The 115,343-nt window shown below is 39.1% G+C and carries 102 protein-coding genes, 1 tRNA gene and 12 pseudogenes (1 of these 115 running past the window's edge); 22 read left to right on the top strand and 93 right to left on the bottom strand.

The window, feature by feature from the left end:
* Nucleotides 1-397 precede the first annotated feature (397 nt).
* Nucleotides 398-1,015, top strand: coding sequence for a TVP38/TMEM64 family protein (locus AT689_RS05560; RefSeq protein WP_000076185.1), 618 nt, complete (start codon nucleotides 398-400; stop codon nucleotides 1,013-1,015).
* Nucleotides 1,016-1,334: 319 nt separating this feature from the next.
* Here the strand turns inward: AT689_RS05560 and scrK are convergent, their stop codons facing one another.
* Nucleotides 1,335-2,222, bottom strand: a complete 888-nt coding sequence (scrK, locus tag AT689_RS05555) for a fructokinase ScrK (RefSeq protein ID WP_000164313.1) — start codon at nucleotides 2,220-2,222, stop codon at nucleotides 1,335-1,337.
* Nucleotides 2,223-2,370: 148 nt separating this feature from the next.
* The gene (locus AT689_RS05550) at nucleotides 2,371-4,254 is read right to left on the bottom strand and encodes a sucrose-specific PTS transporter subunit IIBC (RefSeq protein ID WP_001064551.1); all 1,884 of its coding nucleotides are present in this window, start codon (nucleotides 4,252-4,254) and stop codon (nucleotides 2,371-2,373) included.
* Between the two features lie 375 nt (nucleotides 4,255-4,629).
* Between AT689_RS05550 and AT689_RS05540 the strand changes: the two genes are divergently transcribed.
* Nucleotides 4,630-6,084 (top strand): sucrose-6-phosphate hydrolase, encoded by a 1,455-nt coding sequence (locus AT689_RS05540; protein ID WP_000455302.1) that lies wholly within the window; start codon nucleotides 4,630-4,632, stop codon nucleotides 6,082-6,084.
* Nucleotides 6,065-7,030 (top strand): LacI family DNA-binding transcriptional regulator, encoded by a 966-nt coding sequence (locus AT689_RS05535; protein WP_000226016.1) that lies wholly within the window; start codon nucleotides 6,065-6,067, stop codon nucleotides 7,028-7,030. Before AT689_RS05540 ends, AT689_RS05535 begins: the two co-directional genes overlap by 20 nt.
* A 34-nt stretch (nucleotides 7,031-7,064) precedes the next feature.
* Here AT689_RS05535 and AT689_RS05530 read toward each other — a convergent pair whose 3' ends face one another.
* The 25 genes and pseudogenes from AT689_RS05530 to AT689_RS05405 all read right to left on the bottom strand — a co-directional run bounded on the left by AT689_RS05530 (nucleotide 7,065) and on the right by AT689_RS05405 (nucleotide 30,114).
* Nucleotides 7,065-8,339 (bottom strand): hydroxymethylglutaryl-CoA reductase, degradative, encoded by a 1,275-nt coding sequence (locus tag AT689_RS05530; protein WP_000704388.1) that lies wholly within the window; start codon nucleotides 8,337-8,339, stop codon nucleotides 7,065-7,067.
* On the bottom strand, nucleotides 8,339-9,511 hold the full coding sequence (locus AT689_RS05525) for a hydroxymethylglutaryl-CoA synthase (protein ID WP_000151962.1): 1,173 nt from the start codon (nucleotides 9,509-9,511) through the stop codon (nucleotides 8,339-8,341). The genes AT689_RS05530 and AT689_RS05525 overlap by 1 nt, the downstream gene beginning before the upstream one ends.
* Before the next feature lie 130 nt (nucleotides 9,512-9,641).
* Nucleotides 9,642-9,890, bottom strand: coding sequence for a hypothetical protein (locus tag AT689_RS05520; RefSeq protein WP_001818278.1), 249 nt, complete (start codon nucleotides 9,888-9,890; stop codon nucleotides 9,642-9,644).
* 67 nt (nucleotides 9,891-9,957) lie between these two features.
* Nucleotides 9,958-10,584, bottom strand: a pseudogene (locus tag AT689_RS11685) (IS5 family transposase); the annotation flags it as partial.
* A 61-nt stretch (nucleotides 10,585-10,645) separates the two neighbouring features.
* On the bottom strand, nucleotides 10,646-11,095 hold the full coding sequence (locus AT689_RS05505; RefSeq protein WP_000176924.1) for a threonine/serine exporter family protein: 450 nt from the start codon (nucleotides 11,093-11,095) through the stop codon (nucleotides 10,646-10,648).
* Nucleotide 11,096: 1 nt separating this feature from the next.
* Nucleotides 11,097-11,855 (bottom strand): threonine/serine exporter family protein, encoded by a 759-nt coding sequence (locus AT689_RS05500; RefSeq protein WP_000392880.1) that lies wholly within the window; start codon nucleotides 11,853-11,855, stop codon nucleotides 11,097-11,099.
* Nucleotides 11,856-11,969: 114 nt separating this feature from the next.
* Nucleotides 11,970-13,949: a serine/threonine-protein kinase StkP gene (gene stkP / locus AT689_RS05495; RefSeq protein WP_000614538.1), complete on the bottom strand. Its 1,980-nt coding sequence runs from the start codon at nucleotides 13,947-13,949 to the stop codon at nucleotides 11,970-11,972.
* Complete coding sequence (locus AT689_RS05490; protein WP_000406247.1) at nucleotides 13,946-14,686, bottom strand: Stp1/IreP family PP2C-type Ser/Thr phosphatase; 741 nt, start codon at nucleotides 14,684-14,686, stop codon at nucleotides 13,946-13,948. Before AT689_RS05490 ends, stkP begins: the two co-directional genes overlap by 4 nt.
* A 14-nt stretch (nucleotides 14,687-14,700) precedes the next feature.
* Nucleotides 14,701-16,014, bottom strand: a complete 1,314-nt coding sequence (gene rsmB / locus AT689_RS05485) for a 16S rRNA (cytosine(967)-C(5))-methyltransferase RsmB (protein WP_001847892.1) — start codon at nucleotides 16,012-16,014, stop codon at nucleotides 14,701-14,703.
* Nucleotides 16,007-16,942, bottom strand: coding sequence for a methionyl-tRNA formyltransferase (gene fmt, locus AT689_RS05480; protein ID WP_000163684.1), 936 nt, complete (start codon nucleotides 16,940-16,942; stop codon nucleotides 16,007-16,009). The genes rsmB and fmt overlap by 8 nt, the downstream gene beginning before the upstream one ends.
* A 12-nt stretch (nucleotides 16,943-16,954) precedes the next feature.
* Nucleotides 16,955-19,351 (bottom strand): primosomal protein N', encoded by a 2,397-nt coding sequence (locus AT689_RS05475; RefSeq protein ID WP_001152082.1) that lies wholly within the window; start codon nucleotides 19,349-19,351, stop codon nucleotides 16,955-16,957.
* 65 nt (nucleotides 19,352-19,416) lie between these two features.
* Nucleotides 19,417-19,731 (bottom strand): DNA-directed RNA polymerase subunit omega, encoded by a 315-nt coding sequence (gene rpoZ, locus AT689_RS05470; RefSeq protein WP_001844943.1) that lies wholly within the window; start codon nucleotides 19,729-19,731, stop codon nucleotides 19,417-19,419.
* A gap of 24 nt (nucleotides 19,732-19,755) precedes the next feature.
* Nucleotides 19,756-20,382 carry a guanylate kinase gene (gene gmk / locus AT689_RS05465; protein ID WP_000775050.1) on the bottom strand — a complete coding sequence of 209 codons (627 nt, stop codon included), beginning with the start codon at nucleotides 20,380-20,382 and terminating at the stop codon, nucleotides 19,756-19,758.
* A gap of 129 nt (nucleotides 20,383-20,511) precedes the next feature.
* Nucleotides 20,512-22,125, bottom strand: coding sequence for a ribonuclease Y (locus AT689_RS05460; RefSeq protein ID WP_000404940.1), 1,614 nt, complete (start codon nucleotides 22,123-22,125; stop codon nucleotides 20,512-20,514).
* Between the two features lie 190 nt (nucleotides 22,126-22,315).
* Complete coding sequence (locus tag AT689_RS05455; protein WP_000156339.1) at nucleotides 22,316-23,413, bottom strand: nucleotidyltransferase; 1,098 nt, start codon at nucleotides 23,411-23,413, stop codon at nucleotides 22,316-22,318.
* Nucleotides 23,414-23,422: 9 nt separating this feature from the next.
* Nucleotides 23,423-24,163, bottom strand: a complete 741-nt coding sequence (locus AT689_RS05450; RefSeq protein ID WP_001836252.1) for a class I SAM-dependent DNA methyltransferase — start codon at nucleotides 24,161-24,163, stop codon at nucleotides 23,423-23,425.
* A gap of 108 nt (nucleotides 24,164-24,271) precedes the next feature.
* Nucleotides 24,272-24,625, bottom strand: coding sequence for a ribosome silencing factor (gene rsfS, locus AT689_RS05445; RefSeq protein WP_001003001.1), 354 nt, complete (start codon nucleotides 24,623-24,625; stop codon nucleotides 24,272-24,274).
* 12 nt (nucleotides 24,626-24,637) lie between these two features.
* Nucleotides 24,638-25,138, bottom strand: coding sequence for a cysteine hydrolase family protein (locus AT689_RS05440; RefSeq protein ID WP_000844714.1), 501 nt, complete (start codon nucleotides 25,136-25,138; stop codon nucleotides 24,638-24,640).
* Nucleotides 25,139-25,732, bottom strand: coding sequence for a bis(5'-nucleosyl)-tetraphosphatase (symmetrical) YqeK (yqeK, locus tag AT689_RS05435; RefSeq protein ID WP_000121662.1), 594 nt, complete (start codon nucleotides 25,730-25,732; stop codon nucleotides 25,139-25,141).
* Entirely contained in the window at nucleotides 25,732-26,361 is a 630-nt protein-coding gene (locus tag AT689_RS05430; protein ID WP_000151302.1) for a nicotinate-nucleotide adenylyltransferase, read from the bottom strand. Before AT689_RS05430 ends, yqeK begins: the two co-directional genes overlap by 1 nt.
* 51 nt (nucleotides 26,362-26,412) lie before the next feature.
* Complete coding sequence (gene yhbY, locus AT689_RS05425; RefSeq protein ID WP_000060169.1) at nucleotides 26,413-26,724, bottom strand: ribosome assembly RNA-binding protein YhbY; 312 nt, start codon at nucleotides 26,722-26,724, stop codon at nucleotides 26,413-26,415.
* 213 nt (nucleotides 26,725-26,937) lie between these two features.
* Entirely contained in the window at nucleotides 26,938-28,044 is a 1,107-nt protein-coding gene (yqeH, locus tag AT689_RS05420; RefSeq protein ID WP_000391201.1) for a ribosome biogenesis GTPase YqeH, read from the bottom strand.
* Between the two features lie 2 nt (nucleotides 28,045-28,046).
* The gene (locus AT689_RS05415) at nucleotides 28,047-28,574 is read right to left on the bottom strand and encodes a YqeG family HAD IIIA-type phosphatase (RefSeq protein WP_000963728.1); all 528 of its coding nucleotides are present in this window, start codon (nucleotides 28,572-28,574) and stop codon (nucleotides 28,047-28,049) included.
* Nucleotides 28,575-28,588: 14 nt separating this feature from the next.
* Complete coding sequence (locus AT689_RS05410; protein WP_000242252.1) at nucleotides 28,589-29,497, bottom strand: magnesium transporter CorA family protein; 909 nt, start codon at nucleotides 29,495-29,497, stop codon at nucleotides 28,589-28,591.
* Nucleotides 29,498-29,553: 56 nt separating this feature from the next.
* On the bottom strand, nucleotides 29,554-30,114 hold the full coding sequence (locus AT689_RS05405) for a mechanosensitive ion channel family protein (protein ID WP_001168885.1): 561 nt from the start codon (nucleotides 30,112-30,114) through the stop codon (nucleotides 29,554-29,556).
* Nucleotides 30,115-30,252: 138 nt separating this feature from the next.
* On the opposite strand from AT689_RS05405, the pseudogene sstT reads away from it, so the two are divergent.
* A pseudogene (sstT, locus tag AT689_RS05400) lies at nucleotides 30,253-31,462 on the top strand (serine/threonine transporter SstT).
* A 67-nt stretch (nucleotides 31,463-31,529) separates the two neighbouring features.
* A complete protein-coding gene (locus AT689_RS05395) occupies nucleotides 31,530-32,483 on the top strand; it encodes an aromatic acid exporter family protein (protein WP_000028173.1) in 954 nt (317 codons plus the stop codon).
* Between the two features lie 190 nt (nucleotides 32,484-32,673).
* On the opposite strand, the gene asp5 is transcribed toward AT689_RS05395, so the two are convergent.
* From asp5 to AT689_RS13800, 24 genes and pseudogenes are all read right to left on the bottom strand, one after another.
* Nucleotides 32,674-32,898 (bottom strand): accessory Sec system protein Asp5, encoded by a 225-nt coding sequence (gene asp5, locus AT689_RS05390; protein ID WP_000569970.1) that lies wholly within the window; start codon nucleotides 32,896-32,898, stop codon nucleotides 32,674-32,676.
* A gap of 4 nt (nucleotides 32,899-32,902) precedes the next feature.
* Entirely contained in the window at nucleotides 32,903-33,082 is a 180-nt protein-coding gene (asp4, locus tag AT689_RS05385; RefSeq protein ID WP_001287962.1) for an accessory Sec system protein Asp4, read from the bottom strand.
* Nucleotide 33,083: 1 nt separating this feature from the next.
* Nucleotides 33,084-34,421, bottom strand: coding sequence for an accessory Sec system glycosylation chaperone GtfB (gene gtfB / locus AT689_RS05380; protein WP_000571774.1), 1,338 nt, complete (start codon nucleotides 34,419-34,421; stop codon nucleotides 33,084-33,086).
* Nucleotides 34,414-35,925 (bottom strand): accessory Sec system glycosyltransferase GtfA, encoded by a 1,512-nt coding sequence (gene gtfA, locus AT689_RS05375; protein ID WP_000158456.1) that lies wholly within the window; start codon nucleotides 35,923-35,925, stop codon nucleotides 34,414-34,416. The genes gtfB and gtfA overlap by 8 nt, the downstream gene beginning before the upstream one ends.
* Nucleotides 35,926-35,936: 11 nt before the next feature.
* Entirely contained in the window at nucleotides 35,937-38,309 is a 2,373-nt protein-coding gene (gene secA2, locus AT689_RS05370; protein WP_000489792.1) for an accessory Sec system translocase SecA2, read from the bottom strand.
* Complete coding sequence (gene asp3, locus AT689_RS05365; RefSeq protein ID WP_000587539.1) at nucleotides 38,302-38,742, bottom strand: accessory Sec system protein Asp3; 441 nt, start codon at nucleotides 38,740-38,742, stop codon at nucleotides 38,302-38,304. Before asp3 ends, secA2 begins: the two co-directional genes overlap by 8 nt.
* Nucleotides 38,739-40,274: an accessory Sec system protein Asp2 gene (asp2, locus tag AT689_RS05360; RefSeq protein ID WP_000032113.1), complete on the bottom strand. Its 1,536-nt coding sequence runs from the start codon at nucleotides 40,272-40,274 to the stop codon at nucleotides 38,739-38,741. The genes asp3 and asp2 overlap by 4 nt, the downstream gene beginning before the upstream one ends.
* Nucleotides 40,258-41,838, bottom strand: coding sequence for an accessory Sec system protein Asp1 (asp1, locus tag AT689_RS05355; protein WP_000291161.1), 1,581 nt, complete (start codon nucleotides 41,836-41,838; stop codon nucleotides 40,258-40,260). The genes asp2 and asp1 overlap by 17 nt, the downstream gene beginning before the upstream one ends.
* Nucleotides 41,839-41,847: 9 nt before the next feature.
* Entirely contained in the window at nucleotides 41,848-43,065 is a 1,218-nt protein-coding gene (gene secY2 / locus AT689_RS05350; protein ID WP_000161859.1) for an accessory Sec system protein translocase subunit SecY2, read from the bottom strand.
* A 56-nt stretch (nucleotides 43,066-43,121) separates the two neighbouring features.
* Nucleotides 43,122-44,024, bottom strand: a pseudogene (locus AT689_RS05345) (glycosyltransferase family 2 protein).
* On the bottom strand, nucleotides 44,024-45,220 hold the full coding sequence (locus AT689_RS05335) for a glycosyltransferase family 8 protein (RefSeq protein WP_001232149.1): 1,197 nt from the start codon (nucleotides 45,218-45,220) through the stop codon (nucleotides 44,024-44,026). The pseudogene AT689_RS05345 and the gene AT689_RS05335 overlap by 1 nt, the downstream one beginning before the upstream one ends.
* 8 nt (nucleotides 45,221-45,228) lie before the next feature.
* The gene (locus AT689_RS05330) at nucleotides 45,229-46,449 is read right to left on the bottom strand and encodes a glycosyltransferase (RefSeq protein WP_001246433.1); all 1,221 of its coding nucleotides are present in this window, start codon (nucleotides 46,447-46,449) and stop codon (nucleotides 45,229-45,231) included.
* A gap of 30 nt (nucleotides 46,450-46,479) precedes the next feature.
* Nucleotides 46,480-48,921: an SP_1767 family glycosyltransferase gene (locus tag AT689_RS05325; protein ID WP_000598039.1), complete on the bottom strand. Its 2,442-nt coding sequence runs from the start codon at nucleotides 48,919-48,921 to the stop codon at nucleotides 46,480-46,482.
* Between the two features lie 9 nt (nucleotides 48,922-48,930).
* Nucleotides 48,931-49,941: a sugar transferase gene (locus tag AT689_RS05320; RefSeq protein ID WP_000766256.1), complete on the bottom strand. Its 1,011-nt coding sequence runs from the start codon at nucleotides 49,939-49,941 to the stop codon at nucleotides 48,931-48,933.
* 239 nt (nucleotides 49,942-50,180) lie between these two features.
* A complete protein-coding gene (locus AT689_RS05315) occupies nucleotides 50,181-51,392 on the bottom strand; it encodes a glycosyltransferase family 8 protein (RefSeq protein ID WP_000412756.1) in 1,212 nt (403 codons plus the stop codon).
* A gap of 12 nt (nucleotides 51,393-51,404) precedes the next feature.
* The gene (locus AT689_RS05310; RefSeq protein ID WP_000710434.1) at nucleotides 51,405-52,625 is read right to left on the bottom strand and encodes a glycosyltransferase family 8 protein; all 1,221 of its coding nucleotides are present in this window, start codon (nucleotides 52,623-52,625) and stop codon (nucleotides 51,405-51,407) included.
* Between the two features lie 393 nt (nucleotides 52,626-53,018).
* Nucleotides 53,019-53,339: a glycosyltransferase gene (locus AT689_RS13420; RefSeq protein WP_001867569.1), complete on the bottom strand. Its 321-nt coding sequence runs from the start codon at nucleotides 53,337-53,339 to the stop codon at nucleotides 53,019-53,021.
* Nucleotides 53,340-53,502: 163 nt separating this feature from the next.
* Nucleotides 53,503-54,373: pseudogene (locus AT689_RS05300) on the bottom strand (glycosyltransferase family 2 protein).
* 468 nt (nucleotides 54,374-54,841) lie between these two features.
* A pseudogene (locus tag AT689_RS12500) lies at nucleotides 54,842-55,132 on the bottom strand (glycosyltransferase); the annotation flags it as partial.
* A 107-nt stretch (nucleotides 55,133-55,239) separates the two neighbouring features.
* On the bottom strand, nucleotides 55,240-56,115 hold the full coding sequence (locus tag AT689_RS05295; protein WP_000345937.1) for a DapH/DapD/GlmU-related protein: 876 nt from the start codon (nucleotides 56,113-56,115) through the stop codon (nucleotides 55,240-55,242).
* A complete protein-coding gene (locus tag AT689_RS05290) occupies nucleotides 56,105-58,201 on the bottom strand; it encodes a glycosyltransferase (protein WP_000341092.1) in 2,097 nt (698 codons plus the stop codon). The genes AT689_RS05295 and AT689_RS05290 overlap by 11 nt, the downstream gene beginning before the upstream one ends.
* Nucleotides 58,202-58,261: 60 nt before the next feature.
* A complete protein-coding gene (locus tag AT689_RS11650) occupies nucleotides 58,262-63,640 on the bottom strand; it encodes an accessory Sec-dependent serine-rich glycoprotein adhesin (RefSeq protein ID WP_078376735.1) in 5,379 nt (1,792 codons plus the stop codon).
* Between the two features lie 242 nt (nucleotides 63,641-63,882).
* On the bottom strand, nucleotides 63,883-64,344 hold the full coding sequence (locus AT689_RS05280; RefSeq protein WP_025173801.1) for an IS630 transposase-related protein: 462 nt from the start codon (nucleotides 64,342-64,344) through the stop codon (nucleotides 63,883-63,885).
* Nucleotides 64,311-64,454: an IS630 transposase-related protein gene (locus AT689_RS13800; RefSeq protein ID WP_000331854.1), complete on the bottom strand. Its 144-nt coding sequence runs from the start codon at nucleotides 64,452-64,454 to the stop codon at nucleotides 64,311-64,313. The genes AT689_RS05280 and AT689_RS13800 overlap by 34 nt, the downstream gene beginning before the upstream one ends.
* 268 nt (nucleotides 64,455-64,722) lie before the next feature.
* On the opposite strand from AT689_RS13800, the pseudogene AT689_RS05270 reads away from it, so the two are divergent.
* The 5 genes and pseudogenes from AT689_RS05270 to AT689_RS13415 all read left to right on the top strand — a co-directional run bounded on the left by AT689_RS05270 (nucleotide 64,723) and on the right by AT689_RS13415 (nucleotide 67,004).
* Nucleotides 64,723-65,104 (top strand): annotated as a pseudogene (locus AT689_RS05270) (MarR family transcriptional regulator).
* Nucleotides 65,105-65,203: 99 nt separating this feature from the next.
* Nucleotides 65,204-65,425, top strand: coding sequence for a DUF4649 family protein (locus tag AT689_RS05265; protein ID WP_000570244.1), 222 nt, complete (start codon nucleotides 65,204-65,206; stop codon nucleotides 65,423-65,425).
* 16 nt (nucleotides 65,426-65,441) lie between these two features.
* Complete coding sequence (gene trxA / locus AT689_RS05260) at nucleotides 65,442-65,756, top strand: thioredoxin (protein ID WP_001029580.1); 315 nt, start codon at nucleotides 65,442-65,444, stop codon at nucleotides 65,754-65,756.
* A gap of 304 nt (nucleotides 65,757-66,060) precedes the next feature.
* Nucleotides 66,061-66,594: a preQ(1) synthase gene (gene queF, locus AT689_RS05255; RefSeq protein WP_000682679.1), complete on the top strand. Its 534-nt coding sequence runs from the start codon at nucleotides 66,061-66,063 to the stop codon at nucleotides 66,592-66,594.
* An 11-nt stretch (nucleotides 66,595-66,605) separates the two neighbouring features.
* Nucleotides 66,606-67,004 carry a hypothetical protein gene (locus AT689_RS13415; RefSeq protein ID WP_000693295.1) on the top strand — a complete coding sequence of 133 codons (399 nt, stop codon included), beginning with the start codon at nucleotides 66,606-66,608 and terminating at the stop codon, nucleotides 67,002-67,004.
* A 24-nt stretch (nucleotides 67,005-67,028) separates the two neighbouring features.
* Here the strand turns inward: AT689_RS13415 and AT689_RS05245 are convergent, their stop codons facing one another.
* From AT689_RS05245 to AT689_RS05230, 4 genes are all read right to left on the bottom strand, one after another.
* Nucleotides 67,029-67,697, bottom strand: a complete 669-nt coding sequence (locus AT689_RS05245; protein WP_000714849.1) for an MIP/aquaporin family protein — start codon at nucleotides 67,695-67,697, stop codon at nucleotides 67,029-67,031.
* 110 nt (nucleotides 67,698-67,807) lie between these two features.
* Nucleotides 67,808-68,599: a DUF2785 domain-containing protein gene (locus tag AT689_RS05240; protein ID WP_000284091.1), complete on the bottom strand. Its 792-nt coding sequence runs from the start codon at nucleotides 68,597-68,599 to the stop codon at nucleotides 67,808-67,810.
* Between the two features lie 406 nt (nucleotides 68,600-69,005).
* Nucleotides 69,006-69,770, bottom strand: a complete 765-nt coding sequence (locus tag AT689_RS05235; protein WP_000475587.1) for an ABC transporter permease — start codon at nucleotides 69,768-69,770, stop codon at nucleotides 69,006-69,008.
* A complete protein-coding gene (locus tag AT689_RS05230; protein ID WP_000966496.1) occupies nucleotides 69,763-70,533 on the bottom strand; it encodes an ABC transporter ATP-binding protein in 771 nt (256 codons plus the stop codon). The genes AT689_RS05235 and AT689_RS05230 overlap by 8 nt, the downstream gene beginning before the upstream one ends.
* A gap of 246 nt (nucleotides 70,534-70,779) precedes the next feature.
* On the opposite strand from AT689_RS05230, the gene AT689_RS05225 reads away from it, so the two are divergent.
* A complete protein-coding gene (locus tag AT689_RS05225; protein ID WP_000433073.1) occupies nucleotides 70,780-71,457 on the top strand; it encodes an ArsR/SmtB family transcription factor in 678 nt (225 codons plus the stop codon).
* A gap of 60 nt (nucleotides 71,458-71,517) precedes the next feature.
* On the opposite strand, the gene pepF is transcribed toward AT689_RS05225, so the two are convergent.
* The 13 genes and pseudogenes from pepF to AT689_RS05160 all read right to left on the bottom strand — a co-directional run bounded on the left by pepF (nucleotide 71,518) and on the right by AT689_RS05160 (nucleotide 82,781).
* Complete coding sequence (gene pepF / locus AT689_RS05220) at nucleotides 71,518-73,314, bottom strand: oligoendopeptidase F (protein ID WP_000435579.1); 1,797 nt, start codon at nucleotides 73,312-73,314, stop codon at nucleotides 71,518-71,520.
* Nucleotides 73,315-73,324: 10 nt separating this feature from the next.
* Nucleotides 73,325-74,068, bottom strand: coding sequence for a 16S rRNA (uracil(1498)-N(3))-methyltransferase (locus AT689_RS05215; protein WP_001188227.1), 744 nt, complete (start codon nucleotides 74,066-74,068; stop codon nucleotides 73,325-73,327).
* Nucleotide 74,069: 1 nt separating this feature from the next.
* Nucleotides 74,070-75,020 (bottom strand): 50S ribosomal protein L11 methyltransferase, encoded by a 951-nt coding sequence (prmA, locus tag AT689_RS05210; protein WP_000451164.1) that lies wholly within the window; start codon nucleotides 75,018-75,020, stop codon nucleotides 74,070-74,072.
* A gap of 12 nt (nucleotides 75,021-75,032) precedes the next feature.
* Nucleotides 75,033-76,052 (bottom strand): annotated as a pseudogene (locus tag AT689_RS12490) (AbiH family protein).
* 50 nt (nucleotides 76,053-76,102) lie between these two features.
* Complete coding sequence (locus AT689_RS05200; protein ID WP_000529016.1) at nucleotides 76,103-78,286, bottom strand: S8 family peptidase; 2,184 nt, start codon at nucleotides 78,284-78,286, stop codon at nucleotides 76,103-76,105.
* 61 nt (nucleotides 78,287-78,347) lie between these two features.
* Nucleotides 78,348-79,382 (bottom strand): ATP-binding protein, encoded by a 1,035-nt coding sequence (locus AT689_RS05195; RefSeq protein WP_000747916.1) that lies wholly within the window; start codon nucleotides 79,380-79,382, stop codon nucleotides 78,348-78,350.
* Nucleotides 79,383-79,500: 118 nt separating this feature from the next.
* Nucleotides 79,501-79,650, bottom strand: a pseudogene (locus AT689_RS05190) (7,8-dihydro-8-oxoguanine-triphosphatase); the annotation flags it as partial.
* On the bottom strand, nucleotides 79,631-80,719 hold the full coding sequence (locus tag AT689_RS05185; protein ID WP_000719704.1) for a M50 family metallopeptidase: 1,089 nt from the start codon (nucleotides 80,717-80,719) through the stop codon (nucleotides 79,631-79,633). The gene AT689_RS05185 and the pseudogene AT689_RS05190, both read right to left, overlap by 20 nt.
* Nucleotides 80,720-80,737: 18 nt before the next feature.
* On the bottom strand, nucleotides 80,738-81,208 hold the full coding sequence (locus tag AT689_RS05180; RefSeq protein ID WP_000257100.1) for a DUF3013 family protein: 471 nt from the start codon (nucleotides 81,206-81,208) through the stop codon (nucleotides 80,738-80,740).
* Nucleotides 81,209-81,498: 290 nt separating this feature from the next.
* Nucleotides 81,499-81,951 carry a type II toxin-antitoxin system HicB family antitoxin gene (locus AT689_RS05175; protein WP_000961810.1) on the bottom strand — a complete coding sequence of 151 codons (453 nt, stop codon included), beginning with the start codon at nucleotides 81,949-81,951 and terminating at the stop codon, nucleotides 81,499-81,501.
* 36 nt (nucleotides 81,952-81,987) lie between these two features.
* Nucleotides 81,988-82,167: a type II toxin-antitoxin system HicA family toxin gene (locus AT689_RS05170; RefSeq protein ID WP_025169096.1), complete on the bottom strand. Its 180-nt coding sequence runs from the start codon at nucleotides 82,165-82,167 to the stop codon at nucleotides 81,988-81,990.
* A 136-nt stretch (nucleotides 82,168-82,303) separates the two neighbouring features.
* Nucleotides 82,304-82,552: a hypothetical protein gene (locus AT689_RS05165; RefSeq protein ID WP_000797237.1), complete on the bottom strand. Its 249-nt coding sequence runs from the start codon at nucleotides 82,550-82,552 to the stop codon at nucleotides 82,304-82,306.
* The gene (locus tag AT689_RS05160) at nucleotides 82,542-82,781 is read right to left on the bottom strand and encodes a hypothetical protein (RefSeq protein WP_000818079.1); all 240 of its coding nucleotides are present in this window, start codon (nucleotides 82,779-82,781) and stop codon (nucleotides 82,542-82,544) included. The genes AT689_RS05165 and AT689_RS05160 overlap by 11 nt, the downstream gene beginning before the upstream one ends.
* A 269-nt stretch (nucleotides 82,782-83,050) precedes the next feature.
* Here AT689_RS05160 and AT689_RS05155 point away from each other — a divergent pair, with 269 nt between their 5' ends.
* Both AT689_RS05155 and AT689_RS05150 read left to right on the top strand, forming a co-directional pair.
* Entirely contained in the window at nucleotides 83,051-84,322 is a 1,272-nt protein-coding gene (locus tag AT689_RS05155) for a replication-associated recombination protein A (RefSeq protein WP_001113225.1), read from the top strand.
* Nucleotides 84,323-84,586: 264 nt separating this feature from the next.
* Nucleotides 84,587-84,659: transfer RNA gene (locus AT689_RS05150), tRNA-Lys, on the top strand.
* A 207-nt stretch (nucleotides 84,660-84,866) separates the two neighbouring features.
* On the opposite strand, the gene AT689_RS05145 is transcribed toward AT689_RS05150, so the two are convergent.
* The 6 genes from AT689_RS05145 to mgaSpn form a co-directional block, all read right to left on the bottom strand.
* Nucleotides 84,867-86,186: a glycoside hydrolase family 32 protein gene (locus AT689_RS05145; RefSeq protein WP_000502561.1), complete on the bottom strand. Its 1,320-nt coding sequence runs from the start codon at nucleotides 86,184-86,186 to the stop codon at nucleotides 84,867-84,869.
* 9 nt (nucleotides 86,187-86,195) lie between these two features.
* Nucleotides 86,196-87,812, bottom strand: coding sequence for an ABC transporter substrate-binding protein (locus AT689_RS05140; protein WP_000669749.1), 1,617 nt, complete (start codon nucleotides 87,810-87,812; stop codon nucleotides 86,196-86,198).
* 28 nt (nucleotides 87,813-87,840) lie between these two features.
* Nucleotides 87,841-88,731 (bottom strand): carbohydrate ABC transporter permease, encoded by an 891-nt coding sequence (locus AT689_RS05135; protein ID WP_000797961.1) that lies wholly within the window; start codon nucleotides 88,729-88,731, stop codon nucleotides 87,841-87,843.
* A gap of 10 nt (nucleotides 88,732-88,741) precedes the next feature.
* Complete coding sequence (locus tag AT689_RS05130) at nucleotides 88,742-89,659, bottom strand: ABC transporter permease (RefSeq protein WP_025173802.1); 918 nt, start codon at nucleotides 89,657-89,659, stop codon at nucleotides 88,742-88,744.
* Nucleotides 89,660-89,807: 148 nt separating this feature from the next.
* Complete coding sequence (locus AT689_RS05125) at nucleotides 89,808-90,809, bottom strand: LacI family DNA-binding transcriptional regulator (RefSeq protein ID WP_000230201.1); 1,002 nt, start codon at nucleotides 90,807-90,809, stop codon at nucleotides 89,808-89,810.
* Nucleotides 90,810-91,170: 361 nt separating this feature from the next.
* Nucleotides 91,171-92,643: a virulence factor transcriptional regulator MgaSpn gene (gene mgaSpn, locus AT689_RS05120; RefSeq protein ID WP_001205301.1), complete on the bottom strand. Its 1,473-nt coding sequence runs from the start codon at nucleotides 92,641-92,643 to the stop codon at nucleotides 91,171-91,173.
* Nucleotides 92,644-93,085: 442 nt separating this feature from the next.
* On the opposite strand from mgaSpn, the gene AT689_RS05115 reads away from it, so the two are divergent.
* The 5 genes from AT689_RS05115 to AT689_RS05095 all read left to right on the top strand — a co-directional run bounded on the left by AT689_RS05115 (nucleotide 93,086) and on the right by AT689_RS05095 (nucleotide 94,963).
* Complete coding sequence (locus AT689_RS05115) at nucleotides 93,086-93,250, top strand: GlsB/YeaQ/YmgE family stress response membrane protein (RefSeq protein ID WP_001809002.1); 165 nt, start codon at nucleotides 93,086-93,088, stop codon at nucleotides 93,248-93,250.
* A gap of 83 nt (nucleotides 93,251-93,333) precedes the next feature.
* Nucleotides 93,334-93,900: an alkaline shock response membrane anchor protein AmaP gene (gene amaP, locus AT689_RS05110; protein ID WP_000030213.1), complete on the top strand. Its 567-nt coding sequence runs from the start codon at nucleotides 93,334-93,336 to the stop codon at nucleotides 93,898-93,900.
* Between the two features lie 11 nt (nucleotides 93,901-93,911).
* Nucleotides 93,912-94,082: a DUF2273 domain-containing protein gene (locus AT689_RS05105; protein WP_000455066.1), complete on the top strand. Its 171-nt coding sequence runs from the start codon at nucleotides 93,912-93,914 to the stop codon at nucleotides 94,080-94,082.
* Between the two features lie 38 nt (nucleotides 94,083-94,120).
* Nucleotides 94,121-94,729 carry an Asp23/Gls24 family envelope stress response protein gene (locus tag AT689_RS05100; RefSeq protein ID WP_000064115.1) on the top strand — a complete coding sequence of 203 codons (609 nt, stop codon included), beginning with the start codon at nucleotides 94,121-94,123 and terminating at the stop codon, nucleotides 94,727-94,729.
* Nucleotides 94,730-94,759: 30 nt separating this feature from the next.
* On the top strand, nucleotides 94,760-94,963 hold the full coding sequence (locus tag AT689_RS05095; RefSeq protein ID WP_000109957.1) for a CsbD family protein: 204 nt from the start codon (nucleotides 94,760-94,762) through the stop codon (nucleotides 94,961-94,963).
* A 109-nt stretch (nucleotides 94,964-95,072) separates the two neighbouring features.
* Here AT689_RS05095 and AT689_RS05090 read toward each other — a convergent pair.
* Nucleotides 95,073-95,345 (bottom strand): annotated as a pseudogene (locus AT689_RS05090) (transposase); the annotation flags it as partial.
* 191 nt (nucleotides 95,346-95,536) lie between these two features.
* On the opposite strand from AT689_RS05090, the pseudogene AT689_RS11630 reads away from it, so the two are divergent.
* Nucleotides 95,537-95,833 (top strand): annotated as a pseudogene (locus AT689_RS11630) (IS30 family transposase); the annotation flags it as partial.
* Between the two features lie 280 nt (nucleotides 95,834-96,113).
* Here AT689_RS11630 and AT689_RS05080 read toward each other — a convergent pair.
* The 9 genes from AT689_RS05080 to AT689_RS05040 all read right to left on the bottom strand — a co-directional run bounded on the left by AT689_RS05080 (nucleotide 96,114) and on the right by AT689_RS05040 (nucleotide 105,422).
* Complete coding sequence (locus AT689_RS05080; protein WP_000229330.1) at nucleotides 96,114-96,884, bottom strand: sulfite exporter TauE/SafE family protein; 771 nt, start codon at nucleotides 96,882-96,884, stop codon at nucleotides 96,114-96,116.
* Nucleotides 96,885-96,898: 14 nt separating this feature from the next.
* A complete protein-coding gene (locus AT689_RS05075; RefSeq protein ID WP_000782425.1) occupies nucleotides 96,899-97,747 on the bottom strand; it encodes a formylglycine-generating enzyme family protein in 849 nt (282 codons plus the stop codon).
* Complete coding sequence (locus AT689_RS05070; RefSeq protein WP_000250878.1) at nucleotides 97,744-99,219, bottom strand: arylsulfatase; 1,476 nt, start codon at nucleotides 99,217-99,219, stop codon at nucleotides 97,744-97,746. Before AT689_RS05070 ends, AT689_RS05075 begins: the two co-directional genes overlap by 4 nt.
* Nucleotides 99,220-99,541: 322 nt before the next feature.
* Nucleotides 99,542-100,897 carry a PTS sugar transporter subunit IIC gene (locus tag AT689_RS05065; RefSeq protein ID WP_001094994.1) on the bottom strand — a complete coding sequence of 452 codons (1,356 nt, stop codon included), beginning with the start codon at nucleotides 100,895-100,897 and terminating at the stop codon, nucleotides 99,542-99,544.
* Nucleotides 100,898-100,906: 9 nt separating this feature from the next.
* Nucleotides 100,907-101,224, bottom strand: a complete 318-nt coding sequence (locus AT689_RS05060) for a PTS lactose/cellobiose transporter subunit IIA (RefSeq protein WP_000344534.1) — start codon at nucleotides 101,222-101,224, stop codon at nucleotides 100,907-100,909.
* Nucleotides 101,225-101,240: 16 nt separating this feature from the next.
* Nucleotides 101,241-101,558, bottom strand: coding sequence for a PTS sugar transporter subunit IIB (locus AT689_RS05055; RefSeq protein WP_001151646.1), 318 nt, complete (start codon nucleotides 101,556-101,558; stop codon nucleotides 101,241-101,243).
* Nucleotides 101,559-101,570: 12 nt separating this feature from the next.
* Nucleotides 101,571-103,256 (bottom strand): family 16 glycosylhydrolase, encoded by a 1,686-nt coding sequence (locus AT689_RS05050; RefSeq protein WP_000791290.1) that lies wholly within the window; start codon nucleotides 103,254-103,256, stop codon nucleotides 101,571-101,573.
* A gap of 4 nt (nucleotides 103,257-103,260) precedes the next feature.
* Nucleotides 103,261-104,157 (bottom strand): DUF7916 family protein, encoded by an 897-nt coding sequence (locus tag AT689_RS05045; protein ID WP_000825669.1) that lies wholly within the window; start codon nucleotides 104,155-104,157, stop codon nucleotides 103,261-103,263.
* A gap of 2 nt (nucleotides 104,158-104,159) precedes the next feature.
* Nucleotides 104,160-105,422 (bottom strand): PTS sugar transporter subunit IIC, encoded by a 1,263-nt coding sequence (locus tag AT689_RS05040; RefSeq protein ID WP_000413336.1) that lies wholly within the window; start codon nucleotides 105,420-105,422, stop codon nucleotides 104,160-104,162.
* 279 nt (nucleotides 105,423-105,701) lie between these two features.
* Between AT689_RS05040 and AT689_RS05035 the strand changes: the two genes are divergently transcribed.
* A complete protein-coding gene (locus AT689_RS05035) occupies nucleotides 105,702-106,880 on the top strand; it encodes an ROK family transcriptional regulator (RefSeq protein ID WP_000175875.1) in 1,179 nt (392 codons plus the stop codon).
* Nucleotides 106,881-107,107: 227 nt separating this feature from the next.
* On the opposite strand, the gene AT689_RS05030 is transcribed toward AT689_RS05035, so the two are convergent.
* On the bottom strand, nucleotides 107,108-107,554 hold the full coding sequence (locus AT689_RS05030; RefSeq protein WP_000155418.1) for a GNAT family N-acetyltransferase: 447 nt from the start codon (nucleotides 107,552-107,554) through the stop codon (nucleotides 107,108-107,110).
* A 69-nt stretch (nucleotides 107,555-107,623) separates the two neighbouring features.
* On the opposite strand from AT689_RS05030, the gene AT689_RS05025 reads away from it, so the two are divergent.
* Nucleotides 107,624-108,283: a prepilin peptidase gene (locus AT689_RS05025; protein WP_000565020.1), complete on the top strand. Its 660-nt coding sequence runs from the start codon at nucleotides 107,624-107,626 to the stop codon at nucleotides 108,281-108,283.
* Nucleotides 108,284-108,334: 51 nt separating this feature from the next.
* Here the strand turns inward: AT689_RS05025 and AT689_RS05020 are convergent, their stop codons facing one another.
* Both AT689_RS05020 and AT689_RS05015 read right to left on the bottom strand, forming a co-directional pair.
* Nucleotides 108,335-109,486 (bottom strand): spr1629 family repressor/antitoxin, encoded by a 1,152-nt coding sequence (locus AT689_RS05020; RefSeq protein ID WP_000481760.1) that lies wholly within the window; start codon nucleotides 109,484-109,486, stop codon nucleotides 108,335-108,337.
* Nucleotides 109,487-109,500: 14 nt separating this feature from the next.
* Nucleotides 109,501-110,232: pseudogene (locus AT689_RS05015) on the bottom strand (spr1630 family ClpXP-sensitive toxin).
* A gap of 219 nt (nucleotides 110,233-110,451) precedes the next feature.
* Between AT689_RS05015 and AT689_RS11625 the strand changes: the two are divergent.
* Nucleotides 110,452-110,562 (top strand): annotated as a pseudogene (locus AT689_RS11625) (prepilin peptidase); the annotation flags it as partial.
* Here AT689_RS11625 and trpA read toward each other — a convergent pair.
* The 6 genes in view from trpA to AT689_RS04985 are tightly spaced (at most 10 nt apart) and all read right to left on the bottom strand, a layout consistent with a single transcriptional unit that may run on beyond the window.
* Nucleotides 110,534-111,310, bottom strand: a complete 777-nt coding sequence (gene trpA, locus AT689_RS05010; RefSeq protein ID WP_001126994.1) for a tryptophan synthase subunit alpha — start codon at nucleotides 111,308-111,310, stop codon at nucleotides 110,534-110,536. The pseudogene AT689_RS11625 and the gene trpA overlap by 29 nt on opposite strands.
* On the bottom strand, nucleotides 111,303-112,526 hold the full coding sequence (gene trpB, locus AT689_RS05005) for a tryptophan synthase subunit beta (RefSeq protein WP_000331296.1): 1,224 nt from the start codon (nucleotides 112,524-112,526) through the stop codon (nucleotides 111,303-111,305). The genes trpA and trpB overlap by 8 nt, the downstream gene beginning before the upstream one ends.
* On the bottom strand, nucleotides 112,504-113,103 hold the full coding sequence (locus AT689_RS05000) for a phosphoribosylanthranilate isomerase (RefSeq protein WP_000169907.1): 600 nt from the start codon (nucleotides 113,101-113,103) through the stop codon (nucleotides 112,504-112,506). The genes trpB and AT689_RS05000 overlap by 23 nt, the downstream gene beginning before the upstream one ends.
* Entirely contained in the window at nucleotides 113,090-113,857 is a 768-nt protein-coding gene (gene trpC, locus AT689_RS04995) for an indole-3-glycerol phosphate synthase TrpC (protein WP_000076553.1), read from the bottom strand. Before trpC ends, AT689_RS05000 begins: the two co-directional genes overlap by 14 nt.
* Nucleotides 113,854-114,858: an anthranilate phosphoribosyltransferase gene (trpD, locus tag AT689_RS04990; protein ID WP_000658684.1), complete on the bottom strand. Its 1,005-nt coding sequence runs from the start codon at nucleotides 114,856-114,858 to the stop codon at nucleotides 113,854-113,856. The genes trpC and trpD overlap by 4 nt, the downstream gene beginning before the upstream one ends.
* Before the next feature lie 10 nt (nucleotides 114,859-114,868).
* Nucleotides 114,869-115,343, bottom strand: partial view of an aminodeoxychorismate/anthranilate synthase component II gene (locus AT689_RS04985; RefSeq protein WP_000601920.1) — the 3' portion only. The gene runs 92 nt beyond the window's last position; only the last 475 of its 567 coding nucleotides appear in the window; its start codon lies off the right edge, out of view — the gene reads right to left on this strand; its stop codon occupies nucleotides 114,869-114,871.

The raw sequence follows: 115,343 nt of genomic DNA, 5'->3' as shown, positions 1-115,343 counted from the left end.
TTTAGTAATTATTTCAGAACTGATTAATATTAAAATTAACTAACAATTCAAAGGATTCATACTAGCCATAAATTACGTCCATCAGAGAGAGACTCTTACTACTTTTAGATTTTAGTCTTTCTAGCTTCAGAATACATCTAAACTTTAGGGAAAATGACTATTCGAAAGCGCGAATGCCTCAAAATTATCTCAGATAAGCTATTCGAAACTTAGAATGCTTTTAAATTTATGGAATTGCGATTATTCGAAACCTAGAATGCATATAACCTTTAGTTGACAGACCTATTCTAAGTCTCGAAGGGCTATTTACTTTCTATTCCTTATCAAAAAAGACTCATTCCCCCTTTCTCCTCCAAAATATGGTATAGTAGAAATATACTATCTATGAGGAGTTTACATGTCACAGGATAAACAAATGAAAGCTGTTTCTCCCCTTCTGCAGCGAGTTATCAATATCTCATCGATTGTCGGTGGGGTTGGGAGTTTGATTTTCTGTATTTGGGCTTATCAGGCTGGGATTTTACAATCCAAGGAAACCCTCTCTGCCTTTATCCAGCAGGCAGGCATCTGGGGTCCACCTCTCTTTATCTTTTTACAGATTTTACAGACTGTCGTCCCTATCATTCCAGGGGCCTTGACCTCGGTGGCTGGGGTCTTTATCTACGGGCACATCATCGGGACTATCTACAACTATATCGGCATCGTGATTGGCTGTGCCATTATCTTTTATCTAGTGCGCCTATACGGAGCTGCCTTTGTCCAGTCTGTCGTCAGCAAGCGCACCTACGACAAGTACATCGGCTGGCTAGATAAGGGCAATCGTTTTGACCGCTTCTTTATTTTTATGATGATTTGGCCCATTAGCCCAGCTGACTTTCTCTGTATGCTGGCTGCCCTGACCAAGATGAGTTTCAAGCGCTACATGACCATCATCATTCTGACCAAACCCTTTACCCTCGTGGTTTATACCTACGGTCTGACCTATATTATTGACTTTTTCTGGCAAATGCTTTGACACGTAAAAAATCCGTTTGGTTTCCCAAGTGGATTTTTAAAGCGTAGATTAACTATAGCTTGATACTAAATATACTTTGGTATGGAAATCATGCATATTTTTCGATAGTGAGGCGAGGACTTACCTAGCCTTTCCGCCGTGATAGAAACACCTGAAATCTAATGGTTTCAGGTATTCGGAAACTTTGAGACACTAGGCTCAAAGTTTAGGTATGGAATTTCGAAGAAAGTCGCTACCGTCCGTAATCACTTAAGGAAAGGCTCAAAAATATTGTTTTCAACCACAAAATCCGTTTGGTTTCCCAAGCGGATTTTGTGCTTTATTTTGAAACTTCTTTTGCAAGAACAAAGTTCCCAAGTGTGGCAGAACCATTTCCTGCGACTGCTGGCGTCACGATATAGTCACGCACATCTGGTACTGGTAGGTAACCATTAAGAAGAGATGTAAATTTCTCACGGACACGGTCCAGCATATGTTGTTGAGCCATGACCCCTCCACCAAAGACAATCACGTCTGGGCGGAAAGTCACTGTCGCATTAACCGCAGCTTGAGCGATATAGTAGGCTTGAACATCCCAAACAGGGTTGTTGAGTTCAATAGTTTCCCCACGTACACCTGTACGAGCTTCCAAACTTGGACCAGCTGCATAGCCTTCCAGACATCCCTTATGGAAAGGACAAACACCCTTAAACTCTTTTTCAATATCCATTGGGTGTCTAGCAACATAATAATGACCCATTTCAGGGTGACCCACACCACCGATAAACTCACCACGTTGGATGACACCTGCACCGATACCTGTACCGATTGTGTAGTAAACCAAGTTTTCGATACGACCACCAGCATTGTTACGGGCAACCACTTCACCGTAAGCAGAGCTATTTACGTCTGTTGTGAAGTACATTGGCACGTTTAGGGCGCGACGAAGGGCACCAAGCAAGTCCACATTTGCCCAGTTTGGTTTTGGAGTCGTCGTGATAAAGCCATAAGTTTTTGAGTTTTTGTCAATATCAATCGGCCCAAATGAACCAACTGCAAGACCAGCAAGGTTATCGAATTTTGAGAAGAACTCAATGGTTTTATCGATTGTTTCGATTGGAGTTGTTGTTGGAAATTGTGTTTTTTCTACAACGTTAAAGTTTTCATCACCGACAGCACAGACAAACTTTGTACCGCCCGCTTCCAAGCTTCCATATAATTTTGTCATGATAAACCTCTTGTTTTTATTTTCTTTATTATAGCATACTTCGAAAGTCTAAATGTCTCTATTTTTTAGATTTTCCTCTGTAAATCTTACTATCTAATAAAAACGAACAAACATGTCATTTGTTCGTTTTCACATTAGAGAGGATTGATTAGATTTTCACTTCGATCACAGCATCCCCCTTCGCAACTGAACCTGTTGCGACTGGAGCTACTGAAGCGTAGTCACCTGTATTTGTAACGATAACCATTGTTGTATCATCAAGTCCAGCTGCAGCGATTTTGTTTGAGTCAAATGTTCCAAGAACATCGCCAGCTTTCACCTTATCACCTTGAGCAACTTTTGCTTCAAAACCGTCACCGTTCATAGATACAGTGTCAATACCAACGTGAATCAAAACTTCAGCACCATTTCTTGTTTTCAAACCAAAAGCGTGCCCTGTTGGAAAGGCAATTGAAACTTCAGCATCAGCTGGTGCATAGACCACGCCTTGGCTTGGTTTCACAGCGATACCTTGTCCCATAGCTCCACTTGAGAAGACTGGGTCATTGACATCAGCAAGAGCGACAACATCACCGACGATAGGAGTTACAAGTGTTTCATTTTGAAGAGCTGCTGGCGCAACTTCTTCTTTTTCTTCAGCCACTTCAGCTTGTTTTGCAGCTGCAGTTGCGTCTACTTCATCTTCGTAACCAAACATGTAAGTAAGAGCAAAACCAAGGGCAAATGATACAGCTACCATAAGAAGGTATTGTGGAAGTTGTCCGTTACCAACATAAAGCATTGTACCAGGGATGATGGTGATACCATTACCAGTACCAGCAAGTCCAAGGATAGAAGCCAATCCACCACCGATTGCACCAGCAATCAATGAAAGGAAGAATGGTTTACGGAAGCGCAAGTTCACCCCGAAGATAGCAGGCTCTGTAATACCTAGGAAGGCAGAAAGAGCAGCCGGGAAAGCAAGTGTTTTCAGTTTTGGATTTTTTGTTTTAACACCAACCGCAACAGTAGCAGCACCTTGAGCTGTCATAGCAGCTGTGATGATAGCGTTGAATGGGTTAGCATGGTCAGCAGCAAGTAATTGCACTTCAAGCAAGTTGAAGATGTGGTGCACACCTGACACGACGATCAATTGGTGAACCCCACCAATCAAGAAACCACCAAGACCAAATGGCATGCTAAGAATCGCTTTTGTAGCAATAAGGATGTAGTTTTCAACAACGTGGAAAACTGGTCCAATGACAAAGAGTCCAAGGATAGACATGACCAAAAGTGTCACGAATGGTGTTACCAAGAGGTCAATGACATCTGGAACAACCTTGCGGACAGCTTTTTCAAATTTAGCTCCGACAACCCCGATGATGAAGGCTGGAAGAACGGAACCTTGCAAACCAACAACAGGGATGAAACCAAAAAAGTTCATCGCTGTTACTTCACCACCTTGAGCAACTGCCCAAGCGTTTGGAAGTGAGCCAGAGACAAGCATCATACCAAGAACGATACCAACGGCAGGATTTCCACCAAATACACGGAAGGTTGACCACACAACCAAACCTGGCAAGATGATGAAGGCTGTATCTGTCAAGATTTGTGTGTAAGTTGCAAAGTCACCTGGAAGTGGCATTTCAAGAGCGTTGAAAAGACCACGCACACCCATGAAGAGACCTGTCGCTACGATAACTGGGATGATTGGAACGAAAACATCACCAAAAGTACGGATAGCACGTTGGAACCAGTTCCCTTGTTTAGCAACTTCTGCTTTCATGTCATCCTTAGATGATGTTGGTAATCCAAGTACAACAACTTCATCGTACATTTTGTTAACTGTACCTGTACCAAAGATAATTTGGTATTGCCCTGAGTTAAAGAAAGCACCTTGAACTTTTTCCAAGTTCTCAATCACTTCTTTATTGATTTTCTCTTCATCTTTGACCATGACACGTAGACGAGTCGCACAGTGGGCAACACTATTGACATTTTCACGTCCGCCCAAGGCATCGATGACTTTTTTTGCAATTTCCTGATTGTTCATTTGCAAAAATCTCCTTATATAACATTTTGTTCTTGTTTGAAAGCGATTTTATTCGCCCTTACGACTATTATTTTATCATGTTTTAAAAATATGTCAAGCGTTTTGCATAAAAATATTCTATCCACTTAGTGGGCAAGCTTTAGATTGATTGTTTTTGACTGTTTCATCAGGAATTCCTTGAAAAATAAGTTTGAAACCTTGGTTAAAAAGTATTTTATTTCATTATCTTTCACATTTTCGTAAAAATTTGATTGATTTCCTGTATTTATTTTATGATAATCGTTTGACAGTTTTTCCTCTTTTTTAACATAAAAGGCTTGCATTTTTTATCGAAAACAGTTACTATTAAAAGTGATAAGATTTTTGGAGGAATGAATGGAATGGACAACTGAGCGTCGTTACAGACTTTATCAAGATTGGACGCAAGAAGAAATTCAACATATAAAGGAAAATATGGCACAATCTCCATGGCATACTCATTACCATGTTGAGCCAAAAACAGGACTTCTCAACGACCCAAATGGCTTTTCTTACTTTGATGGCAAGTGGATCCTCTTTTACCAGAATTTTCCTTTTGGTGCAGCCCACGGTTTGAAATCTTGGGCACAGCTAGAAAGTGATGATTTGGTTCACTTTAAAGAAACTGGAATCAAAGTTTTACCAGATACTCCATTAGATAGCCACGGTGCCTACTCTGGTTCTGCCATGCAATTTGGCGATAACTTATTCCTATTTTATACAGGAAATGTTCGCGATGAAAACTGGATCCGTCACCCATACCAGATCGGTGCTTTGATGGACAAGGAGGGTAAGATTACAAAGATTGACAAGATCTTGATTGACCAGCCAGCAGACTCTACTGACCACTTCCGCGATCCACAAATTTTTAACTTTAAAGGTCAATACTATGCTGTCGTCGGTGGACAGGACTTGGAGAAAAAAGGCTTCGTCCGTCTCTACAAGGCTGTCAATAACGACTACACAAACTGGCAAGCAGTTGGCGACCTTGACTTTGCTAACGACCGTACTGCCTACATGATGGAATGTCCTAATCTGGTCTTTGTAGAGGAACAGCCTGTCCTTCTCTACTGTCCACAAGGATTGGATAAGAAAGTTCTAGACTACGATAATATCTTTCCAAATATGTATAAGATTGGGGCTTCCTTTGACCCTAAAAATGCCAAAATGGTAGATGTGTCTCAACTTCAAAACATGGATTACGGTTTCGAAGCCTATGCAACTCAAGCCTTCAACGCTCCTGATGGGCGTGCTCTAGCAGTTAGCTGGCTTGGTTTGCCAGATGTTTCTTACCCATCTGACTGTTTTGATCACCAAGGAACCTTCTCTTTGGTCAAGGAACTCACTATCAAAGACGACAAGCTCTACCAGTATCCAGTCGCTGCTATTAAGGACCTTCGTGCTTCTGAAGAAGCCTTCTCAAACCGTTCCCAAACCAAGAACACTTACGAACTTGAACTCAACTTGGAAGCTAATAGCCAGAGCGAGATTGTCTTACTTGCTGATAAAGAAGGTAAGGGACTTTCAATCAACTTTGACCTTGTAAACGGTCAAGTGACAGTGGATCGTAGCCAGGCTGGAGAACAGTATGCCCAAGAATTTGGGACAACTCGTTCTTGCCCTATCGAGAATCAGGCTACTACTGCTACAATCTTCATCGATAACTCTGTCTTTGAAATTTTCATCAATAAAGGAGAAAAAGTATTTTCTGGTCGTGTCTTCCCACATGCGGACCAAAATGGTATCCTGATCAAATCTGGAAACCCAACTGGAACTTACTATGAATTAGATTATGGTCGCAAAACTAACTGATGTCGCCAAACTTGCAGGCGTCAGTCCTACTACCGTTTCTCGGGTTATCAATAAAAAAGGGTATCTATCTGAGAAAACCATCCAAAAAGTCAATGAAGCCATGAGAGAATTAAGCTATAAACCCAACAACCTGGCTCGTAGTCTGCAAGGAAAATCAGCTAAGTTAATCGGCTTGATTTTCCCCAATATTTCCAATGTTTTCTATGCAGAATTGATTGATAAATTGGAACACCAACTCTTCAAAAATGGTTACAAGACCATCATCTGCAACAGTGAACATGATTCTGAGAAGGAACGCGAATACATCGAAATGTTGGAAGCCAATCAGGTAGACGGCATCATTTCTGGTAGTCACAACCTAGGAATCGAAGACTACAATCGTGTGACAGCGCCGATTATTTCCTTTGACCGAAACCTATCGCCAGACATCCCTGTTGTCTCCTCTGACAACTATGCTGGTGGGGTTCTTGCTGCCCAAACCTTGGTCAAGACAGGTGCCCAGTCTATCATCATGATTACAGGGAATGACAATTCCAATTCGCCAACCGGACTGCGCCACGCTGGTTTTGCATCCGTACTCCCAAAAGCTCCTATTATCAATGTTTCCAGTGACTTTTCTCCCGTCAGAAAAGAAATGGAAATCAAGAATATCTTGACCCGGGAAAAACCAGATGCCATTTTTGCTTCGGATGATTTGACAGCTATTCTGATCATTAAAATCGCTCAAGAATTGGGCATTTCTGTCCCAAAAGAGCTCAAGGTTATCGGCTATGATGGGACCTACTTTATCGAAAATTACTACCCTCAATTGGCTACTATCAAGCAACCTTTGGAAGAGATTGCTTGTCTCACTATTGATCTTCTCTTGCAAAAGATTGAAGGCAAGGAAGTCGCCACAACTGGTTACTTCTTACCAGTTACACTATTACCAGGAAAAAGTATTTAAACACAAGAAAACTCAGACCGATTCGTCTGAGTTTTTATGATCTTAAATTTTCGAGATAGCGCTGGGCTGTCTCTAGGTTAAAGGTTTTATCTGAGATGAGGCGCTCTACTAGGGGAGCAACTTCAGATTCACTAGCCCCAGCTAGGAGAGCTAGGGATTTGGCCTGTAGTTTCATGTGGCCTTGCTGGATGCCCGTACTTACCAAGGCTTTGAGGGCTGCAAAATTTTGGGCAAGACCGATGGACACGATAATCTGGGCTAATTCTCTGGCAGAAGGATTTCCTAGTAGATCATGACTGAGAGCTACACGTGGGTTGAGGCCGATAGAGCCACCCTTAGTCGCTACAGGCATGGGCAGGGTCATCTCACCGACCAATTCTTCTCTTTCAAGGTCCAGCGTCCAGCAACTAAGACCTTGATAGCGTCCATCTCGACTGGCAAAGGCATGGGCCCCAGCTTCGATGGCACGCCAGTCATTACCAGTGGCAATCAAAATCGCATCAATACCATTAAAAATTCCTTTATTATGAGTAGCAGCTCGGTAAGGATCAGCCTGCGCAAACTGACTAGCCAACGCAATTTTCTCCGCAATCTCTCGTCCTTGATCCTTTTGGCGGCTCAAGTAGCGAAAGGCGATGCGACAGCTTGCAGTCACCAGAGAATCGGTCGCGTAGTTGGACAGGATTCCCATGAGACTCTGTCCCTGACTGAGTTCTTCTAAGACTGGTTTCAAGGCTTCCAGCATGGTGTTGAGCATATTGGCACCCATGGCTTCCTGGGTATCGACATGAATATAAACAACGAGAAAGTCTGGTTCGCCTTTTATCTGCTCGACATGCAGATCACGCGCCCCACCTCCACGTTTAACGATAGAAGGATAGGCTTGATTGGCAAGCTCCAAGAGCTCCGCTTTCTTGCTGGCAATCTTCTCTTGCGCTAGTTTAGGATTAGCAACTTGATAAAGGGCTACCTGCCCAATCATCTGTCGCTGATGGACTTGTGCAGTAAAACCACCTGCACGCTTGATGATTTTGCTGGCATAGCTGGCCGCCGCAACCACAGAGGGTTCTTCTGTCACATAGGGAACGGTGTATTCCTGACCGTTGACAAGTACCTCCGGAACCAGTGAATAAGGCAGAGAAAAAGTTCCCACTACATTCTCACTCAGCTGGTCTGCCACAGTCACGCTCATCTGTTCATCCTTCTCCAGACTAGCTTGTCTCTCAGGACTAAGGAGCGCCTGAGCTTTTAACAGCTCGAGGCGCTCTTGGTATGATTTTTTAGAAAATCCATTCCAACTTATCTTCATTATTTTTCAACCTTGCTATAACGGCGTTGGTGGTCGAGAATTTCAACCAAGGCAAAATCTTGATTTTCATAGCCAGCAAACTGGGCAGAGTTTGTTTCATCCAAGTTTACTTCCTCAAAAAAGACCTTTTCATAGTCTGCAACGGATAAGACAGTTCGTTGGTTGAGCTTGTTCAAGCGGTCTTTATCCAAATAAGCTTCATATCCTTCAACCAATTCACCACTGAAGAACTCAGCCACAGCTCCACTTCCGTAACTATAAAGGGCGATTTTATCCCCAGCTTTCAAGCTATCTGTATTTTCCAAGAGAGACAAAAGTCCAAGGAAAAGTGAACCTGTGTAGATATTCCCCACCTTTTGACTGTAGAGAATAGACTGGTCAAAATGCTTTTGTAAGAGGTCTTTTTTCTCTTGAGGCAGGCTCTTATCCATGATTTTTTTCAAGCCTTTTAGCGCTAATTTAGGATAAGGCAAGTGGAAACAAACAGCCGCAAAATCATCCAAAGTAAGCTGGTAGCGTTTTTGATATTCAAGCCAAGTCGTTTTCAAACTATCCAAGTATTGTTGGGTAGAATAGACACCATTTACATAAGGAGTTGTCGAGTAATTTGGTCGCCAGAAATCCATGATGTCACGGGTCTGAGCTACATTGTCATTATTAAAGGCCATCATGCGTGGATTTTGTGTAATCAACATAGCCACACTTCCGGCACCCTGAGTGGGTTCTCCCGGAGTTTCAATACCGTATTTGGCAATATCACTTGCAATGACCAAGACCTTGGACTCCGGAGAATTTTCCACATGCAATTTGGCATAATGGAGGGCAGCAGTCGCCCCATAGCAGGCTTCTTTAATCTCGAAACTACGAGCAAAGGGCTGGATGCCCAGCAAGCCATGCACAAAGACGGCCGCAGCCTTACTCTGGTCAATTCCTGACTCGGTCGCCACAATGACCATGTCAACTTCTTGTCTTTCTTGCTCAGTTAAAATAGAGTCACTAGCACTGGCCGCCAAGGTCACGATGTCCTCAGTTAGGGGCGCAATACTCAATTCCTTGAGTAAGAGTCCTTTACTTAATTTTTCAGGGTCAATTCCCCTCGCTTCTGCTAAGTCTTGTAATTTCAAGACATATTGACTGGTCGCAAAACCAATCTTATCAATACCGATTGTCATATTTACCTCTGTTTTATCATTCATGTAAAAAATCGTTCTATACTATTTTATCACAAATGGCAGTAAAAGAGAGAAAAAAGACTTGATTCACCAAATCAAGCCTCTTATTGGTCATCATTTTAAAGAATGATTAGTTGCTAGAGAGTTCACCGATATAAGTAGCTTTATAAGCTCCATTCACAGTTATCAGCTCCTGGAGGATCAAATTTCCTGAGTAAGTCCTTCCCATCTCATCTACAAATTTTTGATAAAACTGACTGGTCGGAATTTCTCTGACATCCTTATCAAATGTCTTATCAAGTGTTTTACTAACCTTCTCAGCAATCAATTGATGCTCTTGCCATCCACTTTGAAACTCTGAGCCCGAACTAGAAACCATGACTGGGATAAACAACAAGGTCAGTAGATTTACAGACAATAAGGAAAGTAGTAGACTTCCTGCAAAACTAGAATCCTAGTTCATGATTGATAATGCCAGCAATCAAATTCATTCGTAATCCGAAGCGTTTACGATGATTTCGATAGGTTGTTGAAAACATTTTAAACGTTTTTACTTTGACAAAGATGTTCTCAACCTTGCTTCTCTCCTTAGATAGCGCATGGTTATAGGCTTTATCTTCAACTGTTAGCGGCTTGAGTTTGCTGGATTTACGTGGAGTTTGTGCTTGAGGATATATCTTCATGAGCCCTTGATAACCACTGTCAGCCAAGATTTTACCAGCTTGTCCGATATTTCTGCGACTCATTTTGAACAACTTCATATCATGACAATAGTTCACAGCGATATCCAAAGAAACAATTCTCCCTTGACTTGTGACAATCGCTTGAGCCTTCATAGCGTGAAATTTCTTTTTACCAGAATCATTCGCTAATTGTTTTTTTTAGGGCGATTGATTTTTACTTCCGTCGCATCAATCATTACCGTGTCTTCAGAACTGAGAGGAGTTCTTGAAATCGTAACACCACCTTTGAACAAGAGTTACTTCAACCCATTGGCTCCGACGGAGTAAGTTGCTTTCGTGGATACCAAAATCAGCCGCAATTTCTTCATAAGTGCGGTATTCTCGCACATATAGAAAGCGTTGTTAATTTATTTATCTCATTTTTCAGAAAATTCTTTTATTTCTGTAAAGTCTACGATACTCGATGTGTTTTTATATAATGATACAGTCTGAGAATCACTGTTCCGCTAGCCATTCCAATAGAGATTACCAAAGCCAACATGACAACTAAGGTCGCACTTGCCAGTGCTTTATTATAGTCCCCTGTCACAAAAAAGGCAGTTGTTCGGTAGGAGAGATAACCTGGAACCAGCGGTGCCAAAATGGCCAAGATAAAGACCACAGCAGGTGTCTTATAAAGAATACTTAAAATCTGGCTGACACAAGAACCAATAATGGCTGCAATGAAGGTAGCTACAATGACATTGGTCGGTTCCTTGAGCAAGAGATAGATTAGCCAGACAGTCATGCCCAAAATCCCTCCAGGTAAGAGCATAGACCGTTGCACATTGAGTACAATTAAAAAAGTGATAATGGCAAGAAAACTTGCTACTGCTTGTAATAAAAAGGTTGTTAGTGTCATATTAGTTCATCAATACCAAGGCGACAGAAGTTCCTGCCCCTAAAGCGAGGGTAATGAGCAGGGATTCAAACATCTTACTCATACCAGAGTTTATGTGGTTGGTCATAATATCACGGACCGCATTGGTCAAGGCAATACCTGGTACAAACGGCATGACCGCACCAGCTATAATCAAATCTGCCGTTGAAGGAAAACCTGTGTAGCGAGCCCAAAACTGGGCAATTATCCCAAAGACAAAGGCTCCAGCAAAGGCTGTCACAAAGGGAATTCGGATAAATTTTTCCACATAGAGGGAAAAGGCAAAACCAAATAAGGTCGCCACTCCTGCCCCAAGTGCGTCGTAGATATTTCCGCTAAACATAACTGAAAAGAAAGGAGCACTAAAGGTCGCAGCCAGAGTTACCTGCAACTTAGTATAGGGAAGGGGTTGAGCTTGCAAGGCCGTCAATTGCTTAAAGGCTGTTTCTAAGTCAATCTGCCCCCCAACTAGCTGACGAGAAATCTGGTTCACATCGCAGACTTTTTCAATGTTATAAGAAGAGGAGGTCACGCGCTTCATGCGCGAAATATTGGTATTTTCAATAGAGAAAAAGATAGCGGCAGGCATGGCAAGGACATTGCAATCCACAATCCCCTGCGAATGCGCGATTCGAATCATGGTATCTTCTACACGATGGATTTCTGAGCCACTTTTAAGGAGAATAGTCCCCGCTAGCATAATCACATCAATGACGGCATTTAATTCTTTTGATTCTTCCATGCTTTCCTCCTTTTATCAACTCCCTCTATTCTATCACAAATCCGGACTCAAAAAAAATCTTTGCCATGAAATCATGACAAAGATTGATTACTCATTTTGATTATCCATCTGCTTTTAAGGAGTAGCTGAAGTTGTTTTAGGTTTGTAGATTGAAATCTTGACTCTAGTCTTATTGAGGTCTACCTTTTCACCTGCTCTAGGACTTTGTTCAACAACCATGCCTTCTGCACTACCTGCAGGCGCTGTCGTCACTTCTACAACTTCTATATTAGCTTCCTTAATCCCAACAATTTGAATCAAATTGTTCTTAGTAAACTCCAAGCTGGAACCAATGTAACTCGGCATGGCAACACTTGTAACTTTTTTAGCTACTGTCAAGACAATTTGAGTAGGTTTACTCACATCATAAGTCGTTCCGGCACCTGGACTTTGTTTCATAATCGTTCCTGGTTCGCTTTCGCTGGACTCTTCTTCCTCTATCTTAATCAAATTCTCAGGAACCTTCTTCTGCTTGAGTTCTGAGATTACTTCTGTAGAGTTCCGTCCAATATAGTTCCCTAATTGAATCGTCGTAGCTTTTTTAGCTACTGTCAAAACAATTTGAGTTGCCTTGCTCAAGTCATAGGTCGTACCTTCTGGTAGACTTTGCTTCAGGACCGTTCCAGCCTCACTCTCATTCGACTCTTCTTCCTCAATTTTAATCAAATTATCCGGAACTTTTTTCTCTTTTAATTCCGCGATAACATCAGAAGATTTCCGGCCGACATAATTACTAATTTGGAAGGATTGTTTGCCTGATGAGACAACCAGATTGATTTTCGTTCCTTCTTTTCGACCAGTTCCAGCGCCAGGATCTGTACGGATAATCCGCCCTTCTTCCACCTTTTCACTAGCCTCTGTCTTCTCCTCACCAATCTCAAAATTGGCTTTTTTGAGCGTTGCCTTGGCCTCTGCAACTGTCTGACCTGCCACATCTGGAATGGCAATGGTTGCAGGAGTTCTGGATAGTATCCAAATAAGAGAAGCTGCCACCAATACAAGGCTGGCCAACAAAATCAGGTAACGCATCTTAAATCTATGTTTTTTCGGTGCTTGTGGTTGGTAAGTTTCCTCTGTCACAGCCTGGCTTGGGTTTTTGATTGATTTGTGTTCTGTCTGCGCTTGAACCTTAGGAATAGATGTCAAGGTACTTTGAGAAACCTTCGGCAAGGTCTTGGTATCTGCCTTGCTCGTTTCATCAAAGATTAACTTACTTTCATTTCTACGATTGTAGGACAAGCTACTAGACAAGTCCACATACATCTCTGAAACCGAGCGGTAGCGATTGGTCAACTTTTTAGCAGTCGCCTTGATAATAACATTTTCTAAAGCCTGAGGTACAGATGGATTTTCTGCAATAACGGACGGCAGGGGTTTCTGGAAATGCTGGAGGGCAATGGTCACCGCGCTATCCCCGTCATAAGGGATATGGCCTGTCAACATCTCATAGAAAATAATCCCCATAGCATAGATATCACTCTGCACAGTCGCCTTCGAACCACGCGCCTGCTCTGGGGACAAGTAATGAACTGAGCCCAACATCGAGTTAGTCTGGGTCAGACTTGTCTCTGCAAAGGCTACAGCAATCCCAAAGTCTGTGACCTTTGCAGTCCCATCTGGTGTCAAAAGGATATTTTGAGGTTTCAAGTCCCTGTGAACAATTCCTCTGGTATGGGCCAAACGCATGGCTAGGAGGATTTGTCCCATGATACGGACTGCTTCTTCATTAGAAAGAGGATAATGTTCCTTGATATAGCGTTTGAGGTCTAGTCCAGCAACATACTCCATTGCAAGATACTGTTGACCGTCTTCCTCACCAATATCTGTTATCCGAACGATATGAGGATGGTCTAGATCTGCCATAGCTCTCGCTTCACGCTGAAAACGAGCTACAGCTATCGGGTCCGTCTGGTAGTTGGTCCTCAGAACCTTCACTGCCACTTCTTCCCCATCTAAGATTAAGTCTTTGGCTAGGTAGACATCCGCCATACCTCCTCGACCAATCTGTTTGACAATCCGATAGCGTCCGGCAAAAATCTTGCCGATTTGGATCATTCTGCATCCTCCTCGTTCATAGAAACAAGGGCAACCGTAATGTTGTCTAAACCTCCTGCATTGTTAGCAAAACGAACAAGTGTCTCCGTTTTATCTGCTAAAGGAATATCACTGGTTACAATATCACGAATCTCACTGCCTGAAATCATGTTGGTCAAGCCGTCACTATTGAGCAAGAGATAGTCACCTGACTCAAGGATAACTGTCCCAAAATCAGGCTGAATTTCATCTTTTTGCCCAATAGACTGGGTGATAATATTTTTTTGCGGATGAGCTTCTGCCTCTTCTGGTGTCAATTGACCAGCCTTGAGCAATTCATTAACCAAAGAATGATCACTCGTCAACTGATGGTATTCTTCTCCACGAATCAAGCCGATACGCGAATCACCAATATGAGCATAGATAGCCTGATTATCAATAATAGCAAGGACTTCCAAAGTAGTTCCCATGCCTCTGTAAGCTTCATCCTGACCAAGCTGGTGAATCTTTTGATTTTCAATTTCTAGGTAATGGGCGAACCATTCACGCACTTCATTGACTGTATCGATCTGAGTATCAACCCAAGCTACACCCAGGTCTGTGACCGCCATTTCACTAGCGATATTCCCTGCGCGATGACCTCCCATCCCATCAGCTAAAATAATCATGGTACGTCCAGCTCTATTGACATAGTGGTTGACATAGTCTTGGTTATTTGTTCGTTTCTGACCAACATCTGTTAATAATGAAATTTCCATGTGTCAGTTCCTTCCTAATCCGATATCTTGCGAAATTGACTGATGAAGAATCCATCACTTCCATACAATTCAGGTGTAATGAGGATACAGCCGTCTTTCATGATATCCTTACATTCATGTTCTAGTTTTACCTGCTCGAACTCGGGATGACTCTCTAAAAAGGCCTTAACGACTTGAAAATTCTCCTCTGAGACGATAGTGCAGGTGCTATAAGTTATTATACCACCTTTGCCTAGTATTTGACAAACACTACCTAATATTTCTAACTGAATTTCCTGCAAGGACGCGAAATCTGCCGTTTCTTTATTGTATTTGATATCTGGTTTTCGGCGCAAAAGACCGATTCCTGAACAAGGAGCATCCACCAAAATCTTATCAAAGGAATCCTGGTCAAAAAACTCATGCACCTTTCTGGCATCCAATTTTTGAGTTTGAACCCGATCTGCAACTCCCAGACGTTGGGCATTTTCTTGAATTAAATCCAACTTGTGGTCGTACAAGTCCAGAGCAGTAACCTGACCTGTCGTAAGATAAGAGGCTATATGGGCTGTTTTCCCACCTGGAGCCGCACAGGCATCAAGCACTCGCTCATCACCTTGTAAATCAAGCGTCGGAGCAACCAGCTGACTGGACTCGTCTTGGATGGTAATGGCTCCATCCGCAAACAAATTATGCCCTGCAAAATGCCCTTGCTCCTTAACCAGACCAGTGGTTGCTAAAAGGGAATTATTCGCCTCCAACAAGGCTTGGATTTCCTCTTTTCGACTTAGGTCTGTTACACGAATACTAGCTTTGTTTCGCACTAACAGGCTTTCAAAGATGGCTTTTGCTCTCTCCTCTCCGTATTCTTCCTTGAGTTTGGCAACTAGCCAAACTGGGAGAGAATAGGCAATGGAGTCACGCTTGTTTTTTCGCTTGATGCTAGCAATATCTGGCCAGCCTTCACGCAAGATACGGCGAAGGACAGCGTTGACCAATTTTTCACTGCCTTTTTTACGGAGTTTAGCCAATTCCACTGCTTCATTGACCACAGCATGATCTGGAATCTTGTCCAAATAGCGGAGTTGGTAGGCACTCATGAGAAGAAGGACATAGAGCCAGCTGTCTAACTGGTCTCTGTCTTCGATAAAGTGGGATAGGTACCATTCCAGAGTCAGTTTACGGGCTACCGTTCCATAGACTAGCTCGGTCACTAAGCCCTTGTCTGCTGCAGAGAGCTGACTCCTCTTGAGGTGTTTATTTAAGGCAATATTTGAATATGCTTGATTCACAAAAACATCCTCTAGCACTGCTAGAGCTAAACTTCTAGCCGTTTCTACTTTAGTCACCAAATCGTTCTCCTACAGTCAATGTACGTCCAACTCCGTTGAGGAAGGAAGCAATGTCCATCTTAGGCTTACCAGCTGGCTGCACTTGTTTGAGGGATAGAGCCCCTTCAGCCGTTGCGACAATCAATTCTTTCTTGCAGATAGAGAGAATCTCACCTGGATTTCCCTGACCTTCTACTGGTAGGGCTTCATAAATCTTAAAGCGGTCGCCCTTAAGGAAAGTATGGGCAACAGGCCAGGGGTTCATTCCACGAATTTGGTTAAAGAGTTGACGATTGGTTTTGTTCCAGTCCAGTTTTTCTTCCTCTGGCTTTATATTTGGAGAGAAGGTAACCTGACTCGTATCCTGCGGTTCAGGTTTGATATCACCAGCAATATAGGCAGGCAGAGTGTCCAAAAGCAAATCACGACCAACTAGCGCCAATTTTTCAAACAAGGCGCCAACATTGTCCTCATCTGTGATCGGAATGCTGCGACGAGAAATCATATCTCCTGCATCCATTTCCTTAACCATTTCCATGATGGTCACACCAGCTTCCTCATCCCCTTGAATCAAGGCATAATGGATAGGCGCACCACCACGGTGTCTAGGAAGGAGGGAGGCATGAACGTTGACAGCAAAGTCCATGCTATCAAGGAGTTTGCTTGGGAGAAACTGCCCAAAAGCAGCAGTCACAATTCCATCTGCTCCTAGCTTCATAAGATCTTCCATCTCTGGACTTCCAGATAATTTTTCAGGTTGGTAGATAGATAGTCCTGCTTCCTTGGCAGCCTGCTTGACTGGGGTTTCTTGGATAACTTTTTTACGACCAACAGCACGGTCTGGCTGGGTCACAACGGCTAGAATTTCGTAACGGTCATCTGTCAAAAGTCCTTTTAAGACTGTTGCTGAAAAGTCGGGGGTCCCCATAAAGATTAGTTTTGTCATATCTTCTCCTTCTTATAAAAATTGCTGCGGCTCATGGTCAATGCTGAGACGGAGCTCACTATTTTCCCGTTCTTGAGTCAAGGCTAAAACCTGGTTGAGGGTCGGCCCCAGCTCATCCTCTAAACGGTATTTAATTAAAATCTGGTAATGATAGAGGTTGTGGGTACGGGCAATCGGTTTTGGCGTTGGCCCCAGAATGGGACTGGTCTCTGACAAGCCTGACCGCAAAATGTTCATGACTTCATAGGCACGTTTGAAAACCTCTTCTTCTTTCTTGTGAGAAAGGGTAATACCAATCGTGAAATAGTAAGGTGGATAGCCGAGTTGTCGTCTGATTCCCATTTCATAGGCATAAAAACCTTCGTAATCTTGATCCTTGGCAAATCGAATAGCATAGTGCTGCGGATTGTAGGACTGTATCAAGACTTGACCTGCTTTTTCAGCCCGACCTGCTCGACCTGCCACCTGAGTCAAGAGCTGGAAGGTTCTCTCAGAAGAACGGAAATCAGGCAGATTCAAGGCCGTATCCGCATTTAGAACTCCGACTAGGGTAACATTGGGAAAATCCAAACCCTTTGCAATCATCTGAGTACCAAGTAAAATATCCGCTTCCCCTCGCCCAAACTGGTCAAGCAAGGCTTGGTGACTGCCTTTCTTTCGAGTCGTATCCACATCCATCCTCAGAATGCGAGCTTGGGGAAAGAGTTCTGCTAGCTCATCATAAGCCTTCTGAGTTCCCGTCCCATAGTAACGAATACTGCGGCTCTTACAGTTAGGACAGACCTGAGGAATATCCTTCGAGAAACCACAATAATGGCAGTTCATAGTCTTGGTATCCATATGCAAGGTCAGAGAAATATCGCAGTTGGGACAAGTATCCACCGTCCCACACTCCCGACACATGACAAAACTAGAATAACCACGGCGATTGAGCATGAGAACCACCTGCTCTTTTTTAACCAGACGGTCTTGGATAGCCTCTAGCAAAGGAGGCGTAAAGTTTGACGTCTCATTTTGTCCGATATAGTCTCGAAAGTCAATCACTTGAACCTCAGGGATTGTAGCCAAAGGATTGGCACGTTGGGTTAGACGTAAGTGTTGATAGACGCCTTTGCCAGCACGCGCCCGGCTCTCTAAGCTCGGCGTTGCAGATCCAAGTACCAGAGTTGCTTGATTATACTGAGCCCGTAAAATAGCTACCTCTCTGGCATGGTAACGGGGATTGCTGTCCTGCTTATAAGCCGCTTCATGCTCTTCATCAATAATCATGACACCCAGATTTTTCAGAGGAGCAAAGATAGCAGATCTGGCACCAACAACAACTTGGGCATCGCCACGCTCCACCTTGCGCCATTCATCATACTTTTCACCATTGGATAATCCTGAGTGAAGAATGGCTACCTTGTCCCCAAAGCGTGCTATAAAACGCTCGGTCATTTGAGGAGTCAAGGAAATCTCAGGTACCAGCAAAATAGCTGTCTTGCCCTTATCCAGGGCACCTTGGATAATCTGCAAGTAAACCTCGGTCTTCCCACTTCCTGTAATCCCTTGAAGTAGAAAGGGAGGTTGAGAACTGCCAATAGAACTCACAACCGCATCATGCGCCTGTCTTTGTTCTGGATTTAACTCCAAAGGTCTACTTGCTTCAATTCCTTCAAAATAAGCAGCCGAGCGTTGAACTTCCTTTTGGACTATGGTAACAGCACCTTGATCCACAAAGAAGTTGACTTGCTCTCGCGAGTAGGACTCTAACAAGCTAGCCAAGGAAGCGCTCTCTGGATGAGACAGCAGATAATCTCTCAGTTCCAACTTTTTCTTGGCACGTGTAGAAATCTCAACACCTTCTAATTGGGCATGGTCAACCTCATACCAAGACTGGGTCTTGACCTTCTTTTGATCGACTGCCTGATATTCCAGACCAAGCAGGCCTTTTCTAGTCAAACGCATCATTTCAGCTTGCTTGGCAAGGTCTAGTGAAGAAAAGGCTAGCGAATCTTCTGAACCAAACAGGCGTACTCGTTCTTCCTGACTCAAGCCTTCCAGAGGATAGAGAATCTTGTCATAGCTAGAATTCAGAAATCCTGGAAGCATGGCCTTGAGGATAGAAATTTTGTAGGAGAAGACAGATTTGCGTAACTCCTCAGCCAGCCAGAGTTGTTCTGGCGTGAGAACAGGAGAAAAATCCAGCACCTCTGCAATATCTTTTAAATCTTGCTCCATCTCTTCTCCATCTGATTGGGACTCCAAACCAAGAACAATCCCTTGAATCAGGCGATTACCCTTACCAAAAGGCACATGAACCCGCATCCCAACTTCCAGCATTCCCTCAAATTCCTCCGGAATCCTGTAACTATAGGGCTGGTCCGTCTGCATCAAGGGCACATCTACGATAATCTTAGCTAGGGCCATCTTCTCACCTCCTCCTTGTCAGTACATTCTTGCAATAGAAAAAATAAGATTGAGTCCCCCCAACCTTAAATTTTTTCACCATCTTCTTTTTCTTTAGCAATTTGCTCTTTGATTTTCTTTTCTTCTTCTTCTTTGCGGCGTTTTTCTTCTTCGATACGGCGACGCACTGCTTCACGTTTTCCTTCTGGATCTTGGTGAATTGTAACGTTTCCTGATTCGATTTCTTCTAAAGCGCGAAGAGTTGATTTTTCAGACTTGAAACCTTGAGTTGCTGGGGCACCTGCTTCCAATTCGTGGGCACGTTTTGCTTCCAAGATTACGAGTGAATATTTTGAAGGAACCTTGTCGAGCAAGGTATCAATAGAGGGTTTTAACATCATTTGCTTGTACCTATTTTCTAAATTTTATCGGGTAGTTGGAGATTTTGGTAACATCTCCTGATAGTGACCAATGACACGATCCACACAGAAGTGTTCTGCTTCAATCACACATTTGACACGTTCAGCAGCTAGGGGTACCTGATCGTTGACAATCGCATAATCATACTCACGCATGAGGGCAATTTCTTCCTTGGCCTTTTCGATTCGTTGGGCAATCACTTCTGCACTATCTGTTCCACGACCTACCAAGCGATCTTGCAATTCATCCAAATCTGGTGGTGTCAGGAAGATAAAGACAGCATCTGGAACCTTTTTCTTGACCTGAAGAGCACCCTGAACTTCAATTTCAAGGAAAACATCGATTCCCTTGTCCAAGGTTTCATTGACATAGGTCAGAGGAGTTCCATAGTAGTTGCCGACATATTCTGCGTATTCCAACATCTGTCCTTGACGAATCAGCTCTTCAAATTCTTCACGAGTACGGAAGAAATAGTCAACACCGTCCACTTCTCCAGAACGTTGTGCGCGTGTCGTCATCGATACAGAATATTGAAATTGGTTTTCAGAACTCTCAAAAATCTCTCTTCTAACCGTTCCTTTTCCAACCCCTGAAGGACCAGAAAAAACGATTAGTAAGCCTCGGTCTGCCATTGTGTCTCCTTTTAGTCAATCTGTGAAATAACATTTCTCTAGAATAATGGCAAAAAGCCAGATTATCCTTTACAGTCTTTCTATCTAGTGTAACAAAAAAGCAGTAATTTTTCAACTGCTCTTTCTTATTTATTTAGCATAATCTACTGCACGAAGCTCGCGAATCACGGTTACCTTGATATTTCCTGGATAATCGAGATTGTTTTCAATTTTCTTACGAACTTTGTGAGCCAAGATTGTGACTTTGTCGTCCTTGATTTTTCCTGGATTGACCATGATACGAATTTCACGTCCTGCTTGAAGGGCAAAGCTAGTTTGCACTCCTTCAAAGCCGTTAGCAATTTCTTCCAAATCATGGAGACGCTTGATGTAGCTTTCAAGAGACTCACTACGAGCACCTGGACGGGCTGCGCTCAAGGCATCTGCTGCAGCGACGATAACTGCTATCACGCTCTCAGCTTCAACATCTCCGTGGTGACTAGCAATCGTATTCACCACAACTGGGGGTTCCTTGTACTTACGGGCCAATTCCATACCGATTTCAACGTGGCTACCTTCAACCTCATGGTCAATGGCTTTCCCGATATCGTGAAGGAATCCAGCACGACGGGCAAGAGCCGCATTTTCACCAAGTTCGCTCGCCATGATACCAGCCAACTTAGCAACCTCAATCGAATGGCGCAAAACATTTTGTCCATATGAAGTACGGAACTGCAAACGTCCCATAATCTTCATCAAGTCTGGATGAAGGTTTGGCGCACCAATTTCATAGGCAGCAGCCTCACCGTATTCACGAATCTTATTGTCAATCTCTTGACGGTTTTTCTCAACCAACTCTTCGATACGAGCTGGATGTATACGACCATCTTTGAGCAACATTTCCATAGTCATACGGGCAATCTCACGACGAATCGGATCAAATCCTGACAAGGTCACCACTTCTGGTGTATCGTCGATAATCACATCGACCCCTGTCAAACTTTCAAAGGTACGAATGTTACGACCTTCACGACCAATAATGCGTCCCTTCATAGTATCGTCTGGCAGATGAACTGTTGAGTTTGTTGACTCCGCTACATATTCACCAGCGATACGTTGCATAGCTTGAACCAAGATGTCCTTGGCCATTTTGTCAGAACGTTCCTTGACCTCTTGCTCAGCTTCGCGAATGCGACTGGCAATCTCCCTGGTCAAGTTTTCCTCTGTCTGAGCCAAGATAATATCTCGTGCTTCTGCCTGAGACAGAGCACCAATACGCTCTAGTTCTGCTTCTTTTTGTCTTTCGACTTCCTCTAATTGCTCTTCACGCGCATCAAGGTTTTTCGCTCTATCAGAAATACTTTGTTCTTTTTGTTCAAGTGTTTGTTCTTTACTCGTCAAATTGTCGTCCTTACGGTCAAGGCTAGTAGCTCTCTCTGTCAAACGACTTTCGATTTGTTTGAGTTCTTGACGTTCTGATTTGAATTCAGCGTCCACTTCTTCACGGTATTTTCTGGCTTCTTCTTTGGCCTCCAATAGTGCTTCTTTTTTAAGAGACTTGCTTTCACGTTTAGCTTCATTAACAAGTAAATCCGCTTCACGCTCAGCTTGTCCACGTAAATTAGTTGCTTCTTGTTCAGCATTTAAAAGCATCAACTCCGCAGCTTCCTGAGATGATTTCATCTTAGCTGAGATGCTGACATATCCAATGACTAAACCAATGATGACGGCAAAAACAGCAATCGCAAGCGACATGATCTCCATGTTTTTACCTCATTTTATTGTTATTCCGAATGACATACATTCTTTTACATTCTACCATAAAAAAGTGATTTTCACAAACCTAAAATAGAATATGTTTTGGGGAATTTGGAACACATTTGCCAAAATAAACTTGTTTTTTAGAAATAGTAGTTTAGTAGAGACTTGAGAAAAAGCCTACCTTTCAGTAGACTTAGTTTGTTTCTATTCTAATCGGCACTCTTCCAAAATTTTGCTCTGCTATACTTGGCTTTCCTAGTTGGTAAATCTGGTCTGCTTTTTGGGTCATAGCATCCCAAGGTTCTTTGCCAATTCGGCTGACTAGATTGACCTGTCCTTTCAGAGACTTGAGATGTTGCCTGCCTTTTTCAGTAAATCCAAGGACATGAATGGCTTCTGGCAAGACATTTTCTCTAGCCTGCACCAAAATATAGGTCAATAGGCGTCTGACACGCGCCTTGGTGTAACGTTTGGTCGCAACCGCCTCGACCAACTCTTCTACAGACTGGGCTGTTTTAATAGCTTCTTTAATGCGCACAGCCATTTCTTGATTGACCTGATAGATGGTGGTTAGGTCGGGATTTGACAAGATTTGATAGCGGAGCAAGGGAAAATAGTCTTCCCAGATCACCTTACTGGCCTGCTCAAATAGGGCAACAGAAGGCATAAAGCGTTCTAAGAAATCTTGGTCCTTCTGATGTTGACGGAGGGCTGTCGCCGAGGCAAAGTCCACATCTTTATTCACAGAATGGTAACCTGCCCCCTGACGCTGAATCGGATGCAGCTTGATATTTCGTCCTGCAACCGCCTTTGCATAGGCCAGAGCAAGAACATGATTGGGGGTATTACCTGAAAAATCAAGACCAGCAAATTCCTTCCACATAGATTGGGTTTTCTGGGGATAGGAAAGGGAATCAGGCAGATTTTCCACAAATTTCTCCATCTCAGCACCTTTCTCTGTGTATAAGTCAGCGATTTTCTGATAATCTCGAACTTCCTCTGTCCCAAAAACTAGACTATCAATGCCCAAGCGATCCAAGATATCCACAGCTCCTTGACCAAAGAAATCAGCTGCCTGAACACTGACTAAAAAGGGCAATTCCACTACCAAGTCTGCGCCATTTTCCAGCGCCATCTGGGCCCTTGTCCACTTATCCACAATAGCAGGCTCTCCACGCTGCATGAAATTCCCTGACATGGCAACAATTTTCAGTCCCTCTGCCTGATCCAGCAGGTATTTATGGCCATTATGAAAAGGATTGAACTCCGCGATAATACCTGTGATGGTCATGCTAATCTCCTACTTCTGCGCCACAAAAAACCAACGGGTGCTAGTTTCTGTTGGTTCCTTATCCTCAAAGTCTGCATAGAGTTTGAAGGACTTGAATCCAGCCTGTTCCAGTAAGATATCATAGGTCAAGATCTCATAGGTCCTCTCCTCATGTACTTCATCGTGGCGACTAAAGGAACCGTCAGCCTCCTTGATAAAGAAAGTCAGCTCATGCACGATGGAGTGAGGAGCTTCGTCCTCATATGTATCCCAAAGCATGGCAAAATCTTCCGCATTTTCATGGTAGGAATAGCCAGGGAATACTTCATCTGTCTGGTAGGTCGAGTGCACGTCAAAGATGAAAACTCCCTCTTCATTCAGCGCATTGTACACGTCCTTAAAGACGTCCCCTACTTCCACCTCATCCTGCATATAGCAGATAGAGTCCGAATAACACGTGACAAAATCGTATTTCCCTGCCTTGGACAAATTCAGCATATTACCTTCTATAAAAGCAATCTTTTGCTTGGCTGAAGTTGCTCTCTTCTCCGCAATCTTCAACATATCCGCACTCAAGTCCAGTCCAGTCACATCAAAACCAGCCTGAGAGAAGCGCACTGATTGAATTCCTGTCCCACAAGCCAGTTCCAAGAGTTTCTTTTTCTCCTTGGTCTTAGGCAAATGACGCAGAGAAAAATTTGTCCATTTGTCGTATAAACTATCGTCCATGACCGCATCATAGACCGCCGCAAAGGTTTCATAAGTCGCCATAATCATGATACTAAGAGCTCCATGGTAAACACCACTAGCCCTTTACCTTTCTATCAATTTTTCTAAAATAAGCAAAGAAACCCAGTTGACTACAACTGAGTTCATCTTCTAAGCAAGAGCTTCTGAAATATCTACTGAATTCGCCTCATGCCATAGCTTCTCTAGATTATAATGGGCACGCATTTCTTCTGAAAAGATATGCACGACAACAGCACCGAGGTCCAGTAAGACCCAGCCTCCAGCTGCATCGCCTTCGACATGGCTACCTTTAAAGCCCGCTTGAGCTACTTTTTCACGGATATTAGCTGCGATAGCGTCCAACTGACGGCTATTCATTGAGCTAGTGATGACAAAGTAGTCCGTCACACTAGTCAAATCTTGTACATCAAGTGCGAGGATATCCTCCGCACGTTTCTCATCAGCCGCTTTCACGACTAGTTCTAGTAATTCTTTTTCGTTCATTTAATCCTCTTTTTAGAAAATATGTTTGTAATCTAGGACATCTGCAAAGCGCTCCTCCCAAATGTCCTCATAAAATTCATTAATCGTTTCTGCTGGAATGTCATCCCCATCAAAGGTTGTGACAGCACCTTCTGGAACAATAAGCTGATAGCCATATTCAAAGGCAACCTTGACAGAGGTATCCACACAATATTCTGTCTGCATACCACATAAAACTAATTTTTCAATCCCCTGCTTATCCAAGTATTCTTTTAAGCCAGTTTCTTTGAAAATACTGTTATACTTCTTCTGAAAGACCTTTTCAGCAGGTTTTCGATTTAAAATCGCAGATAACTGCCAATCTTCTGATGTTTGAGCTTCAGAGTTCTCAATATGTTGAACATAGATAATTTCAATATTCTTGCTTCTAGCCTGGTTTTGTAAATAAGAAATTTTTCCCAATAGACTTTTTGTCTGGAACCCAGTTTCTACTAAAACATTCTGAACATCAATGATTATAAAAGCCGTCTTCATTTAGTTCTCTTTCAAATAGTGCACAAAGGCGTTATAGGTTTCAAGGGTTTGGGGATAGATGGGGAATCCCTGATGAGCTAGATACTCCACGGTACGAGCTGTTTCGTAGGCCACCGCCTTATTGAGCGATAGACTTGCAATCTCACGCGCCACATCTACTCCAGGAAAGGCTCGATTGTGCTCGATATAGTCTGCGACGTAGATGACCTTATCTAGGTCTGTCATTTGACCAGCACCGACTGTATGGACTTCAATGGCTCGCAGGATTTCTGAATCATGCAAATCCAAATCTTCCTGAATTTTGTAAATTCCGACCATACCATGCCAGACATTATTACCCCAGTTTTTGAGGTCAGGGTCTAGCTGGTAACGGTCAATCAAGTCTAGAAATTCCTGATCTGACAACTTTTTAGCATAGTCATGAAGAAGACCTGCTAGACTTGCTTTCTCAACATCTACACCAAAGCGCTGAGCTAACTCCATAGCGGCACGCTCCACACCTAGACAATGGGTTAGACGTTTCTCAGGTAGAAGCTCTGCCATTTTTTCCAACAAGGCCTCACGGGAGCAGTTGATATAGTCTTGATAGGACATCAGTAGAGCCCCTCCTTCTCGATGTAGTCTAGCACTGGCTGAGGTAGGAGAAAGTTGGGTTTCCGACCTTGGGCAATGAAGTCCCGCACCATGCTGGACGAGATATCCATGAGCGGTACGTCCACCCAGATAACTGGATAGGAAGTCCCTGCCTTGTAGCGTGGACGCTGAACCCCCACAAACTGAACCATGTCAACCAGTTCATCAATTCGGTACCACTTAGGCAGATAGTCAACCATGTCGGCACCGATGATAAAGTAATAATCCGTATCTGGATGTTGCTCTGTCAAGATTTTCATGGTGTCGTAGGTGTAGGAAATACCCTTGCGCTCCAACTCAATGGTTTCAATGACTAGGCCGTCAATCCCCTCAATTGCCAACTCAAGCATCTTGAGACGATGGTGTTCAGGGATGGTTTCCTTTTTATCAACGTGAGGAGGTTGGTATTCAGGCATGAGAAGAACTTGAGCCAGTCCCAACTGTTGCCGTACTTGATCCGCAACAATGAGATGGGCATTGTGAACAGGGTTAAAATTCCCCCCTAAAATCCCAACTTGTTTGCGTTTTTTCTCCTTGATTTCTGGCTCCAACTCTACCTTGGTAAAGGGAGTCAATAGTTCGATTGTCATAGGCTAGTCCCCTTTATTTCTCTATAAAAACAGTTATTTGGAGTTTCGGTCTTAGATTTCTTTGACTTTCTTAGAAATCTTGCGATTTTCTTTCTTGCTAGATTGTTTAAACAAAATCAAGATGCGTCCTATTTTTTGGACTGTATCCACACCGATTTCTTCTTCCAAAATTTCAGCTACTTCGTGGATGTTTTCATCTGTGTTTTGTAAGAGAGTAACCTTGATTAATTCACGCGCATCAAGAGCTTGACGGACGCTGGTTTTGATTTGGTCGTTGAGTCCATTTTTCCCGATTTGGATGATAGGTTTGAGGGTGTGTGCCTGGCTGTTGAGGAAGGCACGTTGTTTTGATGTTAATGACATAATTTTCTTCCTTGTTTTTTGATAGTTATTTTAGGTGGTGAGGGACGGTCGGAACTAATTTTCCAAAGATTTCATCTTTGAAAAATGGATTTCCTGACCTCACAATTGAGCCTTGGTCTCAATTGTGCCCCTTGCCAATCTACAGATTGGCAATCACACCACAGCAATAACTATCGCTATATGAGCTCACTTTGTTCGCTCAGCGATTTTGTTTTAAATAATTGCTTTTCGTGTGACGACGGCGACGCCTTCTGGTGCCCAGACGGCGACTTTTGCTGTGCCTGTTACACGAATCCAGCCTAGGCCTGAGATGACTAGGTCTGTCTTATCTTTAATGGTAAAGACATGCTGGACTAGCCTTGGGAAATCTTCTTTTTCCTTGCTATTTGGTGGTGTCAGAAGAGTTCCTAGGTGCTTATCGTAGAAAGCACTAGCTCCTTCAAGCTTGCTACGATGGAGTTTGAGTTCATTATCAAAGAAAGCAGTAAATCCTTGCTTTTCTCCTGCTATAAAGTCAAAGCGTCCCAAACCACCTAAAAATAGGGTTTGCTCAGGATTAAGCTGATAGGTCTTAGGCTTGATTTCCTTTTTAGGACTGACATACTTGAGGTTTTTGGCCGTCAAGTAGTGAGCCATCTGGTGGCGGTGGATAATTCCCGGCGTATCGTAAATATAAGATCCGTCGTCAAGCGGAATCTCTATTTTGTCCAAGGTTGTCCCTGGAAAGCGTGAAGTAGTGATGACATTCTGATCACCCGTGATTTCTTGGATAATAGCATTGATTAGAGTTGATTTTCCAACGTTGGTCACACCGACCACATAGACATCGCGGCCCTTACGGTAGTGTTCAATCTTATCAATGACTTCCTTAATGGCATGTTTATTTTGTGCTGAAGTTAGGACCACATCGACTGGACGAAGACCTTCTTCATGGGCACGTTTCATGAGCCACTGGCTAATCTTACCAGACTTAACTGACTTAGGAAGGATATCTTTTTTATTTCCTACCAAGAGGACATCATTGCCCGAGACGAAACGTGGTAAACCTGGGATGACAGATCCATTAAAATCAAAGATATCAATGACATTGACCACTAAAGCATCACTGTCTCCCACCTCGTGCAAGAGCTTGAGGAAATCATCGTCCGTCAACTGGACATCCGTGATTTCATTGTAGTGGCGGAGACGGAAACAGCGTTGGCAATAGACTTCGCCAGTCTCCAAACCTTTTTCAAGTGCCGACTGGGGGGTAAAACCAAGACCAGCTTTATCTGTCGTCTGAATGGTTGCTCCACAACCAATACAGAGAATTTCTTCCATAGTTAAATTCCTTTTTTATATGTAATCGGTCCGTACTTTTCAGTGATTTTTCTCATAACACGACGCTCACGAGTTCGGTTAATCTGCGTTTTGATTGAGTCATGTTGGACCAAGGGTTTGACTAAAATTGACCGAATCCCTGCACGGTGGGCTGCTCGTATATCTGTCATGAGCTGGTCACCAACCATGACCACTTCCTTTTTGTCATAGTGGAATTCCTTCATAGCACGGTCAATACCAAATGTGAAGGGCTTCAAGGCCCAGTAAACGTAATCAATCCCAAATTTCTCAACTGCTCGTTGAACGCGTTTTTTGGTGTTATTTGACACTACGATAATGCCAATACCCGCGTCCCGAAGGTCATGTAGCCATTGCTTCATCTCTGGCGTTCCATCAGGGTTGTTCCAAGCAATGAGGGTATTATCCAAATCGACCAAAACAGCCTTGATTCCCTGCGCCTGCAGGCTTGGGACTGTCAGATCATAGACTGCTTCCACAGCAAAATCTGGTATATAATTTTCAATCGCCATTCTGGCTCCTTTTCTTAACTTTTTTTCGCAATTTTCCTTAGTAACAAGGATAAAACAATCCACAAACCTGCACTAGCCAAACTGATATAGAGCCAAGCATGGGGCTCATCTGTTAAAGGTAAGGGAACATTCATTCCGAAAAAGCCTGTCACGACTGCCAAAACAGCTAGCAAGACTGAAATGATAGTCAAGGTTGTCAAATTGTCATTCAGATTATTGTTTAGAATATTGTTGTAAGAGGCTGAAAGCTGCTGTAAAATCTGAGAGATTAGGTCTGTCATGGATACCAGCTGATGAGCCTCAATCATGGCATCATCAAACTGTTCTCTCTCAATCTCATCAAAACTACGATACAAGGCATGACCTTGAATATGCTCTAACAAAATCCGATTTTGTTTGGCAGCTGCCGTCAGATAAACCATACCAGTCTCCAAATCAGACAGGGCAAAGAGGTTTTTCTTGGTAGTTCGCTGGCGCAAGAGGTCATTGACCTCATCCCTACTCTTGTCCATCTGCTCAATGACAGGATAGTAGGCATTGCTGATGATTTCCAGACTGGCAAAGAGAAACTTATAAATCGAAAGCGTGTCATGGCTCTCCAGATAACGAGTCATCTGTTCAATGACATAGGCGTTCTTGGTATTACTAATGGTAATCAGGCGACGATGCTCGACAATAAAGGTCATGGGAAAAGTCTCATAGTAGGCCTTGTCCTTTTTTACGTCTAGGACATTATAGATAAAGGTAACCGTCCCACTTTCACGGTGGTAGTCCATGTGGGCGCGCTCGTTTCTATCCAGTGCGTATTCAATGGTTTCCTTGTCCAAACCGTAAATTTCAGAAAGGTCTTCTAGTTTATTCAACTTTCCTAGGTCTAGGTCTATCCAGGTACAACCATTGCCCAACTGCTTTTCTAAAACCATCTTTTCTCCTTATTAAACTCCCTCTATTGTACCACAAATTACTTAAAATAACAGGTCTAGTCTGTACGTGAGAAATTGCTAACAACTGTGATATTTCGGTTAGGGACAAAGTGAAGGGCTTGCTCCTCGCTACGAAGCTGTGTCGTACGAATTCCCACACTGACAACCTTACCCGATACAGTAATCGGTCCATTTGTCAGAACGACCTCATCTCCCACATCCAGTTGACGTTCAAAGAGGATGAAAAAGCCATTGATGACATCAGACAGAAAGCCTTGGGCTCCCATACCAATCGCTACCCCAGCAATACCAGCTCCAGCCAGCAAACTAGAAACTGGCAAACCTAAAATCGACAAAATGCAGTAGAGTAAAAAGAAATATAGCGTATAATTAAACACATTTTCTAGTAAACGTGAGATGGTTTTTTGGCGTCCAACATCATGACGAGACATTTTTAGAGAAGGTTTGACAATTCTCTGCACCATGGTATGAAGCATTTTTTTAGCAATATAAAATACAATCAAAAGCAGTAAAAGAGAAATGACCTTGGTTAGAATATTCTCGATAATGGTTGTCACATCTAGCTTTTCAATATAAGCCTGAATAAATTTTTGCATATAAAACTCCTTTATTTCATTATACCATATTTTCATCAGTCTCATTCTCCATAAATATTCAAAAAATAGACAGAAAATTCTTGATTTTGTCTATCATTTATACTATAATCATAATCACTACACAAAAAGGAGATTATTATGAAAAGAATCATTCATGCTTGGAATAAGGCAAGCCTTGTCAAGCGTATCTTGATTGGTATGCTTTATGGGGAATCCTAGGACTGACCCTTCCTAATCTCTCAGGGATTGGGCTACTCGGGGATTTATTCGTTGGAGGTCTAAAAGCTGTTGCTCCTATCCTAGTCTTTGCCCTCGTTGCCAATGCCCTTTCCCAACATCAAAAGGGACAAGATAGCAATATGAAAACTGTTGTTTTCTTGTATATCCTATGATAGGGACTTTCGCCGCTGCTCTTGTAGCTGTACTAGCAAGTTTCATCGTCCCTATTGAAATTACCCTAAATAGTGCCAATACTGAAATTGCACCACCAGATGGGATTGGGCAGGTCCTCAGCAACCTCTTGCTCAAACTGGTTGACAGCCCAGTCAACGCCCTGCTTACTGCTAACTATATTGGAATCTTATCTTGGGCAGTCATTTTTGGAATCGCTATGAGAGAAGCCAGTAAAAATAGTAAAGAATTGCTAAAAACTATCGCTGACGTGACTTCTAAAATTGTCGAATGGACCATCAATCTGGCTCCATTTGGAATCCTTGGTCTTGTTTTTAAAACCATTTCTGACAAGGGAGTCGGAAGCCTTGCCAACTACGGTATTTTATTGGTTCTATTAGTAACGACTATGCTTTTTGTTGCCCCTGTGGTCAACCCTTTGATTGCCTTCTTCTTTATGAGACGCAATCCTTACCCTCTAGTTTGGAACTGCCTCCGTGTCAGCGGTGTGACAGCCTTTTTCACTCGTAGTTCTGCGACTAACATTCCTGTCAACATGAAACTCTGCCATGACCTTGGACTCAACCCAGATACCTATTCTGTTTCTATCCCACTCGGTTCTACTATCAATATGGCTGGAGTAGCGATTACCATTAACCTTTTGACCCTTGCTGCAGTTAACACTCTTGGAATTCCTGTTGACTTTGCCACAGCCTTTGTCCTCAGTGTGGTAGCAGCTATCTCAGCCTGTGGTGCTTCAGGTATTGCCGGAGGTTCCCTCCTTCTTATCCCAGTTGCTTGTAGCCTTTTCGGTATTTCTAACGATATTGCCATACAAGTTGTTGGGGTTGGTTTTGTGATTGGTGTCATCCAAGACTCATGTGAAACAGCCCTTAACTCTTCTACAGATGTCCTCTTTACCGCCGTTGCCGAATACGCAGCAACCCGTAAAAAATAACTCATCAAGGCAAGCCTGCTCATGTCTTGTCTTTTACGCTTTTATTCTAACTTATTAGGAAATTCTTATGTCTATTAGCCAACGTACGACCAAGCTCATCTTAGCTACCTGTCTTGCCTGCCTGCTTGCTTATTTTCTCAATCTTTCGTCAGCAGTTTCGGCTGGAATTATCGCTCTCTTGAGCCTATCTGATACGCGTAGAAGTACTTTAAAACTGGCTCGCAATCGTCTTTTTTCTATGCTTCTAGCTCTGGCTATCGGTGTTCTAGCTTTTCACTTGAGCGGATTTCATATCTGGAGTCTCGGCCTCTATCTGGCCTTCTACGTTCCTTTAGCCTACAAGATGGGCTGGGAAATTGGCATCACACCAAGCACGGTTTTGGTTAGCCATCTCTTGGTTCAAGAGTCAACCTCTCCAGACCTCCTAGTCAACGAATTCCTTCTCTTTGCTATTGGTACAGGATTTGCCTTGCTTGTTAATCTCTATATGCCTTCACGAGAAGAGGAAATCCAGCACTACCACACGCTGGTGGAAGAAAAGTTAAAAGATATCCTCCAGCGCTTCAAATACTATTTATCCAGAGGAGACGGACGCAACCGAGCACAGCTGGTAGCAGAATTAGACACGCTTTTGAAAGAAGCCCTCAGACTGGTCTATTTGGATCACTCTGACCACCTCTTTCACCAGACCGACTACCATATCCACTACTTTGAGATGAGACAGCGACAAAGTCGTATCCTGAGAAACATGGCCCAACAGATTAACACTTGTCACCTTGCCGCCAGTGAAAGCCTGATCTTAGCGCAACTCTTTTCAAAAATTGCAGGTCAACTGAGCAAGACCAATCCTGCTTCTGATTTGCTAGATGAAATTGAACGTTATCTGGAAGTCTTCCGGAACCGCAGTCTGCCCAAGACAAGAGAAGAATTTGAAACCCGCGCCACCCTTCTTCAACTCCTACGTGAAGCCAAAACCTTCATCCAAGTAAAAGTTGATTTTTACCAAAAATATAGACAGTAATACTCTTCAAACTACGTCAGCTTCACCTTGCTGTATATATGTTACTGACTTCGTCAGTTCTATCCACAACCTCAAAACCGTGTTTTAAGCAGCCTGCGGCTAGCTTCCTAGTTTGCTCTTTGATTTTCATTGAGTATAAAAAAGAAAACTTCAGACCAATCCACAAAAGGTGAATATCTGAAGTTTTCTTTTATTTATAAGTAATCACCATAAAGGTTAATAGTAGAACAAATAAAGCCAAACTCACCAATAAAGTGAGCACCTTGACCAAGGTGTTGCTCTGCCAGTAGCTTGGTTTACCAATATTACTAGTGGCATCCATGGAAAATAGTTGATTTTGACGGGGTTGTATAGTTACCAATACAATCAAAGCAAGAGATAGGATAATAGCTAAAACAATTAGTATTTCAATCATAGATCTACCTCAAAATTCCCAGCAAAGTAAAGAGCAAACCAATCAGAATCATCAAACCCAGTAAAAGTGAAAAAGTCTTACTAATCTTTTCCCCTCGGGTTTCTTTTTCCTTCTTGATGGGTTTTTGTTTCAACTCTTCCATGCGGCCTTCAACGTCTTTGTAAAATAAATCTTCCTCTGACATGTTAGCCTCCTAAAACAGTTTGCATGGTTTCCTGATATCTCACCAAGTCAACATAATTTGCATGTTGGCCTTGTTTGCAAAGTGCCTGACGCATTTGATCAACATCTGAAAGGGCCAATTTAATGGTCTCAACCAAAGCAGCAACTTCACTACTTTCAAATAGATGGTCTGGAGCGATATAAAGTCTATTGTGCACCGTCTGATTAAAGCCAAGAATCAAGAGATTGTGCTCAAAGGCCTGACGCACTGCCTGTAGCAACTCATTACTGTGGTTTATATCCAAGTAAATATCCGACAGTTGATACAGCTCCTGAATCTTCTGTGGACTAGCGTTCTGATAAAGGACCACATTAGGATAACGAAGCATATCTAAGAGCTTAGAAGACATCTCTGTCACCGCTGCAATACGGAAAGTGACATCAGGCAAGGCTCCTGCGATTGCTTCTACTTGCTCAATCTGATCTGAATTGGTCAAGATTAAGGCATCTCGTCTTAGGAAATTATCACGTTTGAACTGGTAATGATAACCCAAGTGCACAAACTGATCATGGTATTTCTCGTCAGTTAACTCTAAAGCGCGCTCATAAGTCGTCTTATTTGGAATGATGATCTTCTTAGTACGCACATTATCACTTTCCAAAATCAACTGCATATTACCTGGAATGGCATCATAGAGAGGTTCCTGCCATACCAAGACATCCGAGCCAGATTTATCTGGATGATGGAAGGAAACCAAGAAAGGAGTCGCTAGAGTATTAAAGATAAGCTGACTGGTATCTATTTCCAAATCTTGCAAAAAGAAGGTGATAAATTCAACTTTATTTGCAAAGTAACGCATGGACTGACCAGGCAAAGTCAATAAGATATCACCCGTCACATGGTTTTCCAGTAAAACTTGTTGGCCATTAACATCTTGGTAAACTGTCATAATCGGCTCGCTATCTGCGCTATAAGTGGTTTTAGCAAAGCAAGCACCAAAGCGATTGTAGTGGTCAACCTGACGTACTCGACCTTCTAGGTCTTTCCAGTCTACCTGTTTAACCAAGCGAGCCTGCATTCCATCAGCATAATGAATGACAGCCCTCTCCTGCGTCACATCTTCAATACAAGCAGACTGATTATCTCCTAAAATTTCCCAAAAATCTGAAACGGGAACTTGGTTAAAATAGAGAGGTTTTCCATCCTCGTAACCTAGATAATAGGTAAAAGGAGAAAGCAGACCATCAGGCAGAAAACCATCTGCATCGATGACCACTCCAAGTTGAGAAAGACCAGTAGCGACTAGACTTTCATGTAAATCTCGACTTTCTTGACTGTAACTATCATAAAGTTCAATCATGGAGCACCTCCTCTACTGTTTTCTTCCACTTTTCTAAAATTTCTTTGGTCAAGAAGCCTTCTGCAATTTGATAAGAATAGGCACGCATAGCTTCCAAACGATTTTCTTGATACAATTGACAAATCTTAGCGGCATAAGCTTGCTTGATTTGGTCTTCTACATGGTCAGATGAACTTGGAATCAAATAACCATTTTGCCCATCCTCTATAAAGGTCTGATTACCATAAGGCACATCAAAACCAATTAGAGGTAGACCTGAACCAATAGCTTCCATCAAGGTCAGACCAAATCCTTCGCTGGTAGAAGCCGTTAAGTAGACCTCATACTGGCTATAAATCTGCGAAAGTTCCGCATGCCCCTTGAGCTGGATATAATTCTCAGCCTGATGATTTGCAATAATGTCTCTAAGCAGAGAATCTTCTCCTCCACTACCATAAATATCAAAGGTTAATTCAGGGATTTCCTTACGAGCCTCAATCACAGCTTTCACAAGCCAATCAATGTGTTTTTCTTTGGCAAGACGTGAAGCCGTAATCAATGAAAATGGTTTGCGCCCTTGACTTGAATCTGTCAAGGAATCAATACTGCCTACAGGAATGGTAACAATCTTTGGTTGATGCTGAGTATATTTGGCAAATTGCTCTTGTAGAACTTCATTTTGTCTATCAGTAGACACGATAAAGAAGTCAACCTTATCTGCATTGGTAAACTGATAGTCATAATAGTTATTCCAAAGGATATAGTCCTCATTTGTAGCATTTTCACTATAATGCTCCGCATGAACAACTACCGCTAGATGTGCTGTCTGTGCTTCCTCAAACACAACCTGTCCAATACCTGTCTCCCTATCCAGAATAACCAAATCAGACTTGTTCAAATTCAAAGATTTCATAAAGGCACGCACAAAAGCTTGCTTTCCATAGAAAATCTTATCCTTGAAATGATAAACTTCTTCCTTCCCTTGATTCATCAAGATATCATAGACTGGAGTCCCGTCTTCATTGTAAAAAGTTCGTTGGTATAAGACTGCAACATTGTCCTTGGGAGCAAAATACTCGCTACAATAACGCGTATAAGAAAAGTAATCCTTCCGAATCAGGTTTCCCTTAAAAACATACTCGGCATGTTGAACCAAGTCCTTGTCCTCATCCACCAAATAACAGGTTACAAACTTATCTTGGTCAAAAAAGAAGACACGTAAAACCTTGCCATTTTTTTCTCTGTGACTTTCTTCACCACCAAAGTAAGCCAAGACATCATCCACTGTCACGCTAGTAGGCGCAATTTTGATGTCTGTGAAATGATTATAAAGCCAGATAACCTGATTATCATCAAAACCAATATTGGCTGTTAAGTGCTGAATATTATCGGCTAAAATCATATCTGTAAAGATAAACTTAGAGGACAGATTTAATTTCCGAAAAACACCAGCACGATAGGCTTGAGCGTATTCAACACCGCTACTAGCCCAACCAATTCCTAAATTTATATTGTAAATTGTCATATTTTCTCCTCTTATGGAAAATGAGTCACGATTTCACCTTTTGGAGTGACCTCAACCAGCCCCATCAGGAGATTACGCACCATATCCGCACGGATTTGTTCTTTCATAGCTTCAAAGCCCGCGTAGGCTTCTTGATAGTACTCTACGATTGGATTTTTCTGACTAGCAGATTGACCACCGATAGCCATGGATAGCTGTTGTAGATAGTCTACCTGCTCTACCCAGTTGTCATCAATGGCTTTAAGCAGTGAAAGTCGTAAAAACTGTTCATATAAGTCATGTTGATTAAGTAATTCTTTCTTTTCAGAAAGTTCTTTATCAATCACCTGCTTCATAAAGCTACGAACTGCAGTTTTGTCAGTTACATCTATATAATCTGGAACCTCTTTAACATGAAAACTAATATTGGTCACAATAAAGTGAAACAGTAATTCACGACTAGCATAGTGATCAGCCGCTACCTCTTCTGTATATCTCTCAATGATATCCACAACAACATCCTCTAAGTCACGAGAACCATCTATTAGACGATTACGCTCCTTGTAAATCATATCCCGTTGAATATTCATGCTTTCAGCATATTCTAGAGTCTGACGACGTGCCGAACGGCCAGCACTATCACTAGCATGTTGAGCCTTTTCGACTAGTTTCCGGTATTTACGACCTTTCAATACTTCCGGTTGAGTCATATCTTGAACCTGATAGTCTTTGTACTTTTTATGCACCCAAGATGGACCAAATTTCTTGATAACATCATCCTCTAAGGATACAAAAAATTTACTCATACCAGGATCTCCCTGACGACCAGAACGGCCACGAATTTGTAGGTCGATCTGCTGACTTTCCATCCGCTCAGTCCCAATAACAATCAAGCCCCCAAGCTCTGCGACTCCTTTACCAAGCTTGATATCCGTACCACGTCCTGCCATAGAGGTAGCCACTGTCACAGCCCCCATCTGACCTGACTCGGAGATAATCTGAGCCTCACGCGCCGCATTATTAGCATTTAGGACATTATGGGCAATCCCTTCACGAAACAAGAGAGACGAATAGAGTTGAGACATTTCAACTGAGCCTACAAAAACGAGTAAAGGATTTCCCTTAGCATGGTATTGCTTGATGTACTCCAAGGATGCATACACTTTTTCAGGTAAAGTGATATATAGATTATCTGGATAGTCAATCCGTTGTCTCGGACGATTGGTTGGAATGCGTACTACAGACATATTGTAAGTTTCAATAAACTCTTTTTCCGCGACCTTACCTGTCCCTGTCATACCAGATATCTTATTAAACATCTTAAAAAGACTCTGATAGGTGATCGAGGCCATAGCCCGCGTCTCAGGAGATAATTTGACATGTTCCTTGGCTTCAATAGCCTGATGGAGACCTCCTTGAAGTTTAGTCATTTCCATTAGACGCCCTGTTCCCTTATCAACCAGTACCATCTCATTTCCACGAATGATATAGTCCTTATCTTTAGTAAAGAGCTTATGAGCTCGAATCGCATAAACCAAATGACGAGCAAAAGACGCATGCTCTTCCTTGTATAAATTATCAATCCCTAGGAAATTCTCAGCAGACTTGGCCCCCTTAGTAGTGAGCCAAACCTCCTCTTTCTCCTCTTTAAAGATATAATCCTCTCCTTCGACCAAGGTTGTTACAAGTGTATCAATGATCGCATAGTAATTAGACTGAACACGAGGAGAACCCGCAATAATCAGAGGAGTTTGTGCACTATCAAGCAAGATATCATCAATTTCATCAATAATCACATAGTTAAACGGTCGTAAAAACTTACCTTCTTCATTCGAGGCTAGGTTATCATTTAGATAATCAAAACCTAAATTACTATTGGTTGTGTAGATGATATCCGAAGCATAGATAAGCTTCTTTTCTTCAGCTTTCATTTCCTTCTTTGGATCTTCCGTAAATGGTACACCAATGGTCAATCCTAGAAAACGATAAACTTGACCCATTTCCTCGACATCACGCTTTGATAAATACTCATTAGGAGTCACAACCATCACTCCTTCTCCTGAAAAAGCGTTCAAATAGACAGGCATGGTAGCTGTCAATGTCTTACCTTCCCCCGTATTCATCTCAGCAACATTTCCATAGTGCATGACAATAGCTCCCATGACTTGAACATCATAGGGGAACATCCCTAAAATCCGCTTATCTGCTTCACGCACCACAGCAAAAGCTTCAACCAAAATATCGTCTAGACTTTCTCCCTCGGAAAGACGCTGACGAAACTCTACTGTTTTAGCTACTAATTCTTGATCCGAAAGAGAGGACATCTTGCCTTTCAGGGCATTAATCTGCTTTAAAATCTTTTTCACTTTCCTAAGCTGGAAATCTTGACCTAAACGTCTAAACACTTCTGATCTCCTTAATAGAAAAATGATAGAAAGTTAAGGACTCAAATCCAGCACTTAAAAGAGAAACTTGATAAGTATAACTATCTTCTGGATAAGTAAATATGAAATCTTTCACTTTTTCTACCTTTTTTTCTAAAATATCACCATAGCGGTCAAAAAAAGTTATCTTGGTATAAACTCCATTTTCAGGCTGACAATCAAAAACCAGTGATAGTTGATACTCCTGCTTTCTTTTTAATAAGGGAAGCTGAGGTTGGGTTCGTGCAGCCTGGTAATTGACACTAGAAAACCAAGTCTTTAGAATCTCACCAGATGGCAATAGAGGATTATACAGACGAACACTTTTGTCAGGGTAATAAGATACAGTTGTTCCATACATATAAGTCCCACCAACTTCTCCCCAATGAATAGACTGTCTCTGTGTAATAATCATCTTTTCTCCCTTCCAAAACCAGTCTCTAAGACCATTCTATAAAAGTGCAAAAACCAAGAAATATTGGTATCTGTATCATCATTGTGTCGTCCAGCAGTTCCTTTAGATAAAATCTTCGCACCTGTATTACACAGATAAGACACTAATTGTTCATAGGCTTGTGGATCCATTTCTTCATCTTTCATATAGGATAAACCAAAGGTTGTCTTTGAAAAATTTGCTTGTTTAAAAATTTTCCAAAAACGCTGATCCAACTCCGTCATATCTTGAGAACTTGTCCCACCTGTATGATGAATTAAACAATCAAAAGCTAAGTTAGAGACACCCGGTGCGTCCAAACGTCCACGACTAGCTATAGTTCCTAAATTAGCCAAGGGCTTACCAACTATGATGGCATGGGGTTCAAAAGAAGCACCATAATAGAGAGCCGGAAACGTTCCCATAGAAAGACCTGATAAAATCAAATCCTTATGATCAAAGCCTAAATAATCAAGATAGTGAGTGATCATATCCTTTACTTTTCCCTCTAGCTCATCCGTTCCGAGATAAAAAGCTCCCCCCTCTAAACGTGGATCAGAAAATAAAATGAAGGGACATCCAAGAGTTTTCATCATAAAGTAACCCTCGAATCCTTCTGCAGGTCGATAACCTGCAAAATAGACAGTCAAAGGCGGTTTAAAATCACCTGGATGGAAGAAATAGTTTATTTCATCACGCTTGGAATCATGTAGGATATTTCCACCAAGTACAAACTTACCAAATTGTTTTCGACTCCATCGTTGGTGAAGATTACCTAGTTTGATAGTTCCACGACCTCTTGCTTCAACAGATATCGAGAGAAAGTAGTCTCCGTCTCGACTATCCATAAAAAGTGCTTGCTCCAAGTCTTTTTCAGATACTATTACTTCTTCAAAGAAATCATCAACAGACCCACTCCACATTTTACGGATGACCAAACGAAAGTCACAATTGCCTTCCTTCTCATATTCAAGCCACAACTCAATAGGGAGTGTTTTTTGCACCATAATATTATAAGCCCAATAGGCAAGCTGGGCAAAATCTTGCCCAAACTCACCTTCCAAACTGACATAATCCAATCCTTGATAAGAAATAGCTCCTGTAAAATTTGGATTGACTTGTATCGTCGGAGGAAAGAGTTTATCACCATACCCACCGCCAAAAAGAGATTTACTTAAATCATTGATTAGTTGTTGGGGACTTAAAAAATCAATTGCTTGTGCACATCGTTTTTTTAGAAAATCCACAACCTCTCTATCATTTATTTGTAGATTCTGGTTATAGAACAAAGTATAAGGTTCAAAATATTTTACATAGGAAAATAAGTCTCTGGAATACTGACCATCTTCTATTAAAACTGCATGAAAACGGCTAATATCCTCTTTTTCGATTATTTCACGAAGAGCTTCTGATGAGTTTGGGTAAAAATGATACCAATTCATATTTTCAGGTATGTCATAGTGATTTTCCCAATTGGCAAGTCCTATCTGTAAAATATTAAGTTCCTTTGACATTTTTAACCTCCTCTATCCATTTCTCTAATTTTCCAAGAAATTGTTGTCCAGTGTGCTCCTTAATCTTATCAATCGAATAAATTAAAGCCTCATTCCACTCTTTCAACCTATCAGTGTAATAATGTGCAGCCTTAGAAAATTCTGCCACATCTGTCAGCAAATAACCATTTTTTAAATGTTCCACATAGACGGTTTCAACTAGGTTGATTTGAGGAATTCCTGCACTAATCCCAGCTATCTGTGTATAGAGATGAGGATGACTATTTAAATCCACAATCAAACGGACAAATTCTAGTGTTTTTATCAAATCTAACTCATCATTCAAGTTGACAAACTGTATACGTAAGTCCTGGTGTTGATTTTCTTCCAGAGGATTTTCTGCATCACCATAATCAATCGCCTTTCCCAAATTTTCGGATTGAATGTTTTCTTGGATGAAAGACTCAACAATCCCTTCAACCACATTCATTTGCTCCTGACTAGCAGCAAAGGCTCCAAAAATCACCTCAGTATCCTTATTTTCAGCGACAAAGGACAAGACTTGAAGCAGAGCTTGATTATCAATCCCCTGCTCAAAATCCAGTTGAAAATAAATGATGGATTCTTTCTTAGTTTGGCTTCGTCCCAATCGTAATCGGGTGTCAAAAGATGATAAATGATAACATTGATGCATTCGTTCAGGATACAACTCCTGCAACAATCGTAAACTATCCTCTCTATCCACCAAAATCAAATCCGATTTTTCAAAAGTTACATCTAAATCCCTAAAGGTATCTTGAGGATTACGTCCAATGAACAGACTCAACAGTTTAGGATTAGTACTAGGTAAACGATCTAGTACCAACTGGTCATGATGAAAATGAGAAGGAAGCATAAAAATATCCTGATCCTTCACATACGTTTGCAGATAATTCTCAAAAAATTCTGCCACCAGATCTCCCATATTTTGATAAGTAAGCATTTTAAAGCGATAACCCAAAATTGGATTGATTTCTACCCGTCCGCCTTCTTTTAAACGCTCTCTAAATTGCCAAACTCCCTTAGGATTCAAATATTCTTGATAGGCTGCTTGCCCATCTTCAAAAAAAATAATACTCGATATAAACCCTCGATCATCCATGATATGGTGCATATGTATTTGACCATTCGGTCCAAAATACTGTATATCACTGATGAAACCTTCAACTCCATGTTCAACCTTAGCAAATTTCTTCCCATTTTTTTGAACGATAATCGTAAAGGGACTATAAATAAATTCACAGTCATCATCCCACTCAATATCTCTAATGCTTAAAACTTGGGTATGGAGATTATGAAAATCTTGCATAACATCAAAAACGGAATAAGTATCCGTTTCTAACACACCATGTCTATATAAAAAATAACGTAGATGAGGCTGGTAAGCTAATACTAATAGACGAGAATCTATATCTTGCTCTTGAAAGAGCCGAATCTGGTGAAAGGTATCATCAAACTCTAGACGAAAATGAGAAAAATACCATGGAGTGATATCTGCATGCCATGTTCTTTCTGACCCATACCAAGCTGGAATAAAATAATACATAAAAGTCTCCTAAATCAAAGGTCTATAGGTCTCATTTAGCCTTAAAGCCTTGACCTCGTCTCTAATCGTAAAAATCATGCCCCCGAACATCATAAATAAGCCTGGAATCATTGCCAATCGTAATAACTTTTCATCAAACAAAACAAAAAGCATGGGACCACCTGCCATAATCACATTAAAGAGACCACCTATGACTGAGAAACGAAGGACCAATCGATTAATAAATCGACTAGTATCCGCACCTGGATAAATACCATAAATGTATTCTCCAGATTTTTTCATACGGTCTGCAATCTCTTCTCCATTCATCGTAACAAAAGCAAAAATGATACTAAATAAAAATAAGACCGAAATATAAACATAGACCCACAAAGGCTTCCCAACCATAAATTCCTTTGATAAAGCCGCTAGCCCTGAATGATTAGGGAAAATAAATCCCAACAAGATGAACAAATAAGCTGGTACACTAAGAAAACTCATCACATACATATAAGGCATCCCACCTGCAGGATTCAACATGATTTCGAGATAAGAATAGCGTTTAAATCGATTGTGTAAGCCAATTTTATTAACAGGAACCAAATAGCGAGCTCGATACATAAGGACAAGCAAGTAAGAAAATATAATGGTCATAAAAACAAGCAAGACAACAATCCCTGTAGGGATATAAACCAGTTTAAAAGTTTCAATAACATCCTGAGGGATATTTAAAACAATGCTGGATAGGAGGATTACAATAGAACCCCCAATTCCCATGCTAGCATTTAAATCTGACAACCAAACAAGAAAAAACGTTCCTGCTATGAGTAACAAGGTATTCATTAGAGCAACCAAAATTACCGAGTAGGAGGATTGTACTGGCAAGCTCAAGCTAACTGCCAAGGATTGAATCACAGCAATTAGCAAGGTCAGATACATTTTTCGACGATCTTGAATTTCAATCGCTGTAGAACTTAGCCCCAATTTTTTAGAATATGAAAACATCTGCCACAAAATCATAGCTGACATCCAAGGGGATAATCCAACAGAAAAAATTGACAAACTTCTTAGATTTCCACCTGTTAGGGCGGCTGAGAAGGCTAGATAGGCTGTTGAACCTCCTAAAAAATCTTTAGTATTTAGGTCAACAAAAGGGAGAATAATACGACTTCCCAATACATAGATAAACAGTAGAAATAAGGTAAATAGTCCTTTTTTTACTGCTATTGACGAATAAATCTTAGTCATAAAACACTCCCCTCACCTTCATTGTTTGTGATATGGTAAATAACAATTCTTTTATTTCAACTTTTACCATTTCTTTGTTCTGCATCAAAAAACAACTTTAATCTGAAACAAATATCTTTATATTCCTCAGTATCTGTTAATTGATGGTATTCTAAAGTTTGCTTATAATCTTTTAAAAGATTGACAAATCGAATACGCAGAACGGAGACATCCAAACCAGCCAAGACACAATCCGATATTTTCTTAGAAAACACTTCAACAATATCTCTTGCCCAGGAAAGATCAAATTCCGTTCTCATGATGCTTCCTGAACGTCTTCTATACAGATAGAGATTATCGTTTATAAAGACAATTTTAGAGGCTAAAAGATAAAAGCGATGCATAGTTGCTTCATCATCAAAGCGGCGACCATTTGAAAAGTGAACTTCATTGAATAATTCTTTTTTAATCAACTTAAATGTCGGCAATATAAAGGCCGAGCTATTGAATTTCCAATCTCCTGCTTGACGGTTCATAATTTCTTGTATAGCTAATTCTTCGACGCAAAAATCTTGCCCTGTTACATAAAAATAAAAATTCCCGTCACTTTCGTCATAATTATAGTAATTCCCTATAACAACATCTGCATCCTTTTCTTGGACTTGCTGATAAAGAGTTTCAATCATATTTTCTTTTACGATATCATCTGAATCAACAATCGTGATGTACTCTCCCTTAGCTACACTAATCCCCATATTTTTAGCTTGTGCTGCCCCCTTATTTTCTTGATGCAATACTCACACACGATTATCTTGCATCATAAAAGCATCACAAATTTCCCCAGAATTATCCGTAGAACCGTCATCAACTAAAATAATTTCTATATTTTGATAGGTTTGCTTCAGAATATGCTCGACACACTCCACTAAATATTTTCCCGTATTGTATATCGGTACCACAACACTAATTAATTCACTCATTACTCTATCTCTATATTCTTCATTCTATCCACTAAATCATCTGGTCTCTCCACAGAAAAAATACCGTCATAGAGTCCATCATCCATACTTTTACGTGTGATATCAAAAGCGAAGATTTTCTTGCCACTTTCTTGTGCCCTTGTAACTACATTAAAAACCTCTCCACCTGTATTAATATCTAAATAAACTATAGAATCGTCTAATAGCCAATCAATTCTACTATGTAATACATTTTGATATACTGTTACATTCGTATACTGTGATAGAGAGGTCAGCTCCTCAGAACAATCACACGGTGCAGCCAAATGAAAATGCCAATCAGGTAACCGTTGTACTAAATACTCTAAATGTTTTATATCTGCACTCCATGTCACAAGCATCACTTGTTTTTTAGACTGATTGCTTCTTTCAAAATAATTTAAATCGGAACGTTGAAAAGCAATCTCTGACCAATCCAAATCTCTATAAACCCACCATAATTCACGTAGTCTAGATATACTATATGTATTCCAAGGTTTATCATGACTAGCATAGTGAACAATTGTAGGTGGATTGTCATCTAGACGTTCACATTCTTGAGCAAGGTGATAAATATCAACACCAACCATATAATTATATGTTTTATCTAACGCTAGCCAATTATCCTCAAAATAAATATTTAAAATACTCTGATCCCCAAGATGAACAACTTGATTCTGCTCGGCCGCTAATTCCAATAAACTATTGACAATAGAATGTTCTTTCCACTTTGCAACATCCATTAATAAAACTCCAGAATTAAATCCAGATTTTCGTCCTTCATAGGCATAGACATCATCAACAGCACCAATTGAATATCCTTTGAGATCTATCTCAAACAAAGTAGCTAGTTCCCCAGTTACAATGATATCGGAATCCAGATACAATACCCTATCAGATTCAACCACTTCTGTCGCAAAAAATCTAAAGTAAGAAGCATAATTTATATGAGGTCCTGTTTTATAGCTTTCAAAAAGTTCTTTATCAATGTGTACACTGCGAATTGTAGAATTCACAACTTCCATTTTTCTCCCCAATAATTTAAACCATTCAGGAGCTATATCACTGTTGAGAATATAAAAATCAACATCTCTATTGTGATACAATACAGACTTTATAGTCGTCTCTAAAGGAATAAGATAGGCATTATCTGCCGCTAATACTATTGATTTTCTCATACTGTTCTCTACCTCATGTAAGATCTGATTGCTGCAACCATTTTTTTCGGAATGGAGCTTGGATAGATACCTTCATATGAAATCTCAGAAAGATTTTCAGAGCAAGTATTGTCGAAAGCTATCATTGGTTTTTTGTACTTAAGCACAAACTCATATGCATCTTCTAATTTTCGATCATGATTCAAATCCAAATACAAATCTGAAGCTATTACTATTTGTTCCAATAACATTGGTAAGGAATTTGGATATACGGTAACATTAGGAAAACGCGTTAAAGCTAGTAGTTCATTTGCCATATTTGTATAAGCAACAATATGAAAATGAACTTCTGGCAATTGCTCCGCCAAATAATCGATTTTCTCGACACACCAAGAATTCGTTAAATTAACACATTGCAACTTAAATATTTGTGATTTACTAGGATACTTCACACTCTTTGAAAACCATTCATTTAAAATAACAGACCAATCCATCAAAGAGTATTCCCACCAAACTTCTCTTAGACGTCCAACAGAAAATTGATTCCAAGGCTTATCCTGAGAAATATAGTGTAAAATTAGTGGCAGTGGTTCGAGCGGAATATCAAAAATGAATTGATGTTTAAAGGCTGCCGCCCCATAATCATATCCTATTTGAAAATTATATTGATCTTCAAGGGAACTATATTGATCTTTAAACAACATATTCAAAATTGACTGGTCTCCTTCTTCCACATTCTCATGTTCTTTTTCTGTTAAGTCAATCAATTTTTGTCGAATAGTTTCAGATCCCCATTTTTTGTTGTTAATCAAGAGAACACCAGCATTGAAGCCGACTCCTGCTCCAAAGCAAGAACGAGCTGCTGCCAAATAATTTTCACCTAAGTCTAATTCAAACAAATCGGTCAAATCACCAGTCACAATCAAATCACTATCTAGATAGAGAACTTTATCTTCTGTTACAAAATCTGGAATAAAATAGCGTGCAAATGTCATATGATTGATATGAGGTAATTTATTAGACCAATTCATTTGAAACTGTGAGCCAATTAACTTGCAGTCAATCAAGTCGCCCCCCATCTCTTGTAAATATATTCTTATTTGACTAAACCATTCCTGAGGAATGTCCTGATTTAGCAGATAAATTTTCAAATGACTATTGTGTCTACAGAGTGACTTCATCGCCGTTTCGATTTGTCGAATATAAGCGTAATCACCTGCAAATGCTACAGCGCGTTTGGTATTTCTCATTTTAAATCCTTATCATTTATTTTAAATAGTCTAGTTTAATATTCGTGCAACAATCTGACTGTTATAGGTTTCATCATCAATAAATTCAATATCTTGGTCGAAATTATGTTCTGCAGTATGTTTATGAGAAAATTTAACCTTAGTTTTAGCTCCCATTTTCATCCATTCATACTCTGAGTCAATATGGCCTACATCCAAAACTTGATAGCCCATCTGGCATAGATTATAACTCAGAACTTTTGCTGTAGGACCCAGCATACATAAAATAAGGCGATTTTCAGCATACTGTAATACAGCTTCTTGAATCTCTTCTATACGCGAATAAGCATTATGAGAAGGACAGATGATCCGCTTAATTGAATTTGCTCCATCAAATAAATCATTACCTACACCTGAACGTGAAGTTACTCCTTCTACAATCAGAATATCCTCATTCTTCCAAATTTGTTTTAATTTTTCAAATTGACTAAATGATTGAGATTTATCCACATAATCAATGTATGGTCTAGATACAAATGTAGTCCCATACCAATCTCCTCTAGCTAATTCTAGATAATCTTTTAAATGATGTTCTAAATGTCCCTTCCAGAAGGCTTCCGCTACTGATGTAAAATTGGAACGGTTAGCAAATACATTTGGTAAGCCGATAACTAATTTTTTATCACTTTGAAGAGAAATAATTTCTTTCAACTGACTTGCAAGATTCTCATCATAGACTTGATAAGGAATAGATTTTCCTAACATTAAATCCATCTCTCCATCTCCAAAGCGAATAATAGAAGATTGGTTTTCTATTATATAATCTAGAGTTTGATTGATATCCTTAACAATAATCGCTGGTGTTCTTGCTTTGAATGTTCCAGAAATAAGATTTTTAATATCTTCTACCATACGTTCAGGTGATTTTGAAGAGTATATCAGTTGTCCAAAAGAGTCATGTTGGGTACTCTCAAAAGAGAAAATGATTTTATTCATTTCATAAACTGAATTCACTACATCATGTGTCGAATGACCACAGCTAATATCCAAATACAAACCCATTCTTACTTTTAATTGTTCTAATTTTTCTGACGTTATAGCTGGATATAAACGAATATTTTGATAGTTATTTTGTAGTTCATATAACTTAGGCCCCATATCTGTCCAGGCTGCTACATCAAAGATAACATGTGGAAGATATTGAGCTAAATAATCTAATTGTTCAATGTCCTGTGTATCAGTAAATATTAAGCAATGAAATGTCTCCTGATTATAATCTTTTAAAAATCGAGAATGACTAGCATAGTCTTTGATAGCTTCTATCATTAAATTGATATTTTCTTCATCAAATACTATTTGATCATACATTCCATGCTGTGTATTAGAAAAACTTAAGATAGGAATCCCAAAGTTACGAACATCTCTCAAGATACTTTCAACTTCCGCCCCTTGATGTATATCCAGATAAATATCCACTTTTCTTTTCAGTTTTTCCAATACAGGAGGAACAATCTGTGGATGCAATCTCACATTATCATAGACAGCTAACTTTATCAGCTTATCACCCACATCCGTCCAAGCTGCGATATGAAAGACCACATCTGGTAGAGCCGTAACTAGCTCTTCTATCCCTTCTAAATCTTGGGAATTTGTCAAAGTTAAACAAGAAAATTCCTTATCTAGAGGCGATGTCATTTCAAACTCTCCTATATGGTGTTGTAAAATTTGATTCCACTCCAAAACATGAAATTCCCACCATAAATCACGGTAACGATTGGCTATCAAGGTAGTCCATGGCTTTCTGTAGGTCGTAAAATGAATCACCACTGGTTTATCGTTAAAAGCCAGATGTTCCTGCCAATTATTATACAAAGCAACCACATCATGTCCTACTTGTAAATTATAAGCTCTACCTAGTTCTAACCAATCATCTTGCAAGACTTGATTGAAAATCGTTTGATCACCATTAAAATGCTCAAAGCGACCTTCTTCAACTTCCTTCATTGTAACAATGCTCTGTTCAATTAGTTGTTCTTTTAATTTCTCTTGACGCCATTTTTTATTGTTGATTAATAGAACACCTGTATTAAATGTAATTCCATCTGTATCTTTAACTGCTGCGAGTGATTTTTCTTCTAAACAAATACTAAATAATTTCTCTAAAGAAGTATTTACAATCAAATCACTGTCTAAATATAAAACCTTATCTTCTTGGATATAATCTGCAATAAAATATCTAGCATAGGCAATTGAACTAATGTGAGCCTGTTTTTTCCAATCTTGAAACACAGTTTGTTCAGGTAGTTTAACATCGATAATCTCACTACCTAACATGCGAGCTATTTTTCGTGGTTTACGAAACCAATCTGGCATAATATCCTGATTTAAAATATAAATCTTAACATCTCGATTGTGGTATAAAATAGATTTTATGGTTGTTTCTAACTGCCTGATGTAATTACGATCACCAGCTAATACAATTGTTTTAATCATCTTGTTCTCTTATTCAACTCCCAAATGGTAAATTGCATCTACCAATAATTTTTTAGTAAAATAACCTTCTTTTAGCAAATAACTAAAGGTTTTTATCCGATTCGTCATTTCTTGATATTCTTGTAGATTCATTTTATCAACTATCTCATGAACTTCCTCTAGACTATTCGCCATAAAGCCTAAGCCTTGATCTACTATAAATTCAGCAGTTGACAAGCTACTTGGTACAATGACTGGGATGCCCGCTGTCAGATAGGTACTCACCTTATGAGATATATTTAAGGTATAATATTGGTTGCTTTCTCCATCGTTTTGATAAGTTCCCCAGACAAGCCCAAATCCACCTTTTGATAATTCTAGCAACAGCTCCTCGTCTTTTTTCCACCCCTCAATGCTGAGATTTCTAGCACTAGAACCGGCCTCCCCTTTATTTGAAAATACTCTCAAAGGCGTATCTTGAGACCAATTTTGTAAGTCTGGAAAACGCTCTAAACTTCCAGCAAAAAAAAGTTCTTTTTTAAAAGCAGGGGTGTATAAGGATAAATCATGAGGATGATCCCACATACCTTGAACAAGAATCTTCTTAGTCGTCAATCCTTCTTCCATCAGGCGTGTTTTCATTCTCTCTGACGGCACTATCAAAACATCTGATAGATTATACATGTACATATAGTCTTTCATGAGATAATAGTTACTATCAAACATGAGGGGAACAACATCATGGATAAAGCAAATAATTTTCACCTGCATATCCTTTAGCTTATCAAACAAGAGACGATCAAATTCAAAGCCATTCCAGGTTGGAGACTGAAAGACTAAGATATCACCAATAGAGATACTGGCCATAATACCATCCAGACGCTTATTCATTTCAGAAGGACTATCTGAAGCAATGTTGTAAAAATAAATACCAACCTCTCTAAATCCCAGTTGACTAGCTATCTTTTGAACAGCATTTTGAGCTAAGATAACCGTACTATCACCAGCCATGCCGTATAAATTTGTTAAATGTAATTTCATATTATGCTATCTCATTTTTTATTACTATCTACGGAAGTAAAGACAATTTTTCCATCATTCTTCTATAAATCTCTGTAAGTTGCATATTTTGTTCTTATTCAACACTATCTAATTGATTTCTGTCAATCAAAATATGGTTTATTAAATCATAACCCAAACTAATTAGAATAGACCATCTTTGAAATTCTTAGAAGTATCTTCCAGGTCCAGTAAGTATCAATTCTTTAACTGCCTGTATTTTAGTATCCATCAATATTTAATAATTCTTTAATCGCATCTATCATTTTTTCCGGTCTCTTAGATTCACAGATAAAACTTGCTTTTTCTACATTATGACAGGTATTATCAAATGAAAGAATAGGTTTTCCAATTAGATACACCTCTTCAATAATATTAGAAATTTCATTTTCATGATTAATATCCAAATAGAAATCAATCTTTTCTAAGACCTTTTTGAAATTCATCGGATTAAATGAGGGCAGTATTTGTACATTTAAATATCGTTGTAAATCAACAATTTCAGATGCAAATCCTGTATGAGCTAGAATTGAAAAATGAACCTGCGGTAATTCTCTAATCAAATATTCCAGATGCTCTATGTGACAAGTATTTGTAAAAATAGCTGTATGATAGAGTGGTGCTTCTATGAGTGAGTTTAATCCCTTCTTAAAGTTAGCCTTTCTCATCACAACATCAGACCATTCCAAAGAATAATAGAACCACCAATCTTCTCTAAAGCGATTTACATTCACTTGATACCATGGTTTGTCTCCTGTAAAATGAATAATTTTTGCAGTCTCTTCTAGTTTCAATGAATCGATATACCAATTTTCAATTTGATAATTTCTTGCAACTGTATCCATTCCAACCATAAAATTATAAGAAGAATCTAAAGAATACCAACGATTTTCAAATAATTTATTTAAAATCCCCTGATCTCCGAAAGTACTAGTATGAAATTCGTTTGTCAATTCAAGTAGTCTTTCTGTTGCGTTTTCTTGTCTCCATAAAGCAACATTAATGAGCATGACTCCTGAATTAAAAGTAGATGGAACTAAGGCATCTGCTACAGCCGCCAAAAGGTAATCTGTAATATCCTCTAAAAACAATTCATCTATATTTGTTCTAACTATAATATCTGAATCCAAATACAAGGCCTTATCTTCCTTCACAAATTGAGGAATAAAATAACGAAAAAATGCAGCATAACTCAAATGAGACAATGGAAGATTATAGTCTCGTAGACTATGATTTGTTATTTTTACATTAACAATCTCTGATGATAATAACTCTAGTCTTTTAGACATTAATTGAAACCATTCTGATGAAATATCATCATTAAAAACATAAAATTTCAAGTTACGATTGTGAGCACAAATTGATTTAATTGTAGTCTCTACCTTATCTTGATAGCCATTATCTGCGCCTAAAACAATAACTTTCTTTTCCATTTCTTTCTCCTCTTAATCTATATACTTTCTAATTTCCTGAACCATTTTTTCTGGCTCGGTAGGAGAAAACACTTGAGCTCCCTCGTTGCAATGATTCGTATTTGAAAAAGAAAATACTGGTTTACCCATAATCATTACTACATTTGTAATATCATCAATCTCATCATGATGGTTTATATCTAAATAAAAATCTAATTTATTCATTACTTTATCATAAGAAAAACGATTATACTGTTGATAAACTGTTACATTAGGATATCTCATTAAATCAATAATATTAGATGCAACCAAAGTATGAGCAAATATATAAAAGTGAACATCAGCTAAATTCTCTATCAAGTATTCTACTTGTTCCAATTCACAACTATTGGTAAAAATAGCTGTATAAGCCTTTGGTACAACTGTCAAATCTTGATAGGTCTGAAATACTCTTTCTTTACGTAACAAAATATCAGACCATTCCAATCCTTGATAAAACCACCAAATATCTTTATAACGATTTTGACTTAAAGGTAACCAAGGTTTTTCTCCAGTATAATGAATAATATAAGGTACTACATCTTCAGGAAGGGCTGAATTGTACCAAGATGATAGCGCTTCAGGAGTCGTCTCAACCGCAATATGAATCAAACTATCCAAACCAACCATAAAATTGTATTTTCTATCCAACTTTTTCCAGTTTTCTCCAAATACCATATTGAGAATACCTTGATCCCCAAAAACTTCTTGATGATGTTTATTTGTTAGCTCAATTAGTTTTGCAGAAAGATTTTCTTGTCTCCATTTACTAACGTTAATCAACATCATTCCTGAATTAAAGCGATTTTCATACCCTTTTACAAAATAGTCCCGAACACCAGCAATCCAATAGTCTCCTAATTCTTCCTGAAATAGTTCATCCAACGAATGAGTCACTACTATATCCGAATTAAGATATAAGGCTTCTTCTTCCACTACAAAATCTGCTATAAAATATTTAAAAAATGTAGCGTAGGATAAATAAGCACTTGGAAGATGATAGCCCTTTAATTGATGATTCGAAATCTTGACATTGACAATTTCTGAATCAATTACTTTTAATCGTCTATTCATAACTTGAAACCATTCGCTCGGAAGATTATCATTAAAAATATAAAATTTTAAGTTTCTATTATGCGTACATACCGACTTAATTGTGGTCTCTAGCTTATTTAAATAACCATTATCTGCTCCAAGAACGACTGCTTTTTTCACTTTATTTCTCCTCATAGATTATCCCTGTTAATAAAAAGTCTAACTCCTCTAGCCTCTTAGTTTCAATACTGTTTTCTAGTCCTTTTTCATTTGCAATTCGATGCCAATAGCCTAGATAAAAATGATGTTGTTAAACGTACTGACTTATATCGTAATCTTTTTATGCTACCATCGCAATCCTTTCCAATCTCAAATCATGATTATCTCTAATCATTTTTTTCTGAAAAACCATTATTTGAAATGCTAATCTTTCGAATACGATATATAAGTTATTTTTTACTTGCATAAATAACTCATAATTTGTACCTATATCTTCTTTAATCCTTCCTGCTGGAAATGTTATTTGATCAAATAGTTCACATTTTAATAACATCCTCTATGACGTATTATATGTTAAATCTCCACTTCAAAAATGGGGAACTGTTCAACAACTTCTCTCCCACTATAAACTTTTTCATACTCATCTCCATAAGCATAAAAAAGATAAGTTGCTCTTTCCTTATCATAAGCACCATAACAAGCTATTGAAACATCTGCTTTATGCTTTATTATCAGTTCATATAGAGTTTCTAAGTAAGAAGAATCTATCCAATCATCTGAATCTATAAAAGTAAGATAGGAACCTTTTGATTGCCTTATTCCATAATTACGTGAAGCTGATAGTCCACCATTTTCTTTGACAAAGTATTGAAAGCGAGAATCTTTTTTCAACATATTCCCTACAAATATCTGCTGAATTATCTGGAGAGGCATCATTGATTAATAAATCCTCAAATGTTGATACGTCTGATTCTTAATTCTATCCAATCACATTCGTAAATAATTCTCAACACTGTAGATTGGAACGACAATACTGATTAACTCTTGTTTCATATTATTACCTATTCGAATCCTCTAATAAAAATAAGATTTCATCAATCCATCTTATAGTTTTAGTAGCATCATAAATTGTTTGTTCACTCATTACTTGACGTCTTTCTTTTAAAAACAGTATAAAATGAGATAAATATTTTGTAGTATCTATTTTCCTAGAAACAAGAAATGTAATAAAATTCAATCTTTGTTGAATATCGCTACGAATTTTTTCTAATCCGAAACGCCTATTAACATTATCGATACGATAAATATAGCTATCCCTATTGACATACACAACTCTACTAGAAATAAGATATAATTTTAACCAAAATTCCATATCTTCCCCAAGAGTTGTCATTTCGTTAAAAGCAATCTTATCTGATAGACATTTGCGAACTAATTTGCCACATACAAAACGATATGAGTAGTCAAAAGTGTCTAAATCTATAAATTCATCAATTAATTCTTGATTTGTAAATACTCTTTTTCATAACCCCTCTGAAAGGAATGAAAATACCAACAATTATTCCCCATGTGAAACTTTTTATAAGTAGATACTGATATATCAGCTTTCTCATCTATAAGCGCATTGTAAAGAACTTCCAAATAATCAGAATCCACCCAATCGTCTGAATCAATAAAAGTAATATACCCCCCTTCGAACATTCAATACCTAAATTTCTAGCCGAAGATACTCCCCCATTTTCCTTTTCAAAATATTTGAAACGAGAATCCTTCTCAACATATTCTCTACAGATTTCTGCTGAATTATCTGTAGAACCATCATTTATCAACAAACATTCAAAATTCTGATAAGTTTGATTCAGAATGCTATCCAAACACTGTATCAAATAATTTTCTACATTATAGATGGGAACTATAATACTAATCAAAGTTTTACTTTCATAATCTGCTATTTTAGATAATAGTTTTTGTTTTTCTTGTTTGTATAACTGTTTATACTGATTATTCTCTGGTACAAATTCTATGTCATGATAATTCAAATGTAAATATTTTATTTTTTCAACTAATAATTTTGTTACATCACTCTCATCTTTAAAAAACAAGTCATACTTTCCGAATATCTTAAATACATCTAATTTTTCTTCTGAAAACTCTTTAGTAGTAATTGAATTTGGACGAATCCTGTAACCATAGATAACTTTTGGTAATTTAATCCATTTTCCTGAATAACTTACCAACTCAGGAACAACTGCTAAATCTTCAAATATCCATCCCTCTGGAAAAAAATCTTCTGTTAATAAACTTTTTCGAAACAATTTTGGAAAAACGCTAACTCTCAGCTCATTTAATGCAAATTTCCCCAATTTGTCATCCTTGGTCATTAATGTTTGTTTCTCAAAATCATGACAGACTCTATCCACTTTTATTTCATCATGGAAATTTTCAATCATTCCTTCTATAACATCAACATCATCTTCGATGTGTTCTATTAAAGTTTCTAAGAAATCAGGATAAATATAATCATCACTATCTACAAAGGCTACAAAAGTAGACTCTTCTCTAATATGACTAATCCCTGTATTTCCACTTAAACCTTTATTAGATTGATTGATTAGTTTGAAACGACCATCTGTTAGATACACTTCCGCTATTTGTTGTGAGCTATCCGTGGATCCATCATTAACCATAATACATTCAAACTTTTTATAAGTTTGATTCTAAATACTATCCAAACACTGTCGCAAATAATTTTCAACATTATAGATTGGAACTATAATACTGATTAATTCGTTTTTCATACTATAATTATTCGGCTCCTAAAATTTTTTATCTCTGTCACCATCCCATTTGCATCTTCTTGTCTAAAAACTTTACTAAATCCACTTGAATCATGATTAGTATTCTCAAAAGAATAAACAGGCTTATTCTGTTCTATTGCTCTATTGACAATACCATCCACCTCTCCCCAATGGTTTATATCTAAATAAATATCTGATTTCTTCAACAAGTCCTCAATAATATCATCATGATGAACATTTGTGTATATATTTACGTTTTCATAACGATTAAAACTTTCTAGATAATCCGAAATATTTGTTTTAGCTGCTATATGAAAAGCTACCTCTGGCAGATTCTGAACAAGATAGTCTAAATTTTCTAAAGTGTCTGAAGCTGTTAAAGTGAAAACATGAAACTGGTGTTGTCTCCTAGGACTGATTTTCAAATCCTCTTGGGAAGTAACGATAGAATTAGCTGGTATATCTTTATAAATCAGCGTATTTGCTCCAATAATGACATTATCCCCAATCGTCACTCCTTTTAAAATGACGACATTAGTCCCAATCCAACAATTTTTTCCAATAGTTATTTTGTCAGCAGTAAATTTAATTTTTTCGATATGGTAATTTGAATATTTATGGTTATGGTCAAAAATCCTTACTCCATCTCCAAACATAGTATCTTTACCGATTTCAATTTCTTTACCACAACGAATCGTACAATGATCATTAAAGAAAACTCTATTTCCAAGTGTTAATTTAGCATTATCAGATGCTTCCAAACTTATAAATGAACGCAGTGTAACATCCGTTCCTAGTTCAATAGTAGCAGTAGGAGATATCTCTATATGATGAAAATCTCCTAATAACTTTACAGAATCTTTAAAATCCATGTCTATCTTCCACTTCTCTCAATTTTTCAATCATTGCTTGAACTTGGTCAACAGCATATGCCTCCTGACCTACTTCATAGGTTTTAGTATTTTCAAAGGATAAGATAGGCTTGCCAAGATTAGCAAATTGATTGATAATTTCCTCTGTTTTTTCACCATGATTAATATCTAAAAGTACTTGACTGGTTTCTACCAATTCATTATCGACATCTACCAAATAGTGAATTCCGTTAAATATAGTCACGTTTGGATAAATTGTCATCTGAGCCAATCGATCACTAACTATTACTCTAGCTGCTATCTTAAACTGAATATCAGGCAAGGATTGAACCAATGACTCAATTTGTTCAATATGGTCTGAGGCAGTATAGATTAGACAAGTGAAAGGTTCCTTTATTGGATAGATGTGAGATCTTTGTAATGGATGTAAATGATGGTTTTGTCCCAATTCTGTCCATTCAAGCCCATGATAGTACCACCAAACTTCACGATAGGTTTGGGCCGCCAAATCTTTCCACGGTTTCCGATGAGAAAGATAGTGAATAATAGCAGGATAATCCTGACCCTCAGGCAATTGATAATCAGCAAACTGTTTATGAATGACAATATGATTATAATCAAAGTCCAATTCCAACCATTTATGTTCAAAAAGCATATTCAAGATGCTCTGATCTGCCTGATCCACCTTATCATGCCATTCATTGGTTAAATCAATTAATTTTTGGGTCATATTCTCTTTTTTCCAAAAAGCATTGTTTACCAAGAGAACACCGGCATTAAAGATTTCTTGACCAAAATAAGCTCTGCCCCCAAAATCTCTAACAGCAGCCAAAGGATAATCTTGTAAGTCTGTAGCAAACAAGTCATCCAGATTTTTCGTTACAACTAGATCACAGTCCAAGTAGAGGGCCTTGTCTTCTTGCACGAAATCAGCTATGAAATAGCGTAAAAAAACTGTGTAACTAATATCCGATTTATAACATGAAATTTGCTCAGAAGTTACCCGACAATTAATAATTTCTGAATCAAACTTCTCTAATCGCTTATTTAATTGTTTGATCCATTCATTTGGAAAATCGCTATGAATCAGATAAAAACGAAGCGAGCGATTGTGGTAACAGATAGACTTGATTGTCGTTAAAACTTGGTCTACATAGGCATAATTTGCTGCTAGGACAATGGCTTTCTTTTCACTTGATTCTTGTACCGTTAACTGATTTAAAAGTCTTTTTTTCATTTCAAACTCTTTATATATTGCTGTGTCAGATAAACCACTAGCTTGACCGTTGGCGAGACTGACTTCCAACATCTGACGATAAACTGCCAAATGTTTCTCTAGAGGATATCCCATATTAGCTAGTAGCGTAATACGTTCAGACATAGCATCAACTAAGGCGTGCATCCACTTTTCTGTCCAAACTCTTGATAAACTACCTTTTCTAATCCGATAAGCATAAAGACCTTTATTTAAATAAATTACCTTTTCTGATAATAAATATACCTTTTGATTGAGGTAACCATCTTCTCCTAATTTACCCATGTCAAAGCGCAACTGCTCAAACAATCTCGCCTTATAGAGTTTACCCCAAGCAGATATCAAAGCGAAACTCCTCATTTCTTGAGTTTCAGACAAATTCTCAAAGATGGAAACATTGTCATATACCTTCTCATAATAGGAGTCTCCTGATATATGAAAGTAGAGCATTCCTTCACTTTCGTTGAAAGAATAGTAATTCCCAACTGCAATATCAGCTTGATATTCTGTTATTTTTTTATATAGGGTTTCTACATAATCTAACTCAATCCAATCATCTGAATCCACAAAGGTCACATAATTTCCGGACATATTATTCAGACCGGTGTTTCGTGCAGCTGACAGCCCAGCATTTTTTTGTTCTATATAGAGAATTCGGTGAGCCATTTCTGCAAATTCTTTACAAATTTCACCTGAAGCATCCGTAGAACCATCATTAACGACAACAATCTCAATATTTTTATATGTTTGAGAAATAATACTATCTAGACATTTCCTCAGATAGTTTTCTACATTGTATACTGGTACAATGACCGTAATTTTATCATCCACTAGCAATTTTCTCCTTGATTTATGTGCGCGAGTTAGTTTAGCCTAACTTTACAGGTTGTCTTACTCTTCTTCATCACGTTTACGGCGTTTCGCAACCAATCCAATACCTGTAACAGCTGCTAGAACTCCAAGTAACACAGATCCAATTGACGACTCAGTACCTGTATTAGGCAATTCTTTTTGGGATTTACCTGTCGATCCAGAAGTATTTCCAACTTGTGAGTTCGAATGGTTTGCTGAATTTGAAACTGAGGTACTTGCTGAAGCTGACGCACTTGTCGACGCTGAAGCTGAGGCACTGGTTGATGCTGATTCAGACGCTGAGGTACTTGCTGAGGCTGACGCACTGGTCGATGCTGAGGCCGAAGCACTGGTACTTGCTGAGGCTGAGGCGCTGGTTGACGCTGAAGCTGACGCACTGGTACTTGCTGACTCTGATGCACTGGTACTTGCTGAGGCTGAGGCACTTGTGCTTGCTGAAGCGGACGCACTCGTTGATGCGGAAGCTGACGCACTGGTACTTGCTGACTCTGATGCACTGGTACTTGCTGAGGCTGACGCACTTGTGCTTGCTGAAGCGGACGCACTCGTTGATGCGGAAGCTGACGCACTGGTGCTTGCTGAAGCTGATGCACTAGTACTTGCTGAGGCTGACGCACTCGTTGATGCCGATTCAGACGCTGAGATACTTGCTACAGATGACTTGGAAACTTCTGTACCTGTATTTGGCAATTGCTGTCTTGACTTACCTGCTGAAGCCGAAGCACTGGTTGATGCTGAGGTTGACGCACTTGTACTTGCTGAAGCTGAGGCACTTGTGCTTGCTGAGGATGAGGCGCTTGTGCTTGCTGAAGCCGAAGCACTTGTCGAGGCTGAGGCTGAGGCGCTTGTACTTGCTGAAGCTGAGGCACTTGTGCTTGCTGAGGATGAGGCACTGGTACTTGCTGAGGCCGACGCACTTGTTGATGCCGATTCAGACGCTGAGGTGCTTGCTGAGGCTGACGCACTCGTTGACGCTGAAGCTGACGCACTGGTACTTGCTGACTCTGATGCACTGGTACTTGCTGAGGCTGACGCACTGGTTGATGCAGATTCAGAAGCTGATGTGCTTGCTGAGGCTGACGCACTCGTTGATGCTGAAGCCGATGCACTTGTTGATGCTGAAGCTGAGGCGCTTGTTGAGGCTGAAGCTGACGCACTGGTACTTGCTGAAGCTGAGGCACTTGTACTTGCTGAAGCCGAAGCACTCGTTGATGCTGAAGCTGATGCACTAGTACTTGCTGAGGCTGACGCACTGGTACTTGCTGAAGCTGACGCACTGGTACTTGCTGAAGCCGAAGCACTCGTTGACGCTGAGACTGAAGCACTTGTGCTTGCTGAAGCTGACGCACTGGTACTTGCTGAAGCCGAGGCACTCGTTGATGCTGAGACTGACGCACTCGTTGATGCCGATTCAGACGCTGAGATACTTGCTGAGGCTGATGCACTGGTTGATGCTGAGGCTGAGGCGCTAGTACTTGCTGAAGCCGAAGCACTGGTGCTTGCTGAAGCCGAGGCACTGGTTGATGCGGATTCAGAGGCACTGGTTGACGCTGAGACTGAAGCACTCGTTGATGCTGAAGCCGACGCACTGGTACTTGCTGAAGCTGAAGCACTTGTTGATGCTGAAGCTGAAGCACTCGTTGATGCTGAAGCCGAGGCACTTGTTGATGCTGAAGCCGAGGCACTTGTTGATGCTGAAGCTGAAGCGCTTGTCGATGCTGAGGCTGAAGCACTTGTCGACGCTGAAGCTGAAGCGCTTGTCGATGCTGAGGCTGAAGCACTGGTTGATGCGGAAGCCGAAGCACTGGTACTTGCTGAAGCTGAGGCGCTTGTCGATGCTGAGGCTGACGCACTGGTTGATGCAGATTCAGAAGCTGATGTGCTTGCTGAGGCTGACGCACTCGTTGATGCTGACTCAGACGCACTCGTTGACGCTGAAGCCGAGGCACTTGTTGATGCTGAAGCCGATGCACTGGTTGATGCTGAAGCTGAGGCGCTTGTTGATGCTGAAGCTGATGCACTAGTACTTGCTGAGGCTGACGCACTCGTTGATGCCGATTCAGACGCTGAGATACTTGCTGAAGCCGAAGCGCTTGTCGATGCTGAGGCTGAAGCACTGGTTGATGCCGATTCAGAGGCACTTGTACTTGCTGAAGCCGACGCACTCGTTGATGCTGAAGCTGAAGCGCTTGTCGATGCTGACTCAGACGCACTCGTTGACGCTGAAGCTGACGCACTCGTTGATGCTGAAGCTGAGGCACTCGTTGATGCGGAAGCCGAGGCGCTTGTGCTTGCAGAAGCCGACGCACTCGTTGACGCTGAAGCTGACGCACTGGTTGATGCTGAGACTGAAGCACTTGTGCTTGCAGAGGCTGATGCACTGGTACTTGCTGAAGCCGACGCACTCGTTGACGCTGAAGCCGAGGCGCTTGTCGATGCAGATTCAGACGCTGAGGTGCTTGCTGAAGCTGACGCACTCGTTGACGCTGAAGCTGACGCACTGGTTGATGCTGAGACTGAAGCACTTGTGCTTGCAGAGGCTGATGCACTGGTACTTGCTGAAGCCGACGCACTCGTTGACGCTGAAGCCGAGGCGCTTGTCGATGCAGATTCAGACGCTGAGGTGCTTGCTGAAGCTGACGCACTCGTTGATGCTGAGACTGACGCACTTGTGCTTGCTGAAGCCGAGGCGCTTGTTGATGCGGAAGCCGACGCACTGGTTGATGCGGAAGCCGACGCACTCGTTGATGCTGAAGCTGACGCACTGGTACTTGCAGAGGCTGATGCACTGGTTGATGCAGATTCAGAGGCACTCGTTGATGCCGATTCAGAGGCACTCGTTGATGCGGAAGCTGACGCACTTGTTGACGCTGAAGCTGAGGCGCTTGTGCTTGCTGAAGCTGATGCACTTGTGCTTGCTGAAGCTGATGCACTTGTGCTTGCTGAAGCTGAGGCGCTTGTCGATGCTGAGGCTGAGGCACTGGTTGACGCTGAGGCTGAGGCAGACGTTGATGCGGATTCAGACGCACTTGTTGATGCTGACTCAGACGCACTTGTACTTGCTGAAGCCGAAGCGCTTGTCGATGCTGAGGCTGAAGCACTGGTTGATGCCGATTCAGAGGCACTTGTACTTGCTGAAGCCGACGCACTCGTTGATGCTGAAGCTGAAGCGCTTGTCGATGCAGATTCAGACGCTGAGGTGCTTGCTGAAGCTGACGCACTGGTACTTGCTGAAGCCGACGCACTCGTTGACGCTGAAGCCGAGGCGCTTGTCGATGCAGATTCAGACGCTGAGGTGCTTGCTGAAGCTGACGCACTGGTACTTGCTGAAGCCGACGCACTCGTTGACGCTGAAGCCGAGGCGCTTGTCGATGCAGATTCAGACGCTGAGGTGCTTGCTGAAGCTGACGCACTCGTTGATGCTGAGACTGACGCACTTGTGCTTGCTGAAGCCGAGGCGCTTGTTGATGCGGAAGCCGACGCACTGGTTGATGCGGAAGCCGACGCACTCGTTGATGCTGAAGCTGACGCACTGGTACTTGCAGAGGCTGATGCACTGGTTGATGCCGATTCAGAGGCACTCGTTGATGCCGATTCAGACGCTGAGATACTTGCTGAAGCTGAGGCGCTTGTGCTTGCTGAGGCTGAGGCGCTTGTGCTTGCTGAAGCCGATGCACTTGTTGAGGCCGATTCAGACGCTGAGGTACTTGCTGAAGCTGAAGCGCTTGTCGATGCTGAGACTGAAGCACTCGTTGACGCTGATTCAGATGCTGATGTGCTTGATGAAGCCGAGGCGCTGGTACTTGCTGAAGCCGACGCACTTATTGATGCTGAAGCTGAGGCACTCGTTGACGCTGACGTACTTGCGCTGGTTGAGGCTGAAGCCGAAGCACTGGTTGAGGCCGATTCAGACGCACTGGTTGACGCTGAAGCCGAAGCACTCGTTGATGCTGAAGCTGAGGCGCTTGTACTTGCTGAGGCTGATGCACTGGTGCTTGCTGAGGCTGACGCACTGGTACTTGCTGATGCTGAGGCACTCGTTGACGCTGAAGCCGAGGCGCTTTGACTAGCACTTACTGAGAGTGACTTAGACTGTGAAAGTGACTGACTGGTCGTGCTAGATTCAACTACCTTTCCTCCACCATTGAAGTAGTTAATTCCAATTCTATCTGTTCTAGCAGCGTAAGGGGTAAATGTAAAGGATGTATCCGTTCCATTAATTGGTACAGTCCAAGATGATGTTAATCCATATCCTTGCTTAGCAAAGAAACCATTCATTTGGGCACCATTTCCCCAAGTATACCCACTACCATGCGTCGTCATTGTAGATGTATTATAGGATCGAACCTGTCTACCATTTTTGTCAGTAATGTAGTTCTTTACACCTGAAGGTTTACCAAGACCACTGCCAAGGGTTAACATTGTTTGTATTGAAGTACCTGAATTATAGATAGAATATCCATTACTCATCCTTGATATACTACCAAGAGTCTTTGTTGTAGGATTCACATACGTAACCGTATAGGTAAAGGTCAATTTTGAACCATCATTTATCACTGTCAATTGATAGTAAATTGGAACACGATATACCGAATCTACACCTTCACCTGTATAAACTTTTGTCTCACTTTTAGCAATATTTAGACTTGCATTAATTGCAGGGGCGCCATTTACAGTCGTATTGCCAGAAAAAACAGCAGCATTTATAGAAGCCAGCAATTGCTCGATGGAATCCACTGAACGCTTGCGTCGCTTAGCATAAGATTGGAGATTGACATTTGTAACTGATGCTGCATAATCACTAGCTGGTTTCTTACGATCTTCTTCGACCTTCTTAGCAGTTGCTTCTGTAGCGGCAGCTGTTTGTGATCCTACCACAGTAGATGATGCAGAGATACTTGTCGAATCCGATGTACTTGCTGATTCTGATGCACTTGTACTCGCTGAGGTCGAAGCGCTGGTTGAGGCTGACTCAGATGCAGATGTACTTGCCGACTCTGAAGCTGACAAACTAGTTGAACTCGCTGAATTACTTGTAGATATCGTACCTAGAACTACTGTACCATTTGTTGCCAAAGCATCCGTTTTCTCTACAGTTTTTTCAAGTACTGCTGACTCATTTGTAAATACCTTCGTTTGAGTTGCAACGGTTCCACTTATGACAGTTCCCGCAGCAACTATCCCCTTGAGGATATCAAGCCCAGTAATTGAATGACTTACTTTATCTTCTACCGTTTCGGTCACGACCTGAGTAGTATCAACACCACCTCGCAAGACCTTAAACAAGCCAAAAAGAGAAGTCGAGGCCCGTAGCCAATGCTTCCCTGATTTGATTAATTTGAACCGAGTTACTCGGTCTGTTTCTCTATATTCACCCTTCTGACGTCTAAAAAATATTTTGAAATTTCCTTTCGAGTATTATTTTCATGTATGGATATAAATAAATTACCATACTATAATTATAGAATAGGGAACCCAAAATAGCAAGAAACTTGAGGTATTTTTGCTAAAAAAAAAAGCATTTTACTATTTTGTATATATATATATATTATAAGATAAGTTTTTTATAAAGACACGTAACTGAGTATAAATCAGCTAATTTTTGGTTTATATTCCTATTTTTATGCATAATTATTCTTTCATTCTCTAATTTGTGAATCAATATATCTGATTAGAAAACTACCATTGAGTTTTTGCTCCACCTCATTAGTCCGCTCAAAACGCCGTCCGCTAATCTTGTCATAGACTTTCTCCCCTCTAGGAGCCCCTGCATAAGGACGATAGAGGTAGCGGTTGATTCCCGTTTCGTCAATATATAGGACTGGTAAATCTTTTAGGTTATCCAAAATATCAAGAAACTCAGAAACTTTCTCAGGCTTTTGTTCCCTAAAACTGGCCGTCTTTTTTAAAATGACCTTAATCTGCTTTAAAACTGTCCATACGGAGGGCAAAGCACAATCAAAACGGGCCGCAATTTCCCGTAAAAAAGCGTCTGGATGAGCCTCTACAAAGGCTTTCAATTCTTCTAAAGGGATCTTACGCTTTTTGACGACTCGCTTTTTCCGCTCTAAGTTCCTTTGTTCACGTCTTTCTTTTCCCACGTGAAGAGAGTTTTGGCGCCAACATCAAAAACTTTGGCCGCCTCGACATGTCTGTGCCCCTCTTTGATGGAATCTAATGCTCGCTGTTTAAAATCAGTACTATATGCCATAGCTTTATTAGACCATGCTTATTTTAAACTAAGCAACTATAGATAGAGAAATGAAATAAAATCTGAATTCGAATGTGATAAGGAGTTAGAAATTGAAACAATAGGATTTCCCCATTATTCACACAAAAATAAAACCACTAAAAAACAGAGCTTGCCAGTATTCTTGAAAAGTAGTATAATTATTGCATGCGCAATCATCTTGTGACGCAGAGACTGCCCGTTAATGGACTTTCTTCTATATTATGACTCTAAAAAGAAAGGAGACACTATGACCTATTTGGAAAAATGGTTTGACTTCAATCGGCGTCAGAAAGAAATTGAAAGTCTCTTGGAAGAGACCATTGCCCAACAGAGCGAGCAAAGTCTGACCTTGAAAGAGGTTCTACCTGCTCTACTATCTGGACTTGGCTGAAGAAAAATCTCTACGCCAGATTGACCTGCCAGATAAGCTTCATCTGAGCCCGAGCGCAGTTTCTAGGATGGTGGCTCGCTTGGAAGCTAAAAATTGCGGTCTACTCAGTCGCATGTGTTGCCATCAAGATAGACGCTCTAGTTTTATCTGCCTGACAAATGATGGGCAAAAGACACTGGCCTCGCTACAAAAGACTGTCGAAGAAAGCTTAGAAGCAGGTTTGGATTTCTTGATTTAAGATGATTTTAAAAAAAAGTTGCGTGCGCAATCATTTTTCTTGACATTCTCTTTTATAAGGAGTAAAATAAAGTTAGCATTAAACAAAGAAGTTTTAAATATGATTGAAATTACCTATATAGATGCCAGCAAGAACGAAAGAACTGTGACTTTCGAGTCTTATGAAGACTTTGAACGTTCGCAACAAGCTTGCCTTATCGGCGTCGCAGACTACTACCCTGTCCAAAAATTAACTTACAAGGGTCATAATTTGGACTACCATGGGACTTATGGAGATATCTTCTTCTATCTCATGAAACAAGATTTAAGCCAATATAACTAAAAAAAGGAGAAATACAATGGCAAAAGCAATTACAGATGCAACATTCGAACAAGAAACAAAAGACGGTTTGGTCTTAGTAGACTTCTGGGCAACTTGGTGTGGTCCATGTCGTATGCAAGGTCCAATCTTGGACAAATTGTCTGAAGAACTTTCAGAAGATGTCTTGAAAATCGTTAAAATGGACGTTGATGAAAATCCAAACACAGCTCGTGCTTTTGGAATCATGTCTATTCCAACTCTTCTCTTCAAAAAAGACGGCCAAGTTGTCAAACAAGTTGCAGGTGTTCACACAGCAGAACAAATCAAGGCCATCATTGCTGAATTGAGCTAATCAAACGAGAGACCAAGTACTTTCTTTGGTCTCTTTTTTCTTGCCCTTTGCCATTTTTCAAAAAATATGCTAGACTATAGTAGATTGAAACTAGAATAGTACACCTCTACTTCTAAAACATTGTTAGAAATCGATTTAACTGTCCTGATCGATTTGTCCTGTTCTTATTTCATTTTACTATATAAGTAGAATATTACGATGTTTGGGATATGCCATCGCTAAAAAAACTCGATTTGGTATTTTTTAGCTCCCTAATGGGAGCTTTTTGCGTGCTCTGAACATTTCCCATTTTGGAAGGAGTACTATGAAACATCAATCAGCCTTGGTCGTCTTTAGTGGTGGTCAAGATTCAACAACCTGCCTTTTCTGGGTCATGCAACACTATGAAACAGTCGAAGCTGTCACCTTTGCCTACGGCCAACGTCATCACCTCGAAATTCAAATTACTAGAGAAATCGCTAAGGAACAGGGCATTCGTCACCATATCCTCGATATGTCTCTGCTGGGACAAATCACTGCTCAGCCAGACTTTGCGACGATTCATATTTCCTACATTCCTGACAAGCTCTGTGTCGAGTCAAAATCCCTCAAACTATATCTATTTATCTACCGAAACCACGGAGATTTCCACGAAAACTGTATCAACACCATCGGGAAAGACTTGGTCAACTTGCTAGACCCTCGCTATTTAGAAGTCTGGGGAAAATTCACTCCGCGCGGTGGCATTTCAATCGACCCCTACTATAACTACGGTAAGCAAGGAACTAAGTATGAGGGCTTGGCAGAACAACGCCTCTTCCAACACGACCTTTATCCAGAGAAAATTGACAACCGCTAAAGTCATACTCAATGAAAATCAAAGAGCAAACTAGGAAGTTAGCCGCAGGTTGCTCAAAGCAGTGTTTTGAGGTTGTAGATGAAACTGACGAAGTCAGATCAAAACACCGTTTTGAGGTTGCAGATAGAACTGACGAAGTCAGATCAAAACACTGCTTTGAGATTGCAGATAGAACTGACGAAGTCAGATCAAAACACTGTTTTGAGGTTGCAGATAGAACTGACGAAGTCAGCTTAAAACACTGTTTTGAGGTTGCAGATAGAACTGACGAAGTCAGATCAAAACACTGTTTTGAGGTTGTGGATAGAACTGACGAAGTCAGTAACCATACCTACGGCAAGGTGAAGCTGACGTGGTTTGAAGAGATTTTCGAAGAGTATCATACGAAAAAGCCCTGTTCCTCAAGATGAGGAGCAAGGCTTTTTGAGTTTCAATTATTCTTCTGTTCCAAGGAAATTTTTTGCAACAAGGGCTGCAAGAACTCCACCAGCGATTGGTGCAAGGATAAAAATCCAAACTTGTTGAAGGGCTGCGCCGCCTACCAAGACAGCTGGTGCCAAGCTACGAGCTGGGTTTACTGAAAGTCCAGTAATCTTCAATCCGACAAGAATCATCGCCATCAATGACAAACCGATTACCAAACCAGCAATCGCGCCATTGCCCTTACTTTCTGAAGTCACAGTCATGATAACCAAGACAAATAAGAAAGTTGCGATGACTTCAAACAAGAAACCACCAAAGACAGTGACACCGTTTGCCAAGGCATTTTCACCAAGACTAGCAGTTGACATACCTGAATTACCCAAGAGGAAGAAGACTGCGCCAGAAGCGATGAAAGCTCCAACAACCTGACCAAGGATGTAGTTTACAAGTTCTGAAGATGACAAACGTTTGTTTACAAACATAGCAATCGAAACAGCCGGGTTCAAGTGAGCACCTGAAACAGTTCCGATTGAGTAGGCTGCCACCACGATTGCTAAACCAAAAGCAAAGGCGATTCCAAGGTGACCAAGGCCATCAAGACCATTTCCAAAAACAACAGCTCCTGTCCCGACGAATACAAGCATGAACGTACCGATTAACTCAGCAACAAATTTTTTCATTTTCTTTCTCCTTTTTTCAAAAACTAGATACTAGTCTATCAAAAGTAGGAAAGGGTTTCAAGAAAATTGATTGGAAATTTTTTGAAAATCATAGAACTATTAGCTAATCTCTAGTATTGAAAAGACTGGATAGCTTCTTTCAACTCATCTTGTAAACTATTTCTCTGGTCAAGTTGGACATAGACTTCCACCAGACAGGATCTAAAGTTGGAAAATTTGTAAAAATTCTCCCTTTCTTCTATCGGAAAATCAACAGTTTTTATCCAAGAAGCTACTTGTTCTTGCGCTAACTTCCCTTGTAAAATAGGTTCATAGATCACTCTTGCTAAACGCCAATCCTCATCATCTGTAAAGCGAATCGACATTCTTTTAAATAGTTGGCCAAGTATCTTAAATACTTCATGAACTCTGTTTTTAGGAAAGCCCGGATGACAAACCACCTCTGTCAGTAAATCGGCTCCATGTGCAAAAGAATGAACCCAACCATACTGACTTGAGAAACCTGTTGTATCCTTTTCTTTTGAAAGATAGTGCAAGCCTTGATTTAAAAGGACATTACGAATTTCTGATTGTAATCCCTGATAAAAAACCGATTGCTGGTTAGCATCTGCAGACAAGAGATTTGCATAAATAAGTGCCCTAAAAGAACGTTCAAGTGTTGACAAGCCTACCTTATCAATCTCTTTATCTAACCCTCCATCAGCTAAGACCACCTCAGCAATGAAATGAAATTGTTCCTGTGTAAATAGCTCTTCCTGAATCTCCTTAGCAAAGCTTGTAAAAACAAGATCATCACGAATTTCTGGAGAAGGATCTCCCAAATGATCAAGCAACCACTGGATTTCCTCCTGGTTATAATTTGGTTTTTCTTCTGCTATTTTTCTTAGTAAATCTTGATACATGGTCAATACCTCTACATTTCTAGCAACTGTTCAAAAAGGCAGTCTTAAATGACCTTACCAATTTGTAAAATTAAGTTAAAAAGAAAAAGACATTTATATTCAGAGAAACAGCATATTTCTGAAAAGATATATAAATGATTTATTCCATATTACAACAAATAAACTTGTAATGATAGAGCCTTATCACAAAAATCACATTCCTGTCTCAAAAATTGCGAAAAACTAGTTATAATAAAGTGAAATAAAAACTATACAAATTGATTAGGGAATTTAAAACAATTTCTAACAATATTTTAAAAACTGAACCGTACTATTTCAACTTCCATAAATTACAATATTGATAGGCACAGTTCCCATACCTGTCCAAATTCGAATAACGTTTAGTATAAAATCACAAATAATTAGACTATCTATAATATCTACGATGTAACATATACATAGGAAGCACCGTTATCAAGAGCGCCAAGGCTATCAACCAGATAAGATGAAGATACAAACCTGTCACCTCACCTCCCCATATAATACGAATCATGCGGGTAGCGTGATACAAGGGAGAAAACCAAGTCAAATCACCAAGTATTGGGGGCAAGGAAGTAATGGGAAAGAAGGTATCTGAAAACATATAAAGAGGACGGATTGCCAAAACATTGTAGTAATTCAGAAATTCCCTAGACGGCGCCAAGTAGGTAAAGATTAGTCCTAAAACACCAAACAAATAACCCACTATAAATAAAATCAGAGGAATCAATAACATCAAGACATGAAAATGCGCTGTGATAAGTATGGAAATCAGCCAAAAAATCCCACCAAAAATCACTGCACGAATACCTGCCCAGATAGCCTGACCCACCACAATATCATTCGTATTGATTGGCGTCATCAACATAGCATCATAAGTCTTTTCAATCTTATACTGGATAAAGGCATTGACCGTTGTTTCTGCGGTGGCCGCAGACATGGCAGTCGCAGCAATTAAACCTGTAATGACAAAATCACGGTAGAGCATACCGTTAACATGCGTCAAATAAGCACCAACTCCAAATCCCATTGCTAAAAGATAAAAGAGGGGGTCGATAAGGTTGGGGACAATTGAAATTTTAAATAAATTTCTAAAACTCATGTAGTTGCGTACCACAACGTGTCCGATGGAGTGAAATGATAACTTAAACATGCAAGTCCTCCTTCTCTGTCCCAGTCAACCCCCAAAAAAGCGTCTCAAGGTTGTCAGCATCATACTTGATGAGCAAGTCTTCTACAGTTCCTTCTTCTTTGATAGTCCCTTGGTGGAGCATCAACACCCTATCTGTCAAATATTCAATCTCATTCATATAGTGGGAAGTAATAATGATGGAAACACCTAATTCCTTCAACTCCAAAAGTTTATCCCAAATAATATTGCGGGATTGAATGTCTAAACCAACTGTCGGTTCATCTAAAATGATAATATCAGGCCGATTGATGAGAGCTCTTGCCAAGACAAGACGTCGTCGCATCCCACCCGACAGCTGATTCACCATCTTTTGCGCATGTTTGCTCAGTTGAACAAAATCCAAGAGAGAATCGATTCTCTTCCTAAGTTCGACAGATGAGATACCATAGCATAGACCGTGAGCAAAAAGATTATCATAAACATTCAAGGTCATGTCCAGCATATCCTCCTGCCCTACAATACCCAGACAAGATTTACTCTTACGACGATTGGTTTCAATATTTTGCCCCAAGATATCAATCTCTCCTGAGGAAATTGAGGTCAGTGAGTAAATCATCTTTAAAGTGGATGTTTTGCCAGCACCGTTGATTCCCAAGATACCCAAACACTCTCCTTCTCCCAATTCAAAGCTAATTCCCTTGACAGCTTCATAAGAACCATATTGCTTTTTTAGATTTTTAACACTTAACTTCTTCACTCTTTCTTTCCCCCACAAATAGAGCATGTTGGATACTTTGTTAATTCATCTCACTTTTGAAAAAATGTTGAGAATGTAATCTTAAGATTAACGTCCTTCAACTGTGGATACTGCTGCAATTACTTTTGTAATTTTACCTCCATTTAAACTCAGACAATAAAATTTAAAATATTCTCTAGTAAAACATTTTTAAAATCTATTTTTCTTGTGCTTTAATTATAGTATAACAAAAGATAGAAAATCATCGATATATGAAATTTGGAGAAAATTTTTATGGAACCAGATATTTTCATCATCACAAAACTCTTATCAGACCCTTCTCGGATGCACATTTTAGATATTCTAATGGATGGAAAAGCTCACACGGTTAACGAAATTGCCAGCTCTACCAAAATCAAGCAACATACTGTCAGCTATCACCTCAAATTACTTACCGAAGCGCAGGTAACCACTCTACAAACCTATGGACGTTTTCATTATTATTCTTTAAAAAGTGCTGCCATTGCAGAAATGCTGGAATTTCTCAGCTTCTACTCTCCTCAGCGTGATGTCAAAAGTTATAAACAACACATTCACAAAAAGGAATTAAAGGTCGCTCGCACCTGCTATGACCATATTGCTGGTGAGCTTGGCATTTCCATTACCAATTATCTCTTGCAAGAAAATCTCCTCAGCGAATCAGAAAAAGACTTCCAACTCACTGAAGCTGGGAAGTCTTATTTCCAAAGAAAATTACACATTGATACGGATGAATTGAAAAAGAAAAAACGGAAATTTTGCCCTAAATGTTTGGATTGGAGCGAACGTAAAAATCATGTCGGCGGAGCTCTCGGCAATGCTCTTTTAGAATTTTTCAGTGAAAAACAATTGGTCATCCCTGCACAAACGCCACGTTCACTTACCATTACAGAGCAGGGAAAAGAATTCCTCGAAAGGGAATGGGGGATTTAAACATGGATTTTTAAGCAAATAACTGTCCATACCAATTCTATAACAACCTCTCTATTCCCCTTACTCCCCCAACTCAGCACTATAGGAGATAATCTGGTCAACTGTGTCAGACAAGAATTGGATGGTATCACGGAGTGGTTTGTCTGTTGAAATATCAGCACCGATAATCATGGCTGACTCAAGTGGTGTCTTGCTACCACCTGATTTGAGGAGATTGAGCCAGTCTTCAGCTCCAGTTTCTGAGTTTTTAAGATGAAGGTAACCAGCTGTCGAGATGACAAGACCAGCAGAGTAAGTGTAACTATACAAGCCCATATAGTAGTGAGCTTGGCGCATCCAAGTCAAAGCTGCATCGTCGTCGATTTCAATGGCATCGCCCCAAAAATCTGTCAAAACTTCCTTCATAATACTGTTGAGTTTGCTTGCTCCGAAGGTTTCTCCTTCTTCAATCAATGTATACACCTTACGCTGGAAGGCGGCTTCCAAGAGGTGGGTGATAAAGTTATGGAAGTAGGTGTCTGTCAAGCGATGAGCCAGAGCGAAGCGTTTTTGACGTGGGTCATTAGATTGGTTCTCTAAGTAATCACTGAGTAGCAATTCATTGAAGGTTGACGGTGCTTCAACATAGTAGGTCGACATATGGGCATTGAAGTAACTTTGATGATTGTCTGAAAAGATGAATTGACCAGAATGCCCGATTTCATGAATCAAGGTATAGACATCGCTCAAACGGCCTGTCCAGCTCATGAGGACATAAGGGTGTACGCGATATGGGTCCGCCGCATAACCACCGGAATCCTTGCCACTGTTAGCAGCAAAGTCCACCCAGCGCTCTTCTTGGTAACGAGCAACTTCCTGACAATATTCTTGCCCCAAAGGTTCTACCGACTTCATGACCAAATCATAGGCATCGTCAATAGTCACTGCAGGATTGAGGGCGCTGTCCAAGTCCAATTTCCAGTCAGCAAAGGTCATCTTTTCAAGACCATTAACCTTGGCAACATGCTTGAGGTATCTCTGAGCAACTGGCGCAAAGTCCTTCATAATGAGGTCAATCTGACGGTCAAACATGGCACGGTCCACTTCTTGTTCAGCTAGAAGATAGTCAAAGACAGAGTCGTATCCCTTCATATCAGCCAAGAGTTTTTCAGACTTGACCTGAGCCAGATAGGCTGCTGCAGCCGTATTTTGGTGCTTACGAAGTCCCTCTGAGAAGGAACGGAAAGATTTCTCACGAACCTCAGCATCCTCATGGTTTTGGTAGAAATTCTCATAGGTGACAAAGCTGTTTTTGTAAGTCTTGCCATGAGCCTCAAAGTCAGCCATTTCAAAATCTCCAGCACGCATCTTAGTGTAAATATCCTGCGGACTGTAGAAAACTTCACCGAGATTGGTCAAGGCCTTTTCTACATCAGCCCCTAGATAGTGGGCTTTTTTGATTTTGGCCTGACGAATGGCCGCCGTCAAATGAGGTAACTCACCCAAACGATCCAAGACTTCCTCATCAGCTTCCACCAAGGCATCGTCAAAGAAGGTCAAGGCTACACTGGCATCTGTTTCAAATTCCATCCCAGCTTGGGCAATGTTGGCAAATTCTTCATTGCTATAGTCTGTCGTCTGGGGCATAAAACCATAGTTGCCAATATGACTCATCTGAATGTAGATTTGTTCCAATTCCGCAAAGGCCTTCTCAAAATCCTCAAAAGTGTGAAGATTGCCCTTATAGTCACGGCTAAATTGGTTGATGTCTTCGCGAGCTTTCTCGATTGCACGCAAGAAATCCTCACGGTCTTGGTATAGAGCTGTTAAATCCCAAAGTTCCTTCTCTGGAAATTCTGAACGGTGTTTTTGTTCCATTTTCTTCCTCTTATTTCTCTAATTCTAATAAAACACTAAGGGCTGATAAGGCATAAAGCGGTGCTGTTTCTGCTCTTAGAATGCGAGGGCCAAGTCCTGCCAAAACAGCTCCCTTAGCTTCAAAATTTTCAATTTCCGCAGGTGACAGACCACCTTCTGGACCAAAGATAAAGAGCAATTTGGCTCCTTTCTCGAGTCCAGTAACTGCTTTTATAAGAGCAGCGGCTTCTCCTTCTTTGGCCGCCTCTTCATAGGCTACTAAGATGCGGTCAAACTGGTCAAGTTGGGCTAGAAAGTCTGCTTTATTCTCGAAAAGATGGATACTTGGAACAACATTACGCTTACTTTGCTCTGCTGCTCCAAGAGCAATTTTTTCTAGTTTTTCAACCTTTTTACCCAATTTCTTGCCATCCCACTTAGCAACGGACCAATCGGCAGGGAAGGCCCAAATCTGGCTGGCACCTAGTTCCGTCACCTTTTGAGTGATAAACTCCAACTTATCTCCCTTGGGAAAACCAGATGAAATGGTCACTTGAACGGGCAGTTCCACATTGTCATCTAGTTCTTCTACCAATTCAAACTGACGAGCTTCCACATCCAGCACACGCGCCAAGCGCTTAATTCCATCATCAAAGACCAAAGTAACCTCATCATCTTCTTTCAAGCGCATAACCTGAAACATATGCTTGCTGGTTTCCCTGTCCTCGATGGTGACAGGAGAGACTGCACTCCCCTTGACAAAATACTGTTGCATCCTAGCCTCCAATCACACCAGAGATATCCTTGGTTTTCTTAAAGACACAGGTATTCCATTCCCCTTGAACCATGTGAGTTTCGAGGAAAAATCCAGCTGACTCAGCCGACTGGCGCACCATGTCCCACTTGTCCTTGATAATGCCACTCATGATGAGGTAGCCTTCATCCTTGACCAAACGATAGGCATCGTCTATTAGATGAATGAGGATATCCGCCAAGATATTAGCCACAATCACATCTGCCTCAATTTCCACACCCTTAAGCAAATCTCCTGCTGCTACATGGATATTTTCCATACCAGTGTTGAGCTCAATATTTTCCTGAGCGACACGAACCGCCACATCATCCAAGTCATAGGCGAAAATCTCCTTGGCACCTAGGAGTGAGCTTGCAATAGAAAGAACCCCTGAACCAGTCCCTACATCTAGCACTGTTTCGCCACCACGAAGAACCTGTTCCAAGGCAAAGAGGCTCATCTTGGTTGTTGGGTGGGTCCCTGTCCCAAAGGCCATACCAGGATCCAGCTTGATAATCTTTTCTCCTGCTGTTGCCTCATAGTCCGTCCATGACGGTACGATGGTCAGGTCATGGGTGATGCGTGCCGGTTCATAATACTTCTTCCAGTTGTCAGCCCAGTCTTCCTCAGTCAAGGCAGTCGTGCCCATCTTGACTTCTCCTAGGTCCATAAAGTCGGTCAATTCTGCCAGACGAGCCTGCAAATCCGCTTCAACTGCTGCTACATCAACCGTTTCAGGGTAGTAGGCGGTCACTACGATTTCTTCCTGTTGCTCCACCTCTGGGAAAATTTCACCGAATCGGTCCACATTTCCCACATAGTCCATGCTGTCTTCAATTGCTACCCCTTGGGCACCTAACTCAATCAAGAGATTGGAAACCAACTCCTCTCCCTCACGCTTCACTGTAACTTTTAACTCTTGCCATGTTTCCATTATGTATTTTGCTTACCTTTCCATCAGATTAAAAATAGTCTTTCCAATAACAACAATAAGGTTATCTCTTAATTTCTTCTCTAACTCTAAATCAATTCCACTATTTTGTATGAATTTGTCTTCTACATTTCTATATAAGCGTTTTACTCTAGTGGGGTTTCCTGCATCAAAATGAGGTACATAATGGTAAATTATGACAGGAACAGAACTTCTGATTGATTGTTCAGCAATCTGATTCCAGATATACCCATCAGTCTCTCCCAAAGAAACCCCATAAAGAATTATGATGTCAGAATTTTTTATAATATCGCTATTTTTAACATCCATATTTTCTCTATAGTTCTTCAAAACTAAATTTTTTATTAAGGATTCTTTTTGTTCTTCATCAAAACTATTTGAAATCTGTGTCTCGTCACTAACTCCTAAAACTGTGCAAATATCTACCGTTCCATGTGCATGAATTGGAGGCGCAATGTGAAATTTATAATTATTAGTTCGTAATTGATTGCTAAATGATTTTGCTGACTCATTATATAATTTATCGATTACATTTGTGTAATTAAGAGTTAATATATTCACGATATCGTGTTAATATAGATTTTCATTATATTTTTTATCGATAGCAGGTTGATTAATTACAGGGAGAGAGGTCCTCATATTATCTAGAGTGCTTATAAAGTCAATTGCATTACCTTTCTCAAGATTTTTTTCTTGTTGTATGCGTAGATATTCTCTTAAATCATCAACTACTTCACTAAAATCATCTATAAATTTCTCCTTTATTTCTATACTTGAGGAGATGAGGTCGTTATCTTTTGTTAATTTACCAATTGACAATTCAAAATCTGACCAATTTTCATAATCATTTACTTTATCAGAAAATAGAGACTCATAAATGAAATTTGAATATTTTTCCTCGTTCTCTGTCCTACTTATATAAACCTTATTTTGGAATTCGTAGAAATCCCTATATCTTGTTTTCAAACCATATTGCAAATCCAAACCATTTCCAACTATATAAGTAATATTCATATCTTTGCCCTCTTGTGTTCCTAAGATCTAAAATAAGGATAAAATATCCACTATTCAAATTCAATTTCTTCATTTAAACTATTAAAGAGGTCTACTTGAGCTTCTACTTGCAATCTATTAACTAGCCAACCGCGTAATTCAGCTTGCTGAATAAAATCTTCAATACGATTAACCCCATTTAATTCTTTTAATGTAACTACTACACCAAAACGTACTCCTTGTCCATCACCGCTTTTCAAACGTTCGATTGTTTTAATACTCATCCCCCACTGAGGATTAGATGGATTTAAAATTGCTTTAGCTCTCTTTCGAGAAGTAAACGACTCTCCAATATGCTTGACATTATCCCATTTCCTAAATATATTTCTAGCAGCATTTTCTCTCACATATCCTGGGGAATCTTCGGCATGCTGGTTGTCTTTATTTATCGATTTGATACCGTCTGACTTTAACCTACCAAAAGTAAGCTGCATCTCAGTATTTGTATAATCAACCCCTTGTTTTCTTGAGCAGTTAGGGAAATAACACATTGTTGCTTTAGCTACATATGGATAACTCTCACTAGAAATAGGTACTGGAAAATCATAATTATAGGTATCATAAGCCCTAGAGATATCTGACACAATAAATTTAATTTCATCATCAGGTGTAGATAAAATATCATCCATTTTTATTGGAACAATACCATTTCCTATCAAAGATAAATCAGTGAATGTTTTCTTATCATTCCAGGGTATTGCTGCATCAATTAGCAAAGCCTTCGCTTCTTCTCGGCTAAGTCCCATAATATGAATGAGATAGGCCATTTTCCTTGCAATAAAAGGTGCCGCAAAACTTGTTCCAGCTACACGACCTAATCCTAGAGGTTCACAAACATTTATAAAGTCACCATTTCCTCCTCCATAATATGACACATCTGGTTTAACAAAGAATGATAAAACAATACCCTCTCGTGAATATGACACTGATTGATTATTAAAATCAACAGAATTTACTATTATAGAATTAAGTGAATCAGCAGGAGCACCTATTCTTTTGCGTTTCCCATTTATTACTGAAGCATTTGTCCCAGCTATGATAAAAATTACATCATTCTCAAATTGAATTTCGTCTAATAATGCTCCCTCTGCAGAGATAAAATTTTCTCTTATTTCATCATTGGACCCTAAAGAAAGATTCCAAACCTTAATATCAGCATTCTGAGAAACAATCTCTTTTATCTGTTTTATGATTGTAAATGAATTAAATCCACTTTGTAGTGACACACCAAAATGCCTCACTCTAAAATTTCCACAACCATCATCCAGATTAGGGTTCAAATTGGCTCCATCAACGATTAAAGAAGTCACAGCTGTCCCATGCTTGTAATCTTGGCTATCTTTGCTAATATCAGGTGAGACAAAATCATGATATTCTACCCACTCATTAAAGTAAACTCTTTTGTCAAATAAGGTATCAATAACGCCAACAACTGGTTCGTTCATTGGAGATGGAAGATTTATTTTTAAATCATTATTATCTAAAGAAAAATCATCTACAGATAACTTAGAAAAATCTTCCACAATCATGGAGACAAGATAGGGCGCTTTTGATAGTAGTAATTCAATATTTTTTTCATCAAGCAAGACCGTGGTCTGATTCATGATATTAGCTTCTGAAATATCAATATTTAATTTATTCAGTAATCTAAAAATGTCTGTATGGACATCATAAAATGTCACGATAGAATTTTGAATATCAGAAACAGTAGTGTGCTCAACTCCAAAATTCTCAATAAAGCAAGAATCTCTCAAATACTGTTGAAATTTGCTTTTTGAAATACCATACTCCGAAAAATTTATAGAAGCAAACGTTGATGAATCAGAAAACATCTCACATGTTATCGCTCTATCAAAATGTTCCTCAAAAACTTCAATTATCTTACTTAAAACGGTTATTGTTTTATTAAGAGCATCTCTAGAAATATAATGAGTAACAATATGTTTTGTCTTCTCATCATTGAATTTTGCTCCCACAATAGTATCATTAGGGAATGGATTCCCTCCTCCTACATTGAAATAGCCATTAATACGGTTACTTTTGGCAACAATTCGATTATAGTAAATACTGATCAAAATACCATCGATAATGTTATTTTTCTCCCAATATGTTTTCGTCTCTTCTAATGAAAAATGAAGATACTTCAAATGTTCCAATGTAATTATTGTTTTTTTGGGTATAGTTATTGGTCCCATACCATTATTTCTTGATTTTTGTGTAAAGCTTTTACCTCGTAATGTCAATAATGTATTCATTTTAATCCTCGCTTAACTCTCGTGATACACTACTCTTAGAAACACCTGTCAAAATCTCAATTTCTCTAACAGTAAAACCTAGCTTCGATAATTTAGAAATAGATAAATTTCTACCATTATGCAAACTTCTTAGCAGGCGTTTTTGGTAATCATGCGGATCTGATGGATCACTAAATGCCAATGACGTTCTTATTGAGTTTCTCAAATCACCAGGATTCGGTATTACATTGGCACTATTGATAATTTTTTTAAATAATTTTAAATCTCTAGCTACATTCTTAAATTGCTTTAATAACTCATTTAAAATAATAGTAGCTACTTCTACTTTATCTTCATCAGTATAACGGTCAAAGTCAATTATGGCATCGAATCTTCTCGTAACTGCTTTATCAAGATTTTCAAAAAGATTTGTTGTTGCAATTAATACAATTTCTGGTGACAGCCTATCCAACTCCTTTAAAAAGGCAGAAGTCACTCGTCCCATTTCTCTTAAATCATTCTGATTAACCCTATCCAACACTATGGAATCAATTTCATCAAATAGGATGATATAATTTTGCTTGAAAGGAAGATTATTGATTTCATTAAAAAGAGTTGCTAAGTTTTTGACTGTTTGCCCTAGCTTACTATCTACTAAGTGACTGAAATCTACTACAAGTAATTCCTTGCCAATAAGTCTAGCCACCTGCTTTACACTTTCAGTTTTTCCAGTACCTGGAGATCCCACAAATAAAAATTTATTTATTCCAATATGATGATTGACAGCGTTTATTATTCCTTTTAAATCATTCATAATTGAAAGAGGCAATGGGAGAGGACCAATATCTAGTTTAGCAGGAGTCAAATACTCACTAGGATTTTCTATTTGTGGCATGAATCTATCACTTTGAGACATTAACCCCATAATATATTGTGCTATTTGTGTATCACCATGTTTATTGAAGTTCCGAGCAATTGCTATGGATTGATTTCTAAATTCTGTCTCTCTGCCCTCATAATGATACTTTATTAAATCAAGAACATCTGATTTTTTCATGATTCATTCCTCCTTATACAAATAATACTATATTTTCCGGACAAAGTAAATTATTTTGGGACAAAATTAAAAAAGAATAACCTTGAAAGGATATTCTTTTAATGCAAAACTATATCAGATTTTCCCTGACACTCTTTCCCCCACCTGGCAGTTCCCACATATTGGCCCAGGGAATGCTTGCCTTATCATCGCGTAAGATAGTCAAAAGCTTATCCCCACAAAACAAAGCAATCTTACAGCCTGGGAAATCAGAAATTTCTAGTTCCATCTTCAGTTCCTTCTAACATTTCCTTTTCCAGCTCTGCTAACAAGTTTTCATAATAGCGTTTCTCGTCCCTCAACATTCGACTACTATCCATTTTCTGTCTAGCAATCTTGAGAGCCTTACGAGTTCGATCTACATCTTTCTTCACCTTTAATTGATACCAGGCTTGTATCACTTGAAGATTGGACAGTTTGAGAGACAGAAACGATTTGACCTGTCGAATACTAGCATATTGCTCCGCTTGCTCAAAATCTCCTTCCAACAAGGCGATATGAAGTAGGGATAGTTGGGCAACTGTCTGCATCATCGGAGTAGTTGTCCTCTCAAGTAATGCTTGAAACTGCTGTTTAGCTACTTCTTCCTTCCCTTCCAAAATGGAAACTTCACCTTGCATACCTAATACACCATCCGCAAAACTCCCTCGTGCATCCTCAGGAACTGCTTGAACAAAGTCTTTCAAATCATATTCTTGAGGAGCCAGCAAAGTTTGAGCAGAATGTCTCAATACCAGGTAGGCGTATTTGGTATTTTCAGGGTGTTGTAGTAATTCCCAAATTTTTGCTCCATCGGTGATGCCGACTGGTAAAATGTTATTTAGGAAGAAAGATAAATTAAGAAAAATCCAAGTCCCTGCAAAATACCAGCTTCTTGTCAAAAATCCAAACACTATCGCCAATAATATCAAGCCGAGATGAACCATCAAGCCTCCTGAAAGCATCAGGATGATTCTTTGATCGCTTTCATCCTCTTTTAAACCAATGTATTGAGCACCAACATTTTTCAGAATGGCTGTTCTACTAAGATGAAACCTGCCTGACTTTTTTGTCAAAATAAAATGTCCTAATCCAAAAGCCACCAGCTGATAGCCTGTCAAGTAGCCACAAAAAGCATGACCCAGCTCATGAAGAATAAAGATTAAATACATGCTTAGAAGAGCGAAGGCATAACCAAAAGTAAAGGCTAAAACTGCGGAATACCCCAACTCTGCAAATGCGATTGTTCCACAAGCAAAAGCTAGCATAATAAAGACAACAGCTAGCACATAAACCAAATAAGTCCCAATTTTCTTCATAACACCTCCAACCAACTCCTAGTATTTTGGATAAGGGTAAAATTCTCCCTCTTCCAAGCCAACTTTTCCTTCTTCAAAGACTTCTTGATTCCATTCCATAACAAATTCCTCTGCTTCTGGATCTTCCAAAAAGTCCATGAGGGCATCTAGCCCAACCTCAGCAGTATCTTTAAGGAAAAGCGCAAAATAAGCTAAAAATTCACGGGAAAATCCTTTTTTAGGCAGGTAAGGAATAACAGTCAAATAGTCTTCCTCATTGACTGTTGACTTGGCAGGATTGTAGAAAAGGACCGCTTCCTCAAAAAGAATGTCATCTGATGAAACCTCTCCGTCTTCATCCACCATCTCCACACCTGCAGCATTTTGCGCTTCCAATAGAAAACTCACTTCTACCGCATGGTTGCGTTTGTCCCAGCTAATCTCAAAGTCAAAGGGAAAGTTCTTGTCCAACTCTTCCTCTAAAACATCTAAAAATCCGTATGTTGCCATTTTGTCCTCTTTCTATGCGACTCTTTAATCGCCCCGATTGCTCGGAAATATGCTAAAATAGATACTACCATCTTACCACAAAATTATTTTATGTCCTAATTATACCATATTACCTCATTTAAACCCTTGGTATCAGTGATTTTCTTAAAAGTCTGATTTCTTCATTTCTCATAAAAATCAATATAAAAAGCCCTCGAAAGGGCTAATAAATCTATAAAATCAATAGGCGAGTAACTAGCACAAGTGGACGTGCTTTTTTATTGACTATTACCACGATACCACGCTTAATCTTAGGCTTGAACTTTCTTATCTGCAATAGCGTCTGTCAAAGTCTGAGAAAAGTTAAGTCCCATTTCTCGTCCCAACTTATCTGCCCATTTTGGTATAGTCAAAGTCTTTTTAATGGGTTCCTGACTTCCTAGGTATTCTGATACATCAACAGATACCATAGAAATAAAAGATTTATCAAGGTCATAGGTTGACACGAAATCTTCATCATCTTTAAAAGGATCATTATCAATTAAAGACAAGCTATTGATATCTGATGGCTGAGGTAACTCTCCATCACTCTCTATCAAATCTGCAACAGTTATCCCTAGCCACTCCGACCCCATAGCCAAAGCCTCAGAAATCCCCTCTCCTTGTGTAGCTGAGTATTCAAAATCTGGGAAATGGACAAAATAAGTCGCTTCTGTTCCGTCTGTGTCGTCATAATAAAATAAAGCTGGATACGTAACTAACATTTCACTACCTCCATATCAAAAAGCAGGGACTGAATTTTACAACCCAGCTTGCTTTCCTATCCCTCTTTCAGTGTACTTATTCAGCTCACCATGAAGGATTGTGATAGGTCTTTCCCCTTGCTTCTCGATTTTAATATGGGAGCCTTTACCGCCTCTAGTCTTTATCCAACCATGGGCCGTAAGGAGTTTAACCATCTCTTTTTGTGTCATAGGTATAGCGCTTTTACCTCCTGACAACACCATTATAACACGTGTTACACGTATTGTAAAGGAGTGATACTTATTATTCTATTATACATAAAAGCCCCTAGATGTGGTTCTAAGGGAAACCAATTTATTCAGACCTATTTTTCTAATGAGTAGTAAAAACTGCTTCTTTATCGAGCAATTCATCATCTGTATAGTCAATTGTAAAAGTATCTCGATCTAAGACAGATTGAGGCGGAGTTGAATGAATCATAGGACCACTGCGTACTCTATACTTTTTATCTCCAATTTTTACAAACTGATTAACTCTCAAGTCTTCGAAATCAGGATTTTCAACAGTTATTACAAGGATGCGATTTACTACTTCAAAAACATCAATTATTCTATTTTTCATATTTTTTCAACCCATTATTAGAATAAACTTCTTGGTAAGCAAAATCAAGTTTAGATTTAATGTTTTCGTACAAATCTAAAATCTCTTTTGGAGTATCTTCCCGGAAGAAAAGTTTTCTTTTCCCTGAAATAACTTGATCACTAAGAATCCAATGACGAATTTGTTTTGTAAAAATCAAAATTTCCTGACTTGGTCCATCATTTCCATTGCTTATCACCTCTCTTTTCATTATAGTTCATACAATGACATTCAGCAATATTATTTCTCAAGTCAGCACTTCCACTTCTTTAGGCTCAACTATCCTATTTTGAGCTTTAAGGAAAATCAAATCTCTCATGCTGATACCTCTCCTCATTAAATTAAATAGTAAAAAAGATTCTATCTCACTCCCTGATTATTACAAAACCATTGAAATATCACAACTAATAGGCTAGAATGGACATAGTAAGATATAGTAGATGAGTCATTCTACTCAAATCCACGTTAGAAAGGACTGCTATGCCAGACAATCTCGCGCTTCGCATGCGCCCTAAAACCATCGACCAGGTCATCGGTCAGGAGCATCTGGTCGGACCTGGAAAAATCATCCGCCGCATGGTGGAAGCCAACCGCCTGTCCTCCATGATTCTATATGGCCCTCCGGGAATCGGCAAAACCAGTATTGCCTCTGCCATCGCTGGAACGACCAAGTATGCCTTTCGAACTTTCAATGCGACAGTTGATAGTAAAAAGCGACTGCAAGAAATCTCGGAAGAAGCTAAATTTTCTGGTGGTCTCGTCCTATTGCTAGACGAAATTCATCGACTAGATAAGACCAAGCAAGACTTCCTCTTGCCTCTCTTGGAAAGTGGACTGGTCATCATGATTGGAGCAACGACTGAAAATCCTTTCTTCTCTGTCACTCCTGCCATTCGTAGCCGAGTTCAAATTTTCGAGTTGGAACCTCTGTCTAACCAAGACGTCAAAGAGGCCCTGCAGATAACTCTAAGTAACCCTGAACGTGGTTTTGATTTTCCAATAGAACTAGATGAGGATGCGCTGGATTTCATCGCAACCTCTACAAACGGAGACCTTCGCTCTGCCTTTAACTCACTGGACTTGGCTGTTCTCTCTACCCCTGAGAATGACGAGGGCATTCGCCACATCACCTTAGACATCATGGAAAATAGTCTTCAGAGAAGCTACATCACTATGGACAAGGATGGAGACGGTCACTATGATGTTCTATCTGCCCTGCAAAAGTCTATCCGTGGCTCAGATGTGGATGCCAGTCTCCACTATGCTGCCCGCTTGATTGAGGCTGGGGATCTGCCTAGTCTCGCTCGTCGCTTGACTGTTATCGCCTATGAAGATATCGGCTTAGCCAATCCTGAGGCCCAGATTCATACCGTGACTGCTCTGGATGCTGCCCAGAAGATTGGGTTTCCAGAAGCCCGCATTCTCATTGCCAATGTCGTGATTGATTTGGCCCTTTCTCCAAAATCCAACTCAGCCTATGTAGCTATGGATAAGGCACTTGCTGACCTCAAAACATCAGGGCACTTGCCTATTCCGCGACACCTGCGTGATGGGCACTACAGTGGAAGCAAGGAACTGGGGAATGCCCAAGACTATCTCTATCCACACAACTATCCTGGAAATTGGATCAAGCAAGACTATCTGCCAGAAAAAATTCGTAATCATCACTATTTCCAAGCAGAAGATACTGGTAAATATGAACGGGCTTTGGCTCAAAGAAAGGAAGCTATCGATCGTTTGCGAAAAATCTGAAATCCTTTTCAAAAAATTGCACTTTCCTCTTGATTTTTTTTGAAAAAGTGGTATCATATAAGTATAGAAACGCTGTGGTGTACGACTTCACACTTAAGTGTTGACCGACTATTTTTTGTATTATTAGGGAAACAAAAGTCTTCTAACAGCATGTAGGCCGTCTCACACGGAAACAGCTTCAGTTAGAGCGAGTTGCCCACCTGCTTAATTGCGCGGGTTCAATACAAACCGTGAAGTTTCGGCACCAATACAGCTTTTTTCTTTGCCTCCTTAGCTCAGCTGGCAGAGCAGCGGACTCTTAATCCGTGGGTCACAGGTTCGATCCCTGTAGGGGGCATCTAAATACAACAGGAAAAGCCTTGGAACCAAGGTTTTTTTGCTTAAATAAAATTTTTTTCAAATTCTTTAGAAAACTAGCTTAAATCATAATCCAACACCAATTTTACAAATACCATAAACTAAGCTTATATACCCAAAACACAAAAAGTCCTCTTTCCACTATTTTAGAAAGAGAACTTTTTCTTTAGGAGAAATAACTTAATTTTTAATCAATTCGTGATAGCTCAGCTGGCACCGTTAAGTAATAAGTTGCAGTCAAGCTTGCTTCACCTTGATTGACAAAAATCTCGATGGAATTTTTATCTAGAACAACTTCCAATTCTTTAGCTTCAATATCTACATACCGTCGACTAGTGTCCTGTTCTTCTTCACCTAGAATTTTTTGAATAAGATGGCTACGATCAATGTAAACTTGCTGCGCATTACTGTCATAACCAAATTCAAGATAATCTGTATCATTTCCTAAGTGGTAATGACAATCTTTATCTATTTGGATTTGATATTGGCCTTTTTTAACAGGGAATTGTCTTAGTTTGCCATCTTCCAATCTTAGAATTCTAGGTAAAGTCATGGCACATGCCCATTTGTGTTCTTGGTCATGGGTTGGAAGGGTACGCCCCCATGTCTGCATCCAAGCAATCAGGATACGACGATTTTGATCGTCCAACAATGTTTGAGGCGCATAGAAGTCTTGGCCATGATCAATTTCTTGAACTGATTCTGGGATAAAACGTTTTTCTCCCCAATCTACCTTACCCGTGAACAAAAGCGATGAGTTGATGTTATGATATGAGTCTCCCTCACGCTGATAACGCATGGATGACATAATAAGGCAATCTTTCCCATCTAACTCGAAGTAATCTGGGCATTCCCACATAAAGCCTTGGTGTTCTACCCCTTTTAAAAAGATGGATTCGAACTGCCATTCTACTAGGTTATCGGACCCTAGTAGAACGATACAGCCCACATTATCCTTGTGTTTGGCAGCTACTACGGAGTAATAGCGTCCATCTTTTTCAAAGAGTTTTGGATCACGGAAATCAGCAGCAATCAACTCATCTGGCAAGTCTGTTCCAGTTACAACTGGATTTTGGGAAATCTTTTCAAAGTGAATCCCGTCATCTGAAAATGCCATATTTTGCACTTGGCGGACACCGGTTTTTTCTTCGATATGCCCAGTGTACATGAGCCAGAGGCGATCATCCTTGACAATGGCAGAGCCTGAGAAACAACCATTTCGGTCATAATCTTGATCAGGAGCAAGTGCCACTGGCAAGTGCTCCCAAGTCACCAAGTCCTTACTTTTAGCATGTCCCCAGTGCATAGGCCCCCAAACACTATCATATGGATAGAATTGATAAAAGAGATGGTATTCTCCACGAAAATAGACAAATCCATTTGGATCATTGATCCAACCAATCTCAGCTGAAAAATGTTCTTCAGGCTTATATTGAGTATTAACGAGATGTTTATTTTCTGCTATAAAACGATTGGCTTTTTCTACTGTGTATTTCTTATCTCCCATAATCAACCTCTAGTTTTTGTTTGCTTGGTATTGGTCATAGTATTTTTGTTTAATAGCGAGGTAATCAGAAAGTCCGTATTTTTCAAGTTCTTTCTTGTAATCATCCCACTCAGTATCAATATTGCCATTTACAATCCATTCAGCACGTTTACGGTAGATATAGTCATTCATATCTGCTTCGATATGGGCAATTTTGTCCAAATCTTCCTGTGTCATAAAGACTCTTGGATAGTTATTGTCATTGCTCATGTAAGGAACATAATATTCTTTGATAAGATCCAAACGCCATTTGGCATCATCAGGCATGGTTGTTACTTTACCATAGTATGAATCTAGGATAGCTAGTGGTCCTCCTACTTCAGTCTTTTGACGAAGTTCTGCTGGTGCAGTTCCGTTTAGTGGTAAGTGTTTTAGACTATTTGACGCTTGATCCAATTCAAAGATGTTTTGTTGTTTGTCATCTCCGTAAGTTCCCCAGTTATTTTGCACAGATTGGAGTGGAGCGTATTGTGCATCAATCCATTTAGCTGTCAATTCTAGGTTTTTGTTTACACTGGTAATAACCATCTTGTCACGTGCAAATCCCATACCGTTTGTACGAGCTACGTGTTTTTGACCACTTGGTCCAGCAAGTACTGGTAAAACATCATAACTTTCGTTACTTCCAGTAACATTATTCTTATCCCATGTAAAGTAAACACCAAATTTCTGATCATGACCTTTAGCAATGTAACTATTCCAATCATGTTCGAAAGCTTCTTTATCAATCAAGCCTTTTTCTTGCAATTGACGGATAAATTTGACACCTTCTTTATAGTTATCGTTATCTGCTGTGAAGTCAACTTTGCCATCATTTCCTACTACTAAATGATCATCGTTATCCCCTATACCAAATGCAGCAAATAGGAATTTAAAATCTTCGTTTCCGTTACCACTAATAAATGTAAATGGAATTTCATCAGCCTCTCCATTTCCATTTGGATCCCCGTTTTTGAAAGCTTCTAGGACTTTAATCAAATCATCAGTAGTTTTTGGCATTTCAAGACCAAGTTTCTTAAGCCAATCTTTGTTAATCCAAGCCATATCGTTGACGCTGTGAATAGACTCTTTACCATCTCCAAGCTCTTCAATCCATGGGAATGAGTAAATGTGCCCATCAGGTGCTGTCATCAAGGCCTTGTACTCTGGTTTCTCATCCAAAATTTTCTTAAGATTTGGCATGTATTTATCAATCAAATCTTCAACTGGAATAATAACACCTTTTTTAGCCCAGTTCATCAAGTCCACATCTGAAGCTCCGTCGTTGTGGATAGCATCTGGTAAATCACCACTAGAAATATCCAAGTTACGTTTTTCTGCAAAGTCGGATTGGTAGTTGGTCCAGTCAATATGAACGCCAGTTTCCTTCTCCAAACGTTGCAAAATTAACTTTTCATTTGGGTCTTTAGGAGATAACGGTGAACTGGCTGTCATAAACTTCAATGTTTTCTTTTCTTGAAGCGGGAATGTTACACCTTCCAACTTATAATCTGGACTTGAAGCTGTATTTTTTGAGCCACAGGCTGCAAGTACTGCTAAACTAGCTGTCAACAAAACTGCTGATTTTGAGAATGTTTTGAATTTCATGAGAAAACTCCTTTTATTTTTTCTTTTTTTATCCTTTAAGTGAACCAGCCATAATTCCTTTATCAAAGTATTTTTGGAAGAATGGATACATAACAATCAATGGCAAGCTGGAAATGACAATAGTTGCGTATTTAATCAATTCAGCTAAACGTTTCATTTCATTCATAGCCGCTTGTGCTCCAATCATGTCTTGACCTGGTTGGCTCTGAATGAGAATTTTACGAAGTACAAGTTGCAATGGTTCCAAGTTTGGATCCTTGATATAAATCATTGCATCAAAGTATGAGTTCCACTGTCCTACAAAAGCATAAAGGAAGAGAACAAACATAATTGGTTTTGCAAGAGGAAGCATGATTTTGAAGAAAATCTGTAAATCATTTGCACCATCAATGACAGCAGCTTCAACTAATTCTTCAGGCAATCCTTGGAAATAGGCCCTAGCAAGAATAATATTCCAAACGTTGACAGCACCTGGAACAATGATAGCCCATGGAGTATTTAGCATTCCCAATTCTTTTACGAGCAAGTAAGTTGGGACTAAACCACCACCAAAGAACATAGTCACAATCAAGAAGTAGTTAATCCAACGACGTCCAACCAAGTCTTTCTTAGAAAGAGGATAAGCTGTAAACACAGATAGCAATACTGTTAAAGCTGCAAATCCAAAAGAGTATAGTAGAGAATTGATAAAACCTCTTAGAATAGATTGGTCACTGAATACACGCTGGTAACCTTCTACAGTCCAATCGGCTGGATTAAAGCTAATCCCTCTACTAACCAGAACCTTAGGATCCATAAAGGATGCTACGACGATATAAAGTAAAGGAAGCAAAGTCATCAAAACGATAAAGACAATAATGATTTTATTTAAGAGTAAGATACGTCTATCAAATTTTGTATCCATAATCGAATTTTTCATACTTTCCTCCTTAAATTCCTTCACCATTATTCATGCGTTTAACGATTTGGTTAACTGCAACAAGCAATACTACGTTAATCACTGCATTAAACAAACCAACCGCTGTTGAGTAAGAATAGTCTCCTGATACAAGACCAACTTTATAGACATATGTCGAGATAATTTCAGAAGTTGGCAAATTTAACGATGTCTGCATCAAGAATGCTTTTTCATATCCGACATTCATAATTCCACCTGCAGCTAAAACAAATTGGATAACCATAATAGGCTTAAGAGCTGGAATATCAATGTGCCAGATTCGTTGGAAGATATTGGCTCCATCCAGTCGAGCTGCTTCTACTAAGGCTGGATCTACATTTACCAATGTTGCCGTGTAGAGCGTTGAAGCCCAGCCCATTCCTTGCCAGATACCACTAAAGATGTATAAGGGTCTAAAGAAGTCTGGATTTGTCAAGAAGTCAGCCTTCATTCCAAACATAGAAAGAAAATTGTTGATTGGTCCTCCCACTGAAAAGAAGAGGAAAATCATACCGACAATAACAACGACTGAGATAAAGTTTGGTGCGTATAAAATGAGCTGAATTCGTTTTTTGACTTTTTCACTCAAGAGTTGATTGAGCATAATAGCAAGAATGATTGGTGGTAAAAAGCCAAGCAATAAACCATAGATACTTAATTTTAATGTGTTGGCTAACAAGATACCAAAGTTGGGAGAGGATATGAATTTTGTAAACTCAGAAAAACCAATCCAATCACTCCCTAAAATTCCTTTTAAAGGATTGTAATCTTTAAATGCGATTAAAACCCCATACATAGAAATGTATTTAAAGATAAAGGTTAAAACTAAACCGGGGACAGTCATCAATAACAAGAGTTTTTGTTTCTTGATTCTTTCCCAAAGAGAAACTTGCTTCGCTTTGCTATTCATAGCAACCTCCTTTTTGAAACGTTTCATTTTTTCTAGAAAAGATGGCGCTTGGCGCTGTCTCTTTATTTCTTTTTTGAAACGTTTCATTTTTGTTTTAAAAATAAATCTTTTTTATCTGAATTCATTCTATCATTGATAGCGCTTTCTGTCAAGACTTATTTTCATTTTTTGTTGTTTTTCCTTCAACAAATTTTACTGGTAGGATTGTCTGCAAATTAACAGTCTTTCCATCAATTATATCAAACAAAATACGAACCGCTTCTTTTGCCATTTCTTCCAATGGTTGTTCAATAGTTGAAAGTAGATAATCTCTATCTCCAGCCATTTTAATTCCATCGTATCCAATAATTTGGACATCATGAGGAATACGTTTGCCATTTTTTTCTATTATTTCAATCACATCCAAAGCTGTAAAATCGTTGATTGTAAAAATTCCATCTATAGAAGAATTTTCTTCCAAGAAACTCTCTAGCTTTCCATAATAGTCAGTAACTGTCTCATCCAAATCAAAAATACTAAGAGGTATTTTATGCTCTTGGACATACTTTTCAAATGAAATTCTACGACGTTTGGTTTCATTAATGGTTGTATTATGTCCGCCCACAAAGGCTAAATGCTGACATCCTTTACTAATTAATTGTTTAGCTGCTTCTCTTCCACCTGCATCATTATCTGATGAAACACAAGGAATGGCAATATCTGAGTATGTGCGGTCAATACTAACAAAGGGAATTCCTGACGTCAAGTAATGTTCAATTGGACTATAGGTAATGGCAACCACTCCATCAACTTTATTATGACGCAACATCTCCAGATAGTCTTGCTCTCTATTTGTACCATTGATAGAACATAAGAGTAATTTGTTATTTCTCTTATAGACTTCATTTTCCACATGCATAGCAAATTCTGAAAAGAAGGGATGCCAGATACTTGGTACAATGATTGCAATCGTTTCTGTTCGATTTTTTTTCATTCCTCTAGCGTAGTAATCTGGAATGTAATTCAAAGTTTTAATCGCTTGTTCCACTTTTTTCAAAGTTACTTCTTTAATGCCTTTTTCTTTATTAATTACACGTGAAACAGTTCCAACACTAACTCCTGCTTCTAAAGCAACATCTTTCATGGTAATTGATTTTCTTTGTTCTACCATATTATCACCTCCTTTCAATATATAGTATCATGCAAATGCTTTTTAAGCAACTATTTCTCAATCATTTTTGGCCAGATCATTTATCCCATCATGAATAAAATCACTCCAATTAGCTTTTGAAAATACTTCAATTTTCATGTGTAAACATCTACATAAAACAGGAAAAGCCTTGGTTTTATGGCTTTTTTCGTATCTTCTACAAAAAAAGCAAGAGTTTTAGAGGGCTATAAATCTAGATGTACATTTTGCTTAAATGATTGAAGGTCTTTTCTTAACAAAAACACCCAAAAAATTAGATTTTTTCTGTCTAACTTTTGAGGTACAGTTCAAACGCGAAATAGCGTTTTTTTGTTATTTTTGGTTACTCATCTAATCGAATAAACATCATGGCATTTAACAAATATATGAGTGAGACCGTGTTTATATTATTTGAATAGATGAGTCTCTTATTTTCAATAGGAGGAATAATAAAATTAGAAATAATGATATCATAAGATGAATCTTCTAAAGATTCCTTTGATAATTCTAATTCAGTCCAAACTTCCAGTTCAAAATTATTGCTACAGTAATAAGAAAGTGTCTCTGCAACGAATTTTGCATGATACTGATCAAAATTACTCATAACCAAAACCTTTAGTTTAGGCTGATTTTGTAGCAAATTAATTACCAAATGTTTGGTATGAGTGATGAAGGTATAAGATAGATGATTTACCATCATTGAACTAGAACAAACCTCAAGAGTCTCTAAATAGTGAGAAAGCTCTTTTTTTACATCTGAAACAAATTTTGGAAAAATATTTTGAAAGTTCCTGATTGTATTCCCTTTTTGATCAAATAAAATAAACTCAGTAAACAACTCTTGACGATACAGATGTGCGGTATTATGCAGATGCCAAATCAGATTATCCTTATTCTCAATTTCAATCTGATACTTGACTGAAATCTGATCAATAAAATCACTCAATAGATGGTAAGATTTTTCAACATAACTATCCTTTTTTACGCATTTCATAAAGAGACTTTCATCTATGAAAAACATTTTTTGAAAGTAAGACACAAATAATTGGCAAACAACTTCTTCATCTAAAGAGATATTGTATTCTGATTCAAAACTCTGAGCAACACCTTCTATTCCTTCTGCCTGCATTAAAAAATCCAAACTTTGGTCGTTAAAAGAATCTTTATCTACTTCCATAAAATGACCAAACTTTATTCTATATAGGTTCGTAACTAGGAGCAACTTTAGCATTCTATGCGTTGACAAATTCATTGGAAAGCTTGTTTCCTTATAAACCAATTCTAACAATTGAGATAGTGGCTCTGATGAAAAATTTTCAAATGGCCATTCTAGGAAATAATATTTTTCTGAAAAATATTGTGCAAAAAAGTAACGAATGTCTCTCTCATTTCCAATGATTTGAACAGGGGTCAGACTGACTTCAAATTGAAATTGCCTTTTAATCACTTTATTGATTTGGCTAATAATACGATAGAGCGAAGATGAACTGATATAAAATTCTTTACAAATACTCTCAGCTTGACAACCTTCATTAAAGAAGATGAATTCTAAAATCGAAAAATGAGTTGAATGTTTAAAGAAATGATGGTAAACCATTTCAATATCACTATCATCGGTATTAATAATGCGTATACCATTAGTAGAAGAATGAAAAATCAAGTCAGGAAAAGCAGATTTAACATGGGATAGATCATCTTTGACTGCACGTTCTGTACAATTTAATAACTCTGCTAGTTCAGAACGATGAAACCAACGTTTATGTTCAAATAATAATTCTAATTGCCTATGACTTTTTTTAGATAATAAATCTCTCATGAATATCTTTCTCTCTTTATAAATTATCGGATTAAACCTCTTGCAATTATACCACAAAGAATAGGTATAGCATGATATAACGACTTTTCCTAAAATCTTTTATTTCGTATAATAACACTACGGAGACAATATATAAACAATTTTCTTATTTTACCGTCTATTGAGGGCGTGAATACAGAATCAAATTCAAGTCTAAAGATTATATTTTTAATTTTAAAAATTATATAATAGCAACAATTAAAGAATTTGATTTTTTAAAATTATATAATAATAACAATCGAAATAATTGACTTTTCTATATTAAAGTTATATAATAGTAATAATCAAAGAAATTGATTTTTTGATATTAAAATAAAAAAGGAGGGTAGGCAGTGTTGTGATCAATTATTGCTGGAGGTCTTATTGGTCTCTTGGCAGGTAAAATCACTAAAAAAGTAGTTCTATGGGAATCATCGCAAATGTATTCGCTGGTTTAGTCGGGGCATATGCAGGACAATCTCTTTTAGGTAGTTGGGGTCCATCAATCGCTGGAATGGCTTTGCTCCCATCTATTGTAGGTGCAGCGATTGTGATTACTGTAGTGTCATTCTTTACAGGTAGAAAGTAAACTTTTCGCCAGTAAAGTTAGCAAACTATTTTTAAATCAATGACGGGAAAAATAGTTTAAATGTTAAATCGAAAGGATTGTATATGTCAAAAGCAAAGAAAATATGTTTCATTATTTTCTGTATTTTAATCTTGACAATTTTCCTTCCTGTTTTGATAGATTATCATCAAGTTAGTGATCTAGGTATTCATCTACTTAGCTGGAGACAGAACTCCGTAGTTGAATTCTATCTTGCTAGATATGTCTTTTGGGGGACAGTGGTTCTATCAACTTTAGTTTTATTATCCATTTTAGTTGTGATGTTTTATCCTAAACGTTACTTGGAAATCCAACTTGAAACTAAAAACGATACATTAAAATTAAAGAATTCGGCAATCGAAGGTTTTGTTAGAAGTTTGGTGAGTGATCATAGATTGATCAAGAACCCAACTGTTCATGTAAATTTACGAAAAAATAAATGTTTCGTTCATGTAGAAGGTAAAATTCTTCCTTCAGACAACATCGCTGACAGATGCCAAATAATTCAAAATGAAATAACTAATGGATTGAAGCAGTTTTTTGGTATTGAGCGTCAAGTAAAACTTGAAGTTGCAGTAAAAAATTACCAACCAAAACCTCAAAACAAAAAGACTGTTAGTCGTGTGAAGTAAGGAAGTAAAAAATGGAATGGCTTAAACAATATCGATATCCAATTATCGCTGGTCTCATAGGCGTATTTCTGGCTTGTTTGATTGTCTCCTTTGGCTTCTTCAAAACAATATTTGTATTGATTTTAGGAGCACTGGGAGTTGCAGCTGGATTATATATCGAAAAAAACTATATAGATAAATAAAAAAATAAAAATTACTAATTTAATTAAAGGAGTTTCATATGTCAAACGAAAAAAACACAAACACTAACGTAGAAAAGAAAGATGCTACTGTTGTAGCTCACGAAATCAAAGGGGAACTTACTTACGAAGATAAAGTTATCCAAAAAATCATTGGTCTTTCACTAGAAAACGTTTCAGGTCTTTTGGGAATCGATGGTGGTTTCTTCTCAAATCTTAAAGAAAAAATCGTTAACAGCGATGACGTAACAAGTGGTGTTAACGTAGAAGTTGGTAAAACACAAGTTGCAGTTGACTTAAACGTTATTGTTGAGTACCAAAAAAATGTTCCAGCTTTATATTCAGAAATCAGAGAAATCGTATCTTCAGAAGTTGCTAAAATGACTGACTTGGAAATTGTTGAAATCAACGTAAACGTTGTCGACATCAAAACTAAAGAACAGCATGAAGCAGACTCAGTAAGCCTTCAAGATCGCGTATCTGACGTTGCTGAATCAACAGGAGAATTCACTTCAGAACAATTCGAAAAAGCTAAATCTGGTCTTGGATCTGGTTTCTCAACTGTTCAAGAAAAAGTTAGCGAAGGTGTAGAAGCTGTTAAAGGTGCAGCAAATGGTGTAGTATCTCACGAAAACACTCGTGTAAACTAAGATAAAATAAATATAACAGGAGAAATTATCATGTCAGTAGAAGAAAAATTAAATCAAGCTAAAGGTTCTATTAAAGAAGGTGTTGGAAAAGCCATCGGTGATGAAAAAATGGAAAAAGAAGGAGCGGCTGAAAAAGTTGTTTCTAAAGTTAAAGAAGTTGCCGAAGACGCTAAAGACGCTGTAGAAGGTGCTGTAGAAGGTGTTAAAAACATGTTGAGTGGCGACGATAAATAAGGTTAAAAGTTACTTTATCTTTTTGGTAACATTAGTCAAAAGAGTCTGAGTCGAGATGATTCTCAGAAAACAAAAAGCTAGAGATTCCCAATTGCGGAACTCTAGCTTTTTAATTTTGCCTCTTTCTCTTATTATATTTCAGCAGGTTGTTGGCCATGAGTATGAATCCCATGTCAATTCTCACTTGACGCTTACCTCTCAGATGACATCTCTTATAACCCAAACAAACCTTTATCTGTCCAAAGACAGATTTCATATCAATCTTACGTTTAGCGAAAATTTGTCTACCCTTGGAAGATAAAAGTGCCTGATATTCTTTAGTTTTTAAACACTGGTAACGTTCATTCATATACAGTCTCTTTTGAGGGGCTGATTCAGGTTCATAATCGCAGTCAACATTGATTTCAAGGCTGTTTGCTTTCTATCTCCCCTTTTTCATGATATATTTTCGTACAGGTGCTTCAATAGTTTCTATAGTAAAATGAACCAAAAATAGTACACGTTGCGGTATAATGTTCTTATGGCATATTCATTAGATTTTCGTAAAAAGTTCTCTCCTATTTGTGAGCGAACAGGTATAGTCAATTGATTGTCAGTTTGAAGACCAAGAGTCGTAAGGCAAAGGATATGGCAGAATCCATCCAAGGGTGGCTGGCACAATTTCTAGTGAACCTCTTTAAATCTATTACGTTTGACTGTGGAAAAGAGTTTTCAAAATGGAAAGATATTTCCAATCATCACGATAGTGAGAGCTTTTTTGCGAATCTAGGATGTCCAAGACAGCGGCGTCTCAACGAACATTCAAATAGACTTTTAAGGTGTCATGACTTGCCAAAGCAGACAGATTTCAACGAAGTCAGTCAAGAATTTTAGGCTGGACAAAAACTCAATTTCAGGAGAAAATGAAATAAATATTCCCACAATAAAACGCATAGTATCAAAGTTTTTCCAACACCTGATATTATGCATTTTTTAATTTTAAAAACTTTTTCCCAGCCTCAAGAAATCACATCCCACCTAAATCCTTTGGATACCAAATACCTCATCAGGTATTTTCTGAGTTGGTAAGACTGTCTAGCTTAATTTGACAAATAGAGGGCGTTAAATCCAGTTTTTACAGGAAGTCTATTTAAATATTTTCACACTGACCTTACAAAATATGAAATAAATTATATAAAGTCATTCCCATGACACAGAATAACATCCCTTTAAAACAGTATCTTACCCAATTTTCAGGTAAGACTTTTGATACAACCGTCCCCAATACCCCTCCGCATATAGAAGCAAGAAAAATAACTGGAACAGGTGCTAAATGATACTGATTTAAACCTGTAACCACAACAATTGTAGCCAAATGAGACAGCTGGGAAAAGAAAATAATTGCAAGAGAATACATCGTTGCTTCTTTTATCGAAATAGAAAAAAACACCATCAATAAAGATACATTGAGCGGACCACCACCAATCCCTAAAAAACTAGAAATCAAGCCCAATAGAAGACCACAAATCATATAGAATCCTATCTTATCAAATTGATAAGTTTTTTTAAAATCTGTTAAAACAAATGATACAAGTAGCATCACAAATAGTAAAATCATTTGAACAATGGATACTAGCCGTACTGATAATTGAGATAACAAAACTTGAAAAATAAGATGACCTAGAAATCCTCCTAAAACAGAAGAAAAGGATACCGTAAAAATCAATCTCCATTTTATCTCTTTACTTTGTGAAAATCTTTTGATTGTTGAAATAATCGCCATTATAAAAACAGAGAAACTAGAATAAAAAGCAATATCACTGACCGAATGGTATCCAAAACTATCCATAAGTGGCTTAATTATAATTCCACCACCCATGCCTGATATAGAACCCAATCCACTAGCTATTATAATGATTAGAAAATAAATAATCTCAACCACTTTTTAAGTCCATCCTATTCTTTCAAACATCTAAAACCTAGATGGCTACTAGTGGAAGTAGAAATACATCCATTTCTAGCAGCTACTCGGTATCGATTACAATAAGAACAATGACATAAAAAGGAACCTCCTCTGATAGCATACTCCTCATCTTGTATCCCATATTTTGGCAACTCATAGTCATCTTCATTAAAACTAGCTAATAAGGTATATCTCGGATTGCGACACCATTCCCAAACATTCCCAATCATTTGATATAGACCAAAATCATTAGGTAAAAATTCATAGACAGGAGCCGTTCCTATAAATCCATCTAAGGCAGTATTTTCATAAGGAAATCTTCCTTGCCAAGTATTGGCATGATAATATCCACCTTCTAAAAGAGTATCTCCCCAAGGATATTCAGATTGTCTTCCTCCTCTAGCAGCATATTCCCACTGTGCTTCAGTAGGTAAAGACATTCCGCTCCAATTACAGAAAGCCAATGCATCTTCTAAAGCAACATGAACTACTGGATGGTCTTCTAAACCCACTAGATTACTGTTCTCACCGTAGGGATGTTTCCAGCAAGCGTTCGGAACTTGTAACCACCACGGAGCCCCAGCAGGATGAGGATATCCCTCCCTTTCTGCCTCTGGAACGAACAATATAAAAACAAAAGACCACTCTTGTCGCTCAGCTAGTGTTTTATAGCCTGTTTCTTTCACAAATTGAGCAAATTCTTGATTCGTAACTGGAGTATCCGCAATGGAAAAATCCTTTACACTAACAGCGACTTGAGGACCTTCAAAATCATCTAAAAAGCCCTCTTCAGAATTTGTTCCCATCATAAATGTCCCACCCTTGATTTTTTTCATTTTCATGATTGACTATCCCCCGTTTTCGTTAGAGTTGGCGTTATTTTAGAAAGTTCAACAGGAACTAACTCTTCATCCACAACAAAACCTTCTTCTCTATATCTAAGAAAGTCTACTAATTTTTTCTTCATCTGACGAACAATAGGTTGGTATTTTTCGCTTGGATACAAATCATTCATTTCATGCGGATCTTTTTTCATATCAAATAACTGATAATGATTTAAAACAGGAAACCAGATAAATTTCCACTGGTCTGTCAAGATATATTGACTAGAATCTTTTCCTAAAGCATGTTCACCATGAAATTCTGTTCGCCACCCCTCGTACTGTCCAAATAATAAATTCTTAACACTCCGTCCATCTAGTTCATCTGTAGTAGTTCCTCCTGCCAAATCCACGAGTGAAGGAAAAATATCTTGAATTTTCACTAATTGCTTGATTGTTCCCCTATTACCAGCTATCAATCCAGCCGGATCGTAAATAAACGAAGGAATGTGGATACTTCCCTGATAAGGATATCCCTTTCTAAACAGATAATGTTCACCAAGCTGATCTCCATGATCCGAAACAAACCAGATAATCGTATCTTTATCATGACGAAATTCTTTTAGGGAAGTCAAAAAGCGACTAATTTGATGGTCTATATGAGTAATCAATCCAAAATAAGCAGCAACCATTCTTCTTTGATCATCTTCCTTTAATTTCCCTCTTAAAGCATAAATAGACGGAATTTGCTTTTCTAATACTTCCCAATTCCCGATATGCAAATCGAGAAATTGAGGCAAGCGTTCCATATACATATCAAAATAGTATTTTGGGGGATTTAATGGAGCATGTGGTTTTTCAAAAGACATTTTGAGAAAAAAAGGAACCGTTGGATCTCTTCTTTGTAAAAATGAAATGGACTCACTCACAACCCAGTTTGTTGGATGTAACTTCTCATCTTTATCCCAAGGTCTAGCTTCCCAAGAATTACAATCCATTCCGTCATCAATCAAATCAACATCATAACCAACTTTACCCTTTAAAAAGGCTAGATAGTCACTAACATAATCAAATTGACTTCCATAAGCCTTATCATACTTTCTATCAACATGTAGATACCCATCGTGAAGTAAGACATGATCAAACCCAAGTCTCTGTCTGGAAGGAAAAACATGCATCTTACCAATACACTCTGTTTGATAACCCATATCTTTAAAGACTTTTGGAAGAGTATTAGTAAAATTCCAAGGCACCTCATCTTGATAACCAACACGTCCACTTTTATCTTGGTCTAAGCCAGTCAATAAAGCTGCCCTAGCAGGAACGCAAGAAGGAACTGGAGAATAGGCATTTTCAAAATTATAACCTACACTAGCCATCATATCTAATGTTGGAGTGCTAACTAGCTTATCCTTACTATTCAAGGATAAGGCGTCTGCTCTCATTTGATCTACAACAATCAAAATAATATTTGGCTGTTTTGTCTGAACCATAAAATCTCCTTTCTAATATGGCAAAAGAGGCACAAGAAGATATCTACCTTTACTGCACCCCTTTCTATATCAATCTCTCTATATAAAGCAATAACATTCTTGTTATGTTTTATAGAACAATGAACTAAAATATGACTAAATCGATTAGGAAATTCAAATCATTTTCTAGTACTGTTTTAGAAGTTACAGTGTACTATTCCAACTTCAACAAACTATAAACCTTGGTCTAATAACAATTTTAGTGGAGATAAGAAATCCTACACCTAACTCATCTTACACGTAATCTATTTCTATTTTATCACAAAAAACGCAAGTAAGACCATTAACTCAATTCAGTTTTATCTGCCATTTTCACAAATGGGAAATAAGTCAAGACACTAATAATCAAACAAACAACTGATAAGATGATGGCACGCCAATCAAATGCTGTAGAGAAGAAACCATATAAAATTGGAGGCATTACCCAAGTAACATTTTGTGTAACAGGTGAAACAAGACCCCAGCTTGTTGCCCAGTAAGCTACCGTTGCCATGAAAACCGGGCTAAGTACAAATGGTATAAATAGCAAAGGATTCAAGACAACTGGTAAACCATAATTGACCGGCTCACCAATATTAAACAGAACTGGTGCTAGACCAAGTTTAGCAACTTTTCGATAATGACTGTTTCTTGAAAAAATTAAAATAGCAAGTACCAATCCTAATCCTCCAAACCAGACAAACGCCCCAAAAGACCCACTTGTCCATATATAAGGAATCGGTTCACCTTTTTGGAAAGCATCCAGATTCGCTAACATAGCAACTCCAAACAGCCCTTCCATGATGGGAGCCAATACATTTCCTCCATGGAGACCAAAAAACCAGAATAACTTATTTAAAAAGATCATCAGAATAACTGCAAAGAAACTTTGAGACAAACCTAGTAATGGCGTTTGTAACACCTTGTAAACCCAATCAATCAATAAGTCATTGCTAAGTAAATGGAAAACATAAGTCAAGATGGCTACTATATACATCGCCATAAATCCTGGAATGATAGAAGTGAACGGCTTAGCAATCGCAGGGGGAACTGAATCTGGTAACTTGATTACCCAGTTCTTTTTCATTACTTTACAGAAAATAATAGAGGCTAAAAATCCAATCATCATGGCTGTAAAGTAGCCTCTGGCATTAATATGGTTTCCTGGAATCACATTCCCAATAGTTACCATCAGATTTTTACCATCAAATGCTAGATTATCAATTCCTTGTAAGATCTGATCTAATTTCACATCTCCTACATTTGCCAAAGGGAAACTCTTTGTAACTGTACTTCCAATCGAAATGACAAACGAAGCAAGTGATACCAAACCAGCAGAAACTGTATCAACCTTGTAAATCTTAGCGATATTCACTCCCAAGCAATAGATGAACAACAAAGAAACAATTGGTATACTTCCCTTGAATACCAAATTATTGATGTCAACAAGCCACTGAAAGGTTTTCGTAATACTTTCTAGGTGAAATTGTTGTGGTAAATCCACTAGAAAAGCATTTAATAACAAAGCAATGGAACCTGTCATAATAACAGGCATAGTCCCCACAAATGAATCACGTAAAGCAACTAAAAACTTCTGATTCCCAACTTTCATTGCAATTGGAGAAAGTTTTTCTTGCATTTTATCCAACATTGTATTCATACTAAACTCCTAATTTTTTTCAAATCGTTCGTATACTTCTACCACTTCTTTCGCCAAGTCAACAAAAGTCAGACTCGTCATTAAATGATCTTGCGCGTGTACCATCAAGAGGCTAATTGATGTTTCTTCCCCCTGTGCCTCTCTTGTCAACATTTCTGTTTGAGCCTTATGCGCCTGTAATAAGGCAGCATTCGCATCAGCTAATCTTCGATTGGCTTTAGAGAAATCCCCTTTTTTTGCTGCCTGAATAGCCTCCATAGCATTACTTTTGGCTTCCCCACCATACATAATTAGCCCCATTACAGATTCTAAATTACTTTCATCCATAACATTCTCCTCAATCTTAGTCTAATAAACTTTCAGCTAAATCTAAAACTTTAGAACCATTCATCATTCCGTAATCTGTCATCGGAATAACCGCCACAGGAATCTGTCTATCTTTTAGTTTTTCTTGAAAGTCCCCTAGTAAATAGCGAACTTGGGGGCCTAAAAGCAACACATTTACTTCTTTTGTTGCTACAATTTCTTCTGCTTCAGGAGCTGGAACTGCAAAAATTTCTGCATCCAACCCCTTATCTTCTGCTGCCTTTTGCATCTTTGTCACTAGCAGACTTGTACTCATACCTGCTGCACACGCTAACATAATTGTTACTTTAGCCATAGCTTACTCCTTTTATTTTATTGTCAATGTTACTGTTTTTCGATCAACTTTAGACTCATAATCTAAATGTTTGGGACGACTAGTATAATGCAAATTATAAACTCCTGGAGGCATTTGTGAAATCTTTTCTTTTTCAGTTTTATTGCGAATTAATAAATCTACCGAAGTATTCCCTCCAAAGTTATTAAACATAGGTTCATTTTCAATAGAATAATCTAACTCATATCCACTATTAGTTGTAATTCCTTTTAATAAATCAGGAACATCTCCTCTGTTTATTACTATATCCTTAGCGCCATTTATTTTGGGAGATTGACTATAATACTCTTCAGCTTGATGTTGTTGTAAATCATTTCTAGAGTAAGAAACATAATCAACTACAAATTCAGTCCCTGATAAATTATTGTCCACTACCCCAGGCCAACTTCCTCCCATCGCTAAATTTAACTGAACATACTGAGGTCTATTAAAAATCTTTTTCGCTATATTATCTGATCCATAATATACTTTTCTAACAATATGATTGTCAACCATCCATACAATATAATCTTTATACCAATCAATTGAAAAAGTATGATACGAATCATTAAAGTTTCCACTCGATAATTTAAAGGCTGTACCACGTCCTGCAAATTTTCCATCATCATTATCCGACTGTCCATAATGAAGCGTTTGATAAACTGTCTTATTCCCACTTCCATTTGAATTTCGTTCACCAACTAATTCCATTATATCTATCTCACCTGTTGACGGCCATCCTCGTCCCTGAACAGGATTAATCTTCCCATCAAGTGTAAAATCCGATCCAAGAGTCCAGAAAGCAGGAAAAACTCCTTGACCTTTCGGTAATTTTGCACGCATCTCTAATTTACCATAAAGAAATTCTACTTTCCCATGTGTTCTAACACTTCCTGAATTATATACAACCTTTCTGTGATTGTTTCTTGGGTTAAAATACTGATCTTCCTTAGAGCGATTCGTAGCTCTAAGAACTAAATTTCCCGAACGTAGAAAAACATTCTCATCACTTCTTACATAATGTTGCTGTTCCCAACCACGAATTGATCCTAATTCATATCCCCAATATTTTTTATTTAATTGTTCGCCATCAAAATCATCTCTCCAAATTTTCTTATATGAATTTCCTTTAGACAGTTGATACATCTCTACATTATCAATAAAAATATTAGATTTTTTTGTAGTATCGTCTTCTGACCATTTCACTAATTGAATCAAAACTTTATCGTGTTTACCGGAATTGAAAGAAAACATGTATTTTTTCCATTCGGTTGTATTAACTGTTTGATCAACAGCTTCTCCAATGTTATTTTGAACAATCTCTCCTTGCTTATTATTATCAAACCATCTTGCGGTAAAATATCCCTCTGCTCCACTAATATCTACTTTGGCAAAAGCAGATACTAAATAATCTTCATTAGGTTCTATATCAATAACTTGTCCAATATATCCATCTGCTCTATTATCATTAATTGCAGTAGAAGGAATCATACCTGAGTAATGTCCGTTACTATAACTCTCATTTGAATTAATTATTCCCCTATTTCTAGAGTTCCAAAACAGCTCTCCTTGCTCAAAATTTGAATTTTTTATTAAATTTTCATTAGCAAAAACTTTCACATGAATAAATATTAATAAAAATAATATAAATAAACTTGAAATTAATTTCTTATTCTTCATTTTATCACCTATTTACTGACCTAGCCAAGCGAGATACTGTATGTCTCACTCCTCTAATTGCCTTGCTCAATGCATAAATATTATCGACTGTTGCCAGTCCCCCATATCCTGCGTCACCTATATGTTGAATATCAACTCCACAAATTTTATTTCTAAGTGCAATTTCCTTGATAGTATCTGTATCAGATGTTTCTTGGCTAGTACCAATAGCACTCAGTACTAGCCCACCCTTACTATGAACGAGATCAACGACTTCACGCAACTCTTGGTCATGAAAGGCTGGAACGGTTCCAACTGCTGGAACAAGTATCACATCCGCACCTGCTTCCAACAATTGCTCTGCGACAGAAAGCTCTGCCACAGGCTCATTCACTCCTGCCCCGTGCATCTTACCTGCAATAATCAAACCAGAAAAGTTTTCCTTAGCAGTTTGAACAGCCTTAATGATTTCTCGATTGCTAACTCCTGTTCCAGGATTTCCAGTCAAACAGACAAAGTCAAAACCTAACTCCTCTATTCGATTCAATGTTTCAACACTAGCAACACGACCTGCAACAATTTCCTGTGTTTCCTCTAGCATCTTTGCAGATGGGTCAATCGGTTCCAAATTTACACCAATTGGACAAGCAACAAGCTGGTGTAAGCGATGAATAACATCATCACCTGAACTATCCAAAGCATAAATTTTAGGCTCAAAAACATCAACACAATTCAATAAAATCATATCAGCTCCAAAAGCTCTAGCAATTTCAGAATTAGTTATATCCCCAACAAATGTCTCACGAGTAACTACATTTTCAGATAGAACAACTCTACCTTCACTTGCTAAAATACTTTGTTTTAATTCTTCAGCATTCATCTGTAATATCTCAGATGGATTTGCACTAATTAAACGTTTCATTCTCAATCCTCCAATAACTTAAACCGTTTTTCAATAGCTATTACAAATGGTAAATAAAGTAAGACATCCAAAACAATCAATACAATTTGTAATAATGAACCAGAAATACTTCCTGTAGCAAGTAAACCACTTATAACAGGTGGCATAGTCCAACCTGGATCTGTATAAGTTAGCGGAACCAAACCTGATGCCATTGCTCCCCACGCTACTAGTAAGTTAAACATTGGAGCTAAGATAAATGGAACTAGTAACAAAATGTTCAAAACAATAGGAACGCCAAACATTGCTGGTTCATTTATATTAAATAATCCAGGTATAACAGTTATAGGTGCCAAAGTTTTTAGTTGTTTACTAGCTTTCTTCTTATGTGCTAAATATCCTAACGCAAGAACTAAACCTATGGTTGCACCACCGCCACCTATGAATACAAAATTATCCATAAATACGCTAGTAAAAATATTTGGAAGAGTTTCTCCAGTTTGATAAGCTACTTTATTTGCATCTAGATTAGCTAACCATAACGGTTTCATAACTGCATTAACAACATTTCCTCCGTGTAATCCTACAAACCAAAAACTACTATTAAGGAAAATTAAGATAAGAAGACCAATAACATTATTTCCTAAAAGTCCAAGTGGACCTCCCAAAGCTACTTGAGCAATTTCATGAAGATTAGGTAAACTTAATTTATCTAAAGTTGCATAAACAATCAACCAACCAACAATAGTCACTGCACCAGGAATAATGGCACTAAAGCTTTTAGATACTGCTGGTGGAACACCATCCGGCATTTTTATCTGTATATTATGATTTATAAACCATTGGTAGATATAGCCATTAATCAATCCTAAAATCATAGCAACAAATAAACCTTTTGATGCCATGAAAGCGGTAGGCATTCCTGCTCCAGCCTCTCCTCTAATGAAAGGCGTAACTGTAATAAAAGATGATAATGACACAATACCAGCAGGAATACCATCAACTTTGTATTGTCTAGCCATAAAGTAAGCGATACCAAAACTAGCTACAAGACCAAGTAATCCAAAACTACTATCAACACCCTTCCATAAATAGTCAGCAACACCAATATCACCCAGATATTTTTCCCATCCTGGAATAGGAAAACTTGCAATAACCATTAGTAATGAACCTATCAACAATAAAGGTATAGTTAGAGTAATACCGTCTCGAATAGAAACCAACGCTTTATTATTACCCAATCTAGCCGCTACTGGAAGTAACTTTTCTTGTAATAATTTTTCCATAACCTTTTCCTCTTAAATATATTTTATTATCAAAAGTTATCAATTATCTTTATTTTTTGACGTCAAGTTGTTATTTGATTATCTTTTGTTATTTATATTTTACAACTATAAGAAAGCCTTGTCAAGGATTTGTGTAAACATTTGATTATTTTTTATTATCAATATATAATAAAAAGAGACCAGTAAGTAATGAAAAGCTTAAAAAGATTAACATCTACATTTATCCATAGCAAAAAATCATAGGATTTTAAGAATCTGACAACTAGGAAGAAAACTAATATGACCTTATCTAAGAAACAATTACAACTAAGAGCTAAAATACTGGAAACAGTTTACACATTAGGTCCCATTTCACGAATTGAAATCGCTACTAAAACAGGAATAACACCTGCAACAACTAGCAGTATCACAAATGATCTGATTAAAGAAAATATTCTCTTAGAACTTGGTGAAGACGAACACGATACAAGCGTAGGGAGAAAAAAAATCCTGCTAGACATTCAAGCTAAACGATTTTACTACATTGGTTGTGAACTATCTGAAAAACATTTCACTTTTGCTTTAGGAGATAATCTAGGAAATATCTTAAAGGAAGAGAAAGAAATTGTTACTAAACAGTTAATCCAAGAAAAGGGAAATCAACTCATTAACCAGACACTAAAGCAATTCTTAAATAACTGCTCTGATTATGAAATAGAAGCAATTGGAATCGCGCTACCTGGTCGCTATTTAGATGATTATAAAATAACAACAAACAATCCTTTATGGCAACATATCGACTTAGAAATGATTCAATCCCACTTTGATAAGCCTTTGTTTTTCTCTAACAATGTTAACTGTATGGCTATAGGTAAACGCCTATTTAGTCGCCAACAGAATGACCCTAATTTTGCTTATTTTCATTTTGCTAGAGGTATGCACTGTTCTTATATCTACGACGGAAACATTTATGGGAAAGGAAATCTAATGATTGGAGAAATAGGGCATACAGTTGTTTCATCTGAGGGAGAAGAATGTAGCTGCGGGCGCAAGGGATGCTTACAAACTTTTGCTGGAGAATCTTGGTTAATCAAAAAATCAAAAATTCTATATCATCAATCTCCCTATTCTCTACTTCCTAGTTTAGTCAAAAATGCCGATGATATTGATATCCAAGTTATTTTAACCGCTTATCAATTAGGTGACACTGGAATAATCACACTTATCCATCAAGCCTTATTCTATCTTAGTCAAACCATTTTAAATATCAGTATGATGATTGACTCTCAAAAAATCTACCTACATAGTCCTTTACTAACAAATCAACACATCATCCAAAAACTATATAGTGAAATGAACTACAAACCCAAACTGCTCTATAATCGCCTACCTGAAGTCATTATTGAACCTTACAATGATTTTACAGCCGCACACTCAGCTATTGCACTTTGTTTGTATCATACAATTCTACATTCTTAATTTTCTATTACATTTAATAAATAGGCTAAAAAGAGGGAGTATATCATAAAAAGCGAATAAACCTGTTTTCTGAAAATCAGAATTCTGTTTTGTTCGCTTTCTTTATATTTGGAATTATACTCCTATCTCCCCTTTTTCATAATGTATAGTAAAATGAAATAATAACAGGACGAATCGATCGGGACAGTCAAATCGATTTCTAACAATGTTTTATAAGTAGAGGTGTACTATTCTAGTTTCAATCTACTATATTTTCGTACAGGTGCTTCAACCATTTGAACGATTTCAAATCCTTCTTTTTGGTAAAGATTCTGAGCTCTTTGATTTGCCTCGAAGACATTTAGAGAAATACTATCTATATCTTCATTTTCAAAGGCCAAACTAACAAATTTCCTTAAAGCCTGGCTACCTAAGCCTTGCTCCTGTTTCTGGGGGTTGATAAAAAATCTCCCGATATGAAGATTGCTGTCTTCTAGCCTGATTTTCTGGATAAGTCCCACAAACTCTTGTTCATCAAAGATTGAAAAGACTCCTTCCAAGGCTTGAAGGGTCAGTAGAAAAGGAATCCTTGGTCCCATCCATTGTTCTTGAAAGACTTTGCCTAAGGAGTTGGACCATTGGCATACGAGCTGAGCGTTTTCTATACTCACCTTTTCTTCAAAACGAATTGTCATCTTTTCCTCACCATCTTATCTATGTTTCTCCATTATACTATTTCTCCCATTTTTTACGAATAGATAAGTATGATTGATTTTTATTTTTTTCTCGTCGGGAGCATTCTCGCTTCCTTTCTTGGTTTGGTCATTGACCGTTTTCCAGAGCAATCCATTATCAGTTCAGCCAGTCACTGCGATTCCTGTCAGACTCGCTTGCGTCCCTTAGATTTGATTCCGATTCTCTCACAGGTCTTCAATCGCTTTCGCTGTCGCTACTGCAAAGTTCGCTATCCTGTCTGGTATGCCCTCTTTGAATTAGTCTTAGGACTCCTCTTTCTGCTTTACTCTTGGGAATTGCTTTCCTTGGGGCAAGTCGTCCTAATCACCGCTGGTTTGACCTTAGGCATCTACGACTTTCGCCATCAGGAATATCCCTTACTGGTCTGGATGACTTTCCACCTAATCCTAATAGCTTCCTCTGGCTGGAATCTGGTCATGGTCTCCTTCCTTGCTCTTGGAATTTTGGCTCATTTTATCGATATCCGCATGGGCGCAGGAGATTTCCTCTTTTTAGCTTCTTGTGCTCTCGTCTTTAGCGTAACGGAGTTACTGATCTTGATTCAGTTCGCTTCTGCGACGGGTATTCTGGCCTTTCTCCTGCAAAAGAAAAAGGAAAGACTTCCTTTCGTGCCTTTCCTCTTACTTGCTGCTTGTTTGATTATTTTTGGTAAGCTACTGCTTGTCTGATAAAATCCAATTTCTGCCATATGTCCTTCATGAAATTATTTCACAGTTAAATTATAAATTATTTCTTTTGTACAAAGGGATGATGTTATCAAATCGATCTGTTCTTCTATCTTCTTGATACTGATCAAAAAATTTCATTTCGACTGAAAATATTTCGCTTATAAACTGTAAACGAATACTTTGTTTAGACATTATAGTCGCTAGACTGACTAGATGATTACTCAAAACGACGTCCAGAATACTCTTTACTTTGCTTGGTTTTTTAACAAAAATTTGATCATCCAAAGGTTCAATCATTTTGTAACCTTTTTGCGCAATTTGACGATAAAAGTAAGAATGTTGCTTTGGAGTCAATAATCCTAACTTAAAAGCTCGATACTCTAAAGCCTGTATCGAAACATTCAAATCCGACTTCAATAAAATATAACTATCAGGATTGCTGACACGCTTGCCAACCCTCTCTTCAAATTTGACTAAAAACTCTTCTTTTGGCAATAAAAAACATGATGCAAAATAATTTGCTTCTTGCTCCAAACGATTGCCATCTTCATTCATATCTTTATATTTGTGTAAAAGAATATGTCCTAGCTCATGAGCTAAGTCAAAATTTCGACGTACAGATGATTTATTCGTTCCCAACACAATATAAGGTCTTCCCAATTTTGACCATGCGCTATAAGCATCAGCTTGGCCATTAATTAATCGTTCCACGATATAGATGCCTGAACGTTCTAATTTATAAAGCAAATCATGATTATCTTTTGAAATACCTAATTTTTCCCTGGCATAAAGAGCCAATTCCTCAATGGATTCTCCCTTATGATAAGATTCACTCACTACATTACTTAGGTCATGAATTGTAATATTAGGTATAATTACAAAACTTTCAAAATAATCAATCAAACTATCTACCTTATGTAAATACATAGTTTGAATATCTATTGTTTTCCGTGTTGCTAGGTCTGCATTTCTAAAGGCAATTACAGAAGAATCAAATCGAATGCTCTCTTCTTCCTGTTCAAAATAAGTTAAATCAACATGAAATTGGTTGGCCAAATGCATTTTGGTTGATAATTTAGGTTTCGTTTCGTTGGACTCAAACTGCCAAATGGCTTGTTCCGTTAAATTAATTCTCTGAGCTAATTCTGCTCTACTTAAACCATTTAACAGCCGTAATTCTTTCAATACCCGACCATTAAACATTTACATATTCCTTACTACTTTTGACCTTCTTGTTTTTCTATTCTTGGAATAATTTCAAAATCTTCTGTTTCCGATAATTCTGAAAAATTAGGAATATCTTGATATTTAGCTTCTTCGAAATGGTACGAACTTGATTGAATATACTCAGACAAATCTTGAATCAAGTGTAACTGACCAGTTCGTGCATCAGGCATAACAACATCTACAGATATAATATTGTTTTCTGAGTCCGCCTCATAAGTTAAAATCATAAATTTTTCGATATTCGAATTTTTAGTAGCTTGTTCAATTTCTTGAATCATTTCATCAGAAACTAACTCCATCTGAATTGGAAAGGAATGACTATCTTCATCATTTTTGTAGGAAGAATGTTGATTAAGATAAAGTGTATTCATCTGAGCATATTCAAATAAGTAGCCACTCTTATTTTTTTGTACCAAAGGAAATTGGTTCGTAAGTCGCTTCTTACCCTTTATAATTAACAATACTTTCCCATATTTTTCTGTATTTGTTTCAAATTCTAAATATCCCCAAGTCTGTCCTGCTAATTGTAATTTATACTCAAACAAATCTGCTGATGCAAATGCAGTATCAATATGATTAGGTCACGTCCATGCATAACCATTCGACACTATCATTGTCTCTCTTTTTTCTAGACGTTCATCTACATAATCTTTTTGCCCTTTCATCAAAGTATCTACAATTTTTTGTGCCTCAAGCGAATCAAAGAGATCCTGATTCAACATAATTCTTCCTCCTCCAAATACTTTTTAATGAATTATATCATTTTCTTAAAGAAATTACTACAATAATTAGCTTTTTCTTAAAGTTCTGTGTCAGAGTAATTTAGAAAATTATATCTTCTATAGTAAAATCAATTAAAAACTGAACAAATTTATTGGGAAATTCAAATCACTTTCTTAAAATATTTTAGGAACCGTAGTGTAATATTCCAGATTCAATTCACTATAAAACTAGCCTTTCGCCTGCAAAAGAAAAAGGAAAGACTTCCTTTCGTGCCTTTCCTCTTACTTGCTACTTGTTTGATTATTTTTGGTAAGCTACTGCTTGTCTGATAAAATCCTGAATCGGCTCTCCTTGGTGGAGAGCTTTTACTATTTTCGAACCGACGATAACACCATCTGACACCGCATTGAAGCGTTCCAGATCGGCTTGACTAGATACACCAAAACCTGTCAAGACTGGGATGTCGGCCACTTGATGAAGTTGCGCCAAGTGCTTGTCCAAATCTGCACGGTAATTGCCTGATTTCCCTGTCACCCCATTGATGGCAACGGCATAGACGAATCCCTCCGCGCCTTCAATCAACTCTTTCTGGCGCTCAATTCCTGTGGTCAAGCTTACTAAAGGAATCAAGGCGATATCTGTATCTGCCAAAAATGGTTCTACAAAGTTGGCATGTTCATGAGGCAAGTCTGGGATAATCAAGCCCTTCACAGCTGTATCAGCCAGATCTTTGACAAAGTTCTCCACACCGTACTGAAAGAGGGGGTTGAAGTAGGTCATGATGACCAGTGGAATCTCTGTTTCAATGGTTTTCAAGGTTTCAACTAAAGCCTGGGTAGAGGTCCCGTGGGCTAAACTGCGCAAGCCAGCTTCTTCGATAACAGGTCCATCTGCAACAGGGTCTGAAAAGGGAATACCCACTTCAATTGCAGAGACACCCAAATCTTCTAAAAAGTGAATTGTTTCAGCAAGACCGTCCAAACCTTTCTCGTGGTCACCAGCCATGATATAGGGAACAAAAATTCCTTTTCCAGCTGCTTTAATAGCATTCAATTTTTCTGTTAGTGTCTTAGGCATGAGCTTCTCCCTTCTTTGCTGCATCTGCTTCCAAGCGGTCTTTGACTTGAACCACATCCTTGTCCCCACGACCTGATAGGCAGACAATCATAGACTTTTCTGGTCCAAGTTCTTTGGCCAATTTCACCGCAAAAGCGATAGCATGGCTAGATTCCAAGGCTGGGATAATCCCTTCCACACGAGACAAGAGTTGGAATCCTTCCAAGGCTTCTTCATCTGTCACAGGGACATAGCTGGCACGTTTGATATCGTGGTAGTGAGAATGTTCTGGACCAATACCAGGATAGTCCAAACCTGCTGAGATAGAGAAGGCTTCAAGAATTTGACCATGGGCATCTTGGAGCACATCCATGAGAGAACCGTGAAGAACACCCGGACGACCCTTGGTCAAGGTAGCAGCGTGGTGCTCTGTATCCACACCAAGCCCTGCTGCTTCAGTTCCATACATAGCTACTGACTCATCTTCTACAAAGGGATGGAAGAGCCCGATAGCATTCGACCCACCACCAACACAGGCTACTAGGGCATCTGGCAGATCTTGACCTGTCATATCGCGGTACTGTTGTTTAGCCTCTCGACCGATGACACTTTGGAAGTCACGAACGATTTCTGGAAATGGATGAGGCCCCAAGGCAGAACCAAGGATATAGTGGGTATCATCGATATTAGCTACCCATGAACGAAGGGCTGCATTGACCGCATCCTTGAGCACGCGCGAACCATCTGTCACGGCCTCGACCTTAGCTCCCAAAAGCTCCATACGGAAGACATTGAGGGCTTGGCGTTTGACATCTTCCTCACCCATGTAGATGGTACATTCCATGTTAAAGAGGGCCGCAGCAGTTGCAGTTGCCACACCGTGCTGACCAGCACCCGTTTCTGCGATAATTTTCTTTTTACCCATGCGTTTGGCAAGCCAAACTTGTCCTAAGGCATTGTTAATCTTGTGGGCTCCTGTATGGTTAAGGTCTTCCCGTTTGAGATAAATCTTGGCTCCGCCGATATGCTGGGTCAAGTTTTTTGCGTAATAAAGAGGAGTTTCACGTCCTACGTACTGGCGCAAAAGCTGGTTTAATTCCTCTTGGAAACTTGGGTCTGCCTGACTTTCACGGTAGGCCTTCTCCAACTCCAAAACTGCTGTCATCAATGTTTCTGGGACAAAACGTCCGCCGAATTTTCCGTAAAATCCATCTTTATTTGGTTCCTGATATGCCATGCTTTACCCTCTCTATAAATCTTCTAATCTTTTCATGATCTTTTTGTCCATCTGTCTCCACTCCGCTCGATACATCTACTGCATAGGGAGTAAAATGTTGAATTGCTTTTACTACATTATCTTCATTAAGGCCACCTGCGATAAAGAAGGGCTGTGCTAGTCCAGTCGTATCCAGTTGACCCCAATCAAAGGGCTGGCCACTTCCTGCCACAGGGGCATCAAAGAGTAGATAATCTGCCTGAGAATTAGGGACATGCCCATTTCCATCTACCTGCACAGCCTGAATACTGGCACAAGGCAAATTTTCAAATAAATCATCTGCCACCTGACCGTGAACTTGAACCAAGTCCAAGCCAACTTTGTCAATCGCTTCCAGCAGTTCTACCCGACTTGGTGAAACAAATACTCCAACCTTTTTCACATCTACAGGAATAAGCTTTGCCAACTCAGCTGCCTCTTCTAAAGTCACCTGTCTTTTACTAGGTGCAAAGACAAAACCGATATAGTCGGCTCCTGCTGAAACGGCTGTTTCCACCGCTTCTTTGGTCGATAGTCCACAAATTTTAACCTTTGTCAATCTGCAACTCCTTGATTCTCTGGGCCACATTTTCTGCCTGCATAAGAGCTGTCCCTACCAAAATTCCGTTAAAGTATGGGGCTAGTCGTTCCGCATCCTGCCCTGTGAAAATGGCAGATTCAGAAATGTAATAGCGACCTTCCTCAAAGTAAGGGGCTAAATCTACACTGGTCTGCAAGTCGACCTCAAAGGTAGTCAAGTTGCGGTTGTTGACCCCGATAATCTCAGCACCAAGTCTGTGGGCTAGCTCTAGTTCAGCTAGATTGTGAGTCTCCACTAAGACTTCCAGACCAAGCTCTGTCGCGTAGTCATACAGTTTCTTGAGGCGTTCTTCGGACAAGGCTGCCACAATAAGCAAGATAACTGTCGCACCTGCATTGCGAGCGCGGATGATTTGCTTTTCATCTATGATAAAGTCTTTGTTGAGCGTCGGAATCTCTACCTGACTGGAAATTTCCCGTAGATAATCCAAATGCCCTTTAAAGAAAACCTCATCTGTCAACACCGAAATCATCACTGCTCCGTTTTCTTCATAAGTCTGGGCCTGTTGCACAATATCCACATCGAGATTGATATCTCCCAAACTAGGGCTAGCTTTCTTGACCTCAGCGATTACCTGCAAGCGGTCCTGATGATTCTTCAAAAATTCTGCCAAGCGATAGGTCTGGCGCAGAGGCTGGATTTGCTCCAGCTTCATCTGCTCCACCTCACGCGCCTTCTGCTCTAAGATTCGTGCTAAAAATTCCTGACTCATTTTTGGTACTCCTGTAACAGTCTGAGTTTTTCAAGGGCCTTGCCTCTAGCAATCACTTGACGGGCCAAGGCAACTCCTTCCTTGATGCTATCAATCTTACCATTAGCATAGAAACCAAGACCAGCATTCAAGACTGTCGTTTCCAAGAATGGACTTGCTTCGTTTTTCAGAACGCTAAGCAAAATTTCTGCATTTTCCTGAGCATTCCCACCACGAATATCTTCCATAGCATAGCCTTCCATTCCCAAATCCTCTGGAGTAAAGCTTGACAAGCTGATTTCGCCATTTTCAAGAAGTGCAATCTTGGTTGTTCCGTTCAAGCCAGCTTCATCCAACCCTTCTGGTCCAGCAACCACGATGGCACGTTTGCGACCCATATTTTTCAAAACCTGAGCTGTACTTTCTAGGAGTTCTGGACGACTAATTCCAAGAAGCTGTGTTTCTAAAGCCATTGGATGAATCAGTGGACCAGTCAAGTTCATAATCGTTGGAATTCCCAATTCCAAACGAGCTGGCATGATGTATTTCATAGCTGGGTGCATATTTTTAGCGAAGAGAAAGACGATTCCAGTTTTATCAAAGACCTTACCTAGTTCAGCTGGTTTGAGGTCAAGATTGATTCCCAAGGCTTCGAGGACATCTGCGGAACCAGATTTAGAAGAAATCGAGCGGTTACCATGCTTGGCCATGTGAATACCGCCACCAGCCAAGACAAAGGCTGCAGTTGTGGAAATATTAAAACTGAAAGACTTGTCCCCACCTGTACCACAGTTGTCCATGGCATCATGAATCTCAGTTGGAATATGCTGGGCATGTCCTCTCATGACTTGGGCAATGGCTGTGCGTTCTTCAGGTGTTTCCCCCTTCATCTTAAGAGCTAAGAGGAGAGAAGCAATCTGCGCTTCAGTTACACGCCCAGTTACGATACGCTCAATGACATCCGTCATTTCCACACCTGATAAATTTTCAAATTTTGCTAGTTTTTCAATAATCTCTTTCATCCTAGTTTCCTCACTTTACAACCTCCTCGATAAAATTCCGAATAGAAGACAAGCCGTCTGGCGTTCCAATGCTCTCTGGATGGTACTGGAAGCCATAAATTGGTAGGTTTTTATGTTGAATCCCCATGATGGCTTGGTCATCAGTCGAACGAGCTGTCACTTCAAAGTCTTCTGGCATTTCCTCAATCAAAATACTGTGATAACGCATGACCGCACGGCCATCCTCAATACCTTGATACAAAACAGATGGCGCTTCAAAGTTGATATTGCTCTGTTTCCCATGCATGACTTTTGGAGCCAAACCTAGCTTACCACCAAAGACTTCTGCAATGGCTTGGTGACCCAAACAAATCCCTAGAATCGGCTTCTTGCCTGCAAAATCACAAATCATGTCTTCCATCTTTCCAGCATCAACTGGCCAACCAGGACCAGGAGAAAAGACCAGACCATCTGCTTTTTCAGCTTCTTCATACAGCTTGGAATCA

Source organism: Streptococcus pneumoniae, from assembly GCF_001457635.1.
Classification (GTDB): Bacteria; Bacillota; Bacilli; order Lactobacillales; family Streptococcaceae; genus Streptococcus; species Streptococcus pneumoniae.
This window is presented reverse-complemented; position numbering and strand designations above follow the sequence as displayed.

What these genes read in the sequence shown, in the direction of transcription:
- AT689_RS05055 (WP_001151646.1), bottom strand. Translation starts at nt 101,558, where the DNA reads ATGGCTAAAGTAACAATTATGTTAGCGTGTGCAGCAGGTATGAGTACA.
- asp3 (WP_000587539.1), bottom strand. Translation starts at nt 38,742, where the DNA reads ATGATTATTACACAGAGACAGTCTATTCATTGGGGAGAAGTTGGTGGG.
- asp2 (WP_000032113.1), bottom strand. Translation starts at nt 40,274, where the DNA reads ATGTCAAAGGAACTTAATATTTTACAGATAGGACTTGCCAATTGGGAA.
- AT689_RS05070 (WP_000250878.1), bottom strand. Translation starts at nt 99,219, where the DNA reads ATGGTTCAGACAAAACAGCCAAATATTATTTTGATTGTTGTAGATCAA.
- AT689_RS13800 (WP_000331854.1), bottom strand. Translation starts at nt 64,454, where the DNA reads ATGGCATATAGTACTGATTTTAAACAGCGAGCATTAGATTCCATCAAA.
- AT689_RS05100 (WP_000064115.1), top strand. Translation starts at nt 94,121, where the DNA reads ATGTCAAACGAAAAAAACACAAACACTAACGTAGAAAAGAAAGATGCT.
- AT689_RS05155 (WP_001113225.1), top strand. Translation starts at nt 83,051, where the DNA reads ATGCCAGACAATCTCGCGCTTCGCATGCGCCCTAAAACCATCGACCAG.
- yqeH (WP_000391201.1), bottom strand. Translation starts at nt 28,044, where the DNA reads ATGGAAGAAATTCTCTGTATTGGTTGTGGAGCAACCATTCAGACGACA.
- AT689_RS05175 (WP_000961810.1), bottom strand. Translation starts at nt 81,951, where the DNA reads ATGTTAGTTACGTATCCAGCTTTATTTTATTATGACGACACAGACGGA.
- AT689_RS05025 (WP_000565020.1), top strand. Translation starts at nt 107,624, where the DNA reads ATGATTGATTTTTATTTTTTTCTCGTCGGGAGCATTCTCGCTTCCTTT.
- AT689_RS05540 (WP_000455302.1), top strand. Translation starts at nt 4,630, where the DNA reads ATGGAATGGACAACTGAGCGTCGTTACAGACTTTATCAAGATTGGACG.
- AT689_RS05520 (WP_001818278.1), bottom strand. Translation starts at nt 9,890, where the DNA reads ATGGTTTCTAGTTCGGGCTCAGAGTTTCAAAGTGGATGGCAAGAGCAT.
- asp1 (WP_000291161.1), bottom strand. Translation starts at nt 41,838, where the DNA reads ATGTATTATTTTATTCCAGCTTGGTATGGGTCAGAAAGAACATGGCAT.
- AT689_RS05225 (WP_000433073.1), top strand. Translation starts at nt 70,780, where the DNA reads ATGGAACCAGATATTTTCATCATCACAAAACTCTTATCAGACCCTTCT.
- AT689_RS05455 (WP_000156339.1), bottom strand. Translation starts at nt 23,413, where the DNA reads ATGACCATCACAGGTATTATCGCGGAGTTCAATCCTTTTCATAATGGC.
- rpoZ (WP_001844943.1), bottom strand. Translation starts at nt 19,731, where the DNA reads ATGATGTTAAAACCCTCTATTGATACCTTGCTCGACAAGGTTCCTTCA.
- AT689_RS05490 (WP_000406247.1), bottom strand. Translation starts at nt 14,686, where the DNA reads ATGGAAATTTCATTATTAACAGATGTTGGTCAGAAACGAACAAATAAC.
- AT689_RS05050 (WP_000791290.1), bottom strand. Translation starts at nt 103,256, where the DNA reads ATGAAGAATAAGAAATTAATTTCAAGTTTATTTATATTATTTTTATTA.
- AT689_RS05135 (WP_000797961.1), bottom strand. Translation starts at nt 88,731, where the DNA reads ATGAAAAATTCGATTATGGATACAAAATTTGATAGACGTATCTTACTC.
- AT689_RS05230 (WP_000966496.1), bottom strand. Translation starts at nt 70,533, where the DNA reads ATGCTCTATTTGTGGGGGAAAGAAAGAGTGAAGAAGTTAAGTGTTAAA.
- scrK (WP_000164313.1), bottom strand. Translation starts at nt 2,222, where the DNA reads ATGACAAAATTATATGGAAGCTTGGAAGCGGGCGGTACAAAGTTTGTC.
- AT689_RS05535 (WP_000226016.1), top strand. Translation starts at nt 6,065, where the DNA reads ATGGTCGCAAAACTAACTGATGTCGCCAAACTTGCAGGCGTCAGTCCT.
- yqeK (WP_000121662.1), bottom strand. Translation starts at nt 25,732, where the DNA reads ATGTCCTATCAAGACTATATCAACTGCTCCCGTGAGGCCTTGTTGGAA.
- AT689_RS13420 (WP_001867569.1), bottom strand. Translation starts at nt 53,339, where the DNA reads ATGTTGAAAAAAGATTCTCGCTTTCAATACTTTGTCAAAGAAAATGGT.
- asp5 (WP_000569970.1), bottom strand. Translation starts at nt 32,898, where the DNA reads ATGATTGAAATACTAATTGTTTTAGCTATTATCCTATCTCTTGCTTTG.
- AT689_RS05200 (WP_000529016.1), bottom strand. Translation starts at nt 78,286, where the DNA reads ATGGGACCAATAACTATACCCAAAAAAACAATAATTACATTGGAACAT.
- AT689_RS05130 (WP_025173802.1), bottom strand. Translation starts at nt 89,659, where the DNA reads ATGAATAGCAAAGCGAAGCAAGTTTCTCTTTGGGAAAGAATCAAGAAA.
- AT689_RS05075 (WP_000782425.1), bottom strand. Translation starts at nt 97,747, where the DNA reads ATGAAAATGAAAAAAATCAAGGGTGGGACATTTATGATGGGAACAAAT.
- AT689_RS05460 (WP_000404940.1), bottom strand. Translation starts at nt 22,125, where the DNA reads ATGGAGATCATGTCGCTTGCGATTGCTGTTTTTGCCGTCATCATTGGT.
- mgaSpn (WP_001205301.1), bottom strand. Translation starts at nt 92,643, where the DNA reads ATGAGAGATTTATTATCTAAAAAAAGTCATAGGCAATTAGAATTATTA.
- AT689_RS05475 (WP_001152082.1), bottom strand. Translation starts at nt 19,351, where the DNA reads ATGGCCCTAGCTAAGATTATCGTAGATGTGCCCTTGATGCAGACGGAC.
- AT689_RS05265 (WP_000570244.1), top strand. Translation starts at nt 65,204, where the DNA reads ATGATTGAAATTACCTATATAGATGCCAGCAAGAACGAAAGAACTGTG.
- AT689_RS05180 (WP_000257100.1), bottom strand. Translation starts at nt 81,208, where the DNA reads ATGGCAACATACGGATTTTTAGATGTTTTAGAGGAAGAGTTGGACAAG.
- AT689_RS05140 (WP_000669749.1), bottom strand. Translation starts at nt 87,812, where the DNA reads ATGAAATTCAAAACATTCTCAAAATCAGCAGTTTTGTTGACAGCTAGT.
- AT689_RS05105 (WP_000455066.1), top strand. Translation starts at nt 93,912, where the DNA reads ATGGAATGGCTTAAACAATATCGATATCCAATTATCGCTGGTCTCATA.
- AT689_RS05065 (WP_001094994.1), bottom strand. Translation starts at nt 100,897, where the DNA reads ATGAATACAATGTTGGATAAAATGCAAGAAAAACTTTCTCCAATTGCA.
- gmk (WP_000775050.1), bottom strand. Translation starts at nt 20,382, where the DNA reads ATGGCAGACCGAGGCTTACTAATCGTTTTTTCTGGTCCTTCAGGGGTT.
- trpB (WP_000331296.1), bottom strand. Translation starts at nt 112,526, where the DNA reads ATGGCATATCAGGAACCAAATAAAGATGGATTTTACGGAAAATTCGGC.
- AT689_RS05020 (WP_000481760.1), bottom strand. Translation starts at nt 109,486, where the DNA reads ATGTTTAATGGTCGGGTATTGAAAGAATTACGGCTGTTAAATGGTTTA.
- yhbY (WP_000060169.1), bottom strand. Translation starts at nt 26,724, where the DNA reads ATGTCATTAACATCAAAACAACGTGCCTTCCTCAACAGCCAGGCACAC.
- AT689_RS05320 (WP_000766256.1), bottom strand. Translation starts at nt 49,941, where the DNA reads ATGAAATTACATTTAACAAATTTATACGGCATGGCTGGTGATAGTACG.
- AT689_RS05240 (WP_000284091.1), bottom strand. Translation starts at nt 68,599, where the DNA reads ATGTATCAAGATTTACTAAGAAAAATAGCAGAAGAAAAACCAAATTAT.
- AT689_RS05500 (WP_000392880.1), bottom strand. Translation starts at nt 11,855, where the DNA reads ATGGAAGAATCAAAAGAATTAAATGCCGTCATTGATGTGATTATGCTA.
- pepF (WP_000435579.1), bottom strand. Translation starts at nt 73,314, where the DNA reads ATGGAACAAAAACACCGTTCAGAATTTCCAGAGAAGGAACTTTGGGAT.
- asp4 (WP_001287962.1), bottom strand. Translation starts at nt 33,082, where the DNA reads ATGTCAGAGGAAGATTTATTTTACAAAGACGTTGAAGGCCGCATGGAA.
- AT689_RS05115 (WP_001809002.1), top strand. Translation starts at nt 93,086, where the DNA reads ATGGGAATCATCGCAAATGTATTCGCTGGTTTAGTCGGGGCATATGCA.
- AT689_RS05405 (WP_001168885.1), bottom strand. Translation starts at nt 30,114, where the DNA reads ATGCAAAAATTTATTCAGGCTTATATTGAAAAGCTAGATGTGACAACC.
- AT689_RS05295 (WP_000345937.1), bottom strand. Translation starts at nt 56,115, where the DNA reads ATGGATTTTAAAGATTCTGTAAAGTTATTAGGAGATTTTCATCATATA.
- trxA (WP_001029580.1), top strand. Translation starts at nt 65,442, where the DNA reads ATGGCAAAAGCAATTACAGATGCAACATTCGAACAAGAAACAAAAGAC.
- AT689_RS05525 (WP_000151962.1), bottom strand. Translation starts at nt 9,511, where the DNA reads ATGACAATCGGTATTGATAAGATTGGTTTTGCGACCAGTCAATATGTC.
- AT689_RS05335 (WP_001232149.1), bottom strand. Translation starts at nt 45,220, where the DNA reads ATGAGAAAATCAATAGTATTAGCGGCAGATAATGCCTATCTTATTCCT.
- AT689_RS05045 (WP_000825669.1), bottom strand. Translation starts at nt 104,157, where the DNA reads ATGAAACGTTTAATTAGTGCAAATCCATCTGAGATATTACAGATGAAT.
- AT689_RS05040 (WP_000413336.1), bottom strand. Translation starts at nt 105,422, where the DNA reads ATGGAAAAATTATTACAAGAAAAGTTACTTCCAGTAGCGGCTAGATTG.
- AT689_RS05245 (WP_000714849.1), bottom strand. Translation starts at nt 67,697, where the DNA reads ATGAAAAAATTTGTTGCTGAGTTAATCGGTACGTTCATGCTTGTATTC.
- AT689_RS05145 (WP_000502561.1), bottom strand. Translation starts at nt 86,186, where the DNA reads ATGGGAGATAAGAAATACACAGTAGAAAAAGCCAATCGTTTTATAGCA.
- AT689_RS05215 (WP_001188227.1), bottom strand. Translation starts at nt 74,068, where the DNA reads ATGCAACAGTATTTTGTCAAGGGGAGTGCAGTCTCTCCTGTCACCATC.
- AT689_RS05430 (WP_000151302.1), bottom strand. Translation starts at nt 26,361, where the DNA reads ATGACAATCGAACTATTGACTCCCTTTACCAAGGTAGAGTTGGAGCCA.
- AT689_RS05195 (WP_000747916.1), bottom strand. Translation starts at nt 79,382, where the DNA reads ATGAAAAAATCAGATGTTCTTGATTTAATAAAGTATCATTATGAGGGC.
- secY2 (WP_000161859.1), bottom strand. Translation starts at nt 43,065, where the DNA reads ATGACTAAGATTTATTCGTCAATAGCAGTAAAAAAAGGACTATTTACC.
- AT689_RS05440 (WP_000844714.1), bottom strand. Translation starts at nt 25,138, where the DNA reads ATGAAGACGGCTTTTATAATCATTGATGTTCAGAATGTTTTAGTAGAA.
- AT689_RS05315 (WP_000412756.1), bottom strand. Translation starts at nt 51,392, where the DNA reads ATGGAAAAGAAAGTTATTGTTTTAGGCGCAGATAATGGCTATCAAGAT.
- AT689_RS05530 (WP_000704388.1), bottom strand. Translation starts at nt 8,339, where the DNA reads ATGAAGATAAGTTGGAATGGATTTTCTAAAAAATCATACCAAGAGCGC.
- prmA (WP_000451164.1), bottom strand. Translation starts at nt 75,020, where the DNA reads ATGGAAACATGGCAAGAGTTAAAAGTTACAGTGAAGCGTGAGGGAGAG.
- AT689_RS05035 (WP_000175875.1), top strand. Translation starts at nt 105,702, where the DNA reads ATGACCTTATCTAAGAAACAATTACAACTAAGAGCTAAAATACTGGAA.
- stkP (WP_000614538.1), bottom strand. Translation starts at nt 13,949, where the DNA reads ATGATCCAAATCGGCAAGATTTTTGCCGGACGCTATCGGATTGTCAAA.
- rsfS (WP_001003001.1), bottom strand. Translation starts at nt 24,625, where the DNA reads ATGAACGAAAAAGAATTACTAGAACTAGTCGTGAAAGCGGCTGATGAG.
- gtfB (WP_000571774.1), bottom strand. Translation starts at nt 34,421, where the DNA reads ATGATTGAACTTTATGATAGTTACAGTCAAGAAAGTCGAGATTTACAT.
- AT689_RS05235 (WP_000475587.1), bottom strand. Translation starts at nt 69,770, where the DNA reads ATGTTTAAGTTATCATTTCACTCCATCGGACACGTTGTGGTACGCAAC.
- AT689_RS05185 (WP_000719704.1), bottom strand. Translation starts at nt 80,719, where the DNA reads ATGAAGAAAATTGGGACTTATTTGGTTTATGTGCTAGCTGTTGTCTTT.
- AT689_RS05410 (WP_000242252.1), bottom strand. Translation starts at nt 29,497, where the DNA reads ATGGTTTTAGAAAAGCAGTTGGGCAATGGTTGTACCTGGATAGACCTA.
- AT689_RS05415 (WP_000963728.1), bottom strand. Translation starts at nt 28,574, where the DNA reads ATGGCGATTGAAAATTATATACCAGATTTTGCTGTGGAAGCAGTCTAT.
- gtfA (WP_000158456.1), bottom strand. Translation starts at nt 35,925, where the DNA reads ATGACAATTTACAATATAAATTTAGGAATTGGTTGGGCTAGTAGCGGT.
- AT689_RS05125 (WP_000230201.1), bottom strand. Translation starts at nt 90,809, where the DNA reads ATGGTAGAACAAAGAAAATCAATTACCATGAAAGATGTTGCTTTAGAA.
- amaP (WP_000030213.1), top strand. Translation starts at nt 93,334, where the DNA reads ATGTCAAAAGCAAAGAAAATATGTTTCATTATTTTCTGTATTTTAATC.
- AT689_RS05160 (WP_000818079.1), bottom strand. Translation starts at nt 82,781, where the DNA reads ATGAAAAGAGAGGTGATAAGCAATGGAAATGATGGACCAAGTCAGGAA.
- trpD (WP_000658684.1), bottom strand. Translation starts at nt 114,858, where the DNA reads ATGAAAGAGATTATTGAAAAACTAGCAAAATTTGAAAATTTATCAGGT.
- trpA (WP_001126994.1), bottom strand. Translation starts at nt 111,310, where the DNA reads ATGCCTAAGACACTAACAGAAAAATTGAATGCTATTAAAGCAGCTGGA.
- AT689_RS05060 (WP_000344534.1), bottom strand. Translation starts at nt 101,224, where the DNA reads ATGGATGAAAGTAATTTAGAATCTGTAATGGGGCTAATTATGTATGGT.
- AT689_RS05560 (WP_000076185.1), top strand. Translation starts at nt 398, where the DNA reads ATGTCACAGGATAAACAAATGAAAGCTGTTTCTCCCCTTCTGCAGCGA.
- AT689_RS05165 (WP_000797237.1), bottom strand. Translation starts at nt 82,552, where the DNA reads ATGAAAAATAGAATAATTGATGTTTTTGAAGTAGTAAATCGCATCCTT.
- AT689_RS05325 (WP_000598039.1), bottom strand. Translation starts at nt 48,921, where the DNA reads ATGATTAAAACAATTGTATTAGCTGGTGATCGTAATTACATCAGGCAG.
- trpC (WP_000076553.1), bottom strand. Translation starts at nt 113,857, where the DNA reads ATGAGTCAGGAATTTTTAGCACGAATCTTAGAGCAGAAGGCGCGTGAG.
- AT689_RS05030 (WP_000155418.1), bottom strand. Translation starts at nt 107,554, where the DNA reads ATGACAATTCGTTTTGAAGAAAAGGTGAGTATAGAAAACGCTCAGCTC.
- fmt (WP_000163684.1), bottom strand. Translation starts at nt 16,942, where the DNA reads ATGACAAAACTAATCTTTATGGGGACCCCCGACTTTTCAGCAACAGTC.
- AT689_RS05450 (WP_001836252.1), bottom strand. Translation starts at nt 24,163, where the DNA reads ATGGCGACTTATGAAACCTTTGCGGCGGTCTATGATGCGGTCATGGAC.
- queF (WP_000682679.1), top strand. Translation starts at nt 66,061, where the DNA reads ATGAAACATCAATCAGCCTTGGTCGTCTTTAGTGGTGGTCAAGATTCA.
- AT689_RS05330 (WP_001246433.1), bottom strand. Translation starts at nt 46,449, where the DNA reads ATGAGAAATACCAAACGCGCTGTAGCATTTGCAGGTGATTACGCTTAT.
- AT689_RS05550 (WP_001064551.1), bottom strand. Translation starts at nt 4,254, where the DNA reads ATGAACAATCAGGAAATTGCAAAAAAAGTCATCGATGCCTTGGGCGGA.
- AT689_RS05095 (WP_000109957.1), top strand. Translation starts at nt 94,760, where the DNA reads ATGTCAGTAGAAGAAAAATTAAATCAAGCTAAAGGTTCTATTAAAGAA.
- AT689_RS05505 (WP_000176924.1), bottom strand. Translation starts at nt 11,095, where the DNA reads ATGACACTAACAACCTTTTTATTACAAGCAGTAGCAAGTTTTCTTGCC.
- AT689_RS05395 (WP_000028173.1), top strand. Translation starts at nt 31,530, where the DNA reads ATGTCTATTAGCCAACGTACGACCAAGCTCATCTTAGCTACCTGTCTT.
- AT689_RS13415 (WP_000693295.1), top strand. Translation starts at nt 66,606, where the DNA reads ATGAAAATCAAAGAGCAAACTAGGAAGTTAGCCGCAGGTTGCTCAAAG.